Origin of the sequence: Providencia sp. PROV223 (assembly GCF_028479245.1) — a bacterium.
Classification (GTDB): Bacteria; Pseudomonadota; Gammaproteobacteria; order Enterobacterales; family Enterobacteriaceae; genus Providencia; species Providencia rettgeri.
Genome location: NZ_JAMPNG010000017.1, coordinates 1 through 98670, shown reverse-complemented (window position 1 = coordinate 98670; position 98670 = coordinate 1). Strand labels below are relative to the sequence as shown.

The following is a 98670-nucleotide window of genomic DNA, read 5'->3' as shown; positions in this document are numbered from 1 at the left end:
GCCCAAAATAAGTACTAACACTTAAAATATAGCAGCTCATTTTCATTTGTCAGGTATCACTAACTACGGCAATTACACATAAAAATGAGGGTTTAACCCCAATCTTACTGCTGTATACAGCTAGAAATAGTCATCGAATTGTTCTGCTATAATTAAAAATGATCTTTTGAAACTTATAACTTCAAACTTTAAAGGAAGACAATATGTTAAAAAAAATCAGTTTCCTCATCTGCTCATTAGTTGTTGCTTTCACATTAACTGCCTGTAATACCACTAAAGGTGTTGGTGAAGATATAGAAGCAGGAGGAGAAGCAATACAAAGAGCAGCCCAGTAAACATTAATGCTCTTATTTCAAATGCTAGAGGGTATATTTATTTTGAATCCTCTAGTATTTCCTTATTCATTTAACGAGACTCCAATTTGTATTTTCTTTTCCGTATTTACTTACACTTTATTCATGTAAAACATTTATAAATATGTCTATTCTGATAGTGTGTTCTAAACTATTGTATCAGTTTATTTTGCCTCGATATTTGGGGCTTTTCTTTGCTTTTCAATTTTTTTATAAATAAAGGCCATCAGCTATTAACTGAAGGCCTAAGAAACTACAAAAAATCAGATTTTAATAATGCCACTTTCAAAATATAACTATATTAATTTTAAAATACACTTTCTAACATAATGGTTTTTCCAAAAAATCATTATCATCAAGTATCCATAATGGCTCCATATTACTATCTTTTTTGATAACTAATGATGGGTCTGAACGTAAACATGCTCCACCATAGTGACCTCCGACAGTAAATGTGCAGACTTGAATAAAACGCCCTGCAACGTTTGGCAAGCACCATAATTGTTGGTAAATATTTTCCTGTTTATCGAATTGGCCAGAAGTCTCATCTAAAATCGTGTCGCACTCACCTATCAAACCGATATTGTCACCACAGCGGCCTGCTATTGGCTTTATTGCATAACCACTCGAGCGTAACTCGTCACTGATATCAAAACTTGTATTCAAAAGGTAGGGATGATAGGGAAATAACGACCAAAGAATAGGTAATATCGCTTTATTACTTGGAATGACTGTCCATAAAGGCTCAAAGACACGAATCTCAGGCTTTAATAATACATCAACTAGTCTGACGTCATTATATTCTGAGTGTCCGGTACGAATTTGTAGAGCTGAATGCTCATAGTCTTTCTCACATTCCTGCCGAATTTGCTCAAGAGCAGTTTCCCACGCCCATGTTTTCCAAACACACTCTAATATACGGCCATCACTATCAACGACTTGACCTGTTTCATTCCAAAATAATTCGTCTAAACCATGAATAATTTTATAATCGAATCCCGCTTCAGTAATTGCATGCGCCATGTATTGCGAATGATAATCTTCTTCACTATCTACATCCTGCATAATATGAATAAACGGTTTAGCTGAAGAATGTTCCCATGTACTAGAAAGTAATTCAGTTAAGTAACCACTTGGGTTTTTGCCATCTTTCAGCTGCCCTACTTTTGCCCACTTATCAATAATTACCCCTGCCTCTGTATGACAAGAAGCTGAATCCGCATTATATTCATAGACTTTTAACCCTCGCTCATCCAAACAAAAGTCTAATCTTCCTGTGATCATATCATGACGCCGATTCTTCCAGGATAAACGTATGCGAGGCCAAAGAATTTCTGGAATATTAAAAAGTTTCAATAAGTTATCACTCTTTAATACTTTTTCTGTCGCATGCAGATACATAAGATGAACTTCATTGGTTGCTTGTATCAGTTTATTTTCAGCGGTACTAGATATTGTAAAATATTCATGAAGAGCGCTATTTAGCGCGCGACCTTGTCTAGCTTGAATATATTTATTTTCTATGGGATTTGAGCTATTCAACCATTCGTTATTATAGTCAATCTTATTATCTATTTTAGCAGCATGAATCTTTAGCAACTCAGGATTAGTATACGGGCCTGAATAAGCATGCTCATCACTATCTGTTTGTATCATCCATCCCAAAATTTTAGTGTTTGGGAAAGTATCTGATAGTGTATATCTTCCTTTATTTCTTTTCAGAGACAATTCTCTTGTCCACTGCTGGCCTATGGGCAATTTATGGTGAATGACATTTTGCTCAGCGATACGTACTTTATCATCATAAACCTTGGTGATAATTGCTATATGGCCTGTTTTATTAAACTCACCCCCCTCATCCCAAATTAACAATGACCCCGCGGCAGGCTTAACAGGACTCCCATTAACAAAAGCTTTTAACGGTAAAATGTCATCATCAACTACGTGTCGTAGAAAGCGCAGAGAAAATACTTCATAGGCCATACCAACATCACTAAAAACAGTACCGTAATTGAGGTATAAAAAACGGCGAGCAAACTCAACGCATTGCCATTTATAGCCCATATATTCATTGCCAATATAACTTCGAAAAGAAATATCTTTTTTATTTTCCACATTAGGCAATGAATCATAATCTGATGAGTATATTGCTACGCCTCCTGGAGCATATCCGAGTAAAGTTCCAAAAGGTTCGTATTCACTACTTAATAACCCCATGTTATAGCTCCATCTTAATAATAAATACATGCTAGCCATAACTATCAGTGTACGCCTATAAAATATGAAAAATCCATTTTTTTGATATAAGAAACTTATCAATAGTTAGTTAAATAAAAGCAACCTGTTAGCACAAAAAAGCTCCCAAGAGAGATCGCCATTTATAGCAACAGTTCCGATGCTCCCTTCTGTGGGTTCTTAGTGTTTTAAATATGTCTGCTATATACCGGGTGAAAAGTGGTTTGATTACTATCTTTACAAAACAATGAGTTCTTTTATTTTCACTTTCAAAAAATGACCTATTTAGCGGTATAACTATTTACAAGAGTTACCCTCAGTTAAATAGACCATCCCTTTTAAGCCCCAATCTAGGGGCTATTTTTTTGCCTTTAAAAAGCCTCTGTTTTCTTAAAAGCTCGCTGTTGTTGTCTTACACAGCCATCAATTTAAAATATTTGGAAATACTTTTGCGTATTTTGAAATACCAACTATATTTAAGGCGATATTTAATTGTATAAAGCAACATATTTAGCCCAACGCTGTGTGGGCTTTTTTTATCCATACAATTTCTGGTACTATAACTTTTAAGGCTCTCACCATTACAGAATCAAGATAAAATCACGTTTTCAAAATATGAACCTTATACACAACCTCCCGATCACAACCATACTTATCGTTACCTCCCTATTTCTTTGCGTTGTATTTATTCTTATTAGTGATAACTATCAAGCAGACGTGACAACTCTATTCTTTAAAGCTTTTATATATCTACTTGCAGCTATCTCCTTCTTAAACTTACTTTTTTTAATTAGAACTTTCATTGGCTGGAACTAATGTAAGCACTCCGTTCTAATGTAATCTTGCAAATACAAAGTTTGTTTTTCGTTCTCAACTATCATTTTTCTGAGACGCCAATAATCTTGTTCAGCTGCTTCACTAAGTCGTGCGGAGCTTTCATTGCCTCCGCTTTCGAAGGTATTCGCTTCGGGTTTTGGACATTTGGCGTTGACGTACACGCGCTTAGTACCATTACTAACATCATTGCGCAGCTTATCAATTTCAGCTTTTGCATTTGAGAGATCCATTGTGTGAGTTTTGTCGAGTTCGTGAAGTGAGTTAATACGTTTTTGGTAATCCTCATTAATTTTGACCTGCTCTGTCAACTCAACGAGTAGTCCGGCATTTTTGGTATTTAACTCACCTATCCTCTCGTGTTGTTTCCACATTCCCCATATGGCCACCCACGCAGCGATATATAACAATGCACTGACTGTATTCATGGTATCCACTATATAGATAATTAAAAGTTAACTTGCCGACTTTTGTAGTGTTCTATAACTTTCTGGCGCGTTTTTCTAAACTGGCTTTATCAATACCGCATGTATTGTCAGTGAGTCTGTTGGCGCCAAATACAATCATTGATATCGCGAGTAACATAAAGCAAATTACTACCACTATAAGTTTCCATGACATATAGCCGCCTCCGCTTCTCTGCGATTACCTCATCGTTATAGAAGATAAAGAAGCCGTACTGACCAGCTTTATTGATTACTTTGCACTTCACGCTTAACCTTTGATAGCATCAAGAATAGCCCTTTAAAAACAGGATAGACAGTATGCATAAAAACAAAGCTATATTAGTATGTTTTGTTATCGCTTTAGTAACAGCTTGTTCATCAAACACTAACCCCCAAACTAAGTCAGATACTTGCGAGATAAAAATGGATACTCCCGAAGGTAACTTGCCTGGGAAAATAGAGCAGTCCAGTGGAAATAGTCCCGAATGTAAAGCGATTGAAAGAGCTATAGATAAAGCTATCTAACATATGAATTAGACAGAAGCTAGTAAGCGAGTTTTCATTGCAGAAAAGCCCCAATCATGGGGCTCATTAAAAATTTACAGCTATTTATTGATAATGGTTACTCGCTTTACATCAACTTCTAATGAAGCCCACTCTTTATCAATTTCACCATCTAAACGAACTTTTGTTTCAGGTGTCACAACCTGTCCACGCCAGCGCCTATCATCAATATCTACAGCAATTGAGCCAGTACTATCTTTAAATTCGTAAAGCTCTTTACCAATCTGTTTAACAATATGACCTTCAAGTGAAACCCATGCATCATCAGGAAGCTCTTTCGCTTGAACGACAGTTGTTACTGCTTGAGCTGTTGCAACAAACCCACCTTTTGGACTAACAGAACCATCATTCGAAACAAATCCACCAGCATGGTTATTAGCTAATACGCCAAATGAAGCTGCTGATAATACGAGCGCAATAACTGTCTTATTCATAATAATTCCTTTTGTCTGTTAATTTTTTATAGTTTATCAATTAAACCTTAACAGAATCTTAAGGCAAATAATTAACACTTTAGATCGGTTATTGCACATAGCAGCACATGTAACTCTGACCAATCGTGACAGAAAATCTTATGTTTATTTTAACTATAAAAAAGACCGCCTAGGCGATCTTTTATGAATAACTGATATAGCTCAGATGAAAAGTTTAACCTGACCATAAGTTTATTAAAGATTAAGAGTGAACATCACTCTCTACTCAGCGTCTTTTTCTTTAGTTAAACAATAACGCAAGTTTTGCCTAATAGCTTCAATAGACCAAATCCAAAAAGCAGTTCCAACAAACTCAGATATTAGTGCTTGATAACCAGCAGTCCAAAGCCAGCCAGACAATCCTAATAATGGTACAACTAAGCCATGAGCAAAAACAGAAACACCGATACCAAAACATATACCGTGTAATAATTTCACCTTAGGTAAGTATTCAGCGATAACACAATATATAACTGCAATAACTATCGAAAATAATATATGAACACCATTCCCGCCCCAATTAATACTATATCCCATCCAATGATAAGTCATAGTATCTATATTTAGCCCAAGCTTTTCTAACAAGACAATGGGAGGTGGGGTTGTTTCTAGCGTTCTCGGTGGAATCAAACCTTCAAAGCCAGATTTAACTAAAGCGGAAAATATACCCGCAATAATACCAACATATATTGCTATACAAATATGCCTAGAGCTTTTCTTTGTCAATTTAAATAGATCAATCATTATACATACACGCCTTATGAATAGATATTATGAATATAGTAGAGAAAAGGGCAATTGTTTATTATTAGTATAATTATTATTTTTAATGTGTTGGGATGCTTGAAGCATAGTAACAAAAGATGGCTCATTAAATATAAATAAAAAATCAACGACAATAAAAAATTCAATCGATACCCCTGCTCAGATCCCTGAGTAATTGTCATAGGGTTTAGCCAGTCAGCCTTGACATGCACCAGAATGAAAAAGTAACTCCCAACTTTGCGTGTGGATTTCAAGAACGGCAGGCCTACCACTTGAAATTACTTTATCGTTATAGAGAAAAATTGAAGATATATTTTTATTATTTCAATAATCCGACACATAATAGCCATCAAAAAACAACATTCAAATAATGATTATTTTGCTTTTTAAAATAATAAGTTATATTAAAATAAGCATTAGGCAAGTCTCACTAAAAACAATGAGGATATTTTATGAAAAAAATATTATTTGCTAGCATCATTGCAACATCGTTAATGACCACTTCAGCTTTCGCCGCAACAGATGCAAAACCTGTATCTCAATGGACATGCGAAGATTTCTTAGCAATCGATGATGCATTTTATCCAACAGCAATTGGTGCTGCTGAGATTATTACCCAGAAAGGTAAGGTAGAAGACCCTACTTTAGATATTAGTGGTATTGCAACATCCACTCCGTTAATTGTTGAAGCTTGCGAAAAAGCTCCCAAAGAATCATTTATTCAAAAAGTCGAAGCTCATTTGAAAAAAATGTAATCTAAAGACCCCACCCCTCTGGTGGGGTTTTCTTTTATTGTGCATAACTACACATGTAACTATGAACAATCGTAACAGCAAGTCTTATGTTTGTTTTAGGTATAAAACCTGACATTACTGACGGGTCTATAACACGTGTAATATGATATATTTATACTTCGGGATGCTATTCTTTTCAAGACTCACCGATCTGCATTAGTTCAATTTGTATCCATACTCTTCACATTGTTCAATAACACTGCGATACTTATATTCATTATCACCAACCAGAACAACTCTACGTAAGTCAATGTTACCTACAGGCTCAGGCATTGATGTGATGAAAGGGATTGTTTCTTTATTGGATTTAGCGACTAAACCGCAATATGCATCATACGGATTAGCAATCATTTTACCGAGTTTGAACTTTGCAGATATTGGTAATTTAAGGTGGTTTTTTATTAGGCTAACTACCTTTGCTTCTTCTTCCTTATTTAGACCTCTCTCTGCTGCTAAAGCACTGCTTGATACAGCCATAATTGAGATGGCTAGTACTACTGAGAATAATTTACTCATTTAATTACCCCCTCATTAAATATGAACATCAGATATCTATTTAATTTAGATAGATAATATTATTAAAGATTAAATAATGAGGCAATAAAAAACCCCGCTTAATGAATCATCCAACTTTATGGGGTCAGATCACATCGCAAGGTTTCATTCTATAAGTTAGGTGACAACGTATTCACTCTTATCACAATAACATCGAATTTACGTAGCGCACTAGTACTTTTTATGAATATATTGGATGTAAAAAAGCCCGCGATTGCAGGCCTTGAATTGGTTTTATGCGACTAGTTATAGAATGTCCATTTTCGGAAAAAAATAAGCCAGTTCCGGACAAAATGCAACACTCTATACCAGTGAGTGCAAGTATTTTTTATCGTACAGTCCAGCTACCACGTATAGGGCGAGCAAAAGATGCTAAAACTGCAATGAGACATATTTCTATAGATACAGCCCAATAAATATGTCCTAAAATCTCGCTAACTAATTCATAACCATTTAAATTCCAGAGCCAACCAACTTTACCCTCATTATATGAGGGATGACGAAATCCAAATAATGGGATCATTATTCCATGAGCAAATATTGTGATCAAAACACCATATAATACACCATAAAACATTCGAATTTTAGGCAGATAAGCTGATATAAAGACGTATACAAAAGCGAACGCAAAACTAAATAACCAATGGTATAAGGTTACAGCACCACCGACCAATGATCCCTGATAAAAATAATCAAGAGAATGAGAATTGATGCCTAACCAACTAAACCACGCATCAATATTCGCTGCTGGTGGTGATATTTCTCCTGCAACTCTCGGGGGCATATTCACTTCAGAGCCCCATTTAACTAATGAGCTAATGAAGCCACCAATAATAGTTCCCCAAACAACTATCTTTAAATTTATCTTATTACTCCACATAAATACCACCTCATGTAAATTTACAAGTTTTTATTTTTACACCAAATAACATTAAATTTACAGTTTTAAAATAATTTGAATTTAATTAATTACTAAAACTATTTAATTGTTCGACTAAATGCTTGTTCTGCCATACTTTCCTCAACAAAACACTTACTTATCAATATTTCATAGAACGGCTTCCAATTTCTACGCCATGTTCTTTCATTAAGGTCAGGTACTAAATGTCTTATTGCTTTAAATGCTACAGATGACGGTACACGATTGAAGCCACGCCCAGCACAACGAGAACAATCTTTATAAACTGGTGTCACTTGTAATTCACTCTGAACTTCATCTAAGACCTTGCCCTCCCTTTACAACGACAACGGTTTATTAATTGGCTCTTACTATTACATGACTCACAAATCACTTTTTTAGTTTCCACAACATCGCGCTCTGTATTGGTATATCGCTTGGGCTGGCTCTTGGAAAATGACGGAAAAATAGCTTCCCTCGTTGAATACTTTGTTGTAGTAATTTTTTTATCAAGCATTCATTTCCCACTACATGCTGAACACTGGCAAACCGAACCTGCTGATCGAGCGTAATCCTCAAAAGTCATTTTAGACAGAACAATTAAACAGTAGCCCAATTTATTGCCAGCAGCTTTGCGAACTAATTTAGGCGCTATTTTTAGCGCATATTGAGTCAAGCCCTCCACGGTAGAAAATTTATCCTCTTCACTGACATCATTTTTAGCCAGAAAGGCTGTCATCCCAAACTTAGCTCGTGATTCGGTCATCCCGATCGCAGCCATAATATCAGTACCCGTTAAACGGTCTGGTGACGTACAACTGGCTGAGTCACTAAATGTGGGTGACTTAGGATGGAAGTTCTTTAGTGCATTTACTAATTTCATGCTGCCGGCCTATAAATCATCCCACTGAGTACGTAATGTTTTCGCACATTGAACGTTCTTTTTCCAGAATGCATCTTGGCTAACACGTTTATAGAATTGGCAAATCTCCTTGTGAGTGCGCCCGTCTTGGTTAACCATCAAGCGAACATCGTTAGCCCACTCTGTGAAATTTGGCTCTTTCGGCTCTTGCAGTCCAAGCTCTTTGAATACTTCACACTTGCGGCTAAACAGCCATTCAGCGCACTTAAGGTCATCCGCAGATCCCCATTTCTGTAAGTTAGTCCTGTAAATCACTACCTCTGGGTAACGATTTAAAAAATCAATTTTTGACTAATCGCTGGATTCGTTAGAATTCTGCGATGAAGGATTAGTTACTGATGGATCTTGTTTTAAAGTTACTGACGGATCACCCCAGATTCTGACGGCTCAGGTTTTGAGGGAACAGATTTTGACGGGTCAAAATCTGCTGGTTGAGGAAATGCAATACGTGCCGCTGAAGCCAGCTTCTCAACATTCAGTTGATAGATATTACTGGCATTACGGTTGCCTTTACGACGCTTCTCTATAGATAACCAAATGCGGATTGGTATTAACCCTATCCACTTTCTAACTACCCTGAATCAAAACAGGTTTTCACAACACTAAAACGGATTTTATCTATTTTATACTAAATGTTATTAATTTTATCGAACACTCAACATCCAAAAAAAACAAAAATAAAATTAATTACAATAACTTACCTAACTGTAAAACTTTTGCAATATTATATGCCGCTTGTTGCACGTTCTCCGCCCCCTGCTTTAATGCCTCATCTAACGGGCTTAATCTTGGCAAAATACTGAAAAAAGCATCGATACCTTCTTGGTGTAGTGCTTCAACGCCTTTACCTAATACACCACTTAATGCAATAACAGGGACATTGTGTTTGGCCGCAACCTTGGCTATTCCTAAAGGCGCTTTCCCCCCTGCCGTTTGCCCATCCATGCTACCTTCCCCCACAATAACCAAATCGGTATCAAAGATTTCTTGCTCTAACTTCACTGCATCAATAACGATATCAATGCCGGGTTTAAGCTTAGCATTCATAAATGCAGCGGCAGCAACAGATATCCCACCAGCAGCACCTCCGCCAGATAAATGCCTAAAATCATGCCCTTTAATTTGTTGGATAAGCTCAACAAAACGATTTAAACCTTTTTCCAATTCCAATACCATTGAAGCCGTTGCCCCTTTTTGTGGCCCGAATATCATCGCAGCACCCCGCTCTCCAACCAGAGGATTATCTACATCACAAGCCACTTCGATCATACAGTGTTGCAATTGAGGAGACAGACTTGACGTATCAATCGTTGCGATATGATTTAAAACTTCACCGCCCAAACCAAGTTTATTTTGTTGATTATCATAAAAAACAACACCTAGGGCTTGAAGCATACCGACACCACCATCAACGGTTGCGCTACCGCCAATCCCTAAGATGATTTTTTTCACCCCTTTTTCAAGCGCATCTTGAATTAGCTGACCTGTTCCGTAACTCGTCGTCAGCATTGGATTACGCTGCTCTGGACTAACTAGCATTAATCCGCTGGCCTGAGCCATTTCAATAACAGCGGTTTCGCCATTGTGTAATAAACCATAGTAAGCACTTACCATATCCCCTAATGGGCCTTTAACCTCAAGTGATACTCGCTCACCACCTGCGGCTGCAATCAATGCATCAACAGTTCCTTCACCACCATCAGCAATCGGTAAACAAAGGTATTGGGCATCAGGGAATACACTTTTAAATCCTTTAGTTATGGCATTTGCGGCACATTCTGCACTCATGCTTTCCTTGAAAGAATCAGGGGCTATGATAATTTTCATATATGGCTACCTATAGAACGGTTAAGTAATCAGTTAAATAATATTGTTAATTTCGAAAAATATTATCGGTTATCAAAATACACATTCATTTTTACAAATGCGCGCATATTACTGATAAATAGATTAGCTTATTAAATTGAGAGAATTATATTCAGCACCACTTTCTAAAAAACGTTTTAGCACTGAGTATAGCCATTAACTTCTATTCGTCATTGTATCAAAAAAAAATAATTGATAAAGATTTAATTGGAAAAATTTTCCAATTATTTTTTCATAAAAAAATCAATAAGCTGCATTTAAATCAAAAATAATAAAGCATTAAAACAAACTTAAAATGAATCAAACTTCATTAAAATCAAGAAGAAATAGAGTAAATTAACTTAAATTGAACAAAACATCTCAAAAAAAATACAAAAAAAGAAATAATAAAAAACTAAATATTTTATAACGTATTGTTTATTATGTTATTTTGTTAAAAAAAGCGCTCCAGATCTATTTTTTGGAAAAATTTTTTAAATTTATATTGCATCCATCAGTTAACGGTGGCTATATTGAGTTCAAGAATTAATTCCTGGGTAGTCAATATAATTAATTAAACTGACGCTAATAACTATATATAAACCATTAGTTATTAAGTTGATGTATATATAAAAAATAATATTATTTAAAAAATTAAAACAATAACTTTATTACTTTATTAAAAATTCGATTAGTTAAATCTCTCGCTTTCAAATTTAAATTATATGCGTGGAAGGACTCATATATGAACTATTCAGAAGAAAAAGAGATTTATCGTGAACGTGGTTATACAAATGATTTATTACCTAAAACACCGGAGCAACGAACATGGAAAACATTTAACTACTTTACGCTATGGATGGGTTCCGTACACAATGTCCCAAATTATCTAATGGTTGGCGGTTTTTTTATTCTAGGCCTTTCTACTTTGAACATTATGTTTGCCATCGCACTAAGCGCAATATGCATCGCTTTCGTTATGGTAATGAATGGTGCGGCGGGGTCTAAATATGGTATCCCATTCCCGATGCTACTTCGGGCATCTTATGGAATTAAAGGCTCACTCTTTCCTGGCGTATTAAGAGGCTGTATTGCTGCTATTATGTGGTTTGGCTTACAATGCTTTACTGGTTCATTAGCGCTATTAATATTAATCGGGAAAATTTGGCCTGAATTTTTAAATATAGGCAATGGTGAAACCTATATGGGGGTTACCATTCCAGCCTTTATTGTTTTCATCATTTTCTGGGCAATGAATGTTGCCATAGGACTAGGTGGAGGCAAGGTATTAAATAAACTTACTGCCATTCTTAACCCCTGTATTTATATTTTGTTTGGTGGTATGGCAATTTGGTCAGTTTCTTTAGTGGGCATTCAACCTATTTTGGATTATATCCCAAATGGTATTAGTGAAACGCCAAGTAAAGTATTCTTTTTCTTTATCGTTATTAATAGTGTTGTCGCTGTCTGGGCAGCTCCTGCGGTAAATGCTTCTGATTTCACTCAATATTCGACTAGTTTTAAACAACAAGCCATTGGACAAACCGCTGGCCTGTTAGTGGCTTACTTGCTCTTTGCCATTAGTAGCGTATGTATTTTAGCCGGCGCCAGTATTCACTACGGCGTTGATACATGGAACGTACTTGATATTGTTCAAAAATGGGATAGTTTATATGCCTCACTCTTTGCGGTAGTCGTTATTCTGATGGCGACAATTTCCACCAACGCTGCTGGTAATATTATTCCTGCAGGATACCAAATTGCTGCACTGTACCCATCCAAACTCACTTATCGTCACGGCGTTATTATTGCCAGCGTTATCAGCGTATTAATCATGCCTTGGAAACTAATTGAGAATCAGGACAGTATTTATACTTTCTTGGATATTATTGGCGGTATTTTAGGTCCAGTTATTGGTGTCATGCTATCGCATTATTTCATCGTAATGCGTACAAATATTAATTTAGATGTCTTATATACCCGTGCAGGCGATTATAAATTCTATGAGCACGGATTTAATATTACCGCTTTCGTTGTCACTGTTATTGCAGTTATTTTCTCCCTTGGTGGAAAATTCATTCCTGTATTAGAGCCTATATCACGAGTGTCTTGGTTTGCTGGCGTCATATTGGCCTTTGTTCTCTACTCTTTATTCAAAAAAGACACCACTAAGGTGGTTGAAAATAAAGTAAAAGCTACGAATGATTCAGATATCGGCATAAAAAACCCAATGTAATCTGAATTAAATACCCTATTCAGCCCGTTTTAATATATTGAAAACACGCTGAACAGTAATGTTAATAAATGAAATTATAATCTTATCTAAGGAATACCCTATGTCATACGATTTAATCATTAAAAACGGTACTGTCATTCTTGAAAACGAAGCAATTAAAACAGATGTCGCGGTAAAAAATGGCAAAATTGCCGCTATTGGCTCTGGTTTATCTGGTGCAAAAGAAGAAATAAACGCCGAAGGCCTAGTCGTTTCACCAGGTATGGTTGACTCTCATGCCCACATTTCGGAACCAGGAAGAACACATTGGGAAGGCTATGAAACAGGGACGCGTTCAGCAGCAAAAGGTGGCATCACAACTATCATCGAAATGCCATTAAATCAGCTACCTGCAACCGTTGACCGTGAAAGTATTCAAATAAAATTCGACGCTGCCGCAGGTAAACTGTCAGTAGATGCAGCCCAATTTGGCGGTTTAGTCTCTTATAATCTCGATAGACTGCACGAGCTAGATGAAGTGGGTGTTGTTGGCTTCAAATGCTTTGTTGCCACCTGTGGTGACAAAACTATTGATAATGACTTCCGTGATGTTGATGACTTTCAGTTTTTACGTGGTGCAGAAATTATCAGTAAATTTAACGACTCTCGTGTATTAGTTCACTGTGAAAATGCATCAATCTGTGATGAATTAGGTCGAGAAGCTGAAGCTCAAGGACGCATAACTGCTCACGACTATGTAGCCTCGCGCCCTGTATATACTGAAATTGAGGCAATTCGCCGCGTGCTATATCTGGCAAAAGTGGCTAATTGCCCAATACATATTTGCCATATCAGTAGCCCTGAAGGCGTTGCTGAAGTGACTAAGGCACGTAATGAAGGACAGGATGTTACCTCAGAATCTTGCCCTCACTATTTTGCCTTAACAACTAATCAGTTTGAAAAAATTGGTAATTTAGCAAAATGCTCACCACCGATTCGTGATGAAGCGAACCAAGAAGGCATGTGGGAAAAACTGTTTAATGGTGAAATCGACTGTTTAGGTTCTGACCACTCACCATGCCCACCAGATATGAAAGCGGGTCATGTATTCAAAGCTTGGGGTGGAATTGCAGGGATGCAAAGCTGTGTTGACTTGATGTTTGATGAAGCAGTGCAAAAACGTGGAATGGAACTCCCATTATTTGCCAAATTAATGGCAACTAATGCAGCTAAGATCTTCGGCCTTAAGCATAAAGGCTCCATTACCGTTGGTAAAGATGCAGATTTCGTGTTCATCAAGCCAAACTCACCTTATGAATTAAAAGCTCAAGATTTAGAGTATCGCCATAAAGTCAGCCCTTATGTAGGGCGCAAAATAGGTGCACAAGTTGCACGCACTATTTTACGCGGAGAAACTATCTACGATATTAATACTGGTGTTCGTGAAACGCCTATCGGGCAATTTATTTTAAAACACCAACAGTAATATGATGTAAATAATACAGCACACTCTTTACTGGGTGTGCTGTATTGTTATTTATAACAGGATGTAATTTATGTTTAGTTTGAACAAAGATAATATGTTATCAGGCTTGCAATGGTTCTTTTTTATTTTCTGTAATACAGTCGTTATACCTCCTACATTACAATCTGCATTTCATCTGAGCAATGCCACCACTTACACAATTACCCAGTATGCTTTTTTAGCCACATCACTGGCTTGCTTAATTCAAGCTATTTTCGGACACAAGCGCTCTATCATGGAAGGTCCTGCGGGGCTGTGGTGGGGAACGATTTTATCTGTTGCATTTGCAGAGTCTGCTCAAGGAACACCATTAGAGGTTATTGGTGGTAGTTTTGCAGTCGGAATTGCCATTGCAGGGATCATCACTGTCATTATCGGTTTGAGTGGGGCAGGAAAGTATTTGGCTCTGCTATTTTCGCCTGGTGTGATGGCAGTATTCATGCTGTTACTCGGCGCTAACTTAATTACTATTTTTTTAAAAGGTATGTTGGGCTTACCTTTTAGTGCCACAACAGATATTGTCCATATTAATTTCAATACATTCTTGTTAGCTTTATTTATCATGGTATTGATCATTGGAATTATTGTCTTACTCCCTCGTCATATTAATAAATATGCTGTACTGATTGGCTCAATATTGGGTTGGTTATTATTTTCAGTTATCTTTCGAAGTGGCTCAACAGGCGTGAGTGGCATTGGCTGGCAGCTATTCCCTCTCGGAAAAATTGAAACTATCAATTATGGTATTGTCACAACCTGTGTTATTGCCTCACTACTAAATACGTCCAATACGTTTGGCGCGATTAAGGGAACAGATTTATTTCATCCAGATTCGCCAGCAACGCCAGCCATGTATCGTCGTAGTTTTATTAGTTCTGGTGCGCTCACTTTTGCCTGTTCACCACTAGGAATTGTGCCTTTCGCGCCATTTGTTTCTTCAATAGGGCTCATTACTCAAACCAACGATTTTAGTAAAAAGCCCTTTATTATTGGTAGTTTGTTATTCTTTGTTATTAGTTTCGTTCCCGTTTTGTCAGGGTTCTTTTCTACCTTTCCTTTAGTGATCAGTAGTACCGTGATGATGGTCACTTACTTACCTCTGCTTTGGTCTTCTTTGTTATTTATTCGTATTTTAGATTTAAACCCGCGCAATATTTATCGGCTTGCTTTGCCTATTTTTATTGGCATATTTTTGATGAGTGTTCCTCCAACTTACATGCAAGATATTCCATTGATAGTAAGGCCTATCATCACAAATGGGTTATTAATGGGAATTATTATTTCTATTATCCTTGAAAATATATTTAAGTGGGATGCTATAAAATAGAAAAGATAAATAAGTAAGATTTTATAGAGGTAATATGCATTAATTATATTACCTCTTTTTTATTCACTTAATGCTATGCAAAAAAAAAGCCCCAGATACATGGGGCAAATAAACGACTAGTTAAACTGTTTACTACTTACATTTACACTTAAAACATGAGGATCATTACATTCAAACAATTAGACTAAGTATTAGTCTCCTAATTTATGGTTAGCCATAATTTCAATTGCCTTGATTAAGGCTGAATGGTCATTATCTTGACCGCCATGTGCGGCACATAAATTGAAGAGTTCCTGACAGGTCGCGGTATTCGGTAAGCTCATCGATAATGCCTTCGCACCCTGTAAAGCAAGATTTAAGTCTTTTTGATGTAAAGAGATCCTAAATCCTGGGTCAAATATGCGTTTTACCATGCGCTCGCCATGAACTTCAAGGATACGCGAGGATGCAAATCCGCCCATTAATGCTTCACGAACGCGTGCAGGATTGGCCCCTGCTTTTGACGCAAAAACTAATGCTTCAGAAACAGCTTCAATGGTTAATGCAACGATAATTTGGTTGGCAACCTTACAGGTTTGCCCATCCCCATTTCCGCCCACCAAACTGATATTTTTACCCATTAATTCAAATAGCGGTTTTACCTTAGCAAAAGTCGAGTCTTCACCACCCACCATAATGCTTAATGTGCCTTGCTTAGCGCCAACTTCACCACCGGAAACCGGAGCATCTAAATACTGGCCACCTAATTCATTGACTTTTCTTGCGTATTCTTTGGTTTCAATCGGGGATATGGAGCTCATATCCACAATGATTTTGCCTTTCAACGCTGTAGATGCACAGCCGTTCTCACCAAATAGTACCTCCCCAACGTGAGGGGTATCTGGCACCATAACAAAGATAATATCAGCGTTTTCAGTCACTTCTTTAGCTGATGAAAATGTCTTTGCCCCTTCATCTGTAAGATAAGCCGGAATTTGCCCACGAGTATTTACAGCTAGCTCATGACCACCCTTTAATAAGTTAGCAGCCATTGGGCCACCCATAATTCCTAAACCGATAAAGCCTAATTTCATGATACTCTCCTAATTATAAATACGGTTTCATCCAGCCTAAACCCGCTTCTGTTGTCGTCGCAGGCTTATATTCGCAACCGATCCAGCCTGTGAAGCCCATCTGTTCTAGCTGTTTAAATAAATAGGTATAATTAATCTCACCCGTTCCTGGCTCATGACGGCCAGGGTTATCTGCGAGTTGAATGTGGCAAATATGCTTTAATAAACGTTTCATTGTCTCAGTTAGCTCACCTTCCATTCGCTGCATATGGTAAATGTCATATTGGAAGTAAATATTGGCATGACCGACACGCTTAATTACATCTTCGACCTGAGCTGATTTATTCAAATAGAAACCTGGAATATCGTATGTATTCACGGCTTCTACCAGTAAACGTATATTCTCTTTTTCTAACTGCTCAGCCGCATAACGAAGATTTGCTACGAGGGTTTCCATCGTTTTTTCTTCACTAAGAGATGAGTCTTTACGCCCCACTAAGCAGTTAATTTGTTTACAATTCAAGACGTTTGCATATTCAATTGCTTTTTTGACGCCTTCTTGAAACTCTTTTTGTCTTTCAGGCAAACAAGCAATGCCTCTTTCGCCACCATTCCAATCACCCGCTGGAAGGTTAAAAAGAACTTGAGTCAGTTTATTTTCATCTAACTCTTGCTTGATAGACTGTGCTGGAAAATCATAAGGAAACATATATTCTACGGCTTTGAAGCCATTTTTAGCCGCCAATTTAAAGCGCTGCATAAACTCTGCTTCAGTAAATAACATGGATAAGTTAGCTGCAAACTTGGTCATTTTCTCGCATCCTTATTTATATTGATAAAATGCGGTCGCGGTTGGCACATCGGCTTCAGAAGTTGCTATCTCTTCGAATTCAGTCACATTATCCAACTCGGTTCCCATGGAGATATTTGTGACGCGCTCTAGAATGATTTCCACAACAACAGGCACACTGAATTCTTTCATGAGTTTTTCAGCTTGTTTGAATGCTGGCGCAATATCTTCTGGTTTAAAGACACGAATAGCTTTACAACCTAAGCCTTCAACCACTTTGACGTGATCAACACCGTATTCACCAATGGCATCATTATTGATATTTTCAAAGGAAAGCTGGACGCAATAATCCATATCAAAGCCACGTTGTGATTGACGGATCAGACCTAAGTAAGCGTTGTTCACTAATACATGGATATATGGCAATTTGAACTGAGCCCCGACCGCCAATTCTTCAATCATAAATTGGAAGTCATAATCCCCTGATACGGCAACGACCTTACGTTTAGGATCAGCGGCACATACCCCTAATGCAGCAGGTAAAGTCCAACCTAATGGGCCCGCTTGACCGCAGTTGATCCAGTGACGCGGTTTAAAGATATGCAACATTTGAGCGGCTGCAATTTGCGATAAACCAATGGTTGTGACATAGCAAACATCGCGGCCAAATGTTTTGTTCATTTCCTCATAAACACGCTGTGGCTTCACAGGTACATTGTCAAAATGCGTTTTACGTAACAGAGTACGTTTACGCGCTTGGCACTCATCTACCCATTTGCTGTAATCAGGTAAAGCACCCGCTTGTTTACGTGCTTTTGCTCGCTCAACCAAGAGCGCTAACGCCGCTTTAGCATCGGAGACAATCCCTAAATCAGGGCAGAAAATACGGCCAATTTGTGTAGGCTCGATATCAATATGTACTGTTTTACGGTCACCAACATATTTTTCTACAGAACCAGTGTGTCGGTTCGCCCAGCGGTTACCGACGCCTAATAAGAAATCAGATTCTAATAAAGTGGCATTTCCATAACGGTGAGCCGTTTGTAAGCCCACCATACCTGCCATTAATTTGTGGTCATCAGGGATAGTTCCCCAACCCATTAAAGTTGGAATGACTGGCACGTTACAGATTTCAGCTAACTCTTGCAGCTTATCTGCCGCGTCCGCGTTAATAACGCCGCCACCGGAGATAATCAGTGGCTTTTTCGACGCGAATAACATATCCAGTGTTTTATCAACCTGAGCAACTGTTGCCGCTGGCTTGTAAGCAGGTAATGGTTCATAAGTCTCTGGGTCAAACTCAATTTCAGCGACTTGCACATCAAAAGGTAGGTCAATTAATACGGGTCCAGGACGACCAGAACGCATTAAATGAAAAGCTTGCTGCAATACTCGAGGAACCAATGCGGGCTCTAACACCGTTGTAGCCATTTTGGTGACCGGTTTTGCGATAGATTCGATATCGACTGCTTGGAAATCTTCTTTATGCAATTTAGCTCTTGGTGCTTGGCCTGTAATGCACAAAATAGGAATTGAATCAGCAGAGGCGGAATATAATGCTGTGATCATATCCGTTCCCGCAGGACCTGATGTACCAAGACACATTCCAATGTTACCCGGATTTGCTCTCGTGTATCCCTCAGCCATATGAGAAGCACCTTCTACGTGACGAGCAAGATAGTGTTTGATCCCACCATGCTTACGCATCGCACTATAGAATGGGTTTATTGCGGCTCCAGGAACACCGAATGCGGTTGTGATCCCTTCTTTTTCCAGTACATACATTGCAGCATCAACTGCGCGCATCTTAGCCATAACAACTCCTATTTGGAAAATTTTTCCAACTTTATTTTTTGTCTAAAAAAACCGTTTTAAAAACGGATTATCTATGTATTCTGTACTCGTTGGTTGGTCAGCTCATTGATCACCTGCTAACCACCTGTTAAATAGCCTCTTTTTAGCGGATGATTAACACCCGCTGATCTCTGGTCTTTATGATTGGCGCTCACCTAATGCCGCGCTGATATCCGCAGCAACGTCACGAACCAGTTCCCCTAGCTCAGTAAAACGTTCTTCAGTTACCCTTGCACTAGGGCCCGAAATAGATATTGCTGCTATCACTGAATTATTACGATCAAATATAGGTGCCGCTAAACAATTAAGACCCAGAGCATGTTCTTCATTATCAATGACATAACCCAGTTCTTGATAATGCCCTAACGCCTTTCTCAACACATTAATGCTGGTGATAGTTTTAGGGGTGAATTCTTGTAAACCAGAGCGTGTGACAAGCTCTAACATTTCCTCTTCATCAAGTGGGAACAATAATGCCTTCCCAGCCCCTGATGCATGTAATGGTAAACGACTCCCCAACGGTGCACACATTCTCACTAACGCATGACATTCGCATTGGCGAATTAAAACAGCATCTAAATTATTACGAATAGCCAAGTTTGCCGTTTCCCCTGATAGCAACATTAGCCTGCGCATAAATGGCCCAGCAACTGATACGACGTCCCTATCATTCATATATGTGGCCCCAACTGTGAATGATTGCAGACCGATATGCCACCAGCCAAGCTGTGAGTCTTGAAAAATAAACTCTGATTGCTCAAGGACTTTCAGCAAGCGAAATGTCGTTGATAAAGGCAAACCTAACTGCTCAGATAAAACAGAGACTGATGAGCTACCACCTGAGTTAGCCAGAAATTGAAGAATATCTAACCCGCGCTCAAGTGCTTGCGCACCTTTTGGCGAACTTTTATCTGTCTGTGGTCTTCCTTTTGTGCGTGGTTCAGTCATTTATTTTTACCTTTTATGTTTGCTATCGGCAGAAAGGAATTATATTACCTAGCCCTTATTGCCCAATAGAGTAGTTAAGGAAAAACTATTTGACAAGGCTCAGGGAGATCCTTAACGACACAATTGTCAGCACCGCCTCTATCTACCGTTAAAAAATCCGTTTGTGATTGAAATGCATAAATCGGATGATGCCAAACATCACGGTGATAGTTTACACCCTGCTTACCATTGGTGATAAATGCTCGTAAGGTATCAACTGGGATATCATCCCCTGGCTCAGCAACCACCACAATGAAACGCTCACCATTCATTGGGATAAAAGCTTGGCTGGAAAGCGGATGCTTTTCTAAAAGCTTAACATTCATTGGCATATCAATAGGTTCTGAACGGCTAATACTCATCAGAACGGGACTTGCATCTGTAATCTCTGCCTTACCTAAAGCATGATAACGTTCTGTCGTACCATCATTGATATGAAAAAATTCAGATCCTTCAACTTGGATGACGTCTCCATAGGGGGCAAACGCTTCCGGTGTCAGATCAGATAGAACAAGTTCCATTATTTTCTCCTAACACACTAAAAATTTTAAGCCACTATTTTGTACAACCACCTACATGACAAAATCAGTTTATCAGGTTGTATTACATTTAACATCATTTTTTGGAAAATTTTTCCATAAAAAATCACAGGTCACAGTTTTTCATTTTAATTTTATATATAATTCCTTAATATTCAGTAAGATAATAATTACTAACAATTCTCCAGAATTTATACTTATCACTTTCAATTATGATGAAGCCTACTTAATGGATGACGTGAAACAAAATGCAGATCTAAAAAATATTATAAATTGGTTTTTCCTTTGACTTTAGGGAGATACAAACATGTTAGATCAAGAAACGATGACAACCTTTATCACTGTTGCGCAGTGTCAGAGCTTTTCTCAAGCCGCAAAACAACTCTACAAAAGTACTGCAACTATCAGTTACCGGATCAAAATCTTAGAAGAATATGTTGGAGTCCAGCTTTTCACTCGAACGACACGAACCGTTAACCTAACATCTGCGGGGGAATATCTCCTTGAACATTGCCGCGAATGGTATAACTGGTTAAGTAATATGCCAAATCAGTTACGGCTGATTAATGAAGGTGTCGAGCAAGAAATTACGATTGCAATTAATAACTTACTCTATGAGCCAAATGCCGTCGCTGACCTACTCCAACACCTAACCGAGCGCTTTCCTTTCACCCGCCTTAATATCACTCGGCAAGTGTATATGGGGGTATGGGATGCCCTACTCAGTAACAAATGTGATATTGCAATCGGTGTCCCAGGTTCTGAATCATTGGACAGCGACATGAATACCTTGTTTTTAGGCAAAATCAATTGGGTCTTTGCAGTTGCCAATCAACACCCACTTGCCTCTATTGATGGTATTCTTAGCGATGAACAACTGCGTTGTTACCCGACTATCAATGTGGAAGATACCTCGCAAGTTTTATCCAAACGCACTGCATGGCTATTATCAGGCCAACGAGAAATCAAAGTGCCTGATATGAAAACCAAAGTACTCTGTCACCTAAAAGGAACGGGGATCGGCTTTTTACCTGCCTCTATTTGCAAACCCTATATTCAAAACCAACAACTGATTGAGAAATCAATAAAAAGGCCTAGAAGACCGTCCCCCTTATCCTTAGCTTGGAATAGCAATCAGCAAGGGGAAGTATTAAAAACGGTCGTGAAACTGTTCAAACTGCGCGATCCCATCATCCAAAGCTTGCTGAGCCCAATTGACCCAGCAACAAAATAACGTTGAATGAATTACAAAATATCCAGATATTGCTTATGTGTTGGCGGTGGAAAGCTTTCATCCAATAAAGCAATATCGTCGTTGTCTAATACTAACTGGCAAGCGTGCGCATTTTGCAACATATGCGCCCTGCTACCTGACTCAGGAATAGCAACGATCCCATCGCCACGGATCACCCACGCTAATGCAACCGTTGCTGGCACGACCTGATATTTTTGCGCAATCATCTTCAACGTTGGATGTCTAAGTAATTGATTGCCGCTGCCGAGTGGTGAATAAGCCATTAATGGCATTTTTTTATGCCGACACCAGTTAAGTAATGAATAATCAATACCGCGGCTACCAAGGTTATATAGCACCTGATTTGTCGCACAATAACGTCCACCCGCGAGGTGATCGTACATATCTTGCAGTTCATTGATATCAAAGTTAGATATTCCCCAATAACGAATTTTCCCAGCAGATTGCAGTTTTTCGAAACCATTAATAGTCTCTTCGAGAGGAATGTCGCCAGCCCAATGCAGCAAGTAAAGATCAAGCCTATCCGTTTTTAACCGGCGTAAAGATGCCTCACAAGCATTAACTAATGCTTTACCTCCGGCATTGAAGGGATAAACTTTTGATACTAAAAACGTTTCATCGCGTCGTCCTGAAATTGCTTTACCAATTAACTGTTCAGAAGCCCCATTGCCATACATTTCAGCGCTATCAATTAATTTTAAGCCTACATCAAGGCCTGCTTGTATCGCTTCAATTTCTTCTTTTGCACTTTTCCGCTGCTGCCCCAAATTCCAACTACCCATGCCAATTGCGGGTAAAACATCATGACCAAATGAAACGTTTTTCATTAATACTTCCTTGATTATCAAAGCAATTAATCACTATGGTATAATTCTAGTGCCTGCCTCTCCTTTCAAGATAGCATCTATTTGCTTTAACGCACCAATATAAGCAGGTTTACCAGAACGCTGTACAAAACGGCTGACCGCCATCAATTTCGGTCCCATAGAACCATCATCAATTGCCATAGGGGCAACCTCTGCTACCGTTGCGCATCTAATCACGCTTTGCTCAGGAGTTCCCCAATTCCGATAGACGGCATCCGCATCGGTTAGAATAATTAGGTGGTCAGACTCAAGCACTTCTGCTAATAGTGCGGAGGATAAATCTTTATCGATAACCACCTCACTCCCACAAAATCCATTATCCTGCTGAATAACAGGAACACCACCGCCACCATTACAGATGACAATATGCTTTTGATCTAATAAGCATTTGATGGCATCAATTTCCAGAATGGCTTTAGGTTGAGGAGATGGAACAACCCGACGATAATATTTGCCATCGGGTTTAATCGCCCAACCTAGCTCAGCTTCTAAGCTTTCTTTTTCCTGCTTGTCATACACAGGGCCAATGTATTTAGTGGGGTTTTGATAAGCAGGGTCATTGCTATCAACTTCAACACGAGTGAGCAGCGTTGCTACTGGCTGTTTAGGGTGCTTGCGTCCCAGTTCTTGCATCAGCATATATCCAATCATTCCCTGACTTTCGGCCACTAAAATATCCAAAGGATAAGCAGGAACATCGGTATAAGCTAAATTTTGCAAGGCCAATAGCCCGACTTGAGGCCCATTGCCATGTACAATCACCACACGATATTTTTGTGCAAGTTGCCCCAAAGTACCCGCAATCGATGCGATAGCTTGGTATTGATTTTCAGCGGAAAGCACTTCTCCACGCTGCAGTAATGCATTGCCACCTAAGGCGATAACAATAGTTTCCATGTTTGTCCTTGTTTATTCGCGAACGTTAACCCATTTCATCCATACCCGCTAACCACACGCCTATTAACGTATCCGCACCAGAAAAATGGCCGACCTGAAGCAGCAAGCGAACCGCCTGTGATAATTTCATCGGCTGCACTAACGCAGTTGCTAATGTTTGTAGTGGAGTAGAAAAGATGCCCTGGGAAGCAAAACGTAAATAGTTCACACTGACCAGAGTCGTTAATGACCCTAAAGAAGGAGTATCTTGAAAAAAGTTTGGTAAGCTGTCGCTGTCAATCTCTGGATTAAGAAAGGTGACCAATAGCATACCTATTAAGATATCATCAAAGCTTGGTGTTAACCCCGGCCCTCTTCCAATTATCGACTGCCAATCAATACGTTCACCTTGAAGGTATCGTTGATAGTTTGCTTTTAATTCTTTTAGCTCTCGACATAATGGGCCGGTTGTCGCTTCACTCAAACTGCCGTGTAAACCACTTTTCGCTTTCGATTGCCTTAAGATATCCCATAGCGCTGTAAACGTTCCATCAGGGAGTTTTTGTGGCACCAACTTGAGCGATAAGTGTTCTTTTGGCGCAATGAGTTGCCAGTTAGGGCTGACCAATCGATCGTTTTTATACTCAACAAACTCATTCTCATCATTAAAAATAGCTTGAAAATCAGTATCAGAGACCATCCAGCCCATTGGGCTTAATCCTCGACCATAGCGATGTAATGTCAATAATTCACCTGAAGGAGTGACAAAATTAAGTGCATGATTAAAGCGTCCAACGCAATTCAATATTCCTGTTTCTTTAGGTAAGTGAGCGCTAACGGACAGTGCTTGCATGATCATTTTTAAACTCCTTCAGAGTGAAAATTATCGATTTATTCGCTGATACCCATTTTTTCAGCTAGCGCAACAATCGCTTTTTCAAAGCAAGCCAGTGGTGCTCTTACCGTACCCGCACCAATCTGACCAATCCCTGCTTCTTTATGTGCGATCCCTGTATTGATGAGCGGTGTTATACCCGTTTCTACGACTCTACGCGCATCCAGCCCAATACACGCGCCTTGGAAATCCCAAGTCGGAATTTGCAGCATCATGTTATGTTCTAAGTAAATTTCAGTCATTTCCTCAGACACATCTAATGCGGCGCTCATACCACCACTTGCACCAACAAAACGTGTAACACCCGGTGCTGCTACCATCGCTGCACCGCCGATACCGAACGCCTCAGTGATTGCGCTGTCACCAATATCTGGGTTGGCATCAGCTTGGCTGTAACCTGAGAAAAAGAGACCTTCCGGTGTGTTAACTGGCGCAGTAAACCACTGATCACCCATACCGCTGATTTTCACACCAAAGTTTTTACCATTACGCGTTAATACGGTCACAATGGTGCCATGCTGAATTTCAGCGCCAGCATCCATCGCCGATTTGCAGTAAGCCATTGCAAGATTGAGGAAAAATTGGTCTGTGATACTTAAAAATTGCATCACTTGCTGAAGTTCAGTTTTATCGATATCCAGCGCACTCATGATTGGTGCCAGTTGTCTTAATAACAATGCTGAAGTGGCAATGTTGCGTTGGTGGAATTCATCACCCATGGTAATGCCTTGTGCCATCACCGCCGTTAAATCAATGCCATTTTCTAACGTTTGTAAGGTTTTTTTCAGAACAGGACCTAATGAATCACGCATCCAGCGATGACGTACTTGCACATCTTCACCATATGCCCCAAAACGCATGACTTTACCGATTCCTTCATTCATGTTGCAGTATGCAACGTTGCCATGGGTCATATTCTTGACAACTAACATAGGCATGTTGGCGGAAGTAATTCCCCCCATTGGCCCCACTGCTTTTACACTGTGACAAGGAATAAATTCAATCTCGCCATTATTCAATAGGTTAAGTGCTTGATCTTCATTATCGGCCCATTTCTCGAATAAACACGCACCGATACAAGCACCACGCACTGGACCACTCATTTCTTCCCAAGTTACAGGTGGGCCCGCATGCAGTAATTTTTTGCCTTGTTGCAAAGTTGGGATGAGATCTTTTGCAGGTTCAACACTTTGCCAAAAAGGACGAGCGGCACGAATACGTTCAATTACTGCGGTATTTGCTTCTTCAATCGTTGAGTACATATCCAAACCCTTATTTCAATTTTTTCAGAATATTAGCTAATTTTTTATTCCCACCAGCGACTGGAGCCCACTGGTAGTGAACAACTGGAATATCATTGGCTTGTAAGTCATCCGCAAAGCTGCGTACGCCCGCGTTAATGACCGAAACGCTTTGCAGGATATCTTGTTCTTTTTGGGGGAATACAATCACAGGTGGAGAGATAATATTGCATGCCAGCGTCACCGCTTCAGGCAGTGAATTCATCACCGCAATACCGGCCTCTTCTAGATAAGCGATTTGTTCGGAGCGCACTTGAGGATCTTGCTCAGTCCCCGTCACGGTAGCGATAACCGCAATCGGTGAGCTACTTGGACGACTTTCTCTTAATACTTTGATTTCTTTGGCTAGTGTTTGCGCGGAATCTATTTGAGCACCGTAACCAATAACCACATCCAGCAATAACACCCCAACATCATTTTTCTGAGCAAACGCAGCAATTTGCTGGTTGCGAGTAGAAGGGTCAATCATTGGGTGAGGCTTGCCTTGTGTATAAAAGTCATCACCTAAATCAATAATTCTGTGGCCATCTTGATTAAGCATCATTCCCTGATCGTGAGCTGCGTCTGTTTGCAGTCCTAATTTTTCTGCCAATAACATTGCGCACTCAGCCGCGAGTGTCCCCCCAGCATATAGGCCTGAAATTTTCTTGCCCTTTGCTTGCGGTTGAAATGCTGCTGCTTTTTCAACACGGCCAAGCATGGCCGCAACACGTGCAGTTTCATCCAATGTTTCAGTAAAGTATAAATTTCCATCCTGTTTGATTTCGGGTTTTGTCCCGAGGAATAATGCGACAACTGGTTTTCCTTGAGCCTTAAGCTTATCAATCACTTTGCTACGGATTTCTTTGGCTGGAGGCTTAGAAACAAAGGCGATAACATCACTCTGCGGATCAGATGCGAGTAATTCAATGGCGGTCATGGCACTGACTCCACCAATTTCCGCCGTTAAATCACGACCACCTAATCCAATCGCATTGGTGATACCTTGTCCCGCAAGCGTAATTTGAGATATCAGCTCTTGAATACCAGTTCCCGATGCCCCAATAATGCCGATGTTTCCTTGTGGTGCTACGTTAGAAAACGCTAATGGTGCCCCGGCTAAGTAAGCCGTACCGCAGTCTGGTCCCATCACTATCAGACCACGTTCGCTTGCTTTCAGTTTTAATCTACGCTCATCCGCTTGCGACACATTATCGGAGAACATCATGACGTTACAGCCATCATCTAATGCTTGGTCAGCCAGCTCTGCGGCAAACTCCCCTGCAATAGAAACTAATACAACATTGGCATTTGGAAGCTTATTCTTGGCCATTCGCCAACTACGAACACGCTGGAGTTTTTTCCCCGTTTGCTGCTGTCCTTGAGCCAATGCTTTGAGTGATTCATCCAGCGCTTGTGCAATTTCATCAACAATAGCGGTATCTGCAGATTCGGTTTTAATCGCAACACAGATATCATTCGGTGTTGCGTCATCAAAGGATGAATGCCAAAATCCGGTCGCATCAAGTAACGACTTATTTGCTGGTGTTCCCATCATGACGGAGATTTCTGAAACATTTGGAGATTCACTTAGTTTTCGAGATATCAGCATTAAGCTCACTGAATCTTGGAAGCTCCCTTTTTTTATGAAAGCATGGATCATAGTGACATCCTTTAAACAACTTTTATTAATTGAAGTTTTATTTACTCAATATATGAGATGAAAAAGTAAATAGGCATTTATTGAAAAATAAAATTACAAATAAACCTTACAAATAAGTTGAGAATGCTCACACTTTATATATTGTTAGAAATTCCTTTAAAATACACTGGACATTAAAAGAAAAAACACCAAATTTAAAACTATTAGATTCGTTCTAATAATTAAGGGGCTATTTGCATAATTTTTTATAAAATCAAATAAAAATAATCTAGATCACATTTATAGATAATTTAGTTGTTACATTGGTATCAGCAAAGAGTTTTATTAAACTTCGAAAACACTAAAGGGTTATTTATGTATGAAAGTTTCTAAAGAAAAACTCCATCAGCTCATCGCTAATAAAATCCATGCAGCAGGATTATCTAAAGATCATGCTGATATCGTTTCTGATGTTCTTGTCCATGCCGATGCAAAGGGTATTCACTCCCACGGTGCAGTGCGTGTCGAATATTATGCAGAGCGCATTTCGAAAGGTGGCACAAATAACTCACCTAATTTTACTTTTGATAAAACAGGTCCTTGTAGTGCTGTCTTTGACGGTGATAACGGCGCAGGCCACGTTGCTGCAAAACTGAGTATGGACGAAGCCATTAAAATGGCAGAAGAAAATGGGATTGCAGTGGTAGGAGTGCGCCGTATAGGTCACAGCGGCTCATTATCTTATTTTGTTCAACAGGCTTCTAGTGCTGGCATGATAGGTATTTCAGTTTGTCAGTCAGACCCGATGGTGGTTCCTTATGGTGGTGCTGAAACCTACTATGGTACTAACCCTATCGCATTCTCAGCGCCGGGTGAAACAGATAATATCACTTTTGATATGGCGACTACCGTACAAGCCTGGGGCAAAGTGTTAGATGCTCGTTCAAAAAATGCAAAAATTCCAGATACTTGGGCTGTAGATAAAGACGGTAACCCAACAACAGATCCATTTGCAGTAACGGCATTAGTCCCAATTGCAGGGCCTAAAGGTTATGGCTTGATGATGATGGTCGATATTCTCTCCGGTGTATTACTTGGACTGCCTTTTGGTAAACACGTCAGTTCCATGTACCACGATTTAACGCAAGGAAGAGAGCTGGGCCAATTACATATTGTTATCAACCCTGCTTATTTTACTGACCCTGTGATGTTCCGCAAACACATCACTCAAGTCATGAATGAACTCAATGCCGTTAAGCCTGCTCCAGGCTTCGATAAGGTTCAATTCCCAGGACAAAATAGCTTAGCAAGAGAAAAACAAAGTGAAGTAAATGGTATCGATATTGTCGATGAAATTTATGATTATTTGGTTTCTGATGATATTTACCAAAAATCCTATGACAATAAATCACCATTTGCCAGCTAAATAAATACGGAAATACGATGATTAATCGGATCTCCTGCCAATATTTATTGCATCGTTCTACCCCTAATCACTCGATAAATAAGAGATTAGGGGTTCCTTGCCAAATATAACAAAGATACAGTAGAACCATTAATTATTTTCTTTTGCCTATGAAAACAAATATCGCGCTTTAGTGACAACACAAACTGTTTTGTTGCTACAGCACACAGTATAAAAATCACTAGGTGGTATGAATATGAAGGACTTTACAAAAGAAGTTAAAGAAACTTCAAATTGGCTGTCTCAACACGGCGCGGTAGAAAATAATGGCATGACGCGCCTGCTTTATACTCAAGAATGGGTTAGTGCACAAAGAGCGTTAAAAAATGCATTCGAAAGTTCAGGTCTATATGCCTATTACGATGATATTGGCAATCTGTTTGGTCAACTCAAGGGCCGTAAATATCCAGATCAAGTGATTTTATCAGGATCACATATCGATACCGTTATTAATGGTGGAAATCTAGACGGGCAATTCGGAATTGAAGCCGCCTTTATAGCTTTAGATTATCTGCAAAAAACATATGGCCAGCCACTCAGAACATTAGAGGTTGTTTCCTTAGCGGAAGAAGAAGGTAGCCGCTTCCCTTACGTGTACTGGGGTAGCAAAAATATTGTCGGTATCGCCAAAAAGGAAGACGTTAAACATATTTCAGATGCTGAAGGGGTCAATTTTGTCGACGCAATGTCGCAAGCTGGTTTTAAATTTCGCCCCGCCAACCAAAAACCTCGCAGTGATATTAAAACCTTTGTTGAATTACATATTGAACAAGGTAACGTTCTTGAACGTGAACATATTACAATTGGCGTTGTGAATAGCATTGTTGGTCAACGTCGTTACAATATAACCTTAAAAGGTGAAGCCAATCACGCAGGCACAACGCCAATGGGGTATCGTAAAGATACTATCTGTGCCTTCAGCCGTATTTGCTATGAATCCACTGAAAAAGCCAAACAGTATGGTGACCCATTAGTACTCACGTTTGGTCGAGTAGTTCCCCACCCAAATACGGTGAATGTGGTCCCAGGCCAAACTGATTTTACGATTGATTGTCGCCATACCGATAAAGCAACGCTAGTTGAATTCACCGCTATGATAGAGAACGATATTCAACGAATTTGCGCTGAAATGGGTATTGAGGTAAAAATCGATCTCTGGATGGACGAAGCACCAATTCCAATGGATGAGCAGCTAGTTACTTTCGTAAAAAAAATTTGTGATGAAAATCAATATAGCTATAAAGTCATGCACAGTGGTGCTGGCCATGACTCACAAATATTTGCCCCTATTGTTCCAACCGTCATGATGTTCGTTCCCAGCATTAAAGGGATCAGCCATAATCCTGCGGAAGCCACTACATTAAGCGATCTCGCTGAAGGAGTGAAATTACTGACGGAAGTTTTATATAAATTGGCCTATCTGGAATAGATGTTCTGCAACATATAGCCAAAACAACAAATAATGAAATTACTTAGGAGAGGTTAAAATGGGTTATTTAGATAATCAAATTGGCTACCCAAATGATATTTTGGCGTCACGTGCAATTATCAAAAAAGATAATTATGCCATCATTCCACCTAACGGGGTTGTTTGTAATATCATTCCCGGTTTTACTGACTGTAATATGACAATTTTATCCACCCCAAAATTAGGAGCTAGCTTTGTTGACTACGTCGGAACCTTATTCAATGAAGGTGGTAACTTAGCGGGTTTTGGTGGCGGTAAAATTGAATGTATTATTTATGTCATTGAAGGCGAACTAATTGCTTATTCTGATAAAGATGAACATAAATTAACCCAAGGTGGTTACCTGTATTGCCCAGCGGGTGTCACCATGCGCTTTAAAAATAATAACAAGGGTAACCCTTCACAAATATTTTTATACAAACGCGTTTATGAACCAACAGAGGGCCATAAAGCACACGTGGTTTGTGGTAACGTCAATGAGCTTCCTAAAATTGATTATGAAGGAATGCACAACGTTCATTTACAAGACTTATTACCTAAAGACCTTGGTTTTGATATGAATATCCATATTCTAACCTTCCAACCAGGTGCTAGCCACGGTTATATCGAAACCCATTATCAAGAACATGGTGCGTTAATATTATCGGGTAAAGGTATGTATAACCTCAATAATGATTGGGTTCCTGTCAAGAAAGGCGATTATATTTTTATGGCATCATATGCACTGCAAGCAGGTTATGCTGTTGGCGACGAAGAATTTAGCTATATTTATTCTAAAGATTGTAACCGTGATATTGAACTATAATTTCAAATAACTATTTTGCAATTCATTATCTATATTCTAAATTATTTGAATTGTAAGAAAACAGAATAGTCTCACTCGCAATCAAAGGCATTAATAAATAATGCCTTTGATTTCTTTAAAATTAAAATCAACTTTACCATTATATAAAGGAATAGATATGAAATTAATTAAATGCGCTTTAATTTCTTTGCCTTTGTTACTTTCTGCACACTATGTAACTGCCAGTCAAGTTTATAATATTGATGAAGTAAATAAAATGAGTGTTAATGATTACGAAAAAACATTCTCGAATATTTTTGAAGATACAACGTGGCCTATTGTCGAGAGTGCCTCTAAACGCCCTTTTACTGGGTTTGTTAATATGTATATTGATCTTGTTAATGTGGTTGAAAAATCGGGAGCAGAGAAACAATTAGAGCTCATTAAATCTCATCCTCAATTAGCGTGTAAAAATTTGCGCAATAATAACATCGCAGCCTTATCACAAGGGGAACAATCAGGTGCTGGGCTCAATGAATGCACAGAGGAAGAGGCCAAAGAACTAGCTAAATTAAATAAAGAATATAATGAAAAATTTGGTTTCCCTTTTTTATTGGCCGTTAAAAAAGCCTCTAAACAACAAATTTTCTCTTCTCTTAAAACCAGAATCAATAATACCAGAGATCTAGAATTTAAAATTGCCTTACAGCAAGAATACAAGATTGTCCTATTTCGTTTATTAGATACCGTTCAATAATCACATTTATGTTATTTCAACTAAGGACAGTTCAAAATGAATATGAATAGCAGCCGTAGAAATTTTATACTCGGAGCATCGGCTTTAGCGACTATAGCGGTTACCCAAAAAACTATCGCATCTACCGACTCAACGGCCAATAATTTAATGAAAAAAATACGTTTATTAGTCATTAATCCAAATACTTCTGAGAAATTTACTCAGCTCATCGTCTCTGAAACACGTAAAGCTGCAGGAGATAATGTCGAGGTTGTTGGGCTAACATCCAGTTTTGGGCCTGACTATATCGGCAGCGAGGTTGCTATCGGTATCGCAATGCATTCACTCATTGATATGATGGCTAAACAACTTAAAAAAGACGCACAATTTGATGCCGCGATTATTGCAGGTTTCGGCTGCGGCGAAGCCTCTATTTTACAAGAGATGGTGCCTTTTCCAGTCATCGGCTTACTCGAAGCATCTCTGTCCACTGCCCTGCTATTTGGACGTAAATTTTCAATTCTCTCGGGAGGCGAAAAATGGAAGCCTATTTTGGAAAAACAAGTTGAAAATTTTGGCCTAGCAAACCGGTTAGCTTCCGTGAGAACTGTTTCAATGACAGGTGCAGAAATCGTTAACAATCCAGATAAAGCTTATGAAATGATAGTGAAACTCAGCGATACCTGTGCACAAAAAGATGGGGCATCCTGTGTCATTTTGGGGGGAGCTGCACTCGCAGGTTTCCCCGCAATCCTTCATGAGCGAGTAAGTGTTCCACTGATTGATAATCTCGCAGTAACCATTTCAACGGCACTCACTCTAGCAAAGTACGTTCCCCAGCCAAATCGTAACCAGCAAACGCCATCACCTAAAATGGGCAGCCAAAATTTATCACCAGAACTTTCTGATTTTCTTTTAAAAAAAACAACAGATTAGTTAAAATTACACCAATGAATTTATCGAAGGTACTATTAATATCTATATGAATACGTCTCAATTAATGAAGATGGATATTAAAACTTATGTTAACCGAAAAATATTATGGCCCGCATTAGGCATGTGGGCCTTTTTTAGTTTAATTTATAATAGACTAATTATAATTTACCTTCAGTAAAACCCATATTTCACACTAATTATCAATAAGTTAAAGTTTCTGGTTAATTTAAATTATGGCCAATAATATTCAATACCGTAAAAACCAAGGATGTTATTCTAGGTTTTAAACAACATTATTCATATCCTGAACAACATCCATTATGTTTTATACAAGAGCCAATAATGAATAAACCTTGAAGGTTATTAGAAAATTAATAGTATTACAGCCACTATGAATATTTCCAATATGAAAAATTATACCTTATTTAAAGCTAACCGAAAAAAATATAGTTTTTTACGTGAATTTAAGTAATCATAGACTCAAGAAATAAACTAATTCATTTTTAGGCACCTTATTAGGCACTTTTGAAAAGTTGAATTGAACATTAGCACTATAAAATCATTTAGTTACGCGATGAATTCAGACTCCGCCAGCGCAGGAACGTACCGCATGACGACATTAAAACTCTCCCATTACCTTTACCAACGTGCTAATACGTGGTGGTTTCGTAAAACCATCCCGACCACAAACACTCGCTATGACATGCGTTTAAGCCTCAAACTAAGCAACTGCATACAGCTCGATCATTAGCCTTAATCCTCAATAGTCAATATAATCACTGGCAAGTCCAATATTCAGGAAGCCCGAAAATGACCAAGGAACACATTGCCTTTTTTCAGTAGCAACTCAAATTATTAGTCAACAGATGGTGGCAGCGTGAAATGGATGATTTTCATGGCAACCTTGATAAGGGAATTGATGAGCTCAATGATTTACAGCACGTCGCAACGGGGCTTATTGAGTTTCATCACAAACGTATTATTAAAAAAGAGTATAGAGATAATGCCAAAAACCAGAGAATAGCTACCACGTTATTAGATGAAATCCAAGAGCAACAATCGGATGTCACCTCTAACTTAACCAAAACAAGACTATCAGCAACTGGCTCTTATGGTTGACCAAGCGTCTTTGCAGCACTATCAACGACTCAATACGTATTTATCAAACCCAACACCTGACTGGCTAACCACCCCCGTAACCTTTGAGGCTGAATCAATCATTGATGATAAGCCACGTTACCCCTTATCTAAACTGATTAGCGACTATCAAGAAGAAAGCCAACAAAAAGGACACAGCCAAAAGACCAAAAACAAGTATGCTCAATGCCTCGCCTTAGCAATTATTTTCCATTGCACGTTTTGTGTTGCGCATCGTCCATTGGGACACCTGATGGAAATCCCTATCATCACCTCGCTCAATGGCGTTACGAACTTCATTCATAAGCGTTACCGAACGGACTAGCAATGCTCTTACAATACGCATTTTCGATAAGTCTGACTGAGCCGACTTTATCTTTTCAAGCTGCTTTTCATGTTTAATTTGCCTAGCTGAAATCATGCCTGCGATAATAATTGCCAAAATACTGCCAATCCCTTGAATCCAAGCAGGAATAATTGACTTAACCAGATCTTTTTCCGCAAAGTCAATATAGGTAACAGCCTTAGTAACAAGTAATAAAATAACAGCGAAAGAAAACAGATAAATGATTTTTTTCATAATGAATGTTTGCTAAATCTCCACACTATCCAGTACCCCTAAATTTAATCATACATACAACTTTAGTTAATTTGTCATACTCAACTATCCTGTCAGCAACATCTGAATGAAATGCAAGGAATGAAACTCAACATAAGTGTAGATGAATTCAGATAAATCTCTTTTATGCTAAACAATAAACACTATTTCACATTCAATTTGCTTTTGTTTGTGACAATTCGTTATCTTAACGTAAATTACTTAACATTAAAGTGGGTAACCTCACTCGCGGCTTATTGTACTTTCGGTTACCACGGTGGACACAAAGGAAATAAGATGAGCTTAATGGATACTGCACTACGACCTTTTTTATCCCATAATCGCTACCAGCTTGCTGTACAAGGTTGCCAGACCCACTTAGATGTTGAGCACTTCACGGGACGTGAAGCCATTAGTGAAACTTATCGTTATCAGATTATCTTTACCTCCCCAAACAAAAACCTGCAAGCGCAACAATTTCTACGCCGCAGTGCTGATTTTACCTTTTCATCGCCTACCCTGCCATTGGCTATGCTGAACACATTGAATGAGCCGCAAAAACGTGTTCATGGCGTGATCACGCACTTCAAGCGGCTGTCTGGCTCCGCTGATGAAGCACAATACCAAATTGTGATAGAACCGTTTGTCTCCTTATTACGCCACCAAATGCGCACTCACCGCTTCTTCTTAAATAAATCCGTGCCAGACGTCATTGACCTCATCTTACGTGAGCATGACATGAAAGGCTGAGAGTTTGAATTTCATTTGCAGCACCAATACCCCAAGCGAGAGCAAATTAACCAAATCAATGAGAGTGATTGGCAGTTTATTGAACGCCTGCTAAGTGAAGTGGGGATTTTCTATTCATTCAGTTTGCAACCGGATACCAAAACCGAAGTTATTCATTTTGGGGATAGCCAACGAGCCTATGTGTATGACCTCAAGCTACCTCTCAATAGCCCATCAGGGATGAATGACGAGGGTGTAGAAAGTGTCTGGGGGTTATCACTACGTCATCAAGTGGTTGAGCGCAGTGTCACCACCAAAGATTATAATCACCGCCAAGCGATGCAAACCTTGCAATCCATTGAAACGGATATGACTCGAGGTGAGGGAGAGGACATCCACTACGGTGATGTCTATCATTATAAACCTCGTCATCTTGAGCGCGGTGAGAAGTACCAACCAGAAACGGAAACCGCTCACTTTTGGTCACGCCTTGACCATGAGCGTTTTCTGGCTCGTCAAACTCAGCTGCACGGTAAAAGTAATTCACCGATGCTAACGCCATTATTGGTGCTCAAAATTACCGATAACCAACTGCCTTCAACATTACCGTCTGACTTTCAATCTGAAATACTGATTACTCGATTGCGATTTTCAGGTAGCCGCAGCAGTGCCTTAGTCGTGCAATTTGAAGCAACGTCGTACACCGAGGCTCTGTGCTGGCGTCCGACCTTGAAGCCTCGCCCTGTGATTGCAGGGACATTGATGGCACGCGTCACCAGTGCTAAACCTCACGATATCTACGCCCACCAGAATGAGCATGGCTTTTATTGGGTTAAATTCGATGCGGATCGTGATGAAAAACCGACGGGGTATGAAAGTATGCCTGTGCGGCTAGCGAAACCGTACGCGGGCGATACCTACGGGATGCACTTTCCGTTAATCCAAGGGACAGAAGTTGCCATTGCCTTCCATGAGGGTGACCCAGACCGACCGTACATTGCCCATGCCTTGCATGACTCGCATCGTCCCGACCACATCACCGACAAAAATAATACCCGCAATGTCATTCGTACTCCGGCAAATAATAAGCTACGCATGGAAGACAAACGCGGGGAAGAACACATCAAATTCAGCACCGAATACGGGGGGAAATCGCAACTCAATTTAGGGCATCTGGTTAATCAAGGGCGTGAAAAGCGCGGTGATGGCTTTGAGCTGCGAACCGACAGCTGGGGCGCTATTCGAGCAGGAAAAGGGCTGTTTATCAGCACAGATTTACGCACGAAAGCCTCGTCTGAACAACTGGATATGCGCGAAGCCAAGCAACAGCTTGATGATGCGCTGAATTTAGTCAGTTCGCTACGCGAAGCGGCAGAGGTGGCAAAAGCCGAACTAGCAGATTTAAAAGCGCAACAAACGTTACTGACTCAATCTATTGATAAATTGCAGCAAGCGGCGTTATTACTCAGCGCCCCTGCAGGTATTGCTCTCACCTCCCCCAAAACCGTACAGGCTAACAGTGGCGAAAATATCACCCTGACGGCAAATAAGCAGGCCGATATCTCGGTAGGTAAAAAAATCACCTTAGCAGCAGGAAAAGCCATCAGTTTATTTGCGCACACCCTAGGAATTAAAGCTTTTGCAGCAAAAGGTAAAGTGGAAATTCAAGCGCAAAGTGATGAAATGCATTTGACCTCACTCAAAGACATGACCATCACCAGCACGGGCGGTAAAACTGTCGTCGCCGCTAAAGATGAGTTATTGCTGACTTGCGGTGGTGCTTATATTCGCTTGAAAGGCGGGCAGATTGAGTACGGCAGCCCCAGCAACCAAACCGTCAAAGCAACTAACTGGGTGGTTGAAGGAGCGGCTTCAATGGATGTCACTCATCCACAGTTTCCGCAATCAATGCCAAAACAAACCTTGCGCTTTCAACTGAGCTCCTCTCCGCAGAGTCCGATGAAGGCGCGTGCGTTTGAGCCGTATGAGCTGTATGCCAATGGTGCGCTACTCCTAAAAGGTATGAGTGATGCGCAAGGTAATGTCCAAATTGACCATGATATTCCCACAGATAGCTATCAACTATACCTACTCAGTGGCGATCGTTATGACATTACAGTGCCACCACCTGCTGAAGATGATGACAGTAACGAGCCTACAGTCAATATTGGATTTAGACCAAGCGCACCTAGCCAAGAGCGTGAAAATGCACGTATTGGCGATGCTTGGGGTCAAAACCTTTCAGAGTTTTTAACCGCATTCAAAAAGGATAAGTAATATGTCTGGAGGTAATTGGAGTCAATTCCCGCTAGGAGTTCAACTCCCAACATCAGCAACGCCACCGATGATTGATATACCAGTATCAAGTTGCATGGTGGCACATATGACGCCAAGCTGGATACCTGAACGCACGAAATACCCCATGAGTTTATTTACCTATGCACCATTAATTAATGGACAACAAACCTTTGCCGCCGTTGCGGAAGCCATTCGAAAATCGAAAAAAAGTATTGATATTATTACATGGGGCTTTCAACCCTCTATGTATTTTGAACGTAGTTCGAATGCCCGAGAAGGTCAATATCCGATGATTGGCGAGTTGTTAGAGCAAAAGGCCAATGAAGGTGTGCAAGTGCGTGTACTTGTGTGGTTTGATCATGTGGGAAAACATTTTGAAAAAAGCTTTCCCGGTTGGGGGAAACAAGTGATATCGCCATCCCAACTCAATGATTTTCTTGTCTTTGGTGCAAAGCTCGATTATCAAACCCAAAAACAATATCAGTTTGATATCGCTTGGAACCGTAAAGTTCATATGGGCCTTGTCAAAAACTTGTCAGTACGGACTCGTGATATTGCAATGAGTATACCTGATTCGCGATTAAAAGATGTTACGGCGCGAACCAATCATCAATTTTCGAGTCAAGAAACTGAGCTAAGTGCTCGCTGGGCTGCTTTAGCGGCAGGTTCAACACATCATCAAAAAGCGGTTTTAATCGATTATGAAGAGCCTGAAAATGCGATTGGTTTTGTGATGGGGCACAATATGCACTCGGAATATTGGGATCAAGATGCACATGCCATCACTAGTTATAAGGAAGAGTCATGGCTTGGTCGCGACGGCGTAACTGCTTGGCAGGATACCTCAAACTGTGTGTATGGTGAGCTACTGTATGATTTAAATGATAACTTTGTGTCGGCGTGGAAAAAAACTGATGGGTTCTTCGCCAGCAAAGGTGACGATGTAGAGCAACTTGCACAGAGAGAAAATCGTTCACGATGTGACTATATCCCGACACCTGAGCATATCAAAAAACTCAACGCCCATTACACCTTTTTAGCGAATAATCCTTTAGTTCCTACGGGCGGGAAAATTTGCCGTACCCAGCCACAACACGATGAATACGATATACTAAAAGCCTATGATCATGGTGTTAAACATGCCCGTAACTACATCTATTTTGAGAACCAATATTTTCGTTTGTCATCTATCGCGACCAATTTACGGGATATGGTTGAAGAACGAAACCGACGTTTTTTACAAGCTGCCGAAACTGACAGCAAATTACAAGGCATTAAACCGCCTCCGTTCTATCTTTTTGTTGTCACTAATTCAACGGAAAAACCCTCTGTAGGGAGTTCGAATGAGGTAGGCGGCTATCAAACTTATAAGATGCTAGAACAACTTGGTCGTCGAGATTTAATGAAAGAGCACGTTTACGATCAATCGTACAAACCTAAATCGGGTTATTGGGGGGTCTATATCCCAGATGAAAACATCAAAAGCCCTGATGATATCCAACCCGAAAAAATAGAGGGACTAGAGACAATGATCTGTACCCTTGTTTCTCCTGATTCGGATAGATGGCAGCAAGTGTATGTCCACAGTAAATTAACCTTAGTCGATGATACTTTTTTAATCCAAGGCTCTGCTAATATTAATTTACGTAGTATGGCATTTGACAGTGAAATAGCCGTGATATTGCAAGATACCGATGATTTTCCAATTGTAAGACCGTTAAGAGAAAAGTTATGGGGATTACACAAAAGAACAGGGGGTGTTTCAAGTGATCTGACGAGCGAATTTGAATCATGGAATGATCTTATAACCAAAAATAAATTAAATAAAAAAAACGAAAAAAAGCCAAAAGGCTCAATAATTTCTTTTGAAGATAAAACTATCAGCCTAAAAAATGCGGATTAATGGATGAGTGTAGAGATAAAAATCACTTTATTATTGGGATTTATTTTGCTAATGGGCTGTAAGCCTATTGATAAAAAGGACGTTACTGTGACTCAAAAAAACGAACCCGATTTAACCTTTATCTGTGTGTATGAAAAAGACACGCTACCGCCCGTTGATCCAGAAGCCGATATTTGGTTTAAACAAGCCCGTGAACTTGAAAAAGTGAATAAATATCAACGCGATTATGCCAAGATTGGTGAGCTCTACCGTAAAGCCGCAGAGCGAAACCATCCTAAAGCCATGCTGAACTTAAGTAACTTAATCAGTTATGGCAAAATCCCCCCAATTGGAGGGAAAGGCCCTGCTCAGGAGGTATGGAACATTATCCGAAAAATGGCTAAATTAAACATCAGCTATGGTTATTACCAAATGGGGCATTATCTGGACACTGGTTATGGTGTAGCCGCAGACAGAACAAAAGCATTAGCTTATTTTAGGCAGGCTGCCGATTTAGGCAGCCCAGAAGGACAATATGTTATTGGTGATATTTTCCTTTCAAAAAGATTGGACAATATGCAAATTAATCCAGCGTATCATCCTGAAATAGGTAAAAAAATGCTAGACTGTGCCGCTAAACAAGGGAATGGAGAAGCCGCATATCAATTAGCTACATATTACCAAGACGTAGACAATAACTTAAGTACAGCTTTGAGCTATTATCAGATAGCGGTAAAAAATGGATCTAGAACCTCAGCATCGACTTTTATGGAGGCATTTAAGCCGGATATAAAAGAAAGTTCTATTTACTATCTACCAATAACCCCAGATCTTAATCGTTCAGTTCGTTATGAAGCTATTGTAAGTGAAATTAGAAATAACCCCGAGGCACGCTTTCCCGATATCGATAAAATCGTTCCACTTCCCCCTGCCGAACTCCCTGAATGGGATGGCACGTTTGAATATAAAAAACAGGCAGAGGGGCAATAACCAAGATGAATCTCTCCTTTTTATCTCATCATCAATCCGTTGCTCGCGGCATATTTAAATGCGGTGCATTGATTTGTAGCATGTTGATGCTGAGTGCTTGCAACCCAATGGATAAAAATGAAGAGCCGCCAATTCAAAAAACCGAACCCGATTTAACCTTCACCTGCGTGTATGAAAAAGACACATTACCACCCGTTGATCCGGAAGCGGATATTTGGTTTAAACAAGCCCGTGAGCTTGAAAAAGTGAATAAACATCAACGAGATTATACCAAAATTGGTGATCTCTACCGCAAAGCCGCGGAGCGTAATCACCCCAAAGCCATGCTTAACTTAAGCAATTTAATCAGTTATGGCAAAGTCCCACCGATTAAAGGTAAAGGAGCAGCTCAAGAGGTTTGGGATATTATTCAAAAAATGGCCAAATTAGACATCAGCTATGGTTATTACCAAATGGGACACTACCTCGATACAGGCTATGGAGTCGTCGCTGATCGTACTAAAGCTTTAGCATATTTTCGTCAAGCTGCGGATTTGGGTAGCCCCGAGGCTCAAAATGCCATTGGAAATATTTTTATCTCGAAGCGTTTATCAGACAGAGATAACCCAGCTTATCGCCCTGAAATTGGAAAAAAAATGCTTGAATGTGCAAGCAAGCAAGGAAATGGAGAAGCTGCGTATAATTTAGCGTTTTACTTACATACAGTTGACAGAGATTTCAATGGAGCTTTAAAAAACTATCAGATATCCATTCAAAATGGATACTGGATGGGAGCATCTATATTAAGCCAGTCATTTGATCCTAGCACAACTCAAAAAGATTATTATTATCTTGGTGTTAAACCTGATGCCGCTCGCTCAGCCCGTTATGAAGCAATTGTCAAAGAAATGGATGCTTCTGACGAAACCGCCTCATTCCCCGATATTGATAAAATCGTTCCGCTACCACCTGCTGAATTACCAGAATGGGATGGCACCTTTGAATATAAAAAACAACAGGATAACCAATAAAAGGATCTTAACATGCGCGCACTTGTTCGATTAGGTGACAAAACTACTCATGGCGGCGAAGTGATCTCCGCTTCTGGTTCGGTGATGTACGGCAAACCGATAGCTTTAGTGGGTGACAAAGTCAGTTGTCCTAAAAAAGGACATGGTGTCAATGCCATTTTACCCGGCTCAACGCGCATTTTAATATCCGGTCGCCAAGCGGCATTGAATGGCTTTCAAACCGAATGTGGCTGTACCCTCATTGCGAGCCTTTCCTCGTCAGGTGAACAGTCATGATGAGTTGGAAAATCCCCTCTTTAGAGCATCCACCAGAGCCTCCATTACCGCGTGTGGGGCTTTGGTTGTTTTTGGTTGTTCTCATTGGTATTGCTGGATTTGGTATTGGCGTGTATTTATCTTCAATTACCGTATTGTCTAGCGAAATCAGTAACAATCAAATAATCGCTTTATTTGTTGTTCTTCCGGTGATCATTATCTTGTTCATCCGATTACTTATTTATTCAATCACGGCTTATCGTCATCAACTTTTTACGAATATGTTAGATGACGCCCACAATGAATGGCGTTATTGGGCGGGTAAGCACCTTGGATTATTAACGCATTCACGATTAACTCAAATCGATGAAGAGAAACAAGAGGGTGTGCCGTTATCTTCTTTACCAATTAATAAAGATAATATATTGACACTAAACGCCTTGAAATCCCTTTCGTTATGGGAAAAACAAGAAACAGCGATACAAAAATTGCTTATCCCAATCGCGACGTTTTATCATCAACACGCCCTCACCCAGCCGATAACACTGTATTGGCAAGCAAAAGAAAGTGGGGCTAATTGGACGGAACTTATTGAGCAGGAAGCGGCTCGCCTATCATTGCCACTTGAATCTGTTGAAATATTGCCATACAAATCACTCAGTGAATGGCTGTTAGCGCTGTATGAAAACGCCTTTGAACCCAAATTATACGCTATTTTAGCATTTCAGTTAGATTCCACGGCAAGTGAAGAAGCTGCTAGCCTATTACTTGCCCCTCAAGGGTTCTACGAGCGTTTACGCGCGCCTATTAAAGCGAAGCTCCTGCGCCCTATATCCACGGATATAGAGTCATTCCCTGATGCATTGAAAGCACAGTGTGAATTTCAATTACCGGGTCACCAATTAAATTCAGTGTGGCATAGCAGGATCGCAGATAAAAACAAAAGCCAATGTATTGAAAGCTATGTACAGCAAGATATTCATTGTCTCTTAAATCAGTTTTATGATGTCGATAACTTTTTCGGTAAGGGTGGGATTGCTCGGCATAGTACCACCTTGTCCTTGGTCAGCGATAATCCCGAAAACCAACTGATAGTCTGCCAAGAACACGATAACGTATTGTTACAACAAATAATATGTTAATAAGCTAATAAGAGGTGATTGTTATGAGTGATAAAATTCGTCATGCCATTGAGTACTGGGCTAGCCGCCCGACATGGTTTAGTTCCCATCCCATGGATGTCAAAGAGCTTAGACAAGCTATCAGGAACCTAAAAAAAAATATCACCGCCTCCGACTTTACTAGAAATAAAAGAAGCGATTCATTTTTATGTCGATGATGCACCGACTCTATTAGGCACCCCCTCAGATTTATCACAAGCAGTCCATGAATTTGCTGTCAAGATCTACAATAAGCTTTAAAGGTATAATTCTATTTTCGACATAATTAACTATGCTGTTCCACCTCGTCACCATATTGGTTCTAGCATTCTACTAGAACCTGCTAACATAAATCATTATCACCACAGTAAAAAAAATCTCAGATAGATATTATCCCCTTGAATAGCTATCATTTTCTTTTATTTCAAGGAGTAACATGCATCAGATCTCTCACTTTAAAACCCTTCAATCGACTCTACCGGCTTCATGAGCAATAACGCTCAATAGATAACTCATCTACTCTAGCGCCACCTAGATTTGCCCAAAATGCTATTGTTGAAAGTACATCTTTTTCGCTTGTTGCGACAAAAAGAGTTATGAAAGATGTTTGGTTCCATAAACCACTTGCTTTATAAACCGATTTTTTCATTTTCACCCCAACTAACTACATCTAATAACCTTATGACTAAACGGCCTTATCTCCGCTATAAAATATGTAGTTATATGATGGGAACGATTTTATTTTTTCCAAGTGTGTACGTTTCATACTTTCATCACCTCACACCAATGATTTAATTTATCTCTAAAAAATTCCCGATGTGCTTCAGGTACTTTTTCAATTTCAACCTGTACTCGCTCTCTGTAGATTTTTCGATTTTTCAGTTGCCTAATTAGACTGTTAGCGAATAAATCAAGCTGCTCCAGTTCGCGATATTCTTCTGGCCATAAAGCAGAATTCTGGGGAAGTCCATTAGGTAAATATTTACCTGACATAAACTTGTTTTAAAGTAGCGAGGGATACAACCTCTGTTATTAGAAGATGAAATACTCATTTCATGAAGAATGCGGTAATCCAAGTAACATCTATATCATTTTGTTGAAATAAATTGAACATATCAATCAAATAACTCCCCTTTACTAATAACCACTACCTGCAATAATCCCATCTCGATATAATACACAAAGGAAACTATAACATGACTAAATTACACTTATTATTAGTAATTGCTGTATTTGGAAGTGCAGCTGGAAATGCCTTAGCCTCTACGAATGATGAGGGCTATTATGGTGCTGCAAGGCTCTCGAAGGTATGGCAAAAAGCAGATAATATGGATACCAGTAGTAGACCTGGTATTGGTCAATTTGTCTCGGGTGATGATAAAGATGATTTTTATAATGGCTCTTTAGCTGCTGGCTATCAATTTGGTAATGGTTGGCGTACAGAAGCAGAATATACTTTCAATAAAAAGGCAGAATATACAAGTGGATCAACCACTTTTCCGACCAGCTTGAATCACCATAAAACAGAGTCCCAACGATTAATGCTAAATGCTTACCGTGATTATGAAATTTATCAGGGAGTTTCTATTTATGGAACCGTTGGTGTTGGTATCGCAAAAGTAAAATCGTCTGGATGGCAAGGAAATGTTTCACGTCAATACGCAAGTAACACTGATACAAACTTGGTATATTCTCTCGGTGGCGGCGTCAGCTATGAACCTATTAATAAACTCAATTTTGACTTAGGCTACCGTTATGTGGATCTAGGTAAAATCGAAAGTGGCATGAACCGATTTGCTAATGCTCGAGGCTTACAAGACGAGCAAATGAAAGCACACCTTAAATCTCAAGAAGTTGTATTTGGTGTCAGATACTTATTTTAGTATTTTTATAGTGTTATCTCATTGGTATTGTCTCAAAAATAGCTAACTCTTGTTAGCTATTTTTAATTGTGGTGGACACGCTCAATTTTTGCCATTATTGCTCGGCTACTGCTTTATATAACGTGGGTATCTTTCACGAATAGCTGTCTATGAAAACAACAAGCCGTGTTTTTCTTTTTAAGAAATTCAGATTAGGTGCGCTATTGGCTTTTTCTAGACGCGTAATGTTCATTGAAGTACCTACAGCGCCGAACTCAGAATAAAATAAAAAGTGTCTAAAAATATAGGAAAAAATATAATAATAGCTATACCTCAAGATATCATTTTGATATTTTTTGAAAAGAGAAATGATGTAGACCTTTTCGCATTAAGATAAGGCCAAACATAACTTTATGATGCATAACCTGAAATAAACTATGAAAACATCTTTACTATCAAATAAGACCACGTTAATCGTAATAATAGGATGGCTATTACTTTATTACGTAACAGGTGAAATCTCCGAAATACTGACACCAGAGAACTCAGATATTTCTGTTGTTTGGTTTCCTGCGGGGGTCGCAACAACCGCTTTTTTATGTATGCACAAACGCCAATGGCTACCATTACTGATTGGCTTCATTGTATTAAACTTAATTCTGAATGGCTTTGATAGTGAGCAAATCACCCTTTCACTTATATACGCCGCTCTGGCAGTACTTTCTTGTATTGCTATTGCTTGGATTGTCCGTAGGTATGCTCAACGAGGAGATGATCTGCAACTAATATTGTTATGGCTATCGGCAACAATAATTGTCAGTTTTGCAGATGCAGTTCTATTTTCTATCAGTTTGTATTGGCTTGATAATACATCACTTAATGATATTTTTTGGGATGGTTTTATTGCTGATATTACTGGCAACATCTTTGCCACAACAGTGATTATGGGGCTAATTAATACCCATTTCAAAAGGGTGGTGCCTTCTTTCAAAATTAATATAGTTTGGGGAAGTATTGTTTTTATTCTTCTTATTATTAGCACTATATTAATATTCAATGATACTGCGATACAGATATACCATTCCTATTTTCATCATCATCGTAATACTGCTAAATTATCGCTACTCTGTATCCCTATTTTGCTTGCTGTTACCCTGTCTATGCTGTGGGGAAACAGAGGGGGATCAATAGCACTATTAATACTTGCCACTATTACAATCTATTACACTCGTAATCAGCATGGGCCTTTTTATCTTCATGGCCTATTTCGCCATGAGTCACTGTGGTTAATACAGGGATATTTGACCGTCATATCATTATTAATGGTTTTTTTACGAGTTGTCGCTCGAAGTACTCATAGAATTGATGACACACAAGGAGCTTATAAACCGCAGCACCTAGTATATCAACTTAATCTAGATAATGGTGCTATAGAATGGGGAAATACAGATTGTTCATATCCGAAGGCTGATTTAACAACCCTTTCCGATCTAAGGCAAATTATGGAATCTATTCATCCTGACGACCGAGAAAAACTCGCTCGACATTGGGAACAAGAGCAAGCTCAAACCACTCTTCCAATAATAACCTTTTGTCTGAAAGATAAAGAAGGTCGTTGGTGGAATATAGAAGATCGTGGAAGTGTTATTTTTAGTCATAACAAGCCAGTAATGATTGTTGGGAATTGGTTTATTTTAGGTGAAGTATCCTAAAATTGATGTAATAACAAAGGATAAGTGATGCTACAAATTGCATTATTACTTTTCGGTGCCGAATTTATCAGAGGAAAAGCACATTACCTCTGGGGGATTGGGCTCCTTTGGTGTTTTATTGGTATATTTATTTTCATCGATGGTGTTGATGGTATTCTTTTTTTTCCAATACATTTGTTTGGTATTCTATTGTTACTTGAAAGTCTGATCACATTAAGTGTCGCTTCAAGCGGAATTGGAACACAAAAAACGATACTTTTCTTTAAAGGTGGTCTATTTTTGTTCTGTGCATTGGTTATCTTGATTAATCAAACATATAGCAATGTATTATTGTCAGCAATGTTCGGTTTTGTTTTTTTTATTACCGGATTATTTGTTGTTGCATCAGCTTGGATCGTACGTTTTCCTGGATGGCAATTAATCCTATTATGGGGCGTAATTGAAATGCTGTTTGCCTTTTTTCTGTTTACCCATCACCAAGCAACAATTTCTTTTTTTATCGGTTTTTTGATGATAGGAAGTGGATTTGGATGCCTGAAGTTAGCATTTCGAGCCCGTCATATCCAACGAGGAACATCCATATTTGAACTGATGCGTCCTTTACCTGTGTCGTTTAAGAAAAAAGGGGCAATGCGACCCATAACAGAGACCCCACAATCTTCCACTATAAGTAGAGAAACTGAACAAGATACTATTTTGACTGTTCATATCTGGACCCCCGAAGGCTCCGCAAACCAACGCCCTGTACCACGGCCAATTATTAATCGTTATATTGCGGCTGTTGATTCTGAAGGAGTAATCTCGACGGGGCATGCATCTCTAGAACTCTACCCGCACCTCTATATCAGCTTGTACCCTGAAGAAGATATTGATCGTTCTCCATCAGAGTTTTTCAGGCTACTAAAAGCAACCGCTGATAATAATGTTCCGGGGCGTTTCTTGCCTAATTATCAAACTGAAGCATCCGAATGGTGTGAATCTGACAGACAGATTGTTTTCAATGTTTATAACTATGCTTCTTTATTGAGTTTTTGGGAAAAATATCGCCAATATCCTATTTATAACCTAACATACCAAAACTGCTCCAGCAGTGTTGCATATGGTTTGGAGGCTGCATTAGATGGTGTTTTGTCTATGCAAAAGAGAAGTGATTTTATCGGGATTTTAAATGTACTTTGCATGCCAGAGTTATGGATTGCGGCTCAAATTCGTCGGCGTGCACTGATGATGGCATGGACCCCTGGATTAATTATGGATTATGCACGTGCTTTGCGGGCTATTGTACACCCAGTTCCAGTCCCTTGGTATAAACGCTTACTTAGGCGTTGAGTTTCATAGCCATTAGACATTTTTATCTCAAACATAGTTTAAAATTGTCATTTTGGAATGTTTGCTAAATAAGTTAAAGAGGTTTTTATGCTGAAAGTGTACGCAATCTTAATGGTGTCTATCATAGCTGAAACAACCGCGACAACCATGATGAAGGCGTCTGATGGGTTTACTAAGTTAGTACCCAGTATTATTGTCGTTATTGGTTATGCCATTTCTTTTTATGGATTATCCCAAGTTGTAAAAAGTATGAATATTGGTATCGCCTATGCGATATGGGCTGGAGCGGGAATATTTCTTGTTTCAGCATTATCATTTTTTGTTTATAAACAGAAACTTGATTTTCCAGCATTAATTGGTCTAGCATGCATTGCGCTGGGAATTGTTATTATCCAGCTGTTCTCTAAATCAATTACTCATTGAGTGTCGAAATTATTCAACAAGAATGGATTAAATAACGACATTAAGTTGCACACGTAACAAGATACATACCGACATTGAAACATTTTTTGTTACACCACGCTGGTGGTGTAACATCACTAGGAGAGGTATCCTCTCCTTTTAACTGATTCTATCAAGCAGTATAGCTTTCCGGTTCACTCCCCCTCGTCGCTTTTGCTTATCCGTATTACAAAGAAAAAATCATTATTACAGCCTCTGTGCCGAAATATATTTCATAAAGGTTATAGATTATACCAACTCATTAACCTCAGACCATCCATCGCAGAGATTATGATGAGCAACGATATTGCGTAAAATCAATCCATTGACCGCAGCTATCATGGCTACGTTTTGCGGCATCAATAAATGCCATCCCCTGTAAGCCAGTTTCAATACCTGGTAATAACGGTGATGCACCGCTTCCCTCGCGTAAACGAGTTGCCGCCTCACGATAAACCTGAGCAAAACCCTCTAAATATCCTTCGGGATGCCCGGCTGGAACCCTTGACATCGCACGGTTTTCCTCCCATTGAGACATTGATCCCCGTGTCACACAATACATTGGCGAATCAAACGGTTTTAACCATAACTGGTTAGGATTTTCTTGGGAAAATGAAAGACTCCCTTGGCTGCCATATATGCGTAGTCGCAGCCCGTTTTCTTCACCACAGGCCACTTGGCTCGCCCATAGACGCCCTTTTGCTCCGTTGTGATAACGCATTTGCACACGCACATCATCATCTAGCACTCTTTCAGGGATCATTGATGTGAGTTCCGCACAAATGGCCTCTGGCAACATCCCTGTGACAAATGAAGCTAACTGCCACGCATGAGTACCGATATCGCCGATACAGCCCGCTCCCGCTTTTTGTGGATCGGTACGCCAACTCGCTTGCTTGTTTTCAGTTTCCTCTAATCGTGTTGCTAGCCATTGCTGCAAATACTCCACTTCAATATAACGAATTTCGCCTAGTTCCCCTGCTAATATCCGGCTGCGCGCTTCGCGAATTAGCGGATAAGCACTGTAATTATGCGTGAGAATCAGTTGCCTACCCGTTTCTCTCACAACATCGGCAAGCTGCAAAGCTTCTGAGTATGATGTACACAATGGCTTATCACAGATCACGTCGATACCTGAGCGCAAAAATTCAACGGCAATAGGGGCATGCAAGTGATTAGGCGTGACAATCGCAACCACATCAATGCCATTACCACGTGCCGCCTCGCTTTGCGCCATTTGCTGATAGCTAGCGTAGCATCGTTCAGGCGCAAGGTGCAGCCGTTGCCCTGTACGTTGACAATTTTGCTCGTTCGAAGAAAATGCGCCTGCGACTAACTCAAACTCATCATCCATACGAGCCGCTAATCGATGCACTGCACCAATAAATGCACCTTCCCCACCTCCAACCATTCCCAGCTTTAGTCTCATCGCCTTATCCTTTATTTATCACTCACGATCCCAAGTAACGCTCTGATTTGTTGAAGATTAGTATCTACCGCTGCAAAATCATCAAAGGCATGATCAACCGCTGGAATAATATGATTGGCGATAAAATCAGCTCCCTCTTTCGCCCCGACATCTGGAGATTTAAGGCAACACTCCCATTCCATTGTGGCGATACCGGAAAAACCGTACTGGGTTAATTTGCTGAAAATAGAGACAAAATCAATCTGGCCATCCCCTAACGAACGAAAACGCCCTGCGCGCTCAACCCATGATTGATAGCCACCATAGACACCGCTACGGCCATTTGGTGAATATTCCGCATCTTTGACATGAAATGCGCGAATGCGTTGGTGATAGCAATCAATAAACGCGAGATAATCCATTTGCTGGAGCAATAAATGGCTTGGGTCGTAGAGAATATGGCAACGCTGGTGGTTATCGACAAGGCCGAGAAAACGCTCAAATGTCACGCCATCGTGTAAGTCTTCCCCTGGATGCAACTCGTAACACACATCAACGCCACACTCGTCAAACACATTCAGAATAGGCAACCAACGCAGCGCAAGTTCAGTAAATGCTTCATCAAACAGTTGTGCATTGTGAGGGGGCCAAGGGTAAAAATAAGGCCACGCCAGCGCGCCTGAGAAAGTCACGTGCGTAGTTAGCTTTAGGTGCTGCGAGGCTTTTGCCGCTTTGATGAGTTGCTCTACCGCCCACTGCTGGCGCTTTTGAGGATTACCTCTAACACTCGCTGGTGCAAAACCATCAAAAACCGTGTCATACGCTGGATGTACCGCAATTAATTGGCCTTGTATATGGGTCGATAACTCACTGATCTGAATACCATATTGCTGTAACATGGCAACCAGCTCATCGCAATAAGTTTGGCTTGTGGCGGCCAAATCTAAATCAAAGATATGTGGGTCGATCGTTGGCACTTGGATATGGGTAAAACCTAGGCTTGATGCCCATTCAGCGAGGCCTTCTAATGAGTTAAAAGGGGCTTTTTCGCCAATAAATTGTGCCAAAAAGATACCGGGGCCTTGGATTGTTTTCATGACTCACTCCCTAAAATCACGGTGCGCTGTGTACGCACAGCTTCATCCGCAGCAAGAACAATTCGCAAGCTATTGAGTGCGTCTTGTAAATGCTGTTCTAATGAAAATTGTTCCGTAATCGCTTGAACAAAATAACGTTGTTCACTTAGGCACAGCGCCAAATGGTCTGGCTCGTCTTGGCAGTCAACCCAACGGTCGGGATGCTTAAAGGCATTGTTTTTATCAAGCTCTGCATAGTGAATACGTAAAGAGTCAGTGCGCGTGTGCCCATCGACATTGTCACTATTTCCCTCTCCATGGCGAGCCATTATCGAAACCGCACCTCGAGGGCCTATGACATCTTTGATAAAATACGCCGTTTCGCTGATCATTGGCCCCCAAGCCGCCTCATACCAACCCACTGAGCCATCATCAAAACGAACCTGTAATTGACCATAGTTATACATGTTGTCTGGTAATTCATCGGTCAATCTTGCGCCAATAGCGCTGACACTCACTGGTTGAGCTTGTGTCATTTGGCACATCACATCTAAATAATGAACGCCGCAGTCAACTATCGGTGATAGTGATTGCATCAAGTTACGGTGTACATTCCACATCTGACCATGGCTTTGTTGATTCAAATTCATTCTCATCACTAATGGCTTACCCAGCTCATGAGCTAGATGAATGAATTGTTGCCACGATGGGTGATGACGCAAAATATAACCGACCACCACTTGTCGATGGGCTTGTTTAGCCGCAGCAATGACACGCTTAGCCCCTTCAACCGTAGTGGCTAATGGCTTTTCAATAAACACATGACAGCCTGCCTTGAGTGCTAGCAATGCATAAGCTTCATGAGTATCAGGGTATGTCGTTAAGCAAACCGCATCTGGTTGCGTTGCTTTTAATGCCTGTTCGTAATTATCAAACGTGGCATATTCACCACCTAAATGTTCATTGAGAATGTCTTTTGAATGACCACGAGCCACCAGCCCGCAGATATCAACCCCTTCCATTCGGTGGTAAGCCTCTGCATGAGAGGCTCCCATATTGCCGCAACCAACGACTAAGACGCGTAAATTAGCCATCTTATTTCCCCTCCACTGGCTTTTCTTTATAGTTGAACGCGAAGAAGAACAATGCGGCAATCAGTAACGCACCTATCGCTGGGTACCACCAGAAACTTTGCCATTGTGGCAGAGCCGCTGCGCCTTCCGTTGTAACAATGCTATTGAACAGCATGCCACTGATTTGTGAACCAATTAACATCCCCACGCCATAGGTAAACAAAACCAACAAGCTCTGCGCCTGCCCTTTTACTTTCTCGCCAGCAACTTTGTCTGTATAGATAAAACCAATAACAAAGAAGAAGTCATAGCACATACCATGTAAGAAAATGCCGATATAAATCATCCAGCGCAGTTCTTCAGCGATCCCTAAGGCAAACATGACATAACGTAAGCACCAAGACAGCATCCCAATGAGTAACATCACTTTAATGCCAAGACGCGCAAAGAAGAAGGGTATCAATAACATAAAGAACAGTTCTGACATCTGCCCTAAAGACATCACGCCACCAACGTTAGTAAACCCTGTCGCTGCAACAAATGGCGCCGCATAGGCATAGTAAGCCGCCAATGGGATGGAGATCAGCATTGCACAAATGATGAAAACTAAGAAATGACGTTGCTTAAGCATGGCAAACGCATCCGCACATAACAAGTCGCGCATTGCTACAGGCTTACCCCGTTCTGGTGCTGGCGTGTGTGGTAATGTAAAGCTGTAAATCGCTAGTACCAACGAAGCCGCTGCCGCCAAGGTAAAAATTTCTGTACTATCTGATAACCCTGTTGAACCGACAATCAACCCCGCGACAATCCAACCAAATGTACCGAATGCACGCACAACTGGGAACGCTTTCTCACTGTTCGGTAAACTATAAAAGGCAACGTTGTTACTAAGAGCAATAGTTGGCATATAGCAAAGCATATAACCAAAGATTATCCATAATAAACCGCTATGCCCCCCCGTAAAGTAACTTGGGATCATCCATAATAAAGCGGCACCGATGAGATGCAGCACGCCAAGCACTTTTTGTGATGCAAAGAAACGGTCAACCACCATCCCTAGTACAAAAGGAGATAAAATAGAGGCGATGGGTCCTGTCGAATAAGCATCACCAATAATTGCTGATAAGCCATATTTCCCCATGACAACCCCTAGCGTGACATACCATGCCCCCCACACAAAAAATTGAAGGAACATCATTAACGCCAATCGCGGTACTACCCATACATGGGCAGTATTTTTACCGCCTTGAGCAAGACTATTTGTACCCATAAGACCCCCAATAATTTCTATTTTTTATTAGCCACTTTCAGGTAAAAAGGACGGCATAACCACGCCGCTTGGTTTCTGCGCATAACCTTTGGCTTGCGCAAGATGCAGTTCACAAATTCGACCGCCCCATCGCAATAGCGCTTGGCATAGTGCGCTTCGCTCTGTGGGAACTAAAACTACTGGCGTCGCACCACGATGATGTTTGTCTAACATCCAACCGAGTAAATCCAGTGCTACCTCATCACGATAGCTGCAGCCGGGTCCTAGCATCCTCGATGCGGGGTGTGCGATAGAGGCAAGATAACCTTCGATGTGCTGGTTATGCTCCCAGACTGCAATTCGCCATAACCCGCTGGTATCATTCAAAAAATATTCAATATCCCGCTGACGACTAATACCCAATAAATCCGCTTCCAATTGTAAAATAGCCGGTAAGTCTTCGGTTCGAGCATCTCGCACAATTCCTTCGGTCAAACGAGGGAGATTTACGCCTTGCTCTGGTACTGAAATCGCCATATCTTGGTAAATTGCATAAGGTGTAAAACCGCCGCGGCGATAAAGAGAATAAGAGTCTAAATTCAGGGCACTTGAAATTAAGCGAATGGGGATATTTCCTGCTAATTCATCTGCTTTGGACAATAATTTCTTTGCAATACCCTGTCCAAATGCATTGGGATGGACATTCATAATCCCAAGACCCAAATGGGTTTCTCGTGGGTGAAAAAAACACGAGCCAAGAATATTAAGTTGTGAATCACGGGCTACCCAGTGGTAGTCAGGATCAAGTTGTTGGTATACATCAACAAATAAATGGCACTCTTCAGGCGCAGACTGAAATATTTCGCCTAAACCATGTTGCTGATACCAGACATTCGTTGAGTGATAAATCAAATGCGCGACTTCACTCCGATCAGTGTATTTCGCAAGTTGTAGTTGTATATCCATTCATTACCTCTCATGTTTTATTGTTTATAAAATGAGGCTTTTCACTAAATGGCAGCTAAACTCCAAAATGAAATCGATTTCATTTTTACTGAAATCGATTTCATTTATAAAATATAGCCAAATTGTTTCTTTCAGCAACTAGCTGAATGGTTCAATAATGACCTAAAAGATAAATTTGCAATCTGCATCACAAGTTGCTTGTATCAATCGTACTTTTCATCACGATGTTGCATACTGTGCATGGCAATAGACAAAAGGAAAAGTGAACAATGTCGATAGAAAAAGTGGCGAAAATCGCAGGAGTCTCTGCCGCAACGGTTTCACGGGTATTGAATGATCAACATATTGTCAAACCGGCAACTCGCGATAAAGTTCTCGCCGCCATCGCTCAGTGTAATTATCAGCCTAATTTATTAGCGCGCCAACTACGCACCTCACGTAGTCGCATGCTATTAGTGTTGGTATCTAATATAACTAACCCCTTTTGTTCACTGGTTGTACGAGGTATTGAAGAAGAAGCGGAACGCCACGGCTATCATATTTTGTTATGTAATTCTGAATCCAATCCAACGCGTGAATCCGCTTATCTGAGTTTACTCAGAGGTAAGGTTGTTGATGGCGTCATCACTATGGATGCAGTGAGTTGTTTGCCGGGACTTACTGATATGATTGGGGATTTTCCGTGGGTGCAGTGTGGTGAGGGGGATCCTGAATTTCGTGCGTCTTCGGTTACTATTGATAATTTACAAGCCGCTAGCGCTGGCGTTTATCATTTAGCAGCGAAAAATCGCCAACGCATTGCATTAATTAACAGTGATATGCGTTACCTCTATTCGCAGCAACGGGAACAAGGGTATCGAAAGGCCCTCGCTGAACTTGGCTTTGAGTATTGTAAAATCGAATATGTAGAAGAATTAGATTACACCGCGGGGGCGAAGGCCATGGAAAAGTTACTGCAAAATGCGCCCAAACCCGATGCCGTATTCGCGATTTCTGATGTCATTGCAGGCGGTGCAATGAGTGTTTTGCATCAGCAAGGTTGGCATATTCCGAATGATATTGCCGTGTTAGGGTTTGATGGTGTGCCCTTCGGTCAAGTAACCACGCCGCCATTAAGTACTATTGTACAGCCGATGCATCAATTTGGCATCCGTAGCGTTCAACTGCTACTCAATAAAATTAAGCACCCGAAACTCGATGACAGCCATGAAATCCTCGAATGGCAATTAATTGAGCGTGGCTCAACTTAACTCACCTTTTTATTTCCATTCTGGAGCTGTGATATTGAAATAATACGGATAAGATAAATACTACTATTTTCTTTTCGTATTTATATTTTTTTATGGCCATAGCGATATGACCTGACTTATCAATATTAGTTAGGTCTCCTTGAATAGCGATTTGGCTAGCCATATTTATACCATAAATTATGACTTGATTTTATTCATCGCCATCAGCAATAAAAAATATCCGCCACCTAAAATAGCGACAAATATTCCAGCTGCTATCTGTGTTGGATAAATAATAATTTGTCCTATCCAATCTGCCCAAACCATTAATATACTGCCGATCAATCCACTAATAATAAGTTGTTGTTTCGCCTTTTTAGCACCAACTAAAAAAGCCATATGGGGTGCAACTAAACCAAGAAATGCAATAGGGCCAACAGTAGAAGTGACAAAAGCACATAATAATGCAACTAAGATTAACAGCAATATAGTCGCTAATTGTGAATTTAGTCCTCTTCCCTGTGCAAATGTTCGACTAATTGATAATAAAACTAGCCAACGATTTAACGTGATCGCTAATATAGCTAACACAACAATACTGATTGAAAAAATAATGGCCTGCAGCCCTTCCACGCGATAAGTTGACCCTGAAAGCCATAATAATATCCGATAGCTACTCAATGTACCTTGAGCTAAAAAGAACTGAACAAAAGCTTCTAACGTTGCCGTTAGGCAGATCCCTGTCAAAATTAAGCTTGCTGGTGCGTATTGATGTCGTTTACCTAGGTACAACAATATTCCTAATACAATCAGGCTCCCGATTAAAGCAATACCCCAAAATGAGGTTTGAATAGCAGTGCCTAATAGTAAGCTAAATAGAACAAGTGCCGCTGTAGCTCCTGAAGAAACCCCTAAAATATCTGGGCTGGCCAACGGGTTATAAATAATTCTTTGTAGTAAAACCCCTGCAATACTCAATGCTAAGCCAGAAAATATAGCCGCTAATAAGCGAGGCCATTTAATATCCCATTGAAAACTTGACGGCAGTTGCCAATAATATTGTTCACCATTAATTTGTAAGCAAAGTGAAAACACAAGTCCACTTGCTAACAATAAAATAAGAACACATACCGTAGTTTTGGAAAGTATTATTTTTGTTGGTAATAGCCCTATCGATAATTGATCTTGCGCTGTCATTGCTCGGCGGCTAAACCAGATCAATAAAGGAGCGCCAATAGCAGCAGTCATTACCCCCGTAGGAACCACAATATTAAGGTAGTTTGTTAGTGCGATAGCCCCGCTGTCTGCAAGAAGCAATAAAATAGCGCCTACAACTGCACTGTTTAATAACTCTTGCCTTGCACTCATATTACCCATTCGCCGTACTATATTTGGGGCTAATAAACCAATAAAGCTAATAACCCCTACAGTTGAAATAGTCGCCGCCACTAACCAAGATGCTAAAACAATAAAAAGTAAGAAAGTAGGTAAAACGGATAAGCCACGAGCTTTAGCCCCCTCATGGCCTAATTTCAATAATGTCAAAATACGCGGTGCAAAACAGATGATAATAATGACAGGGAACAATAAAGGTAATAAACCAACCACTTTTTGCCAACCATCTTGCGCTAAATTTCCTGCTCCCCACATAAAAATGTTTTGTGCAAATTGCGAATTTAATGTAATTAATGCGGTCGCTATAGCTCCAAACAAAATATTTATGACCATTCCCGAAACAACCAACGGAATACCTGTCATATTACGAATACCTGCAATTAATATTACCAATCCAAATGCAAGTAATGCTCCCACCATCGCAGCTAGCGTTTGATATAACCCAATCTCATTACTAAACCAAATATTGACTACCACTAATGCTAACCAAGCACCGGATGATGAACCTAATGTCAGTGGTGAAGTAAGATTATTTTGTGTTAATTGCTGCATCAAACTGCCCAATAAACCAAAAGTCGCACCCACTAATAATGCCATAGCAAGGCGTGGTAATTGGCCATATAAATAAAAATAATCAGCAAATGTATCGGCTGAAGCAGGATGAATAATTAAAAATAATTGTTGACTGAGTATAACCCCAGGTTCGAGCTGAAGATTAATCAGCGCAAACACTATTAATACAAAAAATAGTATTGAGTACTGTTTAGTTGTCATTATGAGGAGCAACCTGTAATAAGCTTTCTGTTAATGCTTCCGCCATTAATTGCAAGGAGAATACACCACCATAATTCCAAACGGGACGAACACTATTTACCCGCCCTTGCTTAACAAAGGGCATCGACTGCCATAAAATAGAATCATTTAGTTTTTTTTCTTCTACAAATGGTTTGATATATAACACGTACCCGTCATTAATAAACTGTAATGAATTTATTCGTCTCTGCTCTATTCCCCAAGCTCGTGCGGGAACTAAAATAGCGGGCTTTAATGCAAGCTGTTCAAGAACATAATTTAGCGTTGAGTTCTCAGTATAAAGAAAAATAGTGCTTAAACTTGAAAATCGGATAACAGCAACATTTGGTTTTGTGGAAAAAGCTCGTTCAAGCTGTGATCTTAATTCAGCAAAACGTTTATCCATTTTCACTAAATATTCATCGGCAAAAGAGGTCTTGTTAAATAAGTGAGCTAACGTTTTAAAATGAGCAATGGCTACAAGCCCTGAATCATCTTGACGTGCAAAATTTGATAAATAAACGACTGGCGCTATTTTTTCCAATAAAGGCAGTAAATCTTCTTGCGCGCTACTTGCAATAATAACATCAGGTTTCAATGCGGCAATTTGCTCTAAATTAGGCTCAGCCCGGGTTCCTACCTCTTTGACCGAAGAAGGAACAACAGGGTCAACAACCCATTGCTGGTAACTCTCTAATTCCGTGGCGCCAATAGGGGTAACTTCAAGGGTTAATAGCTGCTCCAGTAAATCCCAATCTAAAACCACAACACGCTGAGGCGGCGAATTGAACTCGACAATACCACGACTGTCCGTAACAGAATAAGCCCGTGTATAAAATGAGCATAATAATGTACTTGTTAATAAAATAAAGCCAAGCAAATTGATTTTTAAGCGCATACGATAGCAACCCTATGATGTTCTGACTCTGGAAAATTAGGGTGTGGTATTAACTTAATCGGGGTATCGTAGAGTGACGATAGCCTTGCTTCATCATGAAGAAGAACACTTTTTCCCTCAAATTCTATTTTCCCTTTTTTTAATGCCACTATGTGTGTTGCATAGCGTAAAGAAAGGTTGAGGTCATGAAGGATCACAATCACACCAATCCCATGAACTTTATTAAGCTCACTCAATAAATTCATTAACTGGTATTGATGGTGAATATCTAATGCAGAAGTCGGTTCATCCAGTATTAAAACCGGTGATTGTTGGGCAAGTAACATGGCAACCCATGCGCGCTGGCGCTCTCCACCAGACAAATTGTCCGCTAAGCTCGAAGAAAACCCCTCAACTCCCGCTTTTTCCATTGCTTGCTGGATAATAATTTCATCGTCAGCTTGCCAACGACCAAGTGCACCTCGCCACGGAAAACGACCTAACCGCACGAGTTCTTTCACAGACAGCCCCGCTGAGGCTGGCAGTTTTTGTGGTAAATACGCGATTTTCTGCGCTAATTCTTTCGTTTTATATCGAGAAAGACTCGTACCATTTAAATCGATTTGTCCGCTATCCGGTGCCATCTGCCCAGAAAGAAGGTTAACCAGTGTAGATTTTCCAGAGCCATTATGACCAAGAACCACTGTGAGTTCTGTTGTCGGTATATTTAACGAATCTATAGATAAAATAGAACGATGATCGCGAACGATATTAATATTTGCTAATCGAAACATAGAAAGGACTCAAGGCATGCCAAGGCTATTAGCATGCCTTTTTTAAAATTACCAAGTGTACTTTGTTTGTAACACAAATGAACGCGATTGGCCGTAGTAGCACCAGTAATCACAAGATGAAACATACTCTTTATTGAGAATGTTATTCATATTAAACTGGAACTGCCAATTGTTCGATAATTGATATATCGCGGCCATATCCCAGAGCGTCGCACTAGGAACAGAAAGGTTACTGCTCGCTGGGTTGTCTTTTGATTGACCATAATAGCGAATACCAGTTCCGAGTTTTAACGACTGGTTACTCATGATTGGAATTTCGTAGTCAGCCCAGGCAGTCGCCATATGTTTGGGGATAATGCCAGCCTGCTTGCGTCCTTTTCCTCCCGTATTATCTGTTTGCGCATTGGTATAAGTGTATGTCGCTTTGATATCCCAATTATCAGTAACACTTGCGAAGAGCTCTGTTTCTATACCTTGTGAAGTCACCTTACCCGTTTGAGTTGCAATAAAAGTCTTGGGATTGGTCACTAACGCATTTTTTTGTTCGATATCGAACCAAGCAATATTCCAATAACCATCCATAAAATAAGGCGTATATTTGATACCTGCTTCAAATTGCTCACCTTTAAGTGGTTTATACAGTTTTTGGGTCGTTGGGTCGATTGTCGATTGAACTTCAAAAGATTGAGAGTAATTTAAATAAGGTGAAATGCCATTGTCAGCGATATACATTAAACCCGCATTTAAACTCATCTGCCCATCGTTTCTAGACTCATCTTCTGCTTTTTTATGTGCTTTATTTTCAGTTTTTACCCAATCATAACGTGCACCAACGACCCCAATCCATTTGCTATCAAGCTTTGTTTGGTATTGTGAATAAATACTAGTTTGTGTTTTATCAATAGTGCGATGAATGTTGTTTGATGGGTCAAGTGGGGTATAGTGCCCATAAACTGGTTTCCATGGGTTAATTTTACCAAAAGCATAATTATCCTGTTCATCACCTTTAGTTTGATGATATTGGAATTCAATACCCGCAAGTAAGGTATTTTCAAACCGCTCACTATCCCATTCACCGACGATATTGTTATCTAAGCTAAAACTTTGGTTTTTACCATCGCGAAAAACAACACCTCGCTCCAATTCCTGCACGGCAGGATCTGCATTAAAGAAGGCATAAACACTTCTGAGTGTTAGGTCGTTGTAACCATAATTCACACGCTGTGCAAAACGCCACTCATCATTAAATTGATGTTCTAATAAATAACCCACTGAGAACTGAGTTCGCTTATATTTATCGTAATCAGGCTCACCTAAATTGGTTGATGGTTTAATTTTGCCATAATTAGAGTGAATTAATGTTCCCGCTGCTGGGAAAAAAGGATTCGTGGGCGTACCATCATCGTGCAGATACGTTCCCATTAACGTAAGTACAGTCTGATCAGACAAGTCAAATGCCGCACTTGGCGCCAGATAAATACGTTTATTATCTGTGTCTTTGAGCTCCCCATCTGATTTTTTCATCGTTCCAACTAAACGGTAGCGGGCACCTGCATCGGCTGACGCCGTAGAAAGATCAAAACCTAGCGCTTGGTGATCGTTATTACCCGCTTCTAAAAATATTTCATTTTTAGCATTAATAGATGGTTTTTTCGTTACTAAATTAACAGCGCCTCCAGGAGTGGATTCGCCAAAGAGAACGGCTGATGCCCCCTTCACGACTTCAATACTTTCCAACCCATAAGGCTCAAGCAACCAAGTATAGTAGCCATCTCGATATAACCGGCTATTATCTATATAGGTTGCGGCATCAAAACCGCGAACTTTGAACCAATCAGTATCATTATCAGCCCCGTAAGGCTGTGCAACAACCCCCGAAGTATAACGAAGTGCTTCATCAATTTTTTGCGGAGCATGTATAGTCAAATCTTGTTCCGTAATAATCGAAACAGATTTTGGCGTTTCTTGCAGCGCAGTATTCACTTTGAGTGCTTGTGCACTGACAACGAAAGAGTCTTGTTTGTCGCTATTTTGTTCATTTGCCATGGATTGGTTTTGAACAGCCAGCGCTAACAAGGTGAAAATGGCAACCTGATGTAAACGAAATAAACCTAAATTTTTCACAAAATAGTTCCAATGATAATAATAATAAGTCTCAGTATTATTCCTAAAAATAAGTCAAATTAAAATCAATTTGGCATATTTACTTATAACAAATAGTTATTAAAAAAATCAATTTAGACACAATTAACCATACATAAAGAAGGGAGATTATTAAGCGAGAATAACGAAAATGATTTCGATACTAATGTTAGGTCATTATTTAAGTTAATAAATGCAAAAAATAAGGCGGGAGTGTTCCTTCCCGCCTAGTGCTATCATTTACTTATCAGGTGGTTAGAAATATTGCACTACCAGAACAACGCATATAACACACACAAGATAACCATAATTGCGTAGGATGCGATATTGAAACCTGTCGACGTTTTAAAGGTCTCGGACGTTAAAATAATCGCCCCCTCACAGTCATCTTCTTTTGCCGTTGTCAGGCTAATTAAACCAATCACGACTGCAGTAAAGAAGAAGGTGTACATCATTTGGTCAAGGAATGGCATACCTAACGGCATCAGTTTTAAGAATAGCGCAAACGGAATTGAGAGCAGCACACCGATAATCGCACCTTTTGCATTGGTTTTCTTCCAAAATAAGCCTAGTAAGAATACCGCTAAAATACCAGGGCTAACTAACCCCGTATACTCTTGAATATATTGGAAAGCTTGTCCAATGTTACCTAATAATGGTGCGATAAAACATGCCACAATTAACGCAACAACTGCACTAATCCGGCCGACATTCACTAGCTTATGATCCGCGGTTGATGGAGCAATGTATTCTTTGTAGATATCCATGGTGAAAATAGTTGCCACTGAGTTCAACATGGAAGCTAAAGAAGAAACGATAGCTGCAGCTAATGCCGCAAATACGACCCCTTTAGCGCCGACAGGTAAGAATTGAGTTAACCATGGGTAGGCTTTGTCCGCTTGGGCCAGTGTTGGCATATGCTCTTGTGCCATTGTTCCTAATCCCGCCAGTAATGCAGGGTCAGAAACAATCACAAATGCAGCAATACCCGGTACAACAACAAGGATTGGGACAATCAGTTTGAGAAATGCCGCAAAAACCAAGCCTTTTTGCGCTTCATTAATTGATTTGGCCGCTAATGCACGTTGAATAATATATTGGTTGAAGCCCCAGTAATATAAATTGGCAACCCATAGTCCGCCAATTAATACGGCAATACCGGGTAAATTGCTAAATTGCGGGTTGTCTTGGCTTAAAATCATTTCAAAATGTGCAGGCGCTTCACTTGCCATACGGCTCATACCCGCGAATAAACCCGCATCACCACCAATATAGCTCACCGCCATTATTGTGGTTAAAAAACCGCCTAAAATTAAAAAGAAAACTTGTACGACATCCGTCCACGCAACCGCAGATAGCCCGCCATAAAGAGAGTAAATCACTGCAAATAATGCTAAACCAAAAATAGCATAATGCATTGGAATACCTAGGATTGTCTGTAATGCTAACGACCCTAAATAGAGAACTGAAGTTAAATTAACAAAGATAAATAATGCTAACCAGAATACGGCTAAGATCGTTTTTAACGTTTTATTAAAGCGTTTTTCAACAAATTCTGGAATGGTAAAAATACCTTTATCAATAAATACGGGCATAAAGTATTTTGCGACAATAATCAGAGTTAGTGCTGCCATCCATTCATAGGATGCGATAGCCAAACCAATTGAAAAGCCAGAGCCGGACATACCAATAAACTGCTCTGCAGAGATATTTGCCGCAATCAGTGAAGAACCTATCGCCCACCAAGGTAATGTTTTTCCTGCCAGAAAATAGTCTTTTGTACCTTTTTTTTGTCCTTTTTTATCTCGAGAAACCCAAAGACCCACACTAATAATGATAAGCACATACAGAATGAATATTCCGTAATCTAATGTGCTTAACCCAACCCCTTCAGTTTGCATAATCAAATTCCTTCGCCAAATGATCACGAAGCCAGTGTAAACGTTACCACAAAATATCACCGTTAAATGAATCACATATTTTCACAATATCCTCAACAACGTTAACTTAGTGAGTTAAATAACAGATTTTAATGCAAGTTTTTAGAAAAGAACGAAGACGAATTACTCGAAAGTAATCTATTTTTTGATGATTCCGTGAAGCTCATCAAATATTAATGAGAACGTTTACACGAAATGCGGTAATTTTATGCCTATAAAATCACTAGGCGTGCAAAGGCCTAACTGAATTACGTTGAACCAGTGTCGGTGAGTAAATCAAACTTTCAACTGTCGTTTTTTCCCCTCTTGCTAAGGAAAGTGCTAACTGAGTGGCTTTTTCTGCCATCATTTGAATGGGATAACGAATCGTTGTTAAGCGTGGATGGATATAGCGGGCAATCAATACATCATCAAAACCAATAACCGAAACTTGTTCTGGCGAGTGAATTTCATTTTCATCTAATACCGCGATGGCACCCGCAGCCATAAAATCGTTGTAGCCCACGACCGCAGTGATCTCAAGTGATTTTATCAGCAAGTTAGTCATCGCTTGCTCGCCACCTTCCCCATAAGGAGCACCATATTCAACATAGCTATCAGGCAGTTGAATACCATTATTTTTCAATGCGTCTCGATAGCCCTGCAAACGTTGTATCGCATCCTCAATTTGGTGATTTGAAGAGATGTACGCAATTTTAGTGTGTCCATGACGAATGAGGTGTTCCGTCGCTAAGTAGGCACCTTTGTAGTTATTTAATGAAATACAGCGGGTTGCAATCTCATCAATATGGCGGTTGATCAGTACCATACTCGGGACTTCGTTCGCATATTGGAGTAGTTCTGCATCATCAAGGGCTTTAGAGTGAATGACCAAAGCATCACAGCGGTTGTTAATCAACAGCTCAATAGATTGGCGCTCTTCCTTTGCATTATGATAACCGTTACAAATCAAGATATGTTTACCATTTTTATGAGCTACCGCATCAACAGCTTTAACCATAACACCGAAAAATGGGTCTGACACATCGTTAACGAGCACCCCAATTGTATTTGAGCTTTGGTTCACTAACGCGCGAGCCGCCGCATTTGGGCGGTACCCTAGCTTATTCATTGCCTTTTTTACTGATGCAATAGAAGCTTGGCTTGCCTTAGGTGATTGATTAATCACCCGTGAAACAGTTGCAACAGAAACACCCGCTTCTTTTGCCACATCTTTGATTGTCGCCATCGTGCACCTCTACAATTAGGATGGCTTATTAAACAATGAGCTAGAATTAAAAACAATGGCATAGCGCATATTAAAATTATTTAGCTAAGACTCATCTATGCATAATATAGAAAAATAAAACACCGCATTTCAGCGGTGTTAATCAACAGTAGGCCTAAAAAATAAATTGATAACACGTTTCACTACAATATATTTGATTAGGCTGTGAAATCGGGCTGTATCGCTCCCCCCATTCAGGGTGGTTAACTGCATCAGGTGGAAATTGCGTTTCAAATGCAACACCAGAAAAAGGCGTATACGATTTTGTTTTACCCGCAACTGAAATCAAATAATTCCCTGTATAAAGCTGCATGGTGGGCATCGTTGTAGAAATATTCATTTTTACGTCCCTCTCAGGAGCACACAGCGATGCCACCGTTTGCCGTCCATCAATACGAGCTGTATCGAGAATAAATGTGTGGTCATATCCCCCGGCAGAAACTTGGTCGTTATCTTGGAGAAAATCGCGGCCAATGAGCTTGCTTTGGCGAAAATCAAAATTACCACCAGTCACATTACGCCACTCCCCACTGGGGATCCCTGCTTTATCTGTCGGTAAATAACAATCACTGTAAATCGTAAGAGCGTGATCTAGAGCTGTTTTATCACTACCTTCACCTGCCAAATTAAAATAAGCATGATTGGTTAGGTTCACAGGGCAGCTCTTTGTAGTTTGGTGTTTATAGCGGATAATCACTTGGTTTTCATCCGTTAATTCATAACTCACCTCAACGTTCAATTCCCCAGGAAAACCTTGGTCACCATCTGGCGAAATAAGTGAAAAAATAACCTGTTGAGCACTAGGCTGTGAAACTGCCCAAACTCGATAGCTAAAATTATCTTTCCCACCATGTAAGCAATTCACCCCTTGGTTGGCTGATACTAAATAATTTTCACCATGAATAGAAAAGCGTGCATTCGCGATACGGTTAGCCACGCGCCCCACTGTCGCCCCCAAATACACGTCTTGTTCCTCCTGTTTATCCATATTTGGCGAACCTAGGACAACGTCTCGTTTCCCACTCGCTAGTGGTAAAATACAACTTAGCCAACTTGCCCCTAAACTTGTCAGGGTAATTTCCATATCATTTTTGTTGGTTAACACGACGACTTTGGGTGAACCTAATGTCTGATTTTTTTCTTGAGTAAACATCATGTTATTTCAACTTCTCAATGTGTTGATTTGCTTTTAACGCACCACACTCGCACCTGAGCTAGGTTGGCATACATAAATATCGGCTTGTAAACCTGTCGCTTTCTGGTATTGCGCTTCTACCGCGTCAATCACTGGTTGAACACATTGCTGCTGCATCACTGCAACCACACAGCCACCAAAGCCCCCTCCAGTCATACGTACCCCGCCTTGAACACCTAAAACGGACTTAACGATATCCACTAAAGTATCAATTTCTTTAACTGTGATTTCAAAATCATCACGCATGGAAATATGTGACTGCGCCATTAATTCGCTTAGTTGCAATAAATCATTTTGCGTTAATGCTTTTGCTGCCGCCAAAGTACGCTCGTTCTCACTGATCACATGTTTAGCTCGCTTGGCAACAATAGGAGATAATTGGTGTTGCTGCTGCAAAAAATCATCAAATGTGACATCACGCAACGCTTTCACTCCAAACAAATTGGCGGCTTCTTCACATTGTTGGCGGCGTGTATTGTATTCACTCCCAACTAAGCCTCGTTGCTTATTTGAATTGATTATCATCACAACCAAATCATCAGGTATGGAAATAGGAAATAGCGCCAAGCTACGGCAATCAATAAGTAAAGCATGGCCTGCATCACCACAAGCTGAAATCAGTTGGTCCATAATACCGCAGTTACAACCAACAAATTGGTTTTCAGCTTGTTGGCCATTCAGCGCGATATCTTGTTGACTAATATCTAATTGATACAAGGCTTTAAGTGTTTGTCCAATCACAACTTCTAGTGAAGCTGAAGAGCTTAAGCCCGCTCCTTGCGGAACGTTTCCACTGACTGCAATATCGCAACCATTAAACGAAAACCCTCTTTGTAAGAGAAACTTCACTACGCCGCGTATATAGTTCGCCCACATTTTTTCAGGCAAAAATGTAATATCGCCATCCAAACTGAATTCATCACACTCATTATGGTAATCAGCCGCAACGACTCGAATGATGCGATCATCACGTTTTGCTGCTGCAGTCATCGTTTGGTAGTCAATCGCACAAGGCAAAACAAAACCATCATTGTAGTCTGTATGTTCACCGATAAGATTCACTCGCCCTGGCGCTTGAATATATATTTCAGGTTGATAACCAAAGGTTTTTTCAAACGATGTGGCAACAGTTTGCTTTAACGTTTCCATTTTTTATTATCCTTAATACGTCATTTGCTTAACCCAGCACACAGCCAAGTTAATTACAATTTGATAAATTATTTAGCGGTTTAATTTTGTTTATAATGGCAGTCACTCACCTCACGTAAACGTTGCGCGGCTTGTTCTGGCGTGATGTCTCTCTGGGTTTCCGCTAACATTTCATACCCCACCATGAACTTTTTCACTGTCGCTGAACGCAGTAATGGTGGATAAAATAAAGCATGTAATTGCCAATGTTCGATACTTTGGCTTTCATTCATAAAAGGCGCAAAGTGCCATCCCATTGAATAAGGGAAAGAGCAATGAAATAGGTTATCGTAGCGACTTGTGAGTTTTTTTAGCGCTATAGCAAGGTCTGCGCGAATGACTTCATTCATTTCATCCATGCGGCGAATATGTTGTTTTGGTAGTAACAGCGTCTCAAATGGCCAAGCCGCCCAATAAGGGACAAGTGCAATCCACTCTTGAGTTTCAACAACAATCCGTGAGCCATCTTGTTGTTCTGCTTTAATATAATCAATTAATAAATTACGGTCATGACGTTGATAATATTGCGCGAGAAAGTGGTCCTTACGTGCAATTTCATTGGGTAAAAAATCACTAGCCCAAATTTGTCCATGAGGATGAGGTTGAGAGCACCCCATTATTTCCCCTTTATTTTCAAAAACTTGAACCCAAGTATAGTGTTCACTTAATTCGGCGATTTGTTGCTGCCATGTTTCGATAACGCCTTCAAGTTCAGGCACAGACAGCTCTGGCAGTGTTTTACTGTGATCAGGAGAGAAACAGATCACTCGGCTAACACCACTCACCGATTGTGATTGAAACAACTCAGATTGATTATCAGGTTGGGCACAGGGTTGTGCTAATAATGCACCATGGTCATTTTGGAATACATAAGTCCCTTGGTAGTTAGGATTGACCTCCCCTGAAACCCTTGTATTACCCGGGCAAAGAAAGCAGTGTGCATCATACTGAGGTAAATCTTCTATTGATGACTTTTCATCTTTACCGCTCCACGGGCGTTTTGCTCGATGGGGAGACACTAACACCCATTGGCCCGTTAATGGGTTATAGCGACGATGGGGGCAATCCGAAGGGTTAAATGGCATTGTATTCATCTTATCTGTCTCCTCAATTTCATCACCATTGGGGATATTTGATTGCTATCCGCAGCCATCCACAGCCCTATCATCAATCGTTGATCCTGTTGCATTTATCTTCTCCCTCAATACTGCTTAAGCATAACTTCACCTTCAAACCTGTCGTTACCACGAATTATAGCAACGAGTTTCAATAGGATTCTGTGATCCATCTCGATTAGTGTAAACGTTTACACAAAAATATAAAGCTGTCCATTTTGAGTAAAATAATAATATTTGGCTGCAAGTTAAGTAAAAAGCCGCCCCTTAGATGGACGGCGATGCAAGTAATCGAGTTTATTAACACAAATTCAGAGGTAGGTTTGCAAGCAATCAAGCCGACTATTGTAGACTTGGTTTAGTATAACGCTATAGAAGAATCAACCTTCCACGCTGACCTCTTTCTTCGTCATTACCATTACAATAATTAGCAGTAAAATTAAGAAAATGGATAGGCCTAATAGTAAGGAATAGAAACCATTCCATTGGTATTTTTCAATAACGATTGATAATGAATATCCTGCGATTGATGCCCCAATATAAGCGAATAGACTGACAAACCCTGTTAAAGCCCCAGCGGCATTTTTATGTGAAATAAAAATCAGCATAACTAATAAAAATGAACGACTCAGTGTTATATCAGCTGTTTAGATGAAATAACATGAACCCCTTTAGAGGGAGCCACAGCGGCCTCAAATAATGCTTTCGCAATATTTGTTGCGGGGCTAACTTGGCAACTAGCTGGCAGTATAGGTGATAGAAAAGAAATAATACGGATCACAACGACTTCACCCAAGCGCGCTGTTTGGCGGTCACCACTAATCACATTCGGCCGAACCAAAGTTAAAGAATCAAAACCCAGTGACATTAAATCTTGTTCGAGCTGCCCTTTTACTCGGCTATAAAAAAAAGGTGACTTCGCATTTGACCCCAAAGCAGAAGTCAACACAAATGTCGGGCAGTGCCATTTTTTGGCCAGCTCTGCACAAGTTAAAGGATAAGTGTAGTCTACTTGACGAAATGCCGCTTTCGACCCTGCTGCTTTGAGAGTTGAACCCAGTGCACAAATCACCGCATCGACTTCCCATAATGCAGCCTCATCAGGCAGATGATTAAAATCTACAATAGGTGCTTGTAATTTCTCATGTTCTGCTAATGCATGTCGTGTTGGTGCTATCACCTGAGTCACACGAGAGTCTGCAAGAGCCAAGGATAAAACATGACTTCCCACAAGCCCTGTCGCGCCTAACAGTAATATTTTCATTTTATTCACCCATGCAATGAATGGAGAAATTCAATTATAGCCTTGTCAGTGGGCTTCCACTAGATTCATGCTGTTTTTTCGTACTAACTTAGTTGTTTGTGGCTCTTTTGTTGTTTGATTGTGAAAATTGCTTGATATTAGCAATCATTCTAAAGATAATCATTATCAATATCATTTCGATTATCAACAAACTTAGTATGGTAAATAATATGACAGCCCCAGTTGCAGAAAATACCGTCGAAACGGCAAAACAAACCGTTAAAACTGACGTGATAGAAAGCCAACAATTATTGGGCCCTGCCGGTAAGGTCTCAATTCAACATAATGGCGAACTTTATCAATTGAGACAAACGCGTACAGGTAAGTTGATCTTAACTAAGTAAAACCGAACCCAAAGTAAGTCGCACCAAAACTTAATTCGCAAGCCACCTAGGTCAATTATCCAGGCAGCCAGCTTAATCTAAACATAGGAAAAGGTTTCTTATGGAGTTTAAACTGACGTCTGTATTCCACATTTGTACCGCTAAATATCGAATTAGCAAGGATAGTCACTCGATACTTTACTATCGCACAGCGGTCGCTTTCATGTGCAAAATCCCAAATAGCCCTGCTGAACACAAACCAGTAGTCTGCTATTACCTCAGCTTTATACTTTCATTATGTGTTCACTCCTCTTGCTATGTTCAGACACTGCTTACATGCAATTTTTCCTGTGTCATACCGAATTCAGGTCCTCCAGACCAATGCATCGTCATCAATTAATGCGAATTCACTCTGCTTAATACAGATAAAAACTATATGGAGTATCACAATTATGTCCCCTGTTTTGCGAATGTCAGTCCTGACCAGTGCCATTTTAGGCGTGATAGCAAGTGCTCAAGCACAAACAACAGAGCCAACACCAAAAAAAAATCATCATGATGTGATGACCGTCTATGCCACAGGTAGCGAACGTGACAGCTTCGAAACTCCGATGATGGTTACCGTGATTAAAAACGATTCACCTGAAACAAAAACGGCCAGCACGGTCAATGATATTTTACGCAAAGTCCCTGGAATTGGCGTCACCGGTACCAGCCGAGCGAATGGGCAAGATATTTATATGCGCGGGTTTGATCGACGCGGCATTTTGACTTTAGTTGATGGTATTCGCCAAGGCACAGATACAGGCCATGTTAATGGCACGTTTATCGACCCGGCTCTGATTAAGCAAGTTGAAATCATCCGTGGCCCTTCAGCCTTGCTTTATGGCAGTGGTGCTATGGGCGGTGTGATTGCTTGGGAAACGGTTGATGCCAAAGATTTGTTGCGTGAAGGCCAAGACCACGGTTTCCGTGTCTTTACCGAAGCCGCTACAGGCGATCATAGCTTCGGTTTCGGTGGTACCGCATTTGGCCGTAGTGATGACCTTGATGGGCTATTCAGTTTTGTGACTAAAGAAACCGGTAATGTCCGCATGAGTAATGGCGATGACATGAAAAACAAAGAAACCATCGGTAACCTGCTCGCGAAAGGTACTTGGCAAATTGATGATGCACAAAAGCTTTCTGGCCAAGTGTGTTATTATAATAACGATGCCAATGAGCCGAAAAATCCGCAAGAAATTAATGCGGGGAGTGACAATCTAAAAGTTAACCGCACCACCCGCCAACGTGATGCGCAGATGACTTATCAAATCAAACCGGGCTCACAGGAATGGTTAAATTTTAAAGTCACGCCTTATTACTCCGATGTTAATATCACAGCAAAAGGCCAAGGAACCCCCTATGAAGGCCGTACACAAAAAACTTATGGCATAAAAGCAGATAACCGCTCTAACTTTTATAACTTGCCATTAGCGTCACATAACCTGACTTACGGCAGTGAAGCTTATAAGCAAAAACAAACCCCTTATGCAAATACCACCCAATTCCCCGATGCGGACATCACCTTTGCATCTGGATTTTTACAAGATGAAATTAGCCTAAAAGATTTGCCTGTTTCCTTTATTGTCGGTACGCGCTATGACCACTATAAAGCCACATCCGATGGCAATGAAGATGTGAAAAAAGGCAAATGGTCATCTAAAGGGGCCGTTAGCATCACACCAACAGAGTGGTCGATGCTATTTGCGTCATATTCAGAAGCCTTCCGAGCCCCTTCTATGATGGAAATGTATAACGACGAGGTCCACTTCCAAATGGGGCCAATCGTTAATCGATGGAAACCAAACCCTAATCTGAAACCTGAATCAACCCGTACGGCAGAATATGGTTTTGGTCTGCGTTTCGATGACTTATTGATGGAAAGGGATAACCTGCAATTTAAAGCCAGCTATTTTGATACCAAAGCGAAAGATTACATCAACACATATGTGAATGTTGATAGATATGTTCTGCAAAATAACTACACCACATCAATCAATACTAAACGTGCAAAAATTTGGGGATGGGATGCCTCGATGGATTATAAAACCGACTATTTCAATTGGAGTTTGGCTTATAACCATACTGAAGGAAAAGATGAATCTAATGGAAAATCAATAACATCAATTAAACCTGATTCTGTCACCAGTAATTTGGCTGTGCCTATCGCAGACAGCGGTTTTTCAGTGGGCTGGTTAGGCGAGTTTACGCGCCATACCGACTTCAATAAAGCCTCTAAAGCTGAACAACAAGCCGGCTATGCCATACATGACTTCTATGTGAGTTACCAAGGTGAAGGACAACTCAAAGGGTTAGAAACCAGTGTCGTGTTAGGCAATGCTTTTGATAAAGAATACTACTCATCACAAGGCATTCCTCAAGATGGACGTAATGCCAAGCTGCTTGTCAGCTTCCAATGGTAATTCACACAATATTAAGGAGATAAACGTGAATTCAGCACTTTACGAGCGTTACCAACAAGCAAAAACAGAGAACAAAGCCAAATACGCTCGCGATCTCGCCGCCTATTTAAATGTATCTGAATCTCAGCTCCTGCATAGTCGTGTTGGTCACGACAAAGCTGTTCGTTTAAACGTCGATGCCCCCACTTTGTTGACAGAATTAGCCACTGTTGGAAAAGTGAAAGCGATTACACGCAACGAATATGTGGTTCATGAGCAAGTTGGTCGCTATGACAATGCGACATTTAGCCCACATGGCGGCTTAATTTTAAACCCTCGAGCCCTTGATTTACGAATGTTTTTCAGCCATTGGGACGCTATCTTTGCTTTGACAGAAGATAGCAAACACGGTGAGCGCCATAGTATCCAATTCTTTGATAAACAAGGTGATGCGCTACATAAAGTTTACACCACCGATGAAACGGATATGGCGGCATGGCAAGCACTGATTGAAAAATATGCTACCCAAGATAACCCGGAACTCATCCATGAAGCAGCAGCGCCATTTACCAGCCAGCCCGTTAGTGAAGAGCTAAAACAACAACTAGAACAAGAATGGCGCAACATGACAGACGTTCACCAATTTTTTGTTCTCCTGAAGAAAAATAACCTCAGCCGCCAGCAAGTTTTCGCCGCAGTCAGTGATGATTTGGCTTGGAAAGTGCCTAATGATTCCTTCAATCAGCTGATTAACACTGCGTTCAAAGATCAAAACGAAATTATGATTTTTGTGGGCAACCGCGGATGTGTGCAAATTTTCACTGGTGAAATCAAAAAAATCATGCCATACCAAAGTGAAGGTTCAGACTTAAAGTGGCTAAATATTTTCAATCCTGATTTCACCTTGCACATGATTGAAAATGGTATCGCCGAATGCTGGGTTACACGTAAGCCAACGCAAGATGGCCATGTGACAAGCCTTGAAGTCTTCGATAACCAAGGAAATCAAATCGCACAAATGTATGGGCAGCGTACGGAAGGGACTCCAGAGCAAGAGCAATGGCGCCAACAAGTCACCGCATTACCCCGTATTTAAACCTAGGTAACTTATTATGAAACAATGGCTTCTAATCTTATCAACGCTGTTTATCTCTGTTAGTTCTTATGCAGCAGAACGTATCGTCACCTTAGGTGGTGATGTGACTGAAATTGTGTATGCACTCGGAGCACAAGAACAGCTCGTTGCCCGTGACAGCACCAGTCTTCATCCTGAGCAAGCGACCAAGCTCCCTGACGTGGGCTATATGCGTATGCTTAATGCGGAAGGCGTGTTGTCAATGCGTCCGACTTTAGTACTTGCGAGTGAGTTAGCTAAACCCTCAATGGCTCTCTCGCAAATCGAAAAAAGTGGCGTAAAAATTATTAAGGTGACAGGGAAACCCAGTTTAGAAGCCATTCCAGAAAAAATTACCACTATCGCTAATGTGGTTGGTAAAACAGAGCAAGGAAAACAATTGGTTAATCAATTTAACCAACAACTTAGCCAAATAAATACGGCACCTATCGATAAAAAAGTCCTGTTCATTATGAGCCATGGCGGCGTTCTACCATTAGCCGCAGGAAAGCACACTGCAGCAGATAGCGTGATTAACGCAGTCGGTGCAAAAAATGCCATGAGCAGCTTCGACAGTTACCGTCCTTTATCCCAAGAGGGTTTGCTATCAAGCCAGCCTGATTTAATCATTTTTACTCAGGAAGGGGTTAAATCATTAGGCGGAATAGAAAAAGTGTGGAACTTACAAGGAATGTCAATGACCCCCGCAGGAAAAAATAAAGCGCTTTTGGTTGTTGATGATGTCGGTATGCTCACCTTCAGTTTAGGTACGCCTAAAGTCATGCAACAACTACGTGAGGCATTAGAAAAATCCCAATGAGTCGCTTTAAAAACCCATTTTTGGTGATTATCGTTTTATTGTTAGCACTTGGTGGTTTAGTTCTCATCGCGTCGAATGCAGGCGCAATGAACTTTTCATTAAAAGCACTGTGGCAGGCTTCTGCCACAGACTCGGATTGGCAGATATGGCTGAATATTCGCCTTCCTCGAGTGTTAATTGCCATCTTAGTTGGCCTTGCCTTGGCAGTATCTGGTGCCATTATGCAAGGGTTATTTCGTAATCCACTTGCCGACCCTAGCTTACTCGGTATCAGTAGTGGTGCAGCTTTATCCGTTGCTGCATTTATCGTTTTCTCTGTTTCATTACCGACTGTGATGCAAGGTTATGGCCATGTTGCCGCTGCTTTTATTGGTAGCCTAACCGTTTCTTTTATTATTTTTAGCTTAAATCGTTCATCAAATGGCAACCTCGCAAAATTACTTCTCGCGGGCATCGCAATCAATGCACTGTGCATGTCATTCATCGGTGTTCTTAGTTATATCAGCAATGATCAACAGCTAAGAACATTTAGTTTATGGATGATGGGCACACTCGGTAATGTTGACTGGACGTCACTGGCCATTGCCGCTTCAGTTATTCTTCCTATTTGTGTTATCTGCCTAATGCAGGGAAATAAGCTCAATATTCTGCAATTAGGGGATGAAGATGCACATTACCTTGGGCTTAATGTTGAACGAACCAAATTTATTTTATTATTCCTCAGTGCCATGTTAGTCGGTTGTGCTGTTGCGATGAGCGGGGTTATTGGTTTTGTGGGTCTCGTCGTTCCGCACCTTATTCGTATGACACTCGGCCCAGATCATCGTTGGCTAATCCCTGGGTCCGCTATCGTAGGGGCGGGGTTATTACTGATTGCTGATACTGTAGCGAGAACTGCGGTTGCGCCTGCTGAAATTCCTGTTGGCTTGCTGACAGGCTTGATTGGTGGCCCTTACTTCTTATGGCTAATTTTACGGCAGCCTGCAGGGAGGATCTAAATATGCAAACCAAACCGTTCTTGTTAGAAGCACAAAATTTATCTTATAAAATCAGTGAAAAGACACTGATAGATAATGTGAGTTTATCCATTGATCAAGGGGAATTTGTCGCGATCATTGGGCCAAATGGCGCAGGGAAATCCAGCCTATTAAAATTACTAACTGGCTATAACACCCCAACTCATGGTACGTGCTTTATTGAAGGCCGAGCGATGAGTGACTGGGATCATAACGAATTAGCTCAAAAACGTGCCGTCATGAAGCAACATAGCCACTTACAATTTGCTTTTACTGTTGAAGATGTTGTTGCTATGGGGAGAACCCCCTACGGTTCTGAATATAAAAATACCGCCATTGATGAGGCGTTAACACAGACCAGTTGCCAATCACTACGGCAACGGGATTACCGCCAACTTTCAGGGGGGGAGCAACAACGCGTTCAATTAGCGCGAGTATTAGCACAATTATGGCAACCGACAGCTCAACCCGCTTGTTTGTTTCTTGATGAACCCACTTCAGCACTTGATTTATATCACCAACAGCATAGCTTGAGGTTACTTCATCAACTGACGCGTCAACGACCATTAGGTGTTTGCTGTGTATTGCATGACCTTAACTTAACCGCTCTGTATGCAGATAAAGTGTTATTAATTCATGATGGAAAGCTTGTTGCTCAAGGTTCCCCTATTGAAGTTTTAACAACTGAAAATTTAACTCAATGGTATCAAGCTGACCTAGGAGTTACTCAACACCCAGAAAATAACACACCTCACGTTTATTTACGCCACTAACTAAGATCTAAAAAGTACTTTATTCAACTCACTTTAAGGGTAAAGTACTTTAATATTCTTATCTTAATAAAGAATTATTAAATCATACCGATTTTAATATGTTATCAATAACTTTTAATAGTGTTAGTTTTTACATCAATAGTATTTACTCTCTTGATGCACTTCAGTTAATAAAATAGTTATTAGCCCAAAAAAGTGTAAAATCTATATAATCCGTTAATAAACCCGTAAATTTCAAAAATAAATCTCAAGTAATTTCACTTAGAATACCTAAGCATCGCGCAGGTATTTCAAAGGGTTTACATGGAAAACAATATTATTGAAACATTAATTGAGTTAACGCATCGTGGAAATGATGATGTTAAAATTGCAGCTATTTCTGCCTTAGGAGATTATAAAGTAACCGTTGAACAACAAAATGCAATCAACCGCTTACTTGAACTCTGTAAAGACCCAAATAAAGATGTCGCAGTGTCTGCAATAAAAGCGCTAAGTAAACTCTCCGACCATTTTTAATATACAAACAATATCTTTTTATCAATACGCTTCTTGAAATTAAAACTTATTAATTAAACTTATTTAACTTTCTCGATCTCTCTAGTCACTAAATATGAATAGGTAATAATATCTACTACCTATTCATACGCTAGCTCAGCCACACTACACTCAAATTAGTTGTGTTTTTTGATATCAATAAACACCTCCTTCTAGTAGCATTTTAAACATTGAAATTAACCTATTAATAAATAAATGAGTTTTAATTCATTTATTAATACCTATTAGCAGGATAATAAATGGATAACAAAGTCATAAATACATTACTTGATTTAACAAAAAGAAAAAATGATGATGTAAAAATAGCCGCTATATCCGCTTTAGGTGACTGTAAGATACGACTGAAACAACATATTACGATTAACCGCCTACTTGAATTATGTAATGACCCAAATAAAGATGTCGCAATCAGCGCGATTAAAGCAATCAGCAAGCTCTCCAATGAGGTGGTCGAATGGTGACTTGAGCATTATTACGATAAAATAATGGAAATAGTAAAGTGAAACCCATTAGCGGTCTCACTTTATTATGATATTTAATTATTATCGCTTAAATATCGTGCATGAAATGCAATATGTTCACCAATGAAACTACTAATAAAGTAGTAACTGTGATCATAGCCATCACGTAGATTCAAACAATATTCAAATTGTTTTTTATCACAAATATCCGCAAATAACTCCGGTTTCAGTTGCTCTTGGTAAAAAGGATCCGCAGTACCGACATCCACTAAAATAGGTGGAATAGCCTCAGCCTTTTCGAGCAATTCAACGGTGTCATATTGAGACCAACTAACCGTATCTTCCCCCAAATAAGCCATAAACGCTTTTTGCCCCCAAGGAACCTGAGTTGGAGCAACAATCGGAGAAAATGCAGATAAACTACAATATCGACCTGTATTACGTAGGCCAATCATTAAAGCCCCGTGCCCACCCATAGAATGGCCAAAAATAGCGCGTTTTTCAGATACAGGTAAATGTGTTTCAACTAAATCAGGTAGCTCAGACACAATATAATCATACATTTTGTAATGATTACGCCACGGAGCTTGCTGCGCATTCACATAAAAACCTGCACCTTGCCCTAAATCATAGGCCTCGTCATCAGCGACTTCAGTACCGCGAGGGCTGGTATCCGGTGCAATAAGAATTACGCCATATTTTGCCGCAAATTGTTGGGCTCCCGCCTTAGTGATAAAATTTTGCTCATTACAGGTTAACCCTGATAACCAATAAATCACTGGGCAGGCGACTGTTTTCGCTTGTGGCGGTAGATAGGCTGCGAACTTCATTTCACAGCCTAGCACAGTGGATTGATGTTGATAAACATCCTGCCAGCCCCCAAAACACGCATGGCGTTCAATTCTCTCCATCAAAGACTCCTTAATCATAGTGAATAACGGTGCGGATTGATTTACCTTCATGCATTAAATCAAATGCGTCATTAATACTGTCTAATGGCAATGTGTGCGTCACAAAGGGAGACAGTTCAATATCCCCCTTCATGGCATCTTCAACCATTTTTGGCAATTGGCTACGGCCTTTCACACCACCAAATGCCGTACCGCGCCATGAACGCCCTGTCACTAATTGGAATGGACGAGTTGAAATCTCTTGCCCTGCTCCTGCGACACCAATGATAATCGATTGGCCCCATCCGCGATGTGCACTTTCAAGTGCGGCACGCATGACATTCACATTACCAATACATTCAAAGGTATGGTCAACACCCCACTGGGTTTTCTCAATCAGAACCTGTTGAATCGGCTTGTCAAAATCATTAGGGTTCAAACACTCTGTCGCACCAAATTGACGTGCTAATTCAAACTTAGAGGGGTTAGTATCGATAGCAATAATGCGGCCAGCCTTTGCTTGCCTTGCCCCTTGAATAACTGCCAGACCAATACCACCGAGCCCAAAAACAGCAACTGAGTCACCTTCTTGCACTTTAGCTGTATTATGTACCGCGCCAATACCGGTTGTCACACCACAACCTAATAAACAAACTTCTTCATGGTTAGCTTGAGGGTTAATTTTTGCCAAAGAGACTTCGGCAACAACGGTATATTCACTGAATGTTGAACAGCCCATGTAATGATAAACTGGCTGGCCATTATAAGAAAAACGTGTTGTTCCATCTGGCATCACACCTTTACCTTGTGTTTCTCTGACAGAGACGCATAAGTTTGTTTTACCTGATTCGCAAAAAACACATTTCCCACATTCTGCCGTATAAAGTGGAATGACATGGTCACCCACACTAACACTGGTAACACCTTCACCGACTTCGACAACAACACCTGCGCCTTCATGCCCTAATACCACAGGAAACAAACCTTCTGGGTCATCTCCTGACAATGTAAAAGCATCAGTATGACAAACACCTGTATGGCTAATTTTAACTAATACTTCCCCAGCTTTTGGTGGCATGACATCAATTTCGACAATTTTTAATGGCTCACCTGGGCCAAATGCGACTGCTGCACGTGATTTCATCGTTATTCCTTCTTTATTTACCGCAAATAGGTACGAATTAATGAGATAGCATCGTCTACTGAGTCTTTTTGCAACTGTGTTGTCGCAGACTCTTGAAGCCCTTCTCGTAAATGACTTTCTAATACCCCTGCCATCAAACCATTAACTGCACCGCGAATAGCAGCAATTTGTTGTAAAATGGCAGCACATTCAACTTCATCCTCCAAGGCCGACTCCAAGGCAAACAATTGCCCTTTCAGCTTTCTAACCCGAGTAAGGACTGCTTTTTTTTCCTTTGGGGAATGTGGCATATTTAAGCCTCTTTAATATACATAGGGGGAGTATAGTATCTATAGGCTTATCTGTACAGAATTGCTTATTTTTATGGCCCAAAATACAAAATAATATTAGGTATAAAGGTTAAACAGTAAAACGTGAATATCACGTTCTACTGTCTTCAATAAGAAATAGATTAACGCTACAACAAGTTAAAGTATTTATCTGGCTGATACTGAGGGGGAAGTGGTTGAATATCTAACATATCCAATGCATTACGTTCAATACTATTACAAATAGCATTAAGCGGTAAATCATTTGCAGCAATCCCAAAAGGATCTTCGAGTTCTTCTGCTAATGCATCCCACGCTAGGAAGGTATAAGAAATAAAAACAGAAACAAATGGCGTCATAAAATGTAGGTCTACGACTAATGCAAAAGGAAGTAACGAACAAAATAGATAGACTGTTCGCTGTAAAATTAACGTATACGCAAACGGGATCGGCGTATTCGAAATACGTTCACAGCCGCCAAGTACGTCCGATAATGCATTAATATCTTTATTAATGGCTTGAAAGAGTACATCGCTGATGACTTTTTTATCACGTAATTCCCCCACCTTTAGGCCAATCTGCAACAATATTCGGCTAGTGGGAAACGGACTTCGGATAACCTCATCAAAAATATTTCGAGGTAATAACCGGTACAAGTCAATGATTGGACTGGTTTTTCTTAGTTCGTGTTTAAGGCTCCAACCAAAAGCAATCAACAGATTCGCAAACTCCTTTTGAGCTAATTGGTCATTAGGTAATAACCCTTTAATATTCCTTAAAATATTTCTTTGATTAATTAATAACGAAGCCCAAAGCGTTCGCGCCTCAATCAAACGGCTGTAACAGGCATTATTACGAAAACCGAGGAAGATTGCGATAGCAATCCCCAGTAAGCTAAAAGGGGCAATTGTTAAGTGTATACCTAATCGTTCGTACCATTGAAAACTGAGTACTGCTACGATAGATATCATTATATTTAGAGAAAGCCGAAATGTTATTTTTGACAGTACAGAACCATGCCAGTCGAATAACCGAAAAAACCAGTGCTGATGAGGACGAATAACCATAAGAAGACATATTGAATTAAGAAAACGACATTAACTTATTATTTCATTGATTAATTCAATGCGCTATAGCCAAACAACAATTAAAGTGAATATCACAATAATGATGACAAGTAGCAATAGCGCTAAATTCATCCAACACGGTTTTCGTTTATAAATAATATTTGATTTTAATATTAATTATTAAGCTAGTTTTTTGCGGCTTTTAAACGCTCAATTTCATCTTGTAACGCTTCTATCTGCTGCTCTAAATGATCCGTTTCAGTAAAACTATATCGATGATTTAATTTAGTTGGGCCTGTGGCTCCGGAATAATGGTCGTAGCAGTTATTTTGTACATTTGAAATAGCACGCTCTAACCCCATGACTCTATTTCGATTACCGTGCATTTTGGCATATTTTAGCTGTTTTTCTAATTGATAGATTTTTTTATCACAACCATAATATTTATAGCCTGCTTGAGCGGATACTGGAATAATCAGTGTTGATAAAATTATTAACAGTATTTTTTTCATGTCACATTCCTAATTCAAAAAATAATTTACCTGTGGCTATTTCATCATTTTGGCACATTATTAATATAGGTAAGCTCCTAATTTAGCTTAGGTTAAACAAATATAACGAGTAATTAAAATAAATCCACCTAAAATGATAACAATCATTTATTATTAATGATAAGTATTAAGTTAAAATGTTTTTTTTACATGATTTATTACAGACAGACACATTTTTCCCTGATACTTTAATATTAAAGGATTATTCTACAAGGATGTAGCTAGTTTCCGTACCTCAGTAGGTAAACAATACGTATTATTACTAAATGCTTCATAAAACAACATATCAATTTAATTAATCCATATCTCATATTTAATCGTTTATTCTCTGTTAATATTAATATTAGTTTCTATCTATTCTCCTCAAAAATGCTCACTTAAATTGTTGAAACTGATTATTCTCGATGATATCTGATTCAGAATAAACCGAAACTCCTACCACCTTTCATATTTGTTTACGACGGTTTACTGAGTAAAGATATACTCTTTGAATATAATAAAGATAACCTCAAATGAGAATCGCATGCATCACATCGAATTCGAACTCAAGTTCGCCAATGCTAACGAACAACAATTTCATACCGCATTAAAACAAGTAAGTCAGGAATATCTGCAAACTAAGCACGATCACGTGTATGCCAGCCTAGCTGACCTTGCTGCAATTGGCGTCTTGTTTATTGTTGCTATTCTGAGTTATCTTCCAATTCTCATTACAATATCTACCACAGTTTACATATTGTCCTATTTTGTATTTGTCTTACTCATCATGCTATTAAATGTGATTGGCCAACATGACGCCTGCCATAATACCTTATTTAAATCCGGCTGGAAAAATCGGTTATTTGGGCGTTTAGTTACATTACCCTTAGGATTAGAACCGGAATTTTGGCGCACACGCCACGTTCATTATCACCACCATTATGCCAATATCGAACATTATGATTTAGACACTGAAGAAAATGGCATATTCCGCCAAACACCCTTTCAGCGTTGGCGACCTTTTATGAAATATCAACATATTTATTGGCCTTTCGTCGCATCATTGTCACTCACATGGATAGCTCTGGTGTTTGATTGGTCTGATCGAACGGGGAAAACACGCTTAAAAACACAGAAAGTTTTAGAAGGTAAACTAGGTTGGGGGTTATTTTTAGGTAGCAAGATAGGACACTTAATATTGATGCTTGGTATCCCAGTAATAGTGGCTCACCATCATGGGACCAGCTTAACTGCAATATTTATCACATACTTGTTGAGCCAAATGGTTGCTTCCATTTTTGTAATTTATTTATTATTAGGAACACATTGGGCAGAGACACAGTTTTTTACTGCACCTGAAGATAAACAAATCACGCATGGCTGGTACCACCATAATTTTGTCACGGCTTGTGACTGGCTACCAACCCCCCATTTTTTATGGCGCTTAACTGGGGGATTAAATTACCACCTTACACATCATCTTTTCCCTCATTGGCACCATCGCCATTACCCTGCTCTAGCACTCATCTTAGCCAAATTGGCCCAACAGTACGATATGCCATACCGTTGTATTGATTACAAACAACTCGTTGCAGCTCAAATACGATTTTTAAAACAAATGGGACAACCGCCACTGCAATAACAATTTTAGTAATTTAAAAAATAACAACTTTCTAAAATGCCATCTCTAAATCCATTTGTTTAGAGGTCATTATCTAAATAAACCCTTAAGGTCTATCTTTCTTGCCTATGTTACACTTTAAATAGGCAATACCCTTATTATTAATGACGAATAATTAAAACGATTGATTTAATTATTGATATAAAAGCATACAGATACCCGGCTATTATTAACAAAATGACCTTTATTTATCTTTTGTTTACTATTTATTTATTAAGAAATTATTAAATTGACCGTTACATTTATTGATGTTTTATTTAAGTTATAAAAAATATAATCAAATAAAAATTAGATTTCATTTACACACTACAATTTTAGAATGGTTGGCGCTCGCATGAAAAAAGCAGAGTATTTTATAAAAAAATTACGTACACTCATTATGAGTGACAAAACATATCTCACTAATAAATTTACTAAAAAACTCAATTACCGCCCTGACTTTAAAGCCCCAAAAAGCTTTAATGAGAAAGTGAATTTTAGAATGTTGCAAGATAAAAACCCATTATATTCACAATTTGCAGATAAACTTACGGTAAGGGAATATATCTCACGTACAATAGGAAATGAATATTTAGTTCCTATCATTGATACTTATAAAAATGTCGATGGAATTGATATAAGCAAACTGCCAGAGCGTTTTGTTTTAAAATGTAATCACGACAGTGGCAGTAGTATTATTTGTCGAAACAAAGCACAATTTAATTGGCTAAAAGCTAAAAACAAATTGGATTTTCATTTAACTAAAAATCTTTACTATATTACTCGAGAGCGTCATTATAAAACTATTCCCGCACAAATTATGTGTGAAGAATATATTGATTTATTCGCTAATAAAAACCGGAAGTTAGTACCAGAAACATGCCGGGTTCATTGTTTTTCCGGTAAGCCTGTCTATGCAGAAATTGACTATACCGACGAATTTGGTAATGAATTTATTAATATTTATGATATCAACTGGCAGTTACAACCCGTGACTTTTGGTTATCCAAACATGCTAGAACCCGTATCTGAACCACCATTATTCAAAGAGATGTTACGGTTAGCAGAAATACTCGTCACTCCTTTTGATTATTGCCGAGCTGATTTTTTGATGTCTGATGAAAATACGTTGTATTTCAGCGAACTCACTTTCGCTCCAAATGCAGGTAGAACAGAAATATCACCGCTGTCATGGGATTTCAAATTAGGGGAGCTTTGGGAACAACGTATTGTACGTAACACTAGGCATTCCCCCATTGAAGCACAACTGGCACCTTCAACCGTGAATAAAAAGAAATAATTAGAATACAAAAAAGGCTCTGAGATAATTTACAGAGCCTTTTATTTATTGGTTTTATTTATTGATAAAATTAATTTGCTAACACACTGGCTTTGCGACGTAAGCTGGCAATTAACATATAAATTGCAGTTACTAACAGCACAATAAAGAAAAAATTCACTAAACCATTATGTTGGCCTAAAAATGTCCCAGCGGCGATAGGCCCCATCGCTGAACCGATACTGTAACTAAATAGCATCACCTGAGTTGCTGCCACAATGTAGGAGGAATCTAGGCTATCACACGCCAATGTTATCGCTACCGGGTATAAGGCAAAAGTTGACATACCAAGTAACGCTAAAGCAACGATCATCACCAAATAATCACTCGAAATATAAATAACACCCATCGCAAAAACACCTAATAATGAAACCATTGCAAGCAACAAGGTTTTACTCATTAAGATAGATAATTTACTAACAACTGGCTGTATTAACATCCCACCAAGAATAATTGAAGCCATCAACACACCGACTTGGTCAGTGGTGAATTGGTCTTTTTTCAATGATAACGGCATTAGCCCATAAATAGTTCCCATAGTAATACCAGAAACCATACAGCCAATAATTGCAGGTTTACTTAAACGAGCAATTTTTTTCAATGAGAGTTTCTGATGAGAACCACTTTCTGGCTGACCTTGGCGCACTAATAACGGTGGCATTACCGCTAATAATAATAACCCTAATACCACCATAAATGGATAAGCACCATGGGTTCCAATAACACCAATAGCAAGCTGGCCAAGTGTTGTTCCGCCATACAATGACGTCATATAAAAACTTAAACGTTTAGCACGCTCTTTCGGATTATCGCCAATCAATAACCAAGACTCGACAACCACAAAAATACCCGCCACCGCAACCCCTGCAATTAAGCGGTTCGGCAACCAAGCTTCAATGGTTGGCGTCCATGGCAGTACGATAACTGTCGCGGCAAGCATCAATAAAAAACCAATAAACGCAAGACGATGGCCTATTTTGGCAATAATAGGTTCAATTAACATTGAGCCAATTAATAAACCAATATAATACGCGCTCGCTAACCAGCCGGCATATTGCGTATCAATACCAAAGCTTCCCATCGATAATGGGATTAAGCTCATTAAATAACCCGATGCAATAGCAAAAATCGTTAACCCTGCAACAGGAACGAATGCATTGTCGCGTTTGCGCATGATAGTAGTGGACTGATTCACGCCCCACTCTCCAACTAACAAAATAAATAATATGCGCTGCAACTACATCGTAGAATACGACAACATTGTGTTCCCAAAAAAGAACACATTTCGGCGATTAGTGCAGTAGTAAAAAAACAAAGATAAGACTAATTTGAGCGCAATATAGAACGTTCAATCACGAAGTTAAAATGAGAAAATCTAATGGTGACTAACAAAATAATTTATGTGAGAAAAATCACGTTTTTTTTGTAGGTAAACCCTGTTCAAAAACGGCAAGAAAAAGAAACCAATTACTTAAATAACAGTTAGTTATAAAAACAACATGCAAAACCACCTCTGTTACTTTTAGATACAACTTAAACTAAATATAAGGAGCCTAAAAAGTGCTTAATCACAAAAAAAATTATTTATTGTTTTCTCCTGCTGCATAAGCTGATTGATAAAGCAAATTTGCCTTGCTCAATTTACTAAAACAATTTATTTCACTTTTTTGTTTGTTATTCCCTTATTTTTTCTTTTTATTTAAAAATTAATAGAGATTCATTAAAATTTAGTGAAAACACTATAAATCGAATTAGAGGAATGCATAAAAATACTAATTCTTACTCTTCCTTAGTGCAATACGAGAATTCGGTCTGGAGGAATGGGAGGAAAGTCGGCGCCATAACGTAGTCCTACTAATTCCTAAATACGCGCCCACCGCTTTACGATCCCCATTAAATCTTGCCATTACGTCTTCTAATGGTTCATGTGATTTATCTTTTATTACGACGTCCTTGTGTTCGCTACCCTGCCTTTCTGGAGATAAACTTATTAACATTTGTGTTGTGATCGCTTTTTCTGGGTAAGCACTGCAATACAGCGCGACTCGCTCCATTAAGTTTCTGAGTTCTCGAACATTGCCGGGCCATGAATACTCAAGAAAAAATTCTTTACATACAATTAGTTGCTGTACACGAAAGGAAGGTAAAGGCAATCTTAATCCTGCAAAGGCTAATTTAAGCAGCCGCTCCGCTAATACAAAAATATCATCGCCACGTTCATTGAGCGCTGGTACTCGCATTCTTAGTACCCCGAGCCGATAAAATAGATCAGCTCGAAAGCGCCCTTCTTTTACCCAACCGTCTAAATCACAGTGGGTTGCACAAATGACCCGAACATTGACTTGTAACGGTTTATACCCACCAACTCGCACTACCGAACGCTCTTCGAGCACTCGTAATAACTTTGTTTGTAATGCAATAGGCATTTCACCAATTTCATCTAAAAACAGTGTTCCCCCATTCGCCAGTTCAAATAAGCCTGCTCGGCCACCGCGGCGAGACCCCGTAAAGGCGCCTTCTTCATAGCCAAATAATTCGGCTTCTAATAATGTTTCAGGTATTGCTCCGCAGTTTACGGCCACAAAAGGCATTTGTTGTTTACTTCGCTTATGTTGATTAAATAAGGTATATTCGTGATGAATGGCTTGTGCCACCATCTCTTTCCCTGTTCCACTCGCACCTTGAACCAATACCGTTGCATCAGAGCGTGCATATAACATAATGGTTTGCCTAACACGCTCCATCTGTAATGACGAACCAATCAGATCATTAATGGTATAACGAACTTTTGCAGGATTAGGGGGGAGATATTTGTCTTGCGAATGGTTTTCACGCCTCGACATCAGGCTTAATTCGATAGCATCTGAAAATGCTTGCCGTATGGTTTGTGTGGAATAAACAAAAACCCCTGTCATCCCCATTTCATCTGCTAAGTCCATGATTAACCCAGCGCCCACCACAACGGAGATCCCCAAAGCTTTCAGTGCTTTAAGCTGAGCTCTCGCATCCTCTGCGGTAACATAGCTACGCTGTTCAATTTGCAAACCAAAACGCTGCTGAAATTCATCTAATGACGAAAGCGGTTTTTTATAATTAATAATCCCAATTTTATCGCTAATCTCCCGGGCTTTGGTTAATGCCTGCATAACATCGAACCCACTGATTTTTACGTTAATAATGGGAACTGAAACATGACTTTTTAAATAAGCACCATTTGAACCCGCACTAATAATGGCGTCACAATGCCCTTCCTGTAATCGTTGACGAACGGCCTCTACCGCCTGTTCAAAACCAAGATTAAGTGGTGTGATTTCCGCTTGTTCACTAAATTCTGGGCTGATATCTCGAAACAGTGTAAATAACCGGGACACTGAAACCGTCCAAATAATCGGTTTATCCATCATCGCCATACCTTCTCATCGTGTTTCATTTCCGTTTCACTTAACAATATATTGTTTCATTGAAACATTCCAACTGATTATTTTAACTTTGTTTTTTCTATCACAAACCAGAAAAATCAATATCCAATTGATTTTTAATACATTTATATTCCCACACCTCTTAATTCAAGGTTGGCACGCCAATTGCTATATGACTATTGTTACCCTAATCTCATTACAACTGATTAACATTTTATGAGGCCGCTATGTCATCATTTAGTGCAGGACACAAATTTCGCGAGGCTATCAAGCAAGAGTCGCCATTGCAGCTTGTTGGAACGATCAATGCCAACCACGCACTCCTTGCAAAACAAGCTGGCTATAAAGCTATTTATTTATCTGGGGGTGGCGTAGCCGCAGGATCATTAGGTATGCCTGACTTAGGTATTTCAACGTTAGATGATGTTTTAATTGATATTCGACGCATTACCGACGTCTGTGACTTACCACTAATGGTTGACGCCGATATTGGCTTTGGCCCTTCCGCTTTTAACGTTGCCCGTACCGTGAAATCCTTTTGTAAAGCAGGTGCAGCAGGGTTACATATTGAAGACCAAGTGGGTGCCAAACGTTGTGGCCACCGCCCTAATAAAGAAATTGTTTCGACACAAGAAATGGTCGACCGCATCAAAGCAGCTGTTGATGCACGAACCGATGACAGTTTTGTGATTATGGCTCGAACTGATGCATTAGCGGTAGAAGGCATTGATGCCGCACTGGAACGTGCACAAGCTTACTTAGACGCAGGCGCGGACATGCTTTTCCCAGAAGCTATTACAGAACTCTCTATGTATCAAAAATTTACAAATAACACCTCTGCTCCCGTACTGGCCAATTTAACTGAATTTGGCCAAACCCCACTGTTTACTCTTGATGAATTACGCAGTGTTGGCATTGCCATCGCACTATATCCACTTTCTGCATTTCGCGCCATGAACAAAGCGGCTGAACAGGTTTATACAACATTACGTAAAGAAGGCACGCAAAAAAGTGTCATTCCGCTAATGCAAACTCGAGAAGAGCTGTATCAGAGTATTCATTATTACGATTATGAGCAAAAACTGGATGCATTATTTTCACAGAAAAAATATTAATTTTTAATTACTTATTATTACCGAAAGTTGCATTACCTCAGTCCCCTACAAGGAATAAATGATGAATGAACAACTTAACCACACTGAAACTCCTCAATTTAAACCTAAAAAATCAGTTGCACTTTCTGGTGTAGCAGCCGGAAACACGGCCCTTTGTACCGTTGGGCGTAATGGTAATGACCTGCATTATCGCGGGTTTGATATTCACGACTTGGCAACACAATGTGAATTTGAAGAAATCGCACATTTGCTCATCCATGAAAGGCTCCCTACGGCAACTGAACTCGTTGCATACAAAGAAAAACTGCAATCCCTTCGAGGGTTACCGGCAAGCGTTAAACAGACGTTAGAATCAATACCCGCTAACGCACACCCGATGGATGTCATGCGCACAGGCGTATCAATGATGGGCTGTGTTTTACCAGAAAAAGAATCGCACCCTTTTTCTGGTGCTAGAGATATCGCTGATCGCTTATTAGCGTCATTAGGGTCGATATTGTTGTACTGGTACCACTTTAGCCACCATGGACGGCGTATTGAAACCCAAACAGATGATGATTCGATTGGTGCGCATTTCTTACACCTATTACACGGTAAAAAACCTCCTGCTCAATGGGAAAAATTCATGCATATTACGGCAATTTTATATGCGGAACATGAATTTAACGCATCCACATTTGCAGCAAGGGTTATTGCTGGGACAGGTACGGATTTTTACTCAGCGATGACAGGGGCAATTGCCGCGCTGCGTGGACCAAAACATGGCGGTGCAAATGAAGTTTCTTTAGAAATTCAGCAACGTTATGCCTCGATGGACGAAGCGGAACACGATATTACCGCACGCATTAAAAATAGTGAGGTTATCATTGGTTTTGGCCATCCAGTTTATACCCTCGCAGACCCTCGCCATCCCATTATCAAATCTGTTGCTTTACAGTTATCAGAGCAAAGTTTAAACCGGCATCTTTATACCGTTGCGGATCGCATTGAGTCCGTGATGAAACGTGAGAAAAACATGTTTCCCAACCTAGATTGGTTTTCGGCTGTGGCTTATCACCTGATGGGCATCCCCACCGCTATGTTTACCCCGTTATTTGTTATGGCGCGTACCGCTGGCTGGTCAGCCCATATTATTGAACAACGACAAGATAATAAAATTATTCGTCCTTCAGCCAACTACATTGGGCCTGAAAATCAATTATTTACTCCTATAGAACAGCGTTAAAAGGTAACCTAATGACAACACAAACCGTGCGTTCGCAACAAATTGAATTTGATAAAGTGATCAGCGATATTGTTGATTATGTAATGGATTACCCGATTATTTCTGACCTCGCCTATGATACAGCTTATCATTGCCTGCTCGACACGCTGGGTTGCGGTATGGAATCCCTTGAATACCCCGCATGTAAAAAATTATTAGGACCTATTGTGCCAGGAACAATTGTACCAAATGGAGCAAAAATCCCAGGCACACAATTTCAATTAGATCCTGTGCAAGGCGCTTTTAATCTTGGTACCATGTGCCGCTGGCTCGATTTTAATGACACTTGGCTTGCTGCCGAATGGGGCCATCCATCAGATAACCTTGGCGGTATTTTGGCGACGGCTGACTGGCTTTCACGTGAAAACATTGCTAAAGGCAAAGCGCCACTAGTCATTAGAGATGTTTTGACTGCATTAATTAAAGCGCATGAAATTCAAGGTTGTATTGCGTTAGAAAACGCCTTTAACCAAGTTGGCCTTGATCATGTCATTTTAGTTAAAGTAGCCTCAACTGCGGTTGTTGCACATTTATTAGGGCTGGAAAGAGATCAAATTCTCAATGCCGTTTCCCAAGCATGGATTGATGGGCACAGCTTACGTACCTACCGCCATAGCCCCAATACAGGGTCCCGTAAATCATGGGCAGCCGGTGATGCCACATCCCGTGCAGTTCGGTTGGCTTTAATGGCTCAAAAAGGAGAAATGGGCTACCCAACGGCGCTAACCGCGAAAACATGGGGCTTCAACGATGTTTTATTTAATGGACTACCACTGCGTTTTCAACGCCCTTATGGCTCATATGTCATGGAAAATGTGTTGTTTAAGATTTCTTTCCCTGCTGAGTTTCATTCCCAAACAGCGGTAGAAGCAGCTTTACAACTCTATCAAACCCTTGAGAAATTAGGGAAATCGGCACAAGATATTGAGTCTATTGCCATTCGTACCCATGAGGCTTGTATTCGTATTATTGATAAAAAAGGCCCATTAAATAACCCGGCAGATAGAGATCATTGCATCCAATATATGGTTGCTATCCCATTAATTTTTGGTCGTTTAACCGCAGCTGATTATGAAGACAATATTGCCAAAGATGCGCGTATTGATGCATTACGTGCAAAAATGTATTGCACCGAAGATGCACAGTTTACTCGAGATTATCATGATCCTGAAAAACGTTCGATTAGCAACGGGTTAACCATCACATTGAAAGATGGGCAAGTGCTTGATGAAGTTGTTATCGAATACCCAGTTGGTCACAAACGCCGCCGCAAAGAGGGTATGCCATTGTTATTGAATAAATTTAGAATTAATTTAGCAAGGCAATTCCCAGAAGCCCAACAAATTCGAATTCTAAAAGCCTCTCTCGATAAACCCATGCTAGAAAAAATGCCCGTCAATGAATATCTGGATTTGTTTGTTATTTAAGTCTAAATAATTATTAACCAGTAATTCAATTCAGCGCCTTAATATAGAGGCGCTGAATATTCACCAGCTAGATTAGAAAATAAATTGGTAACGAGTTTGGCTTCGATACACTTGTTGAGAAAGAGCAATCGAGCTGTATCGCGTGCCCCACTCCGAATGATTAATGGCGTCTGTTGGAAACTGAGTAGCCATCACTACCCCTGAATAAGGGACATACGTTCGGGTTTTCCCTGACGTTGCAAACAGATTATTTCCACTGTACACATGTAATGCAGGCTGTGTAGTGGCGATATTGAGGCACACATCACCACTTGGTGCGCTGAGGATTGCGACTGTCTGCTCACCATCAGTTAATGCGTTGTTTAATATAAACGTATGGTCATAGCCCCCAACACGACGCTGCACATCATCTTGTAAAAAATCCCGGCCAATTCGCTTACTTTGGCGAAAATCAAAATTTGTTTCTGCAACATTATGCCATTCCCCCGTTGGAATACCGTCCATATCTGTTGGCAAATATTGGTCTGCATCAATATATAAATCATGCTCTAAAGCCGTTCTAACCGAATCCTCTCCTGCTAAGTTAAAATAGATGTGATTCGCAAGGTTAACAGGGCAAGCCTCGGTAGCTTGGTAGTTATGATGGATAACCACTTGATTATCTTCTGTAAGTTCATAACTCACTTCAACGTCTAACTGGCTCGGAAAACCTTGTTCGCCAGCAGGAGACGCCAAAGAAAAAATAGCTTTCTGTGGAGTTGGTTGAAAAATACCCCATATACGGTGACTAAAATTATGTTTTCCACCATGAAGGCAATGTACTCCTTGGTTACCCGTTACCTGATAATGTTGCTTATTTAGCGTAAATTGAGAGTTATTTATACGGTTAGCTACTCGCCCTACTATCGAACCAAGATATACCCCTTGCTCCATCTGTTTCGCCATATTGGGTGAACCCAAAACAACATCTCGCTTTCCTGTTGTTAACGGAAGTATACAGCTAAGCCAACTAGCTCCTAAGCTACTGAGAATAACCTTCATACCATTTTGATTCGTAAGGGCAATTACTTTTGGAGCGCGAAATGTCTGACATTGTTCTTGAGTTAACCGCATTTTTTCCTCAATCATTCAATAATCACTATAGAGTACAAATTTGTAGAGTTTGCTACATGTTCCCTATACTTTGAACAAATACTATATTGTGCCATTATGAAACAACGTATTAATTTTCGCCTTGTTATCAACTGGGTGCAATAATTAATAAGTCATTTTTATATAATAGCTTGCAATAAAAAACCGAGCCACTTTAAAGCTCGGTTCTTATCGAAAAATAAAATAAACGTATGATTAATGCTTAACATCTTTATCATAAGGGTCAAGGTGAGTCATAACATCTAAAATTAATGGGTTTTCCATCAACTTGTTACGTACATTTACCGCAATCTCATGGCCAACAGTAATACTCATATTTCCATCAAGTTCTAGATGCACATCTACTAATAAAAAATCACCCGACTTACGTGTTTTTAAATCATGATATCCCGATAACTCACTTATATTATCTAAAACAGAACGAATTTCCTGCAAAGTTTCCTCATTCGCGCCTTTATCCATTAAGTCTTGCATCGATTGATTCGTAAATTTGAACCCCATGCGAAAAACAAAAGTCCCGACAATGAGGGCAGCAATCGGGTCAAAAATACGTAAACCGCATAAACTCCCAATAATACCGATGGCAACAACTAATGAAGAAGCGGCATCAGAGCGTGCATGCCAAGCATTTGCAACTAACATACTCGAATTCACTTTGTTAGCAACATGCAGCATATATCTAAATAAACCTTCTTTTGCCACTAAAGCGATCAGTGCAGCGACCAAAGCTATGGTATGTACTTCAGGAATTAAATCTGGGTTGAGTAACTTTTCAATAGCAGACCAAACCATCCCCACACCAACAATTAATAAAATTATTCCTAATATTAATGAGGCACCATTTTCATAACGAAAATGGCCATAGGGGTGATCTTCATCAGGTTTTTTATGGCTTTTTTTATTCGCGATTAATACGACAAAATCAGCAATTAAATCAGACAAGGTATGGATACCATCAGCAACTAGCCCTGAAGAATGTGAAATAACACCAATAATTATCTGCCAAATGGATAAGAGTGTATTAACAACGACACTGATGAGTGTACTTTTCTTCGCTGCATTAAATTTTATTTGCTGTAGCTCGAGCTCACTTTTTTTCTTGGGCGAGGCATTATTCATATTCATATGATGTATTCTTTAATGAAAAACAAAATAATTATCATTCAAATAAACCTTTTAAATCAATTGGTTAATGATATTTAAAATCAATAATCGCATAGTTCCTGTTAAAAGTCTCACTAATAATTGTAAACAAAGGGTGACTCAACAATAATTATCCTTTATTTTCAAATAATTAATTATATTTACCTTAACTCTAAGCGATAAATGCGCACGTTATAGCATTTATTACTTTCCATTTAACTTATGATATATTGAAGATAAGCCTTTGTAATTAATTTCAAATAACACGAAAATGAGGTCGCTATGTATAAAAAAATCCTAGTTCCTATTGATTTGTTAGAAGATGAGTTGAACCAAGAGATCATCAAACACGTTGAGGCACTAGCGCAACTAAGCTCAGCCGAAATTCATTTTCTATCCGTTATTCCAAGTCTTGAATTATTTTTTGGTATTGAAATTGCCGCCTTACCAGAAAGCAATAAAGATTCTGCAGAACGCTCAGTTCTCGCAATGCGTGCATTAGAAGAGGTCATTAAAGATATCAAAGTTGCTGATGAACGTATTAACTGCAAAGTTGGTATTGGTTCCGCCAAAGACGAAATTTTGGATTATGCGCAAGAAATTGGTGCCGACCTAATAGTTGTTGGCTCTCATCACCCAAGCACTTCAACCTACCTATTAGGCTCCACAGCATCCGCTATTGTGCGCCATGCGAAATCATCTGTATTTGTTATTCGCTAAATTAATTGCTATAAAAAATGCCGCTAAATGCGGCATTTTCTTGAATATTTATTTATTAACTGAATCAATTAATTTATCGTCTGTAGACCAGATGCGATATTTCACTTGCATATCTTTTGGAGCGTAAACCACAATTGGTAGCTTGCTGTTATAACGCACAAATGCATCATCACCTAACTGAGTTGTCACAAAACGGTCTTTTGCCGGCTCAGAACATCCCATCATGGTAGACGCAGGGCCTTTTACTTCGTCGAGTTTATAATAATCATAACCCCAACCTTCTAATGTCTTTTTGTCTAGGTCACCCATAAACCATTGGCGGTTACAATCTGCTTTGATCGTTTTTCCAATAACTAACTCAACCATAAAGTCATTTTCATTTTGTTGCTTGGTTAATTCAATTACATGACGAGTCATACCCGATTCAGCTTTTGGATATGGCGCGATCTTTTCCAAATCTTCCGTTGCTACTGCACAAGATGAAATTAGTGCCGCTGCCATTACAGATAAAATCGCTTTTTTCATTATTTATTCCTATTTAAGAACATAAAACTAATTTTTAAAACCAGACTTTTATACATATTAAGTCATTTACGTCGTAATTATCACTATAGATGATTCTTAATTACAAAAATAGAGATAACTCAGGTAAAGCAATGTAATACGACTTAATTCTAGTAGAAAGATCATAAAACTAATAAAAATTATGTAAATTACAAGCTATTTGGATGTACAAAATGTACGCAATGTTTATACTGAATCTGAGGCTTAATACATTCTGAGGAGGTAGTATGTTATCAGCAGATCAAGATTTAGTTTCAAAATTAATCTCTACACATCCCCGTTTTCAGACTCTTTATGAAAAACACCATCAACTCGACAAAGAAATCAGTAAATTAGAAGGTCCTTCTGGAGCTGGTTACAATGAGCATGTCGCTAAGCTAAAAAAAGAAAAATTACATCTTAAAGATGAAATGCAAAAGATAATGCTCTCGAGTCAATAGCTTATCACGATAATAATATCTGGTATTTATCTCACATAACGAAAATCACAAACTTAGCTAACATTCTAAAAATGACGATATTATATTGATTCATTTAGTCTTAGCTAAGTGGTTTTTCACACTAATATAAGAGGGTAATTTTTTACCCTCTTTTTATTGCGTCGAAAATTCACCATTTAATTGAGCTCTATCAATAAAAACACGAATAAATCATCATTAGCTAACCATTCGCCTCTTAAAATTGTATATTAAATATATGTTTTAATTCTCTAAGGACTTTCTATGGTTGGCAAACGCATTCATCGTGAAATTAAAACGATTGAAAAAATGATAAAAATCTATGAAAAAGCCTACCCTGCGCCACTAGAATCTCCTGATTTTTATCAAAAATTATTTTCCTATGCCGTTAATAGGCTAGAAAAATGCCGGTATGGGGAAGAAAAACCAGCATGTAAACAATGTCCAATCCATTGTTACCAACCCAAAATGCGGGAACAAATGAAGCTAGTTATGCGCTGGGCTGGCCCTAAAATGTTAATCCATCACCCAATACTCGCTATACGCCATTTAATTGATGATCGTAAACCTGTTCCTGATTTACCTACCAAAGTAAATAAACGCACAGCTCGGAAGCAAGAACCTCGATAAGCGTAACCATAACTCAAACTAACCCTCTACTTAAGCAAAATACAGTATAAGGAGAAGTAATAAAATACGGGTATATTAAACAATAATAAGCGAGAAAAGTAATAACAAGAAAAAACTATTTATCAAAACATATATTTAAAATACCTATCAGAGCCATCATTCAAACCTATCTACTAAAAAATGAGACTCAAGTCACATCTTAACAGCAATTACCCTCATGTTAATAAATAATATCAATCGATACGATTATAAAAAAAAATAAATTAAGTTAGCAATCAATTATTACATTAATGAAATTAATCAATAATAGTTTTAACGAATTCTAATATCACCATTAGCATAGCTAAAATTCATATTACTATACTAAAAATGATAAGTGAGCAGAAAGTAGAAAAAAAACACATTTTATGTGTAATAAACAATAATATATTAACAACCGACTAATTTTATTAATTTAGAATTTTAATCTAAACTAATTAAAATTATGGGAATAAACAGAAAAAATACCATTTTAAAACCAATAAATACCGAGCTATTTGCAGAAAAAGATCGAAAAATATATATTTGGAAACATTTATTTATATTTGGAATTACAATGTGACACAAAATTAATCGATTTATATAATTTCAAACATACTAATAACATCCATGCTTTATATCACCAGGTGGAAATTGTTGAACATTTAATTTTGAAGTTATATTTAAATACAATTAATGAAGGTATCGTCATGCAAGTAGTAAATTCACCAAATCAATACGTAATTAAACAAATAAAAGTTAATAGTAACGCAGCTCATCACATTATCGATTTAGAAACCAAAGGGCTTTTAATCGTAGAGCAAGGCTCAGTATTACTAGAAACCCCATCTAACTCTCAACGTTTAAATGAAGGTGATATCTTATATCACAAACAAGGCGCTTACTCATTGCAGCTCGCTGAAACAACAAATTGTGATTTACTTTGGATTTCTTTAGATGATAAATTTTTACGTAACTTCATCTCCAATCATGGTGCTGAGTTAAGTGGAATAGACCGCGGTGAAGGCTTACCATGTGATGTAATTAAATTTAATTCTTCTCCTCTCATTAACGAAATTAAAGCAAGCTTAAATGCATTTATCAATAATGAATACCCTGATGTTATCTTCTCACTCAGAGTAAGCGAGTTATTATTATTACTGAGCTACAGTGAACAAGGTGCTTTATTGTTATCTAATTTTAGACAGCTGAGTAGTCGCCAAGTAGAGCGTTTGCAATTATTTATGGAAAATAATTATCTTAAGGAGTGGAGATTAAGTGAGTTTGCACGTACTTTTGGCATGGGGTTAACAACCTTTAAAGAGCTGTTCAATACCGTTTATGCTACATCACCACGTTCTTGGATTAGTGAAAAACGTATTATGTATGCACACCAGTTATTAATTAACACAACAATGAGTATTGTTGAAGTTTCAATGGAAGCTGGTTTTTCAAGTCAATCTTACTTCACTCAAACTTATCGAAAAAGATTTGGATACACTCCGAGTCGGTCAAGAATAGCAGCTTAACCGCTCAGTAATATTCAAACTCATGCCCTGTCAGTTATAGAAATATAATCTGGCAGAACGGCAAGCAGCTCTCCCCCTTTTAAGTATTCACCTAAACTTCTTATACTTCTTATACTCCCTTTTAAATTAATACATCACAAAAAAGGTAATTTGCCTTTTCAGTGACAAATTACCTTTAAGATAAACTTAGACAAAAATTATATTATTTTGCTTTAATTATTTTCAAATCAATAATTGACATGGAGTTTGGTGGTACTTCACCAGGTATACCTTCAACACCATACCCTCCTTCAGGCTTAATATATACCTTAACCATGCCCCCTTCCCCTGCTCGTTCTACAAAGGAATTTAATGGAGCTGGTAACTGGCTATAAGGCAATGTGACAGGGTTTTGATCGGTGTACAATACTGTAACCTTACCATCCGTCAATTGTTCCCTCATAATAAAAGTTACATCTTTATTTTTGACGTCTTTTATCGGTGAGCCTGCTTGCATGATCTTATAGTAAGTGTTGTTATCGAGCTTACTGTATTTTTGAGCAGTAATTTGTTCAATAATCTTTTGGTTTTTCTTCGCATTTTCTGCAGCGATCGCTTTTAAATCTTTACTAGGCGGAACTCGTCCAGCCAAACCTGTATTCGTTTTTGATCCACTTCTCGCTTTTAATGCATCATTTTCATCTTGTAGTTGAGTTATCAATCGGTTCAAGTCCACAATTTGTAATTTTAAAGTTTCATCACTCGAAATGGATTTACGCGAATCTAACTCTGTTTGTAATTTTTTCAATTTCTCTTGTGCTAATGCTAATTCTTTCTGAGAAGTCGTTTTTAAATCACCAAAAAGCTTATTTGTGTCTGCCAGTTTTTGCTCAACCTCAGACTGTTTCTTTGTTTTAGCCGCTATATCACTTTCAAGTTTGTTAATTTTGTCTTCTTGAGACTTAGTCTGCTTAACAAATTGCTGATTTTGCTGCTCAAGTTTTCTCTTCTCATTTTCTTGGGCAGTAAGAGCATCATTAATTGATTTTTTCTCAGATTCTAACTTAGCTAAAGCTGATTCTTTCTGTTTCAATAGGGCAATCTGTTTATTTAAGTTTATTGTTAGCTCTTTAACTTGCTTGTCACTTGCTTGCCCTATTAGCGCTGTTTGTTTTTCAACATCTTTTTGTAACTTCAACAGGTCTGCGTTGGCTTGT

Annotated in this window: 91 protein-coding genes and 2 pseudogenes; 42 read left to right on the top strand and 51 right to left on the bottom strand. The window is 39.6% G+C overall.

Translation table 11 applies throughout. The features are described 5' to 3' along the window. The first annotated feature begins 203 nt into the window (after positions 1-203). Positions 204-335 (top strand): entericidin A/B family lipoprotein, encoded by a 132-nt coding sequence (locus PR767_RS17110; RefSeq protein WP_004261473.1) that lies wholly within the window; start codon positions 204-206, stop codon positions 333-335. 339 nt (positions 336-674) lie between these two features. Here PR767_RS17110 and gss read toward each other — a convergent pair whose 3' ends face one another. From gss to PR767_RS17095, 3 genes are all read right to left on the bottom strand, one after another. After that, positions 675-2570 (bottom strand): bifunctional glutathionylspermidine amidase/synthase, encoded by a 1896-nt coding sequence (gss, locus tag PR767_RS17105; protein WP_196719146.1) that lies wholly within the window; start codon positions 2568-2570, stop codon positions 675-677. Positions 2571-3400: 830 nt separating this feature from the next. Further along, positions 3401-3850 (bottom strand): lysis protein, encoded by a 450-nt coding sequence (locus PR767_RS17100; protein WP_004261480.1) that lies wholly within the window; start codon positions 3848-3850, stop codon positions 3401-3403. 52 nt (positions 3851-3902) lie between these two features. Further along, positions 3903-4043 carry a hypothetical protein gene (locus PR767_RS17095; protein WP_164564164.1) on the bottom strand — a complete coding sequence of 47 codons (141 nt, stop codon included), beginning with the start codon at positions 4041-4043 and terminating at the stop codon, positions 3903-3905. 143 nt (positions 4044-4186) lie between these two features. Here PR767_RS17095 and PR767_RS17090 point away from each other — a divergent pair, with 143 nt between their 5' ends. Then, a complete protein-coding gene (locus tag PR767_RS17090; RefSeq protein ID WP_196719145.1) occupies positions 4187-4393 on the top strand; it encodes a thiamine biosynthesis protein ApbE in 207 nt (68 codons plus the stop codon). 80 nt (positions 4394-4473) lie between these two features. On the opposite strand, the gene PR767_RS17085 is transcribed toward PR767_RS17090, so the two are convergent. Together PR767_RS17085 and PR767_RS17080 are read right to left on the bottom strand one after the other, a co-directional pair. Continuing rightward, positions 4474-4866: a YgiW/YdeI family stress tolerance OB fold protein gene (locus PR767_RS17085; RefSeq protein ID WP_196719144.1), complete on the bottom strand. Its 393-nt coding sequence runs from the start codon at positions 4864-4866 to the stop codon at positions 4474-4476. A gap of 261 nt (positions 4867-5127) precedes the next feature. Beyond that, the gene (locus PR767_RS17080) at positions 5128-5649 is read right to left on the bottom strand and encodes a YagU family protein (RefSeq protein ID WP_004261490.1); all 522 of its coding nucleotides are present in this window, start codon (positions 5647-5649) and stop codon (positions 5128-5130) included. Positions 5650-6122: 473 nt separating this feature from the next. Here PR767_RS17080 and hdeA point away from each other — a divergent pair, with 473 nt between their 5' ends. After that, positions 6123-6425, top strand: coding sequence for an acid-activated periplasmic chaperone HdeA (gene hdeA, locus PR767_RS17075; RefSeq protein ID WP_004261494.1), 303 nt, complete (start codon positions 6123-6125; stop codon positions 6423-6425). A 195-nt stretch (positions 6426-6620) separates the two neighbouring features. On the opposite strand, the gene PR767_RS17070 is transcribed toward hdeA, so the two are convergent. The 5 genes and pseudogenes from PR767_RS17070 to PR767_RS17045 all read right to left on the bottom strand — a co-directional run bounded on the left by PR767_RS17070 (position 6621) and on the right by PR767_RS17045 (position 10666). Then, positions 6621-6980 carry a hypothetical protein gene (locus PR767_RS17070; protein ID WP_004261497.1) on the bottom strand — a complete coding sequence of 120 codons (360 nt, stop codon included), beginning with the start codon at positions 6978-6980 and terminating at the stop codon, positions 6621-6623. Positions 6981-7347: 367 nt separating this feature from the next. Continuing rightward, the gene (locus PR767_RS17065) at positions 7348-7899 is read right to left on the bottom strand and encodes a YagU family protein (RefSeq protein WP_004261499.1); all 552 of its coding nucleotides are present in this window, start codon (positions 7897-7899) and stop codon (positions 7348-7350) included. Between the two features lie 98 nt (positions 7900-7997). Continuing rightward, positions 7998-8800 (bottom strand): annotated as a pseudogene (locus tag PR767_RS21285) (antitermination protein Q). Positions 8801-8809: 9 nt separating this feature from the next. Beyond that, the gene (locus PR767_RS17050; RefSeq protein ID WP_272520659.1) at positions 8810-9094 is read right to left on the bottom strand and encodes a hypothetical protein; all 285 of its coding nucleotides are present in this window, start codon (positions 9092-9094) and stop codon (positions 8810-8812) included. A 432-nt stretch (positions 9095-9526) separates the two neighbouring features. Continuing rightward, positions 9527-10666 carry a glycerate kinase gene (locus PR767_RS17045; protein WP_272520658.1) on the bottom strand — a complete coding sequence of 380 codons (1140 nt, stop codon included), beginning with the start codon at positions 10664-10666 and terminating at the stop codon, positions 9527-9529. A 763-nt stretch (positions 10667-11429) separates the two neighbouring features. Here PR767_RS17045 and PR767_RS17040 point away from each other — a divergent pair. From PR767_RS17040 to PR767_RS17030, 3 genes are all read left to right on the top strand, one after another. Further along, positions 11430-12920, top strand: coding sequence for an allantoin transporter (locus PR767_RS17040; protein WP_004261518.1), 1491 nt, complete (start codon positions 11430-11432; stop codon positions 12918-12920). Positions 12921-13020: 100 nt separating this feature from the next. Then, entirely contained in the window at positions 13021-14385 is a 1365-nt protein-coding gene (allB, locus tag PR767_RS17035; protein WP_094962126.1) for an allantoinase AllB, read from the top strand. Positions 14386-14455: 70 nt separating this feature from the next. Further along, positions 14456-15751 carry a uracil/xanthine transporter gene (locus tag PR767_RS17030; protein WP_004261525.1) on the top strand — a complete coding sequence of 432 codons (1296 nt, stop codon included), beginning with the start codon at positions 14456-14458 and terminating at the stop codon, positions 15749-15751. A gap of 191 nt (positions 15752-15942) precedes the next feature. Here the strand turns inward: PR767_RS17030 and glxR are convergent, their stop codons facing one another. From glxR to PR767_RS17005, 5 genes are all read right to left on the bottom strand, one after another. Then, positions 15943-16824 carry a 2-hydroxy-3-oxopropionate reductase gene (gene glxR / locus PR767_RS17025; RefSeq protein WP_110592100.1) on the bottom strand — a complete coding sequence of 294 codons (882 nt, stop codon included), beginning with the start codon at positions 16822-16824 and terminating at the stop codon, positions 15943-15945. 13 nt (positions 16825-16837) lie between these two features. Next, on the bottom strand, positions 16838-17614 hold the full coding sequence (hyi, locus tag PR767_RS17020; protein ID WP_004261532.1) for a hydroxypyruvate isomerase: 777 nt from the start codon (positions 17612-17614) through the stop codon (positions 16838-16840). 12 nt (positions 17615-17626) lie between these two features. After that, complete coding sequence (gene gcl / locus PR767_RS17015; protein WP_196719143.1) at positions 17627-19408, bottom strand: glyoxylate carboligase; 1782 nt, start codon at positions 19406-19408, stop codon at positions 17627-17629. A 177-nt stretch (positions 19409-19585) separates the two neighbouring features. Further along, positions 19586-20395, bottom strand: coding sequence for an IclR family transcriptional regulator domain-containing protein (locus PR767_RS17010; protein WP_094962123.1), 810 nt, complete (start codon positions 20393-20395; stop codon positions 19586-19588). Between the two features lie 74 nt (positions 20396-20469). After that, positions 20470-20955: an ureidoglycolate lyase gene (locus PR767_RS17005; protein WP_004261541.1), complete on the bottom strand. Its 486-nt coding sequence runs from the start codon at positions 20953-20955 to the stop codon at positions 20470-20472. A gap of 325 nt (positions 20956-21280) precedes the next feature. On the opposite strand from PR767_RS17005, the gene allS reads away from it, so the two are divergent. Further along, a complete protein-coding gene (allS, locus tag PR767_RS17000; protein WP_196719142.1) occupies positions 21281-22207 on the top strand; it encodes an HTH-type transcriptional activator AllS in 927 nt (308 codons plus the stop codon). Positions 22208-22218: 11 nt separating this feature from the next. Here allS and PR767_RS16995 read toward each other — a convergent pair whose 3' ends face one another. The 5 genes from PR767_RS16995 to fdrA are packed head-to-tail and all read right to left on the bottom strand — an operon-like array spanning position 22219 to position 27808. Further along, complete coding sequence (locus PR767_RS16995; protein ID WP_004261547.1) at positions 22219-23055, bottom strand: aldo/keto reductase; 837 nt, start codon at positions 23053-23055, stop codon at positions 22219-22221. A gap of 33 nt (positions 23056-23088) precedes the next feature. Then, complete coding sequence (locus PR767_RS16990; RefSeq protein ID WP_104872849.1) at positions 23089-23991, bottom strand: carbamate kinase; 903 nt, start codon at positions 23989-23991, stop codon at positions 23089-23091. Positions 23992-24016: 25 nt separating this feature from the next. Then, positions 24017-24829 (bottom strand): DUF2877 domain-containing protein, encoded by an 813-nt coding sequence (locus PR767_RS16985; protein ID WP_104872850.1) that lies wholly within the window; start codon positions 24827-24829, stop codon positions 24017-24019. 32 nt (positions 24830-24861) lie between these two features. Next, positions 24862-26127, bottom strand: coding sequence for a DUF1116 domain-containing protein (locus PR767_RS16980; protein WP_094962122.1), 1266 nt, complete (start codon positions 26125-26127; stop codon positions 24862-24864). Positions 26128-26137: 10 nt separating this feature from the next. Continuing rightward, positions 26138-27808 carry an acyl-CoA synthetase FdrA gene (gene fdrA / locus PR767_RS16975; RefSeq protein WP_196719140.1) on the bottom strand — a complete coding sequence of 557 codons (1671 nt, stop codon included), beginning with the start codon at positions 27806-27808 and terminating at the stop codon, positions 26138-26140. Between the two features lie 358 nt (positions 27809-28166). Here fdrA and allD point away from each other — a divergent pair, with 358 nt between their 5' ends. The 7 genes from allD (at position 28167) to PR767_RS16940 (ending at position 34295) form a co-directional block, all read left to right on the top strand. Then, positions 28167-29213, top strand: a complete 1047-nt coding sequence (gene allD, locus PR767_RS16970) for an ureidoglycolate dehydrogenase (protein ID WP_004261559.1) — start codon at positions 28167-28169, stop codon at positions 29211-29213. A 235-nt stretch (positions 29214-29448) separates the two neighbouring features. After that, positions 29449-30681 (top strand): allantoate deiminase, encoded by a 1233-nt coding sequence (gene allC / locus PR767_RS16965; RefSeq protein ID WP_036958433.1) that lies wholly within the window; start codon positions 29449-29451, stop codon positions 30679-30681. Between the two features lie 58 nt (positions 30682-30739). Continuing rightward, entirely contained in the window at positions 30740-31525 is a 786-nt protein-coding gene (allE, locus tag PR767_RS16960; RefSeq protein WP_196719139.1) for a (S)-ureidoglycine aminohydrolase, read from the top strand. Positions 31526-31682: 157 nt separating this feature from the next. Then, positions 31683-32261 carry a 2-oxo-4-hydroxy-4-carboxy-5-ureidoimidazoline decarboxylase gene (uraD, locus tag PR767_RS16955; protein WP_228367522.1) on the top strand — a complete coding sequence of 193 codons (579 nt, stop codon included), beginning with the start codon at positions 31683-31685 and terminating at the stop codon, positions 32259-32261. Between the two features lie 36 nt (positions 32262-32297). Then, positions 32298-33176: an aspartate/glutamate racemase family protein gene (locus tag PR767_RS16950; protein ID WP_094962118.1), complete on the top strand. Its 879-nt coding sequence runs from the start codon at positions 32298-32300 to the stop codon at positions 33174-33176. A 610-nt stretch (positions 33177-33786) separates the two neighbouring features. Then, positions 33787-33927 carry a hypothetical protein gene (locus PR767_RS16945; protein WP_162598881.1) on the top strand — a complete coding sequence of 47 codons (141 nt, stop codon included), beginning with the start codon at positions 33787-33789 and terminating at the stop codon, positions 33925-33927. Between the two features lie 131 nt (positions 33928-34058). Beyond that, the gene (locus PR767_RS16940) at positions 34059-34295 is read left to right on the top strand and encodes a hypothetical protein (protein ID WP_272520657.1); all 237 of its coding nucleotides are present in this window, start codon (positions 34059-34061) and stop codon (positions 34293-34295) included. A gap of 214 nt (positions 34296-34509) precedes the next feature. Here the strand turns inward: PR767_RS16940 and PR767_RS16935 are convergent, their stop codons facing one another. Next, positions 34510-34893: a hypothetical protein gene (locus PR767_RS16935; protein WP_272520656.1), complete on the bottom strand. Its 384-nt coding sequence runs from the start codon at positions 34891-34893 to the stop codon at positions 34510-34512. Between the two features lie 315 nt (positions 34894-35208). On the opposite strand from PR767_RS16935, the pseudogene PR767_RS16930 reads away from it, so the two are divergent. The 6 genes and pseudogenes from PR767_RS16930 to PR767_RS16905 all read left to right on the top strand — a co-directional run bounded on the left by PR767_RS16930 (position 35209) and on the right by PR767_RS16905 (position 43217). After that, positions 35209-37917 (top strand): annotated as a pseudogene (locus PR767_RS16930) (DUF2345 domain-containing protein). Between the two features lies 1 nt (position 37918). Then, the gene (locus tag PR767_RS16925; protein WP_272520655.1) at positions 37919-39841 is read left to right on the top strand and encodes a phospholipase D-like domain-containing protein; all 1923 of its coding nucleotides are present in this window, start codon (positions 37919-37921) and stop codon (positions 39839-39841) included. Between the two features lie 3 nt (positions 39842-39844). Then, complete coding sequence (locus PR767_RS16920) at positions 39845-40810, top strand: SEL1-like repeat protein (RefSeq protein ID WP_109913294.1); 966 nt, start codon at positions 39845-39847, stop codon at positions 40808-40810. 5 nt (positions 40811-40815) lie between these two features. Continuing rightward, complete coding sequence (locus tag PR767_RS16915; RefSeq protein ID WP_272520654.1) at positions 40816-41820, top strand: SEL1-like repeat protein; 1005 nt, start codon at positions 40816-40818, stop codon at positions 41818-41820. A gap of 12 nt (positions 41821-41832) precedes the next feature. Beyond that, complete coding sequence (locus PR767_RS16910) at positions 41833-42096, top strand: PAAR domain-containing protein (protein WP_006662595.1); 264 nt, start codon at positions 41833-41835, stop codon at positions 42094-42096. Next, complete coding sequence (locus PR767_RS16905; RefSeq protein WP_272520653.1) at positions 42093-43217, top strand: hypothetical protein; 1125 nt, start codon at positions 42093-42095, stop codon at positions 43215-43217. Before PR767_RS16910 ends, PR767_RS16905 begins: the two co-directional genes overlap by 4 nt. Before the next feature lie 502 nt (positions 43218-43719). Here the strand turns inward: PR767_RS16905 and PR767_RS16900 are convergent. Further along, positions 43720-43884, bottom strand: a complete 165-nt coding sequence (locus PR767_RS16900) for a hypothetical protein (protein ID WP_164528577.1) — start codon at positions 43882-43884, stop codon at positions 43720-43722. A gap of 113 nt (positions 43885-43997) precedes the next feature. Further along, positions 43998-44228, bottom strand: coding sequence for a hypothetical protein (locus PR767_RS16895; RefSeq protein WP_109913150.1), 231 nt, complete (start codon positions 44226-44228; stop codon positions 43998-44000). Between the two features lie 203 nt (positions 44229-44431). Here PR767_RS16895 and PR767_RS16890 point away from each other — a divergent pair, with 203 nt between their 5' ends. The 4 genes from PR767_RS16890 to PR767_RS16875 all read left to right on the top strand — a co-directional run bounded on the left by PR767_RS16890 (position 44432) and on the right by PR767_RS16875 (position 48561). Further along, positions 44432-45118 (top strand): outer membrane protein, encoded by a 687-nt coding sequence (locus tag PR767_RS16890; protein WP_004912887.1) that lies wholly within the window; start codon positions 44432-44434, stop codon positions 45116-45118. 416 nt (positions 45119-45534) lie between these two features. Beyond that, positions 45535-46809: an MASE1 domain-containing protein gene (locus PR767_RS16885; RefSeq protein WP_272520652.1), complete on the top strand. Its 1275-nt coding sequence runs from the start codon at positions 45535-45537 to the stop codon at positions 46807-46809. A 27-nt stretch (positions 46810-46836) separates the two neighbouring features. Beyond that, complete coding sequence (locus PR767_RS16880) at positions 46837-48138, top strand: HdeD family acid-resistance protein (RefSeq protein WP_004912893.1); 1302 nt, start codon at positions 46837-46839, stop codon at positions 48136-48138. A gap of 90 nt (positions 48139-48228) precedes the next feature. Beyond that, positions 48229-48561, top strand: coding sequence for a DMT family transporter (locus tag PR767_RS16875; RefSeq protein ID WP_371021498.1), 333 nt, complete (start codon positions 48229-48231; stop codon positions 48559-48561). Between the two features lie 307 nt (positions 48562-48868). Here the strand turns inward: PR767_RS16875 and PR767_RS16870 are convergent, their stop codons facing one another. The 5 genes from PR767_RS16870 to PR767_RS16850 are packed head-to-tail and all read right to left on the bottom strand — an operon-like array spanning position 48869 to position 54354. Next, positions 48869-50008 carry a Gfo/Idh/MocA family protein gene (locus PR767_RS16870; RefSeq protein WP_117162492.1) on the bottom strand — a complete coding sequence of 380 codons (1140 nt, stop codon included), beginning with the start codon at positions 50006-50008 and terminating at the stop codon, positions 48869-48871. A gap of 11 nt (positions 50009-50019) precedes the next feature. After that, positions 50020-51084, bottom strand: coding sequence for a sugar phosphate isomerase/epimerase family protein (locus PR767_RS16865; RefSeq protein WP_211889394.1), 1065 nt, complete (start codon positions 51082-51084; stop codon positions 50020-50022). After that, positions 51081-52157 carry a Gfo/Idh/MocA family protein gene (locus tag PR767_RS16860; RefSeq protein WP_272520651.1) on the bottom strand — a complete coding sequence of 359 codons (1077 nt, stop codon included), beginning with the start codon at positions 52155-52157 and terminating at the stop codon, positions 51081-51083. Before PR767_RS16860 ends, PR767_RS16865 begins: the two co-directional genes overlap by 4 nt. Before the next feature lies 1 nt (position 52158). After that, positions 52159-53409, bottom strand: coding sequence for an MFS transporter (locus PR767_RS16855; protein WP_004912906.1), 1251 nt, complete (start codon positions 53407-53409; stop codon positions 52159-52161). 27 nt (positions 53410-53436) lie between these two features. Then, positions 53437-54354 carry a GNAT family N-acetyltransferase gene (locus PR767_RS16850; RefSeq protein WP_272520650.1) on the bottom strand — a complete coding sequence of 306 codons (918 nt, stop codon included), beginning with the start codon at positions 54352-54354 and terminating at the stop codon, positions 53437-53439. 269 nt (positions 54355-54623) lie between these two features. Here PR767_RS16850 and PR767_RS16845 point away from each other — a divergent pair, with 269 nt between their 5' ends. Continuing rightward, a complete protein-coding gene (locus tag PR767_RS16845) occupies positions 54624-55604 on the top strand; it encodes a LacI family DNA-binding transcriptional regulator (RefSeq protein WP_004912912.1) in 981 nt (326 codons plus the stop codon). Position 55605: 1 nt separating this feature from the next. Here the strand turns inward: PR767_RS16845 and PR767_RS16840 are convergent, their stop codons facing one another. From PR767_RS16840 to PR767_RS16785, 12 genes are all read right to left on the bottom strand, one after another. Then, entirely contained in the window at positions 55606-55767 is a 162-nt protein-coding gene (locus tag PR767_RS16840) for a hypothetical protein (RefSeq protein WP_162598875.1), read from the bottom strand. Positions 55768-55781: 14 nt separating this feature from the next. Then, the gene (gene fhuB / locus PR767_RS16835; protein ID WP_272520649.1) at positions 55782-57752 is read right to left on the bottom strand and encodes a Fe(3+)-hydroxamate ABC transporter permease FhuB; all 1971 of its coding nucleotides are present in this window, start codon (positions 57750-57752) and stop codon (positions 55782-55784) included. After that, a complete protein-coding gene (locus PR767_RS16830) occupies positions 57742-58668 on the bottom strand; it encodes an ABC transporter substrate-binding protein (protein ID WP_272520648.1) in 927 nt (308 codons plus the stop codon). Before PR767_RS16830 ends, fhuB begins: the two co-directional genes overlap by 11 nt. Then, positions 58659-59441: an ABC transporter ATP-binding protein gene (locus PR767_RS16825; RefSeq protein ID WP_004912924.1), complete on the bottom strand. Its 783-nt coding sequence runs from the start codon at positions 59439-59441 to the stop codon at positions 58659-58661. Before PR767_RS16825 ends, PR767_RS16830 begins: the two co-directional genes overlap by 10 nt. Before the next feature lie 48 nt (positions 59442-59489). Next, positions 59490-61565: a TonB-dependent siderophore receptor gene (locus tag PR767_RS16820; RefSeq protein ID WP_272520647.1), complete on the bottom strand. Its 2076-nt coding sequence runs from the start codon at positions 61563-61565 to the stop codon at positions 59490-59492. Between the two features lie 287 nt (positions 61566-61852). Next, on the bottom strand, positions 61853-63484 hold the full coding sequence (locus PR767_RS16815; RefSeq protein WP_036958441.1) for a sodium/sugar symporter: 1632 nt from the start codon (positions 63482-63484) through the stop codon (positions 61853-61855). Positions 63485-63746: 262 nt separating this feature from the next. Next, entirely contained in the window at positions 63747-64751 is a 1005-nt protein-coding gene (locus tag PR767_RS16810; RefSeq protein ID WP_004912929.1) for a substrate-binding domain-containing protein, read from the bottom strand. Positions 64752-64905: 154 nt separating this feature from the next. Then, positions 64906-65946: a galactose-1-epimerase gene (galM, locus tag PR767_RS16805; protein WP_272520646.1), complete on the bottom strand. Its 1041-nt coding sequence runs from the start codon at positions 65944-65946 to the stop codon at positions 64906-64908. A gap of 33 nt (positions 65947-65979) precedes the next feature. Continuing rightward, entirely contained in the window at positions 65980-67134 is a 1155-nt protein-coding gene (galK, locus tag PR767_RS16800) for a galactokinase (protein ID WP_272520645.1), read from the bottom strand. A gap of 80 nt (positions 67135-67214) precedes the next feature. Next, positions 67215-68267 (bottom strand): UDP-glucose--hexose-1-phosphate uridylyltransferase, encoded by a 1053-nt coding sequence (locus PR767_RS16795; RefSeq protein WP_004912933.1) that lies wholly within the window; start codon positions 68265-68267, stop codon positions 67215-67217. Positions 68268-68668: 401 nt separating this feature from the next. Further along, positions 68669-68896: a hypothetical protein gene (locus PR767_RS16790; protein ID WP_004912936.1), complete on the bottom strand. Its 228-nt coding sequence runs from the start codon at positions 68894-68896 to the stop codon at positions 68669-68671. A gap of 26 nt (positions 68897-68922) precedes the next feature. Further along, positions 68923-69552, bottom strand: coding sequence for an NAD(P)H-binding protein (locus tag PR767_RS16785; RefSeq protein WP_004912939.1), 630 nt, complete (start codon positions 69550-69552; stop codon positions 68923-68925). A gap of 209 nt (positions 69553-69761) precedes the next feature. Here PR767_RS16785 and hemP point away from each other — a divergent pair, with 209 nt between their 5' ends. The 8 genes from hemP to PR767_RS16745 all read left to right on the top strand — a co-directional run bounded on the left by hemP (position 69762) and on the right by PR767_RS16745 (position 77097). After that, positions 69762-69935: a hemin uptake protein HemP gene (gene hemP, locus PR767_RS16780; RefSeq protein WP_004912942.1), complete on the top strand. Its 174-nt coding sequence runs from the start codon at positions 69762-69764 to the stop codon at positions 69933-69935. A 431-nt stretch (positions 69936-70366) separates the two neighbouring features. Next, positions 70367-72379, top strand: a complete 2013-nt coding sequence (locus PR767_RS16775; protein ID WP_272520644.1) for a TonB-dependent hemoglobin/transferrin/lactoferrin family receptor — start codon at positions 70367-70369, stop codon at positions 72377-72379. Positions 72380-72404: 25 nt separating this feature from the next. After that, a complete protein-coding gene (locus PR767_RS16770; protein ID WP_272520643.1) occupies positions 72405-73454 on the top strand; it encodes a hemin-degrading factor in 1050 nt (349 codons plus the stop codon). A gap of 16 nt (positions 73455-73470) precedes the next feature. Then, positions 73471-74292: a heme/hemin ABC transporter substrate-binding protein gene (locus PR767_RS16765; RefSeq protein ID WP_272520642.1), complete on the top strand. Its 822-nt coding sequence runs from the start codon at positions 73471-73473 to the stop codon at positions 74290-74292. Next, positions 74289-75290, top strand: coding sequence for a FecCD family ABC transporter permease (locus PR767_RS16760; protein WP_272520641.1), 1002 nt, complete (start codon positions 74289-74291; stop codon positions 75288-75290). Before PR767_RS16765 ends, PR767_RS16760 begins: the two co-directional genes overlap by 4 nt. A gap of 2 nt (positions 75291-75292) precedes the next feature. Continuing rightward, positions 75293-76081 (top strand): heme ABC transporter ATP-binding protein, encoded by a 789-nt coding sequence (locus tag PR767_RS16755; protein WP_115166902.1) that lies wholly within the window; start codon positions 75293-75295, stop codon positions 76079-76081. Positions 76082-76384: 303 nt separating this feature from the next. Continuing rightward, complete coding sequence (locus PR767_RS16750) at positions 76385-76597, top strand: HEAT repeat domain-containing protein (RefSeq protein ID WP_004912957.1); 213 nt, start codon at positions 76385-76387, stop codon at positions 76595-76597. 278 nt (positions 76598-76875) lie between these two features. Further along, positions 76876-77097: a HEAT repeat domain-containing protein gene (locus PR767_RS16745; protein WP_110732091.1), complete on the top strand. Its 222-nt coding sequence runs from the start codon at positions 76876-76878 to the stop codon at positions 77095-77097. A gap of 74 nt (positions 77098-77171) precedes the next feature. Here the strand turns inward: PR767_RS16745 and fghA are convergent, their stop codons facing one another. The 5 genes from fghA to PR767_RS16720 form a co-directional block, all read right to left on the bottom strand. Next, the gene (gene fghA, locus PR767_RS16740) at positions 77172-78008 is read right to left on the bottom strand and encodes an S-formylglutathione hydrolase (protein WP_109913134.1); all 837 of its coding nucleotides are present in this window, start codon (positions 78006-78008) and stop codon (positions 77172-77174) included. A 10-nt stretch (positions 78009-78018) separates the two neighbouring features. Next, positions 78019-79131, bottom strand: a complete 1113-nt coding sequence (locus PR767_RS16735) for an S-(hydroxymethyl)glutathione dehydrogenase/class III alcohol dehydrogenase (RefSeq protein ID WP_004912967.1) — start codon at positions 79129-79131, stop codon at positions 78019-78021. 17 nt (positions 79132-79148) lie between these two features. Next, complete coding sequence (gene frmR / locus PR767_RS16730; RefSeq protein WP_109913133.1) at positions 79149-79421, bottom strand: formaldehyde-responsive transcriptional repressor FrmR; 273 nt, start codon at positions 79419-79421, stop codon at positions 79149-79151. 167 nt (positions 79422-79588) lie between these two features. Next, a complete protein-coding gene (locus PR767_RS16725; RefSeq protein WP_004912973.1) occupies positions 79589-80506 on the bottom strand; it encodes a bestrophin family protein in 918 nt (305 codons plus the stop codon). Positions 80507-80691: 185 nt separating this feature from the next. Continuing rightward, positions 80692-81018, bottom strand: coding sequence for a DUF1090 family protein (locus PR767_RS16720; protein ID WP_109913132.1), 327 nt, complete (start codon positions 81016-81018; stop codon positions 80692-80694). A 562-nt stretch (positions 81019-81580) separates the two neighbouring features. Here PR767_RS16720 and PR767_RS16715 point away from each other — a divergent pair. Together PR767_RS16715 and PR767_RS16710 are read left to right on the top strand one after the other, a co-directional pair. Further along, the gene (locus tag PR767_RS16715; protein WP_272520640.1) at positions 81581-82678 is read left to right on the top strand and encodes a fatty acid desaturase family protein; all 1098 of its coding nucleotides are present in this window, start codon (positions 81581-81583) and stop codon (positions 82676-82678) included. A 373-nt stretch (positions 82679-83051) separates the two neighbouring features. Beyond that, the gene (locus tag PR767_RS16710; protein ID WP_272520639.1) at positions 83052-83996 is read left to right on the top strand and encodes an ATP-grasp fold amidoligase family protein; all 945 of its coding nucleotides are present in this window, start codon (positions 83052-83054) and stop codon (positions 83994-83996) included. A gap of 70 nt (positions 83997-84066) precedes the next feature. Here the strand turns inward: PR767_RS16710 and PR767_RS16705 are convergent, their stop codons facing one another. Both PR767_RS16705 and prpR read right to left on the bottom strand, forming a co-directional pair. Further along, on the bottom strand, positions 84067-85209 hold the full coding sequence (locus PR767_RS16705; RefSeq protein ID WP_004912983.1) for an MFS transporter: 1143 nt from the start codon (positions 85207-85209) through the stop codon (positions 84067-84069). 598 nt (positions 85210-85807) lie between these two features. Further along, entirely contained in the window at positions 85808-87436 is a 1629-nt protein-coding gene (prpR, locus tag PR767_RS16700) for a propionate catabolism operon regulatory protein PrpR (protein WP_272520660.1), read from the bottom strand. Positions 87437-87681: 245 nt separating this feature from the next. Here prpR and prpB point away from each other — a divergent pair, with 245 nt between their 5' ends. From prpB to PR767_RS16685, 3 genes are all read left to right on the top strand, one after another. Next, entirely contained in the window at positions 87682-88569 is an 888-nt protein-coding gene (gene prpB, locus PR767_RS16695; protein ID WP_109913305.1) for a methylisocitrate lyase, read from the top strand. Between the two features lie 61 nt (positions 88570-88630). After that, positions 88631-89794, top strand: coding sequence for a bifunctional 2-methylcitrate synthase/citrate synthase (gene prpC, locus PR767_RS16690; protein WP_004912990.1), 1164 nt, complete (start codon positions 88631-88633; stop codon positions 89792-89794). Positions 89795-89805: 11 nt separating this feature from the next. Continuing rightward, positions 89806-91260 (top strand): bifunctional 2-methylcitrate dehydratase/aconitate hydratase, encoded by a 1455-nt coding sequence (locus PR767_RS16685; RefSeq protein ID WP_272520638.1) that lies wholly within the window; start codon positions 89806-89808, stop codon positions 91258-91260. A 72-nt stretch (positions 91261-91332) separates the two neighbouring features. On the opposite strand, the gene PR767_RS16680 is transcribed toward PR767_RS16685, so the two are convergent. Then, positions 91333-92373, bottom strand: a complete 1041-nt coding sequence (locus PR767_RS16680; protein WP_117162501.1) for a galactose-1-epimerase — start codon at positions 92371-92373, stop codon at positions 91333-91335. Between the two features lie 234 nt (positions 92374-92607). After that, complete coding sequence (locus PR767_RS16675) at positions 92608-93537, bottom strand: cation diffusion facilitator family transporter (RefSeq protein WP_004912996.1); 930 nt, start codon at positions 93535-93537, stop codon at positions 92608-92610. Between the two features lie 300 nt (positions 93538-93837). Here PR767_RS16675 and PR767_RS16670 point away from each other — a divergent pair, with 300 nt between their 5' ends. Further along, positions 93838-94275, top strand: coding sequence for a universal stress protein (locus PR767_RS16670; RefSeq protein ID WP_272520637.1), 438 nt, complete (start codon positions 93838-93840; stop codon positions 94273-94275). Positions 94276-94323: 48 nt separating this feature from the next. On the opposite strand, the gene eco is transcribed toward PR767_RS16670, so the two are convergent. Then, entirely contained in the window at positions 94324-94800 is a 477-nt protein-coding gene (gene eco / locus PR767_RS16665; RefSeq protein WP_004913002.1) for a serine protease inhibitor ecotin, read from the bottom strand. A gap of 266 nt (positions 94801-95066) precedes the next feature. On the opposite strand from eco, the gene PR767_RS16660 reads away from it, so the two are divergent. The 3 genes from PR767_RS16660 to PR767_RS16650 all read left to right on the top strand — a co-directional run bounded on the left by PR767_RS16660 (position 95067) and on the right by PR767_RS16650 (position 97474). After that, positions 95067-95279 carry a DUF465 domain-containing protein gene (locus PR767_RS16660; RefSeq protein WP_004261774.1) on the top strand — a complete coding sequence of 71 codons (213 nt, stop codon included), beginning with the start codon at positions 95067-95069 and terminating at the stop codon, positions 95277-95279. A 282-nt stretch (positions 95280-95561) separates the two neighbouring features. Next, the gene (locus PR767_RS16655; RefSeq protein ID WP_004913005.1) at positions 95562-95927 is read left to right on the top strand and encodes a nitrous oxide-stimulated promoter family protein; all 366 of its coding nucleotides are present in this window, start codon (positions 95562-95564) and stop codon (positions 95925-95927) included. Positions 95928-96655: 728 nt separating this feature from the next. Beyond that, complete coding sequence (locus tag PR767_RS16650) at positions 96656-97474, top strand: helix-turn-helix transcriptional regulator (protein ID WP_115168261.1); 819 nt, start codon at positions 96656-96658, stop codon at positions 97472-97474. Positions 97475-97676: 202 nt separating this feature from the next. Here the strand turns inward: PR767_RS16650 and PR767_RS16645 are convergent. Further along, positions 97677-98670 (bottom strand): FKBP-type peptidyl-prolyl cis-trans isomerase (locus tag PR767_RS16645; protein WP_272520636.1); only part of this gene is annotated, 994 nt, incomplete at its 5' end.

What these genes read in the sequence shown, in the direction of transcription:
- PR767_RS16895 (WP_109913150.1), bottom strand. Translation starts at nt 44,228, where the DNA reads ATGTCAGGTAAATATTTACCTAATGGACTTCCCCAGAATTCTGCTTTA.
- PR767_RS16935 (WP_272520656.1), bottom strand. Translation starts at nt 34,893, where the DNA reads ATGAAAAAAATCATTTATCTGTTTTCTTTCGCTGTTATTTTATTACTT.
- gss (WP_196719146.1), bottom strand. Translation starts at nt 2,570, where the DNA reads ATGGGGTTATTAAGTAGTGAATACGAACCTTTTGGAACTTTACTCGGA.
- PR767_RS17095 (WP_164564164.1), bottom strand. Translation starts at nt 4,043, where the DNA reads ATGTCATGGAAACTTATAGTGGTAGTAATTTGCTTTATGTTACTCGCG.
- PR767_RS16880 (WP_004912893.1), top strand. Translation starts at nt 46,837, where the DNA reads ATGCTACAAATTGCATTATTACTTTTCGGTGCCGAATTTATCAGAGGA.
- PR767_RS16825 (WP_004912924.1), bottom strand. Translation starts at nt 59,441, where the DNA reads ATGTTTCGATTAGCAAATATTAATATCGTTCGCGATCATCGTTCTATT.
- PR767_RS16995 (WP_004261547.1), bottom strand. Translation starts at nt 23,055, where the DNA reads ATGAAAAACGTTTCATTTGGTCATGATGTTTTACCCGCAATTGGCATG.
- PR767_RS16900 (WP_164528577.1), bottom strand. Translation starts at nt 43,884, where the DNA reads ATGAAAAAATCGGTTTATAAAGCAAGTGGTTTATGGAACCAAACATCT.
- PR767_RS16810 (WP_004912929.1), bottom strand. Translation starts at nt 64,751, where the DNA reads ATGGCGACAATCAAAGATGTGGCAAAAGAAGCGGGTGTTTCTGTTGCA.
- PR767_RS16735 (WP_004912967.1), bottom strand. Translation starts at nt 79,131, where the DNA reads ATGAAATCACGTGCAGCAGTCGCATTTGGCCCAGGTGAGCCATTAAAA.
- PR767_RS16790 (WP_004912936.1), bottom strand. Translation starts at nt 68,896, where the DNA reads ATGCTGATTTTTATTTCACATAAAAATGCCGCTGGGGCTTTAACAGGG.
- fhuB (WP_272520649.1), bottom strand. Translation starts at nt 57,752, where the DNA reads ATGACAACTAAACAGTACTCAATACTATTTTTTGTATTAATAGTGTTT.
- PR767_RS17110 (WP_004261473.1), top strand. Translation starts at nt 204, where the DNA reads ATGTTAAAAAAAATCAGTTTCCTCATCTGCTCATTAGTTGTTGCTTTC.
- hyi (WP_004261532.1), bottom strand. Translation starts at nt 17,614, where the DNA reads ATGACCAAGTTTGCAGCTAACTTATCCATGTTATTTACTGAAGCAGAG.
- PR767_RS16890 (WP_004912887.1), top strand. Translation starts at nt 44,432, where the DNA reads ATGACTAAATTACACTTATTATTAGTAATTGCTGTATTTGGAAGTGCA.
- PR767_RS16870 (WP_117162492.1), bottom strand. Translation starts at nt 50,008, where the DNA reads ATGAGACTAAAGCTGGGAATGGTTGGAGGTGGGGAAGGTGCATTTATT.
- PR767_RS16720 (WP_109913132.1), bottom strand. Translation starts at nt 81,018, where the DNA reads ATGAAAAAAATACTGTTAATAATTTTATCAACACTGATTATTCCAGTA.
- PR767_RS16715 (WP_272520640.1), top strand. Translation starts at nt 81,581, where the DNA reads ATGCATCACATCGAATTCGAACTCAAGTTCGCCAATGCTAACGAACAA.
- PR767_RS16940 (WP_272520657.1), top strand. Translation starts at nt 34,059, where the DNA reads ATGGATGATTTTCATGGCAACCTTGATAAGGGAATTGATGAGCTCAAT.
- hemP (WP_004912942.1), top strand. Translation starts at nt 69,762, where the DNA reads ATGACAGCCCCAGTTGCAGAAAATACCGTCGAAACGGCAAAACAAACC.
- PR767_RS16710 (WP_272520639.1), top strand. Translation starts at nt 83,052, where the DNA reads ATGAAAAAAGCAGAGTATTTTATAAAAAAATTACGTACACTCATTATG.
- PR767_RS16850 (WP_272520650.1), bottom strand. Translation starts at nt 54,354, where the DNA reads ATGGATATACAACTACAACTTGCGAAATACACTGATCGGAGTGAAGTC.
- PR767_RS16950 (WP_094962118.1), top strand. Translation starts at nt 32,298, where the DNA reads ATGAATATGAATAGCAGCCGTAGAAATTTTATACTCGGAGCATCGGCT.
- PR767_RS17100 (WP_004261480.1), bottom strand. Translation starts at nt 3,850, where the DNA reads ATGAATACAGTCAGTGCATTGTTATATATCGCTGCGTGGGTGGCCATA.
- PR767_RS16945 (WP_162598881.1), top strand. Translation starts at nt 33,787, where the DNA reads ATGACGACATTAAAACTCTCCCATTACCTTTACCAACGTGCTAATACG.
- PR767_RS16855 (WP_004912906.1), bottom strand. Translation starts at nt 53,409, where the DNA reads ATGGGTACAAATAGTCTTGCTCAAGGCGGTAAAAATACTGCCCATGTA.
- hdeA (WP_004261494.1), top strand. Translation starts at nt 6,123, where the DNA reads ATGAAAAAAATATTATTTGCTAGCATCATTGCAACATCGTTAATGACC.
- PR767_RS16755 (WP_115166902.1), top strand. Translation starts at nt 75,293, where the DNA reads ATGCAAACCAAACCGTTCTTGTTAGAAGCACAAAATTTATCTTATAAA.
- PR767_RS16705 (WP_004912983.1), bottom strand. Translation starts at nt 85,209, where the DNA reads ATGCGCAAACGCGACAATGCATTCGTTCCTGTTGCAGGGTTAACGATT.
- galM (WP_272520646.1), bottom strand. Translation starts at nt 65,946, where the DNA reads ATGATGTTTACTCAAGAAAAAAATCAGACATTAGGTTCACCCAAAGTC.
- PR767_RS16795 (WP_004912933.1), bottom strand. Translation starts at nt 68,267, where the DNA reads ATGAATACAATGCCATTTAACCCTTCGGATTGCCCCCATCGTCGCTAT.
- PR767_RS16660 (WP_004261774.1), top strand. Translation starts at nt 95,067, where the DNA reads ATGTTATCAGCAGATCAAGATTTAGTTTCAAAATTAATCTCTACACAT.
- PR767_RS16910 (WP_006662595.1), top strand. Translation starts at nt 41,833, where the DNA reads ATGCGCGCACTTGTTCGATTAGGTGACAAAACTACTCATGGCGGCGAA.
- PR767_RS17005 (WP_004261541.1), bottom strand. Translation starts at nt 20,955, where the DNA reads ATGGAACTTGTTCTATCTGATCTGACACCGGAAGCGTTTGCCCCCTAT.
- gcl (WP_196719143.1), bottom strand. Translation starts at nt 19,408, where the DNA reads ATGGCTAAGATGCGCGCAGTTGATGCTGCAATGTATGTACTGGAAAAA.
- PR767_RS16840 (WP_162598875.1), bottom strand. Translation starts at nt 55,767, where the DNA reads ATGGCTAGCCAAATCGCTATTCAAGGAGACCTAACTAATATTGATAAG.
- PR767_RS16815 (WP_036958441.1), bottom strand. Translation starts at nt 63,484, where the DNA reads ATGCAAACTGAAGGGGTTGGGTTAAGCACATTAGATTACGGAATATTC.
- PR767_RS16980 (WP_094962122.1), bottom strand. Translation starts at nt 26,127, where the DNA reads ATGTACTCAACGATTGAAGAAGCAAATACCGCAGTAATTGAACGTATT.
- galK (WP_272520645.1), bottom strand. Translation starts at nt 67,134, where the DNA reads ATGGAAACGTTAAAGCAAACTGTTGCCACATCGTTTGAAAAAACCTTT.
- PR767_RS16775 (WP_272520644.1), top strand. Translation starts at nt 70,367, where the DNA reads ATGTCCCCTGTTTTGCGAATGTCAGTCCTGACCAGTGCCATTTTAGGC.
- prpR (WP_272520660.1), bottom strand. Translation starts at nt 87,436, where the DNA reads ATGGATAAACCGATTATTTGGACGGTTTCAGTGTCCCGGTTATTTACA.
- PR767_RS17010 (WP_094962123.1), bottom strand. Translation starts at nt 20,395, where the DNA reads ATGACTGAACCACGCACAAAAGGAAGACCACAGACAGATAAAAGTTCG.
- PR767_RS17085 (WP_196719144.1), bottom strand. Translation starts at nt 4,866, where the DNA reads ATGAATAAGACAGTTATTGCGCTCGTATTATCAGCAGCTTCATTTGGC.
- PR767_RS16680 (WP_117162501.1), bottom strand. Translation starts at nt 92,373, where the DNA reads ATGCGGTTAACTCAAGAACAATGTCAGACATTTCGCGCTCCAAAAGTA.
- PR767_RS17040 (WP_004261518.1), top strand. Translation starts at nt 11,430, where the DNA reads ATGAACTATTCAGAAGAAAAAGAGATTTATCGTGAACGTGGTTATACA.
- prpC (WP_004912990.1), top strand. Translation starts at nt 88,631, where the DNA reads ATGAATGAACAACTTAACCACACTGAAACTCCTCAATTTAAACCTAAA.
- PR767_RS16985 (WP_104872850.1), bottom strand. Translation starts at nt 24,829, where the DNA reads ATGATCATGCAAGCACTGTCCGTTAGCGCTCACTTACCTAAAGAAACA.
- PR767_RS16675 (WP_004912996.1), bottom strand. Translation starts at nt 93,537, where the DNA reads ATGAATATGAATAATGCCTCGCCCAAGAAAAAAAGTGAGCTCGAGCTA.
- allS (WP_196719142.1), top strand. Translation starts at nt 21,281, where the DNA reads ATGTTAGATCAAGAAACGATGACAACCTTTATCACTGTTGCGCAGTGT.
- PR767_RS16905 (WP_272520653.1), top strand. Translation starts at nt 42,093, where the DNA reads ATGATGAGTTGGAAAATCCCCTCTTTAGAGCATCCACCAGAGCCTCCA.
- frmR (WP_109913133.1), bottom strand. Translation starts at nt 79,421, where the DNA reads ATGCCACATTCCCCAAAGGAAAAAAAAGCAGTCCTTACTCGGGTTAGA.
- fghA (WP_109913134.1), bottom strand. Translation starts at nt 78,008, where the DNA reads ATGGAGAGAATTGAACGCCATGCGTGTTTTGGGGGCTGGCAGGATGTT.
- PR767_RS16885 (WP_272520652.1), top strand. Translation starts at nt 45,535, where the DNA reads ATGAAAACATCTTTACTATCAAATAAGACCACGTTAATCGTAATAATA.
- PR767_RS16765 (WP_272520642.1), top strand. Translation starts at nt 73,471, where the DNA reads ATGAAACAATGGCTTCTAATCTTATCAACGCTGTTTATCTCTGTTAGT.
- PR767_RS16685 (WP_272520638.1), top strand. Translation starts at nt 89,806, where the DNA reads ATGACAACACAAACCGTGCGTTCGCAACAAATTGAATTTGATAAAGTG.
- PR767_RS17065 (WP_004261499.1), bottom strand. Translation starts at nt 7,899, where the DNA reads ATGTGGAGTAATAAGATAAATTTAAAGATAGTTGTTTGGGGAACTATT.
- fdrA (WP_196719140.1), bottom strand. Translation starts at nt 27,808, where the DNA reads ATGATCCATGCTTTCATAAAAAAAGGGAGCTTCCAAGATTCAGTGAGC.
- PR767_RS16745 (WP_110732091.1), top strand. Translation starts at nt 76,876, where the DNA reads ATGGATAACAAAGTCATAAATACATTACTTGATTTAACAAAAAGAAAA.
- allD (WP_004261559.1), top strand. Translation starts at nt 28,167, where the DNA reads ATGAAAGTTTCTAAAGAAAAACTCCATCAGCTCATCGCTAATAAAATC.
- PR767_RS17045 (WP_272520658.1), bottom strand. Translation starts at nt 10,666, where the DNA reads ATGAAAATTATCATAGCCCCTGATTCTTTCAAGGAAAGCATGAGTGCA.
- PR767_RS16750 (WP_004912957.1), top strand. Translation starts at nt 76,385, where the DNA reads ATGGAAAACAATATTATTGAAACATTAATTGAGTTAACGCATCGTGGA.
- uraD (WP_228367522.1), top strand. Translation starts at nt 31,683, where the DNA reads ATGAAATTAATTAAATGCGCTTTAATTTCTTTGCCTTTGTTACTTTCT.
- PR767_RS16760 (WP_272520641.1), top strand. Translation starts at nt 74,289, where the DNA reads ATGAGTCGCTTTAAAAACCCATTTTTGGTGATTATCGTTTTATTGTTA.
- allE (WP_196719139.1), top strand. Translation starts at nt 30,740, where the DNA reads ATGGGTTATTTAGATAATCAAATTGGCTACCCAAATGATATTTTGGCG.
- PR767_RS16650 (WP_115168261.1), top strand. Translation starts at nt 96,656, where the DNA reads ATGCAAGTAGTAAATTCACCAAATCAATACGTAATTAAACAAATAAAA.
- PR767_RS17080 (WP_004261490.1), bottom strand. Translation starts at nt 5,649, where the DNA reads ATGATTGATCTATTTAAATTGACAAAGAAAAGCTCTAGGCATATTTGT.
- PR767_RS16785 (WP_004912939.1), bottom strand. Translation starts at nt 69,552, where the DNA reads ATGAAAATATTACTGTTAGGCGCGACAGGGCTTGTGGGAAGTCATGTT.
- PR767_RS16990 (WP_104872849.1), bottom strand. Translation starts at nt 23,991, where the DNA reads ATGGAAACTATTGTTATCGCCTTAGGTGGCAATGCATTACTGCAGCGT.
- prpB (WP_109913305.1), top strand. Translation starts at nt 87,682, where the DNA reads ATGTCATCATTTAGTGCAGGACACAAATTTCGCGAGGCTATCAAGCAA.
- PR767_RS16860 (WP_272520651.1), bottom strand. Translation starts at nt 52,157, where the DNA reads ATGGCTAATTTACGCGTCTTAGTCGTTGGTTGCGGCAATATGGGAGCC.
- eco (WP_004913002.1), bottom strand. Translation starts at nt 94,800, where the DNA reads ATGAAAAAAGCGATTTTATCTGTAATGGCAGCGGCACTAATTTCATCT.
- PR767_RS17030 (WP_004261525.1), top strand. Translation starts at nt 14,456, where the DNA reads ATGTTTAGTTTGAACAAAGATAATATGTTATCAGGCTTGCAATGGTTC.
- PR767_RS16845 (WP_004912912.1), top strand. Translation starts at nt 54,624, where the DNA reads ATGTCGATAGAAAAAGTGGCGAAAATCGCAGGAGTCTCTGCCGCAACG.
- PR767_RS17070 (WP_004261497.1), bottom strand. Translation starts at nt 6,980, where the DNA reads ATGAGTAAATTATTCTCAGTAGTACTAGCCATCTCAATTATGGCTGTA.
- PR767_RS16670 (WP_272520637.1), top strand. Translation starts at nt 93,838, where the DNA reads ATGTATAAAAAAATCCTAGTTCCTATTGATTTGTTAGAAGATGAGTTG.
- glxR (WP_110592100.1), bottom strand. Translation starts at nt 16,824, where the DNA reads ATGAAATTAGGCTTTATCGGTTTAGGAATTATGGGTGGCCCAATGGCT.
- PR767_RS16865 (WP_211889394.1), bottom strand. Translation starts at nt 51,084, where the DNA reads ATGAAAACAATCCAAGGCCCCGGTATCTTTTTGGCACAATTTATTGGC.
- PR767_RS16915 (WP_272520654.1), top strand. Translation starts at nt 40,816, where the DNA reads ATGAATCTCTCCTTTTTATCTCATCATCAATCCGTTGCTCGCGGCATA.
- PR767_RS16920 (WP_109913294.1), top strand. Translation starts at nt 39,845, where the DNA reads ATGAGTGTAGAGATAAAAATCACTTTATTATTGGGATTTATTTTGCTA.
- PR767_RS16925 (WP_272520655.1), top strand. Translation starts at nt 37,919, where the DNA reads ATGTCTGGAGGTAATTGGAGTCAATTCCCGCTAGGAGTTCAACTCCCA.
- PR767_RS16725 (WP_004912973.1), bottom strand. Translation starts at nt 80,506, where the DNA reads ATGGTTATTCGTCCTCATCAGCACTGGTTTTTTCGGTTATTCGACTGG.
- PR767_RS16655 (WP_004913005.1), top strand. Translation starts at nt 95,562, where the DNA reads ATGGTTGGCAAACGCATTCATCGTGAAATTAAAACGATTGAAAAAATG.
- PR767_RS16830 (WP_272520648.1), bottom strand. Translation starts at nt 58,668, where the DNA reads ATGCGCTTAAAAATCAATTTGCTTGGCTTTATTTTATTAACAAGTACA.
- allC (WP_036958433.1), top strand. Translation starts at nt 29,449, where the DNA reads ATGAAGGACTTTACAAAAGAAGTTAAAGAAACTTCAAATTGGCTGTCT.
- PR767_RS17090 (WP_196719145.1), top strand. Translation starts at nt 4,187, where the DNA reads ATGCATAAAAACAAAGCTATATTAGTATGTTTTGTTATCGCTTTAGTA.
- allB (WP_094962126.1), top strand. Translation starts at nt 13,021, where the DNA reads ATGTCATACGATTTAATCATTAAAAACGGTACTGTCATTCTTGAAAAC.